This is a genomic window from Pseudomonas putida W15Oct28 (genome assembly GCF_000708715.2).
In the GTDB taxonomy this organism is placed as follows: Bacteria; Pseudomonadota; Gammaproteobacteria; order Pseudomonadales; family Pseudomonadaceae; genus Aquipseudomonas; species Aquipseudomonas putida_R.
In genome coordinates this window covers 1-113436 of sequence record NZ_JENB01000001.1, presented here as the reverse complement: position 1 = coordinate 113436, position 113436 = coordinate 1, and the positions used below count along the sequence as shown (strand labels likewise).

Annotated in this window: 104 protein-coding genes and 1 pseudogene (1 of these 105 only partly in view); 55 read left to right on the top strand and 50 right to left on the bottom strand. The window is 62.8% G+C overall.

Annotation, left to right across the window (positions count from 1 at the left end):
* Nucleotides 1-10: the end of an NUDIX domain-containing protein gene (locus AK81_RS00515; RefSeq protein WP_050491815.1), read on the top strand. Its footprint begins 380 nt before the window's first position; only the last 10 of its 390 coding nucleotides appear in the window; its start codon lies beyond the left edge, outside the window; the stop codon is at nucleotides 8-10.
* A 21-nt stretch (nucleotides 11-31) separates the two neighbouring features.
* Here the strand turns inward: AK81_RS00515 and ppk2 are convergent, their stop codons facing one another.
* Nucleotides 32-949: a polyphosphate kinase 2 gene (ppk2, locus tag AK81_RS00510; protein ID WP_043195941.1), complete on the bottom strand. Its 918-nt coding sequence runs from the start codon at nucleotides 947-949 to the stop codon at nucleotides 32-34.
* Between the two features lie 182 nt (nucleotides 950-1131).
* Between ppk2 and pstS the strand changes: the two genes are divergently transcribed.
* The 9 genes from pstS to AK81_RS00465 all read left to right on the top strand — a co-directional run bounded on the left by pstS (nucleotide 1132) and on the right by AK81_RS00465 (nucleotide 11138).
* Complete coding sequence (pstS, locus tag AK81_RS00505; RefSeq protein ID WP_043195939.1) at nucleotides 1132-2163, top strand: phosphate ABC transporter substrate-binding protein PstS; 1032 nt, start codon at nucleotides 1132-1134, stop codon at nucleotides 2161-2163.
* 70 nt (nucleotides 2164-2233) lie between these two features.
* Complete coding sequence (gene pstC, locus AK81_RS00500) at nucleotides 2234-3202, top strand: phosphate ABC transporter permease subunit PstC (protein ID WP_043195937.1); 969 nt, start codon at nucleotides 2234-2236, stop codon at nucleotides 3200-3202.
* The gene (pstA, locus tag AK81_RS00495) at nucleotides 3199-4092 is read left to right on the top strand and encodes a phosphate ABC transporter permease PstA (protein ID WP_043195934.1); all 894 of its coding nucleotides are present in this window, start codon (nucleotides 3199-3201) and stop codon (nucleotides 4090-4092) included. Before pstC ends, pstA begins: the two co-directional genes overlap by 4 nt.
* A gap of 50 nt (nucleotides 4093-4142) precedes the next feature.
* Nucleotides 4143-4931, top strand: coding sequence for a phosphate ABC transporter ATP-binding protein PstB (gene pstB, locus AK81_RS00490; protein ID WP_016500238.1), 789 nt, complete (start codon nucleotides 4143-4145; stop codon nucleotides 4929-4931).
* Nucleotides 4932-5025: 94 nt separating this feature from the next.
* The gene (locus tag AK81_RS00485) at nucleotides 5026-5724 is read left to right on the top strand and encodes a hypothetical protein (protein WP_043195932.1); all 699 of its coding nucleotides are present in this window, start codon (nucleotides 5026-5028) and stop codon (nucleotides 5722-5724) included.
* Nucleotides 5724-6323, top strand: a complete 600-nt coding sequence (locus AK81_RS00480) for a hypothetical protein (protein ID WP_043195931.1) — start codon at nucleotides 5724-5726, stop codon at nucleotides 6321-6323. The genes AK81_RS00485 and AK81_RS00480 overlap by 1 nt, the downstream gene beginning before the upstream one ends.
* Before the next feature lie 355 nt (nucleotides 6324-6678).
* The gene (locus AK81_RS00475) at nucleotides 6679-7866 is read left to right on the top strand and encodes a porin (protein WP_043195930.1); all 1188 of its coding nucleotides are present in this window, start codon (nucleotides 6679-6681) and stop codon (nucleotides 7864-7866) included.
* A gap of 241 nt (nucleotides 7867-8107) precedes the next feature.
* Complete coding sequence (nosP, locus tag AK81_RS00470; RefSeq protein ID WP_043195928.1) at nucleotides 8108-9271, top strand: nitric oxide-sensing protein NosP; 1164 nt, start codon at nucleotides 8108-8110, stop codon at nucleotides 9269-9271.
* Entirely contained in the window at nucleotides 9240-11138 is a 1899-nt protein-coding gene (locus AK81_RS00465) for a hybrid sensor histidine kinase/response regulator (RefSeq protein ID WP_043195926.1), read from the top strand. The genes nosP and AK81_RS00465 overlap by 32 nt, the downstream gene beginning before the upstream one ends.
* 107 nt (nucleotides 11139-11245) lie before the next feature.
* On the opposite strand, the gene AK81_RS00460 is transcribed toward AK81_RS00465, so the two are convergent.
* The 6 genes from AK81_RS00460 to AK81_RS00435 form a co-directional block, all read right to left on the bottom strand.
* Nucleotides 11246-11911 carry a response regulator transcription factor gene (locus tag AK81_RS00460; RefSeq protein WP_043195925.1) on the bottom strand — a complete coding sequence of 222 codons (666 nt, stop codon included), beginning with the start codon at nucleotides 11909-11911 and terminating at the stop codon, nucleotides 11246-11248.
* Between the two features lie 58 nt (nucleotides 11912-11969).
* Nucleotides 11970-12518, bottom strand: a complete 549-nt coding sequence (locus tag AK81_RS00455) for a PQQ-dependent catabolism-associated CXXCW motif protein (protein WP_043195924.1) — start codon at nucleotides 12516-12518, stop codon at nucleotides 11970-11972.
* A 275-nt stretch (nucleotides 12519-12793) separates the two neighbouring features.
* Nucleotides 12794-13585, bottom strand: coding sequence for an ABC transporter permease (locus AK81_RS00450; RefSeq protein ID WP_043195922.1), 792 nt, complete (start codon nucleotides 13583-13585; stop codon nucleotides 12794-12796).
* Nucleotides 13582-14322 carry an ABC transporter ATP-binding protein gene (locus AK81_RS00445; protein ID WP_043195921.1) on the bottom strand — a complete coding sequence of 247 codons (741 nt, stop codon included), beginning with the start codon at nucleotides 14320-14322 and terminating at the stop codon, nucleotides 13582-13584. Before AK81_RS00445 ends, AK81_RS00450 begins: the two co-directional genes overlap by 4 nt.
* Nucleotides 14319-15308: a YVTN family beta-propeller repeat protein gene (locus tag AK81_RS00440; protein ID WP_043195920.1), complete on the bottom strand. Its 990-nt coding sequence runs from the start codon at nucleotides 15306-15308 to the stop codon at nucleotides 14319-14321. The genes AK81_RS00445 and AK81_RS00440 overlap by 4 nt, the downstream gene beginning before the upstream one ends.
* A gap of 30 nt (nucleotides 15309-15338) precedes the next feature.
* The gene (locus tag AK81_RS00435; RefSeq protein ID WP_043195918.1) at nucleotides 15339-16532 is read right to left on the bottom strand and encodes an ABC transporter substrate-binding protein; all 1194 of its coding nucleotides are present in this window, start codon (nucleotides 16530-16532) and stop codon (nucleotides 15339-15341) included.
* A gap of 162 nt (nucleotides 16533-16694) precedes the next feature.
* On the opposite strand from AK81_RS00435, the gene AK81_RS00430 reads away from it, so the two are divergent.
* Complete coding sequence (locus AK81_RS00430; RefSeq protein WP_043195917.1) at nucleotides 16695-17969, top strand: sensor histidine kinase; 1275 nt, start codon at nucleotides 16695-16697, stop codon at nucleotides 17967-17969.
* Nucleotides 17969-18607, top strand: a complete 639-nt coding sequence (locus AK81_RS00425; protein WP_043195916.1) for a response regulator transcription factor — start codon at nucleotides 17969-17971, stop codon at nucleotides 18605-18607. The genes AK81_RS00430 and AK81_RS00425 overlap by 1 nt, the downstream gene beginning before the upstream one ends.
* A 167-nt stretch (nucleotides 18608-18774) precedes the next feature.
* On the opposite strand, the gene AK81_RS00420 is transcribed toward AK81_RS00425, so the two are convergent.
* Together AK81_RS00420 and exaA are read right to left on the bottom strand one after the other, a co-directional pair.
* Complete coding sequence (locus tag AK81_RS00420) at nucleotides 18775-19434, bottom strand: pentapeptide repeat-containing protein (RefSeq protein WP_043195915.1); 660 nt, start codon at nucleotides 19432-19434, stop codon at nucleotides 18775-18777.
* A 66-nt stretch (nucleotides 19435-19500) separates the two neighbouring features.
* The gene (exaA, locus tag AK81_RS00415) at nucleotides 19501-21396 is read right to left on the bottom strand and encodes a quinoprotein ethanol dehydrogenase (RefSeq protein WP_043195914.1); all 1896 of its coding nucleotides are present in this window, start codon (nucleotides 21394-21396) and stop codon (nucleotides 19501-19503) included.
* A 254-nt stretch (nucleotides 21397-21650) separates the two neighbouring features.
* Here exaA and pedF point away from each other — a divergent pair, with 254 nt between their 5' ends.
* The 13 genes from pedF to AK81_RS00355 all read left to right on the top strand — a co-directional run bounded on the left by pedF (nucleotide 21651) and on the right by AK81_RS00355 (nucleotide 35473).
* Entirely contained in the window at nucleotides 21651-22112 is a 462-nt protein-coding gene (pedF, locus tag AK81_RS00410) for a cytochrome c-550 PedF (RefSeq protein ID WP_043195913.1), read from the top strand.
* Between the two features lie 5 nt (nucleotides 22113-22117).
* Nucleotides 22118-22993: a substrate-binding periplasmic protein gene (locus AK81_RS00405; protein ID WP_043195912.1), complete on the top strand. Its 876-nt coding sequence runs from the start codon at nucleotides 22118-22120 to the stop codon at nucleotides 22991-22993.
* A gap of 152 nt (nucleotides 22994-23145) precedes the next feature.
* Complete coding sequence (locus tag AK81_RS00400; RefSeq protein WP_043195911.1) at nucleotides 23146-23907, top strand: quinoprotein dehydrogenase-associated SoxYZ-like carrier; 762 nt, start codon at nucleotides 23146-23148, stop codon at nucleotides 23905-23907.
* A gap of 40 nt (nucleotides 23908-23947) precedes the next feature.
* The gene (locus tag AK81_RS00395) at nucleotides 23948-24880 is read left to right on the top strand and encodes a quinoprotein relay system zinc metallohydrolase 1 (protein ID WP_043195910.1); all 933 of its coding nucleotides are present in this window, start codon (nucleotides 23948-23950) and stop codon (nucleotides 24878-24880) included.
* 160 nt (nucleotides 24881-25040) lie between these two features.
* Nucleotides 25041-26828, top strand: coding sequence for a PQQ-dependent alcohol dehydrogenase PedH (pedH, locus tag AK81_RS00390; protein ID WP_043195908.1), 1788 nt, complete (start codon nucleotides 25041-25043; stop codon nucleotides 26826-26828).
* Nucleotides 26829-26967: 139 nt separating this feature from the next.
* Nucleotides 26968-28488: an acetaldehyde dehydrogenase ExaC gene (exaC, locus tag AK81_RS00385; protein ID WP_043195907.1), complete on the top strand. Its 1521-nt coding sequence runs from the start codon at nucleotides 26968-26970 to the stop codon at nucleotides 28486-28488.
* A 228-nt stretch (nucleotides 28489-28716) separates the two neighbouring features.
* Nucleotides 28717-28788, top strand: a complete 72-nt coding sequence (pqqA, locus tag AK81_RS27710) for a pyrroloquinoline quinone precursor peptide PqqA (protein ID WP_010455123.1) — start codon at nucleotides 28717-28719, stop codon at nucleotides 28786-28788.
* A gap of 125 nt (nucleotides 28789-28913) precedes the next feature.
* Nucleotides 28914-30077, top strand: coding sequence for an alcohol dehydrogenase-like regulatory protein ErcA (ercA, locus tag AK81_RS00380; RefSeq protein WP_043195906.1), 1164 nt, complete (start codon nucleotides 28914-28916; stop codon nucleotides 30075-30077).
* Nucleotides 30061-31737: a PAS domain-containing hybrid sensor histidine kinase/response regulator gene (locus tag AK81_RS00375; protein WP_043195905.1), complete on the top strand. Its 1677-nt coding sequence runs from the start codon at nucleotides 30061-30063 to the stop codon at nucleotides 31735-31737. Before ercA ends, AK81_RS00375 begins: the two co-directional genes overlap by 17 nt.
* 291 nt (nucleotides 31738-32028) lie before the next feature.
* Nucleotides 32029-32436, top strand: a complete 408-nt coding sequence (locus AK81_RS00370) for an OsmC family protein (protein WP_043195903.1) — start codon at nucleotides 32029-32031, stop codon at nucleotides 32434-32436.
* 605 nt (nucleotides 32437-33041) lie between these two features.
* Nucleotides 33042-33656, top strand: coding sequence for a hypothetical protein (locus AK81_RS00365; RefSeq protein WP_043196143.1), 615 nt, complete (start codon nucleotides 33042-33044; stop codon nucleotides 33654-33656).
* Between the two features lie 244 nt (nucleotides 33657-33900).
* Nucleotides 33901-34218 carry a helix-turn-helix domain-containing protein gene (locus AK81_RS00360; RefSeq protein WP_043195901.1) on the top strand — a complete coding sequence of 106 codons (318 nt, stop codon included), beginning with the start codon at nucleotides 33901-33903 and terminating at the stop codon, nucleotides 34216-34218.
* Nucleotides 34211-35473 carry a type II toxin-antitoxin system HipA family toxin gene (locus AK81_RS00355; RefSeq protein WP_043195899.1) on the top strand — a complete coding sequence of 421 codons (1263 nt, stop codon included), beginning with the start codon at nucleotides 34211-34213 and terminating at the stop codon, nucleotides 35471-35473. The genes AK81_RS00360 and AK81_RS00355 overlap by 8 nt, the downstream gene beginning before the upstream one ends.
* Before the next feature lie 13 nt (nucleotides 35474-35486).
* Here AK81_RS00355 and AK81_RS00350 read toward each other — a convergent pair whose 3' ends face one another.
* The 5 genes and pseudogenes from AK81_RS00350 to AK81_RS00330 all read right to left on the bottom strand — a co-directional run.
* Nucleotides 35487-36710 (bottom strand): OprD family porin, encoded by a 1224-nt coding sequence (locus AK81_RS00350; protein WP_043195896.1) that lies wholly within the window; start codon nucleotides 36708-36710, stop codon nucleotides 35487-35489.
* A gap of 104 nt (nucleotides 36711-36814) precedes the next feature.
* Nucleotides 36815-38197 carry a tripartite tricarboxylate transporter permease gene (locus AK81_RS00345; RefSeq protein WP_193393735.1) on the bottom strand — a complete coding sequence of 461 codons (1383 nt, stop codon included), beginning with the start codon at nucleotides 38195-38197 and terminating at the stop codon, nucleotides 36815-36817.
* Nucleotides 38197-38649 carry a hypothetical protein gene (locus tag AK81_RS00340; RefSeq protein WP_043195892.1) on the bottom strand — a complete coding sequence of 151 codons (453 nt, stop codon included), beginning with the start codon at nucleotides 38647-38649 and terminating at the stop codon, nucleotides 38197-38199. The genes AK81_RS00345 and AK81_RS00340 overlap by 1 nt, the downstream gene beginning before the upstream one ends.
* 102 nt (nucleotides 38650-38751) lie before the next feature.
* The gene (locus tag AK81_RS00335) at nucleotides 38752-39672 is read right to left on the bottom strand and encodes a hydroxymethylglutaryl-CoA lyase (protein WP_043195890.1); all 921 of its coding nucleotides are present in this window, start codon (nucleotides 39670-39672) and stop codon (nucleotides 38752-38754) included.
* A pseudogene (locus tag AK81_RS00330) lies at nucleotides 39669-40961 on the bottom strand (hydroxymethylglutaryl-CoA reductase, degradative); the annotation flags it as partial. The gene AK81_RS00335 and the pseudogene AK81_RS00330, both read right to left, overlap by 4 nt.
* A 144-nt stretch (nucleotides 40962-41105) precedes the next feature.
* Between AK81_RS00330 and AK81_RS00325 the strand changes: the two are divergent.
* Nucleotides 41106-42473, top strand: a complete 1368-nt coding sequence (locus tag AK81_RS00325) for a PLP-dependent aminotransferase family protein (RefSeq protein WP_043195888.1) — start codon at nucleotides 41106-41108, stop codon at nucleotides 42471-42473.
* A gap of 134 nt (nucleotides 42474-42607) precedes the next feature.
* Here the strand turns inward: AK81_RS00325 and dsdC are convergent, their stop codons facing one another.
* The 13 genes from dsdC to AK81_RS00260 all read right to left on the bottom strand — a co-directional run bounded on the left by dsdC (nucleotide 42608) and on the right by AK81_RS00260 (nucleotide 58064).
* Nucleotides 42608-43546 (bottom strand): DNA-binding transcriptional regulator DsdC, encoded by a 939-nt coding sequence (gene dsdC / locus AK81_RS00320; protein ID WP_043195887.1) that lies wholly within the window; start codon nucleotides 43544-43546, stop codon nucleotides 42608-42610.
* Nucleotides 43547-43581: 35 nt separating this feature from the next.
* On the bottom strand, nucleotides 43582-44931 hold the full coding sequence (locus AK81_RS00315) for a D-serine ammonia-lyase (RefSeq protein WP_043195885.1): 1350 nt from the start codon (nucleotides 44929-44931) through the stop codon (nucleotides 43582-43584).
* Nucleotides 44932-44965: 34 nt separating this feature from the next.
* Nucleotides 44966-46309 carry a gluconate:H+ symporter gene (locus AK81_RS00310; RefSeq protein ID WP_043195883.1) on the bottom strand — a complete coding sequence of 448 codons (1344 nt, stop codon included), beginning with the start codon at nucleotides 46307-46309 and terminating at the stop codon, nucleotides 44966-44968.
* A gap of 515 nt (nucleotides 46310-46824) precedes the next feature.
* Nucleotides 46825-47547 carry a peptidase gene (locus tag AK81_RS00305; protein ID WP_043195882.1) on the bottom strand — a complete coding sequence of 241 codons (723 nt, stop codon included), beginning with the start codon at nucleotides 47545-47547 and terminating at the stop codon, nucleotides 46825-46827.
* A 73-nt stretch (nucleotides 47548-47620) separates the two neighbouring features.
* Nucleotides 47621-48400, bottom strand: coding sequence for a transglutaminase family protein (locus tag AK81_RS00300; protein WP_043195881.1), 780 nt, complete (start codon nucleotides 48398-48400; stop codon nucleotides 47621-47623).
* Complete coding sequence (locus AK81_RS00295; protein WP_043195880.1) at nucleotides 48397-49347, bottom strand: alpha-E domain-containing protein; 951 nt, start codon at nucleotides 49345-49347, stop codon at nucleotides 48397-48399. The genes AK81_RS00300 and AK81_RS00295 overlap by 4 nt, the downstream gene beginning before the upstream one ends.
* Before the next feature lie 3 nt (nucleotides 49348-49350).
* Nucleotides 49351-50760: a circularly permuted type 2 ATP-grasp protein gene (locus tag AK81_RS00290; RefSeq protein ID WP_016486198.1), complete on the bottom strand. Its 1410-nt coding sequence runs from the start codon at nucleotides 50758-50760 to the stop codon at nucleotides 49351-49353.
* A gap of 436 nt (nucleotides 50761-51196) precedes the next feature.
* Nucleotides 51197-51568, bottom strand: a complete 372-nt coding sequence (locus AK81_RS00285) for a RidA family protein (protein ID WP_043195878.1) — start codon at nucleotides 51566-51568, stop codon at nucleotides 51197-51199.
* Nucleotides 51569-51596: 28 nt separating this feature from the next.
* Nucleotides 51597-52292 (bottom strand): DUF3726 domain-containing protein, encoded by a 696-nt coding sequence (locus AK81_RS00280; RefSeq protein ID WP_043195876.1) that lies wholly within the window; start codon nucleotides 52290-52292, stop codon nucleotides 51597-51599.
* A gap of 2 nt (nucleotides 52293-52294) precedes the next feature.
* Nucleotides 52295-53989, bottom strand: a complete 1695-nt coding sequence (locus tag AK81_RS00275; RefSeq protein WP_043195875.1) for a hypothetical protein — start codon at nucleotides 53987-53989, stop codon at nucleotides 52295-52297.
* A gap of 26 nt (nucleotides 53990-54015) precedes the next feature.
* Complete coding sequence (locus AK81_RS00270) at nucleotides 54016-55566, bottom strand: BCCT family transporter (RefSeq protein WP_016500203.1); 1551 nt, start codon at nucleotides 55564-55566, stop codon at nucleotides 54016-54018.
* A gap of 55 nt (nucleotides 55567-55621) precedes the next feature.
* On the bottom strand, nucleotides 55622-56608 hold the full coding sequence (locus AK81_RS00265; protein WP_043195874.1) for a dipeptidase: 987 nt from the start codon (nucleotides 56606-56608) through the stop codon (nucleotides 55622-55624).
* 13 nt (nucleotides 56609-56621) lie between these two features.
* Nucleotides 56622-58064 carry an aldehyde dehydrogenase family protein gene (locus AK81_RS00260; RefSeq protein WP_043195872.1) on the bottom strand — a complete coding sequence of 481 codons (1443 nt, stop codon included), beginning with the start codon at nucleotides 58062-58064 and terminating at the stop codon, nucleotides 56622-56624.
* Nucleotides 58065-58159: 95 nt separating this feature from the next.
* Between AK81_RS00260 and AK81_RS00255 the strand changes: the two genes are divergently transcribed.
* A complete protein-coding gene (locus AK81_RS00255) occupies nucleotides 58160-59047 on the top strand; it encodes a LysR family transcriptional regulator (protein WP_043195870.1) in 888 nt (295 codons plus the stop codon).
* Between the two features lie 9 nt (nucleotides 59048-59056).
* Here the strand turns inward: AK81_RS00255 and AK81_RS00250 are convergent, their stop codons facing one another.
* A complete protein-coding gene (locus AK81_RS00250; RefSeq protein WP_043195869.1) occupies nucleotides 59057-59971 on the bottom strand; it encodes a LysR family transcriptional regulator in 915 nt (304 codons plus the stop codon).
* Nucleotides 59972-60238: 267 nt separating this feature from the next.
* Here AK81_RS00250 and speB point away from each other — a divergent pair, with 267 nt between their 5' ends.
* The 14 genes from speB to AK81_RS00185 all read left to right on the top strand — a co-directional run bounded on the left by speB (nucleotide 60239) and on the right by AK81_RS00185 (nucleotide 77688).
* A complete protein-coding gene (speB, locus tag AK81_RS00245; RefSeq protein ID WP_016486208.1) occupies nucleotides 60239-61210 on the top strand; it encodes an agmatinase in 972 nt (323 codons plus the stop codon).
* 15 nt (nucleotides 61211-61225) lie between these two features.
* The gene (locus tag AK81_RS00240; protein ID WP_043195867.1) at nucleotides 61226-62734 is read left to right on the top strand and encodes an aldehyde dehydrogenase family protein; all 1509 of its coding nucleotides are present in this window, start codon (nucleotides 61226-61228) and stop codon (nucleotides 62732-62734) included.
* A 96-nt stretch (nucleotides 62735-62830) separates the two neighbouring features.
* Nucleotides 62831-63010, top strand: a complete 180-nt coding sequence (locus AK81_RS00235) for a hypothetical protein (RefSeq protein WP_043195866.1) — start codon at nucleotides 62831-62833, stop codon at nucleotides 63008-63010.
* Nucleotides 63007-64476, top strand: a complete 1470-nt coding sequence (locus AK81_RS00230; RefSeq protein WP_043195865.1) for a purine-cytosine permease family protein — start codon at nucleotides 63007-63009, stop codon at nucleotides 64474-64476. Before AK81_RS00235 ends, AK81_RS00230 begins: the two co-directional genes overlap by 4 nt.
* Nucleotides 64477-64480: 4 nt before the next feature.
* Entirely contained in the window at nucleotides 64481-66169 is a 1689-nt protein-coding gene (gene betA / locus AK81_RS00225; protein WP_043195864.1) for a choline dehydrogenase, read from the top strand.
* Nucleotides 66170-66613: 444 nt separating this feature from the next.
* Entirely contained in the window at nucleotides 66614-68026 is a 1413-nt protein-coding gene (cycA, locus tag AK81_RS00220; RefSeq protein WP_043195862.1) for a D-serine/D-alanine/glycine transporter, read from the top strand.
* Nucleotides 68027-68119: 93 nt separating this feature from the next.
* Entirely contained in the window at nucleotides 68120-69655 is a 1536-nt protein-coding gene (locus AK81_RS00215; RefSeq protein ID WP_043195860.1) for a sigma-54-dependent transcriptional regulator, read from the top strand.
* Between the two features lie 258 nt (nucleotides 69656-69913).
* Nucleotides 69914-70291, top strand: coding sequence for a glycine cleavage system protein GcvH (gene gcvH, locus AK81_RS00210; protein WP_043195858.1), 378 nt, complete (start codon nucleotides 69914-69916; stop codon nucleotides 70289-70291).
* Between the two features lie 15 nt (nucleotides 70292-70306).
* Nucleotides 70307-73177: an aminomethyl-transferring glycine dehydrogenase gene (gene gcvP / locus AK81_RS00205; protein WP_043196142.1), complete on the top strand. Its 2871-nt coding sequence runs from the start codon at nucleotides 70307-70309 to the stop codon at nucleotides 73175-73177.
* 63 nt (nucleotides 73178-73240) lie between these two features.
* Nucleotides 73241-74494, top strand: coding sequence for a serine hydroxymethyltransferase (gene glyA, locus AK81_RS00200; protein WP_043195856.1), 1254 nt, complete (start codon nucleotides 73241-73243; stop codon nucleotides 74492-74494).
* Between the two features lie 212 nt (nucleotides 74495-74706).
* Nucleotides 74707-75699, top strand: coding sequence for a lipoyl synthase (gene lipA / locus AK81_RS00195; protein WP_043195855.1), 993 nt, complete (start codon nucleotides 74707-74709; stop codon nucleotides 75697-75699).
* Nucleotides 75700-75926: 227 nt separating this feature from the next.
* Nucleotides 75927-76067: a hypothetical protein gene (locus tag AK81_RS30175; protein WP_193393734.1), complete on the top strand. Its 141-nt coding sequence runs from the start codon at nucleotides 75927-75929 to the stop codon at nucleotides 76065-76067.
* A gap of 88 nt (nucleotides 76068-76155) precedes the next feature.
* On the top strand, nucleotides 76156-76656 hold the full coding sequence (locus AK81_RS00190; RefSeq protein WP_043195854.1) for a peroxiredoxin: 501 nt from the start codon (nucleotides 76156-76158) through the stop codon (nucleotides 76654-76656).
* Between the two features lie 93 nt (nucleotides 76657-76749).
* Nucleotides 76750-77688, top strand: coding sequence for a LysR family transcriptional regulator (locus AK81_RS00185; protein WP_043195853.1), 939 nt, complete (start codon nucleotides 76750-76752; stop codon nucleotides 77686-77688).
* On the opposite strand, the gene AK81_RS00180 is transcribed toward AK81_RS00185, so the two are convergent.
* Nucleotides 77665-78795: a porin gene (locus AK81_RS00180; protein ID WP_043195851.1), complete on the bottom strand. Its 1131-nt coding sequence runs from the start codon at nucleotides 78793-78795 to the stop codon at nucleotides 77665-77667. The two genes, AK81_RS00185 and AK81_RS00180, sit on opposite strands and share 24 nt — an antisense overlap.
* 373 nt (nucleotides 78796-79168) lie before the next feature.
* Here AK81_RS00180 and AK81_RS00175 point away from each other — a divergent pair, with 373 nt between their 5' ends.
* The 4 genes from AK81_RS00175 (at nucleotide 79169) to AK81_RS00160 (ending at nucleotide 82804) form a co-directional block, all read left to right on the top strand.
* Entirely contained in the window at nucleotides 79169-80470 is a 1302-nt protein-coding gene (locus AK81_RS00175) for an MFS transporter (RefSeq protein ID WP_043195849.1), read from the top strand.
* Nucleotides 80471-80486: 16 nt separating this feature from the next.
* Nucleotides 80487-81671 (top strand): M20 aminoacylase family protein, encoded by a 1185-nt coding sequence (locus tag AK81_RS00170; RefSeq protein WP_043196141.1) that lies wholly within the window; start codon nucleotides 80487-80489, stop codon nucleotides 81669-81671.
* 110 nt (nucleotides 81672-81781) lie between these two features.
* The gene (locus AK81_RS00165; RefSeq protein WP_043195848.1) at nucleotides 81782-82357 is read left to right on the top strand and encodes an NAD(P)H-dependent oxidoreductase; all 576 of its coding nucleotides are present in this window, start codon (nucleotides 81782-81784) and stop codon (nucleotides 82355-82357) included.
* A gap of 72 nt (nucleotides 82358-82429) precedes the next feature.
* Nucleotides 82430-82804, top strand: a complete 375-nt coding sequence (locus tag AK81_RS00160; RefSeq protein WP_043195847.1) for a MerR family transcriptional regulator — start codon at nucleotides 82430-82432, stop codon at nucleotides 82802-82804.
* 96 nt (nucleotides 82805-82900) lie between these two features.
* Here AK81_RS00160 and AK81_RS00155 read toward each other — a convergent pair whose 3' ends face one another.
* The 3 genes from AK81_RS00155 to AK81_RS00145 all read right to left on the bottom strand — a co-directional run bounded on the left by AK81_RS00155 (nucleotide 82901) and on the right by AK81_RS00145 (nucleotide 85084).
* A complete protein-coding gene (locus AK81_RS00155; protein WP_043195845.1) occupies nucleotides 82901-83287 on the bottom strand; it encodes a cupin domain-containing protein in 387 nt (128 codons plus the stop codon).
* A gap of 72 nt (nucleotides 83288-83359) precedes the next feature.
* A complete protein-coding gene (locus AK81_RS00150; protein ID WP_043195844.1) occupies nucleotides 83360-84184 on the bottom strand; it encodes an AraC family transcriptional regulator in 825 nt (274 codons plus the stop codon).
* Between the two features lie 375 nt (nucleotides 84185-84559).
* Nucleotides 84560-85084, bottom strand: coding sequence for a GNAT family N-acetyltransferase (locus AK81_RS00145; protein ID WP_043196140.1), 525 nt, complete (start codon nucleotides 85082-85084; stop codon nucleotides 84560-84562).
* A gap of 55 nt (nucleotides 85085-85139) precedes the next feature.
* On the opposite strand from AK81_RS00145, the gene AK81_RS00140 reads away from it, so the two are divergent.
* Nucleotides 85140-86744, top strand: coding sequence for a S41 family peptidase (locus tag AK81_RS00140; protein ID WP_241496038.1), 1605 nt, complete (start codon nucleotides 85140-85142; stop codon nucleotides 86742-86744).
* A 33-nt stretch (nucleotides 86745-86777) separates the two neighbouring features.
* On the opposite strand, the gene AK81_RS00135 is transcribed toward AK81_RS00140, so the two are convergent.
* The 5 genes from AK81_RS00135 to AK81_RS00115 all read right to left on the bottom strand — a co-directional run bounded on the left by AK81_RS00135 (nucleotide 86778) and on the right by AK81_RS00115 (nucleotide 93415).
* Nucleotides 86778-88097 (bottom strand): APC family permease, encoded by a 1320-nt coding sequence (locus tag AK81_RS00135; protein WP_043195843.1) that lies wholly within the window; start codon nucleotides 88095-88097, stop codon nucleotides 86778-86780.
* A gap of 146 nt (nucleotides 88098-88243) precedes the next feature.
* Nucleotides 88244-89569: an alginate export family protein gene (locus AK81_RS00130; protein WP_043195842.1), complete on the bottom strand. Its 1326-nt coding sequence runs from the start codon at nucleotides 89567-89569 to the stop codon at nucleotides 88244-88246.
* Between the two features lie 130 nt (nucleotides 89570-89699).
* Nucleotides 89700-91334: an amidohydrolase gene (locus AK81_RS00125; protein ID WP_050491814.1), complete on the bottom strand. Its 1635-nt coding sequence runs from the start codon at nucleotides 91332-91334 to the stop codon at nucleotides 89700-89702.
* Between the two features lie 54 nt (nucleotides 91335-91388).
* The gene (locus AK81_RS00120) at nucleotides 91389-92489 is read right to left on the bottom strand and encodes a polyamine ABC transporter substrate-binding protein (RefSeq protein ID WP_043195840.1); all 1101 of its coding nucleotides are present in this window, start codon (nucleotides 92487-92489) and stop codon (nucleotides 91389-91391) included.
* A gap of 110 nt (nucleotides 92490-92599) precedes the next feature.
* Nucleotides 92600-93415 (bottom strand): carbon-nitrogen hydrolase family protein, encoded by an 816-nt coding sequence (locus tag AK81_RS00115; RefSeq protein WP_043195838.1) that lies wholly within the window; start codon nucleotides 93413-93415, stop codon nucleotides 92600-92602.
* A 129-nt stretch (nucleotides 93416-93544) separates the two neighbouring features.
* Between AK81_RS00115 and AK81_RS00110 the strand changes: the two genes are divergently transcribed.
* Nucleotides 93545-94339 carry a helix-turn-helix transcriptional regulator gene (locus AK81_RS00110; protein WP_043195836.1) on the top strand — a complete coding sequence of 265 codons (795 nt, stop codon included), beginning with the start codon at nucleotides 93545-93547 and terminating at the stop codon, nucleotides 94337-94339.
* A 30-nt stretch (nucleotides 94340-94369) separates the two neighbouring features.
* Here the strand turns inward: AK81_RS00110 and AK81_RS00105 are convergent, their stop codons facing one another.
* Complete coding sequence (locus AK81_RS00105; protein WP_043195835.1) at nucleotides 94370-95410, bottom strand: LLM class oxidoreductase; 1041 nt, start codon at nucleotides 95408-95410, stop codon at nucleotides 94370-94372.
* A 124-nt stretch (nucleotides 95411-95534) separates the two neighbouring features.
* On the opposite strand from AK81_RS00105, the gene AK81_RS00100 reads away from it, so the two are divergent.
* Nucleotides 95535-96479, top strand: a complete 945-nt coding sequence (locus AK81_RS00100; protein ID WP_043195834.1) for a LysR substrate-binding domain-containing protein — start codon at nucleotides 95535-95537, stop codon at nucleotides 96477-96479.
* 76 nt (nucleotides 96480-96555) lie between these two features.
* On the opposite strand, the gene AK81_RS00095 is transcribed toward AK81_RS00100, so the two are convergent.
* A complete protein-coding gene (locus AK81_RS00095; protein ID WP_043195832.1) occupies nucleotides 96556-97065 on the bottom strand; it encodes a ProQ/FinO family protein in 510 nt (169 codons plus the stop codon).
* Nucleotides 97066-97349: 284 nt separating this feature from the next.
* Between AK81_RS00095 and AK81_RS00090 the strand changes: the two genes are divergently transcribed.
* Nucleotides 97350-97667, top strand: a complete 318-nt coding sequence (locus tag AK81_RS00090; protein WP_043195829.1) for a hypothetical protein — start codon at nucleotides 97350-97352, stop codon at nucleotides 97665-97667.
* Nucleotides 97668-97729: 62 nt separating this feature from the next.
* Here AK81_RS00090 and arsH read toward each other — a convergent pair whose 3' ends face one another.
* The 4 genes from arsH to AK81_RS00070 all read right to left on the bottom strand — a co-directional run bounded on the left by arsH (nucleotide 97730) and on the right by AK81_RS00070 (nucleotide 100174).
* The gene (gene arsH / locus AK81_RS00085; protein WP_043195828.1) at nucleotides 97730-98431 is read right to left on the bottom strand and encodes an arsenical resistance protein ArsH; all 702 of its coding nucleotides are present in this window, start codon (nucleotides 98429-98431) and stop codon (nucleotides 97730-97732) included.
* Nucleotides 98432-98444: 13 nt separating this feature from the next.
* A complete protein-coding gene (locus AK81_RS00080; RefSeq protein WP_043195827.1) occupies nucleotides 98445-98915 on the bottom strand; it encodes an arsenate reductase ArsC in 471 nt (156 codons plus the stop codon).
* 67 nt (nucleotides 98916-98982) lie between these two features.
* Entirely contained in the window at nucleotides 98983-99327 is a 345-nt protein-coding gene (locus AK81_RS00075) for a metalloregulator ArsR/SmtB family transcription factor (RefSeq protein ID WP_043195825.1), read from the bottom strand.
* 181 nt (nucleotides 99328-99508) lie between these two features.
* Complete coding sequence (locus AK81_RS00070; protein ID WP_043195824.1) at nucleotides 99509-100174, bottom strand: tellurite resistance TerB family protein; 666 nt, start codon at nucleotides 100172-100174, stop codon at nucleotides 99509-99511.
* Nucleotides 100175-100327: 153 nt separating this feature from the next.
* Here AK81_RS00070 and AK81_RS00065 point away from each other — a divergent pair, with 153 nt between their 5' ends.
* The 4 genes from AK81_RS00065 (at nucleotide 100328) to AK81_RS00050 (ending at nucleotide 105181) form a co-directional block, all read left to right on the top strand.
* On the top strand, nucleotides 100328-101956 hold the full coding sequence (locus tag AK81_RS00065; RefSeq protein ID WP_043195823.1) for a mechanosensitive ion channel family protein: 1629 nt from the start codon (nucleotides 100328-100330) through the stop codon (nucleotides 101954-101956).
* A gap of 195 nt (nucleotides 101957-102151) precedes the next feature.
* On the top strand, nucleotides 102152-103138 hold the full coding sequence (locus tag AK81_RS00060; protein ID WP_043195822.1) for a DUF1852 domain-containing protein: 987 nt from the start codon (nucleotides 102152-102154) through the stop codon (nucleotides 103136-103138).
* Nucleotides 103139-103167: 29 nt separating this feature from the next.
* Nucleotides 103168-104220, top strand: coding sequence for a methionine synthase (locus AK81_RS00055; RefSeq protein WP_043195820.1), 1053 nt, complete (start codon nucleotides 103168-103170; stop codon nucleotides 104218-104220).
* Nucleotides 104221-104236: 16 nt separating this feature from the next.
* Nucleotides 104237-105181 carry a LysR family transcriptional regulator gene (locus tag AK81_RS00050; protein WP_043195818.1) on the top strand — a complete coding sequence of 315 codons (945 nt, stop codon included), beginning with the start codon at nucleotides 104237-104239 and terminating at the stop codon, nucleotides 105179-105181.
* Nucleotides 105182-105188: 7 nt separating this feature from the next.
* On the opposite strand, the gene AK81_RS00045 is transcribed toward AK81_RS00050, so the two are convergent.
* Both AK81_RS00045 and AK81_RS00040 read right to left on the bottom strand, forming a co-directional pair.
* Entirely contained in the window at nucleotides 105189-106196 is a 1008-nt protein-coding gene (locus tag AK81_RS00045; RefSeq protein ID WP_043195816.1) for a zinc-binding alcohol dehydrogenase family protein, read from the bottom strand.
* 174 nt (nucleotides 106197-106370) lie between these two features.
* Complete coding sequence (locus AK81_RS00040) at nucleotides 106371-107168, bottom strand: SDR family NAD(P)-dependent oxidoreductase (protein ID WP_043195814.1); 798 nt, start codon at nucleotides 107166-107168, stop codon at nucleotides 106371-106373.
* A gap of 104 nt (nucleotides 107169-107272) precedes the next feature.
* On the opposite strand from AK81_RS00040, the gene AK81_RS00035 reads away from it, so the two are divergent.
* Both AK81_RS00035 and AK81_RS00030 read left to right on the top strand, forming a co-directional pair.
* On the top strand, nucleotides 107273-108223 hold the full coding sequence (locus AK81_RS00035) for a GlxA family transcriptional regulator (RefSeq protein WP_043195813.1): 951 nt from the start codon (nucleotides 107273-107275) through the stop codon (nucleotides 108221-108223).
* A gap of 142 nt (nucleotides 108224-108365) precedes the next feature.
* Nucleotides 108366-109205: a Ku protein gene (locus AK81_RS00030; RefSeq protein WP_043195812.1), complete on the top strand. Its 840-nt coding sequence runs from the start codon at nucleotides 108366-108368 to the stop codon at nucleotides 109203-109205.
* 21 nt (nucleotides 109206-109226) lie between these two features.
* Here the strand turns inward: AK81_RS00030 and AK81_RS00025 are convergent, their stop codons facing one another.
* The 5 genes from AK81_RS00025 to ligD form a co-directional block, all read right to left on the bottom strand.
* A complete protein-coding gene (locus AK81_RS00025) occupies nucleotides 109227-109886 on the bottom strand; it encodes a glycosyltransferase (RefSeq protein WP_043195810.1) in 660 nt (219 codons plus the stop codon).
* The gene (locus AK81_RS00020) at nucleotides 109883-110482 is read right to left on the bottom strand and encodes a class I SAM-dependent methyltransferase (protein WP_043195807.1); all 600 of its coding nucleotides are present in this window, start codon (nucleotides 110480-110482) and stop codon (nucleotides 109883-109885) included. The genes AK81_RS00025 and AK81_RS00020 overlap by 4 nt, the downstream gene beginning before the upstream one ends.
* A gap of 10 nt (nucleotides 110483-110492) precedes the next feature.
* On the bottom strand, nucleotides 110493-111248 hold the full coding sequence (locus AK81_RS00015) for a PIG-L deacetylase family protein (protein ID WP_043195805.1): 756 nt from the start codon (nucleotides 111246-111248) through the stop codon (nucleotides 110493-110495).
* A complete protein-coding gene (locus tag AK81_RS00010) occupies nucleotides 111245-112267 on the bottom strand; it encodes an acyl-CoA dehydrogenase (protein ID WP_043195803.1) in 1023 nt (340 codons plus the stop codon). The genes AK81_RS00015 and AK81_RS00010 overlap by 4 nt, the downstream gene beginning before the upstream one ends.
* Nucleotides 112267-113436, bottom strand: a 1170-nt coding sequence (gene ligD, locus AK81_RS00005; RefSeq protein WP_043195801.1) for a DNA ligase D, incomplete at its 5' end; no start/stop codon positions are given. The genes AK81_RS00010 and ligD, both read right to left, overlap by 1 nt.

Here is a 113436-nt window from a genome sequence, read left to right as displayed (position 1 = left end):
CTGCGCGTAAACACAGCGCCCCAAGCAGATATCAGTAAACCTGTGGCACGATGATTTGCATCGGCGTCGGGTTGCGGGTGTAGTCCTCTTTCCTGACCCGTTGCGGCAGCTCGATCATCGGCACTTCCACCTCTTCATAAGGCATTTGCCCAAGCAGATGGTGGATACAGTTGAGCCTGGCCTTCTTCTTGTCGTCGGCCTGCACCACCCACCAGGGCGCCTCGGCAATGTGGGTGCGCTCCAGCATGATTTCCTTGGCCTTGGTGTAGGCCTCCCAACGCCGGCGAGACTCCAGGTCCATGGGGCTGAGTTTCCACTGCTTGAGCGGGTCGTGTACGCGGCTGAGAAAACGCAGGTGCTGCTCCTGGTCGGAAATCGAAAACCAGTACTTGATCAGCTGAATGCCCGAGCGCGCCAGCATGCGTTCGAACTCTGGCACGGTACGGAAAAACTCTTCGTACTGGTCGTCGTTGCAAAAACCCATGACCTTTTCCACGCCGGCGCGGTTGTACCAGCTGCGGTCGAACAGCACGATCTCGCCGGCTGCCGGCAAATGTGAAACGTAACGCTGGAAGTACCACTGGGTGCGTTCGCGGTCGTTCGGCGCGGGCAGGGCGGCAACCCGGCACACCCTGGGGTTGAGGCGCTGGGTGATGCGCTTGATCACGCCGCCTTTGCCGGCAGCATCACGGCCCTCGAACAGGATCACCACTTTATGGCCGGTCTTGACCACCCAGCTTTGCAGCTTTACCAGTTCGCCCTGCAGGCGGAACAGTTCACGGAAGTAAGTCCTGCGCGCGGCCTTTTCGCTGCCGTCCTCGACATGTTCGTCGAACAGCGCATTCAGGTCGTGGCCGTCCTCGGCCAGTTCCAGCTCCAGCTCTTCGTCGCTGTGGTCGAGCAGTTCACGGTGAATGCGCCTCATCAAGGCGTGTTCTGTTTCGGTCATGGCAAAGGCTCACGTCGGCGGGGGTGGCCAAGTGATAGCCGCCTTCGGTTACCGGCGAATGACATCAACCTGCCGTGATGGCACCCGCAATAAGCTCTACCACGGGGGGTGCCATTCAATAGTCACAAAGCTGTAACACAGCTGATGCAAAGTGTGCCGGCCATCACAAGGAGCACTTTTTGATGAAACGCCTGATGAAGTCTGCTGCACTCGCCGTTGCGGTCTCCCTTTGCGCCACTTCGGCAGCCTTTGCTGCAGAAAACGTTCGCCTGACAGGTTCCGGCGCCAGCTTCCCTGCACCGATCTACCTGACCTGGTTCAAGGACTTCAGCAAGAACACTGCTGGCGTCACCGTTGACTACCAGTCCAAGGGCAGCGGGGCGGGCGTTCAGGACTTCCTGAACAAGACCGTCGACTTCGCCGCCAGCGACTCGGCCATGAGCGAAGCAGACATTGCCAAGGTTGGCGAAGGCGTGCAGTTGCTGCCAATGACCGCCGGTGAAATCGTCCTGGCCTACAACCTGCCGGGCAACCCTAAAGGGCTGAAGCTGCCGCGCGAGGTGTACTCCAACATCTTCCTGGGCAAGATCACCCAGTGGAACGACCCGCAAATCGCCGCGGCCAACCCTGAGCTGAAACTGCCAGCTACCCCGATCACCGTGGTTGTGCGTGCCGACTCCAGCGGTACCACCGCTGTGTTCACCAAGCACCTGTCGGCCATCAACGCTGACTTCAAGCAAGGCCTGGGCGAGGGCAACACCGTCAACTGGCCGGCCACCGACAAGTTCATCAAGTCGCCGAAGAACGATGGCATCACCGCCACCGTCCGCCAGACCCCGGGCGCCATCGGCTACATCGAATACGGCTTCGCCAAGCTGGCCAAGGTCGACTTCGCCGTGCTGCAGAACAAGGCTGGCCAATACGTCGTGCCAAACGCAGAAAGCGGTGCCGAAGCACTGGCTGCGGTGAACATGCCGGAAAACCTGGTGGCCTGGCTGCCTGATCCGGACGGTGCCAAATCCTACCCGATCACTTCCTACACCTGGATGATCTTCCGCAAGGACAACGGCAACCCGGCAAAAGCCAAGGCCATGCGTGAAATGGTCGAGTACAGCCTGACCAAAGGCCAGACCATCGCCGACTCGATGGGTTACATCCCGCTGCCTGCGTCGGTTGTCGACCAGGTGCGTAAAGCGTCCGCCAACATCCAGTAATACCCAGGCGCTCCCGGTATCGGCATGAAGCCATACCGGGGGTGTTTGTCCCTTGTCCCGGAACTCGCCAATGAACACACCTTTTGCCATACCGGATAACCCCGACTCCGCGTGCCAGCCACCGTCTGCGAAGGACTTCCTGGTCGATCGCACCTTCCGTGCGCTTGCACGCATTGGTGTGGTGCTGGTGCTGGCGCTGGTCTTCGCGCTGGTCTACGAAGTGGGCCGCAAGGCACTGCCCGGCATCGAAAAGCACGGCTTTGACGTGCTGTTCGGCAGCGTCTGGGACGTCAACCAAGGCAAGTACGGTATTCTGCCAGCGATCTGGGGCACGCTTTACAGTGCCTTTATCGCCCTGTTGATCGCCGGTTTCTTCGGCGTCAGCATGGCCATTTTCCTCACCCAGGATTTCCTTCCGGCCAAGCTCGCCGCGGTGTTTCGCACCATCGTCGAACTGCTCGCCGCCATCCCCAGCGTGGTCTACGGCCTGTGGGGCATCTATGTGGTCATCCCGGCGATTCGCCCGCTGACCGCCTGGTTGAACAGCGAGCTGGGCTGGATCCCGTTTTTCGGCACCTCCCTGAGCGGGCCTGGCCTGCTGCCTGCTGCGCTGGTTCTGGCGATCATGATCCTGCCGACCATCGCTGCCGTTTCCCAGGATGCGCTGACCAGCGTACCGATGAAAACCAAGCAGGCGGCCTACGGCATGGGTACTACCCACTGGGAAGCCATCCTCAAGGTGATGGTGCCATCTGCGGCTACCGGCATCTTTGGTTCGCTGGTGCTGGGCCTGGGCCGCGCGCTCGGTGAAACCATGGCGCTGGCCATGCTGGTCGGCAACGCCAACACCATGTCCCTTTCCTTGTTCGCCCCGGCCAACACCCTGGCGGCGCTGCTGGCGCTGAACTTCCCGGAAGCCGGCCCGAACGAGGTCGAAGTGCTGATGTACGCGGCACTGGTACTGATGTTCATCACCCTGCTGGTGAACGTGCTCGGCTCGATGATCATGCTCTACGCCCAGCGTGGTAACAAACAATGACTGACTTGACGACCCCTGTAGCCGCATTGCCCAGCCTGCAACGCAAGCTGGAAGGCCGTGCCCTGCGCAGCGTGCTTTTGACCACCCTGGCATGGCTGGCGGCATTGGTGGCCAGCGTGCCGCTGATTTCCGTGCTGTACATGCTGATCACCCGCGGCGGTGCACGCCTTAGCCTGGAAGTGTTCACCGAGCTGCCGCCGACCGGTTTCGAGATGGGTGGCGGTTTTGGTAACGCCATGGCCGGTACCTTCGTCATGGTCGGCATTGCCGCCGCCATCGCGGTACCGGTCGGTATCCTGGCAGCGGTGTTCCTGGCCGAACTCGGCCCCGAAAGCAAGCTGGCCAACGCCGCGCGCTTTGCCGCCAAGATGCTCACCGGCCTACCGTCGATCCTGGCCGGGGTGTTTGCCTACGCCCTGGTGGTGATGACCACCGGTACCTACTCGGCGCCGGCTGGCGGTGTGGCCCTGGCAGTACTGATGCTGCCGATCGTGGTGCTGACTGCTGAAGAGTCGATGAAGATGGTGCCCAAGATCATGAAGGACGCCGCCTACGGCATGGGCTGCACCCGTGCCCAGGTGATCTGGAAGATCGTCTTGCCCACCGGCCTGCCGGCCATCCTCACCGGCGTCATGTTGGCCGTGGCCCGCGCCGCTGGCGAAACCGCGCCACTGCTGTTCACCGCGTTGTTCAGCAACTACTGGATCTACCATGACGGCAGCCTGGCGGTCATGAACCCTACGGCCTCGCTCGCCGTACTGATTTACAACTTCTCCGGCATGCCATTCGACAACCAGCTCGAGCTCGCCTGGGCGGCCTCGCTGGTGCTGGTAATGATCGTGCTGGTAATCAACATTCTGAGCCGAGTCTTCGGCAAGCCCAAGTATTGAGAAAGGGAGCATCCAACTTGAACGTATCCACTGCGCAAAGAGCCGCTCCCATGGTCAGTGAAGCAACCCCGATCGTCATGGACTGCAAGCTGGACAAGATTTTCTACGGTAACTTCATGGCCGTGCGTGACAGCCATGTGCCGATCAGAAAGAACGAGATCACCGGCTTCATCGGGCCGTCGGGCTGCGGCAAGAGTACCGTGCTGCGTAGCCTCAACCGCATGAACGACCTGGTGAAGGGCTTCCGGTTTGAAGGCCATGTGCACTTCCTGGGCCAGGATGTCTACGGCAAGGGCGTTGACCCGGTGGTCGTGCGCCGTTACATCGGCATGGTATTCCAGCAGCCCAACCCGTTCTCGATGAGCATCTTCGACAACGTCGCCTTCGGCCTGCGCCTGAACCGCTACAAGGGCGACCTGGGTGACCGCGTGAAGCACGCCTTGCAAGGCGCCGCGCTGTGGGACGAAGTGAAGGACAAGCTCAAGGTCAGCGGCCTGTCGCTGTCCGGTGGCCAGCAGCAGCGCCTGTGCATTGCCCGTGCCATCGCCACCGAGCCCGAAGTGCTGCTGCTGGACGAACCGTGCTCCGCACTCGACCCGATTGCCACCCGTCGCGTGGAAGAGCTGATGGTCGAGCTGAAGAAGGACTACACCATCGCCCTGGTGACCCACAACATGCAGCAGGCGATTCGTGTGGCCGACACCACGGCCTTCTTCTCGGTCGATATTTCCCAGGGCAGCCGCACCGGCTACCTGGTCGAGATGGGCCCTACGGCGCAGATTTTCCAGAACCCACGCGAGCAACTGACCAGCGACTACATCAGCGGCAAGTTCAGCTGAGTCAGGCATGCCCAAGGTGGCCGGGTGTTGCAGCCAGGACGGTTGCAGCACCCGGCCGCGTTACCTTCCGTTAAAGTGTTACCCGGGATTTCCAATGCGAGCAACGCGTCGTCTTGATCTTTCAGCGGTAGAGCGCGCACTGCGCGAGGTGCAGGGCCGCTTTGCCGAACTCAGCCGGCATTTCACCGAACCGCGGGACCCGTTTACCGACGAGGTGCTGCTGAACGTGCTTGAAGGCTACGCCCTGATTGACGACTATGTCGCTCGCGGTATCGACCTCTTCGACCTGCAACAGCTGAACCTGATGCTGGAAATCAATGCCACCGTGCTGTGCGGCAGCGACCCGGCCCGCCGCCTGGAATATGCCCCGCACCTCGCGGCAACCGAGGCACACTTTTTCAACAACGTCGAAGGTGGCATCAAGGACTTGTACAACTGGTACTGCTCGTACCGCAGCGATTCGGTCTGGAAGCGGGCAGCCGGTGTGTATGTACGTATCCTCAGCAAGCCGCAGTTGTTCATCGAAGGCAACAACCGTACAGGTTCGCTCATCGTCAGCTACTTGCTGATGCGTGCCGGGTTGCCGCCATTCGTGCTGTCGCTGGACAACGCCGAGGGGTACTTCAACCCGTCCTCGGTCATACGCAACTCCGCTAAACACGGTGTCAAGGCCTTGTACGAACTACCCAAGATCAAGAAAAAGTACGCCGCTTTCCTCGAAGAGAAGGCGCCTGAGCCCGGCAAGTTCTTCCTGAACGGCACGCCCGTGCCTGTCTGTGGGGGGCACCGCTGATGCAACGTTCATCCATGTTCGTTCGCGGGCGCCAAGCCATCGAGCGCAAGATCAAGCGTGGCCAGGTACGCATTTCGTTCGATATCGACGACACGCTCGCCTGCCTGCCCGAGCACGCTGCCGCCGAAGACAGCAAGCTGCCGAACTTCGTCCATCGCTGGTTGGGCGAGCCCCTGCGCAGTGGCACGCGCTCGCTGATCCGCGACCTGCGCCGGCAGGGCTGCAGCATCTGGATCTACACCTCGTCGGGGCGCACACCGTCCTACATCCGCCGCTGGCTGATGCTCTACGGCATCCATGTCGATGGCGTGGTCAACAGTGACCGGCACCAGCATATCCTGGCCCAGAACGGCCTGGAGAACTCCCCCTCGAAGTTGCCCTCGGCGTTCGACATCGACCTGCATGTTGATGATTCCGAGGGTGTGCGGCTGGAAGGCGTCGACCACGGTTTTAGCGTGGTGGTGGTGTGCCCGAAAGACGAGAACTGGGCACAGAAGGTGAAGGCCGCGGCAATCGATGTGCAGGCCCGCCTGGCCTGGCAGCAACCGCACCGCTATGAAATGCCCGCGTGCCAGCGTTCGCAGGCGCTTGCTTCCTGAAGGACGCAATTACACTCAGTTAATAGAAATGGGGCTGCTTTGCAGCCCTTCGCGGGCTTGCCCGCTCCCACAGGTCTGGCGCTGAGTTCAGGAAATGCGCGAATCCTGTGGGAGCGGGCAAGCCCGCGAAGGGCCGCAAGGCGGCCCCAGTTCGTTCAGGTGTATTGATACCCACCAACCATTCATGCGTACGCCTTAGGTCTCGTGTACTGACCCAAGCGGGTACCGCGACCAAATCCTCACGCCGCATCCGCCAGCCCAAAGCACCTGCCCGCCCGCCCGAAAGCAGCGTACCCGGCAATTTGCCCACTTCTGATAATCGCCTCCGACATCCAGTCCCCGTTTGGAGCGCGCCATGCACAACAACAATAAGCACCTGCCGCCTCGTCTTCTGGCAGCCGCCATCGCCAGCTTTTCTGCCCTGGGCCTGAGCGGCGTCGCCGAGGCCGAGATCATGCTGTACGACAAGGACCAGACAACCTTTTCCACCGATGGCTACATCAACGCCTTCTACGTCAACAGCAAGGTCGACCGTGAGGGTGAGCAGTTCGATCGCCGCCAGTCGCGGGTGAAGATGGGCTTCTTGCCCAACTACCTGGGTTTCAACATGGGCAAGCAGGTGGATGACCTGAAGCTCGGCGCGCGTGCCTCGTTCTGGGTCACGATCAACGACAGTGAAACCAATGGCACCGACACCGCCATCGACGTGCGCCAGTTCTACGGCACCGTGGCCAACCCCGAGTGGGGCGAGGTGCTGATCGGCAAAGACTTCGGGCTGTTCGCCCGCTCCAACATCCTCCTCGACGAGCTGCTGGCCGGTTATGGCCAGGTCAGTGACACCCTGGGGCTGGTGGACGGCGGCGGGGTGTCGTTCGGCAACATCGGCAGTGGTTACCCGTACCCGTTCCCCACCTCGCAGATCACTTACCGCACGCCGGTGATGGACGGCCTGCGGGTGGCGGTGGGCATCATGGACCCGGTAGACACCAACGACAGCAGCCCGACCGGCAAGGCCTACCAGGAAAACCCCCGCACCGAAAGCGAGATCACCTACCAGTTCGACCTGGGCGGGGCGCAGATGTACAGCTGGGTCAATGGCAGCTATCAGACCTCCGACAACACTGACTCGACGGTAGAAACGGTCACGTCCAAGGGGGTGGGTTACGGGGTGCAGGCAAAGATGGGCGGGCTGTCGCTGACCGGCTCGGGGTTCCAGGCCAAGGGCATCAACCCGTTCTTCACCAACAACGCGGGCGAACCGGTGTTGCGCAATGTCGACAGTGACGGCTACCTGCTGCAGGGCTCGTACAAGGTCGGCAAGAACCGCGTGGCGCTGTCCTATGGCAAGACCAAGGACGACGGCAACGGCGCGGTGGGCAGCGGGGCGGACTACGAGACCCGCGGGGTGGCGCTGTTCCATGATGTCAACGACAACCTCAAGCTGGTGGCCGAGTACAACCAGTTTTCCATCGACGGGCATGACACCAGTGCGCAGAACGAAGACACCGATACCTTTGCGGTGGGCGCGGTGCTGACCTGGTAGATCACAGGTTATCAGCCTTGGTGTGTACCTGTGGGAGCGGGCATGCCCGCGAATCAGGCGACGCGATTCATGGCACCGGCTTCGCCGGTGTTCGCGGGCACGCCCGCTCCCACAATGATTTGCTAAACACGGGCTGCTTTTACACCCATGGAACCGTCCACCCGCTACCCAAGTAGCATTCGTCCCCCGTACCCACCTTCGTACACTGACCCCCTCAGCCACCCCCGCGCCGGAGACCACGATGCAGCAGGCTCAAAACGACGGTGTGGTCAGCGCCATGTCCCAGGCCACCGACGCCCGGCAGGCCGCCCAGGACCTGGCGCGGCAGCTGCTGCACCCGCACCTGGGTTTCGTGCTGTTCTTCTGTTCCGCCGAATACGACTTGCAAGCCTTGGGCGAAGCGTTGGAGCAGGGCTTTGGCGGTATCCGCCTGGTCGGCTGCACCAGCGCTGGGGAAATCACCCCGCTGGGCTACGGCCGCAATTGCGTCACGGCGGTGGGCTTCGATCACCGGCATTTTTCGATTGCCACCGAGCTGATCGATGAAATGGAGCGCTTTAGCCTCATCGACGCGCAGCAGATGGTCGAGCGCCTGGTGGGCACCTGCCGCAGCAACACCCTGGCACCGATCAAGGGCCACAGCTTTGCCCTGACCCTGCTCGACGGCCTGTCCAGCCGTGAGGAAATGGTGCTCGCCGCCCTCAGCGCGGCACTGGGGGACATCCCGCATTTTGGCGGTTCGGCCGGCGACGACAACTACCTGAACCGTACCCATGTGTACTTCGGTGGCGCGTTCCACAACGGTGCCGCTGTGGTGGTGTTGGTCAACACCTGGCTCGATTTCGAAGTGTTCACCACCCACCACGTCCTGCCACGCCAGGAAAAACTGGTGGTAACCGGCGCCGACAGCGCCCAGCGTCGGGTCTTCGAGCTGAATGCCGAGCCTGCGGCCGAGGAGTACGCCCGGCACATCGGCGTGCCGGTGGCTGCGCTCGATTACCGGGTATTCGCCGCTCATCCGCTGGCGGTGCGCATTCATGACCAGTATTACGTGCGGGCGATCCAGCAAGTGCACCCGGACATGAGCCTGAGTTTCTACTGTGCGGTAGAAAACGGCATCGTGCTCACCGCCATGACCCCGGGCCCGCTGTTGCCGAACCTGCACCAGCTGTTCGACGGTTTGCACCAGCGCCTTGGTCCGCCGCTGCTGACCATCGGTTGTGATTGCTTTCTGCGGCGCCTGGAGCTGGAAGCCCATCACGGCCTGGAGCCAGTGGGAGCGTTCTTGCGCGAGCAGCGGGTGATCGGCTTCAACACCTACGGAGAACAGTTCAATGGCATGCATATCAACCAGACCTTCACCGGGGTCGCCATTGCCCGCAACCGGCCTCCTGTCGGGCGCTGAGCTGCAAGCAGAGCTCTGCCGGCTGCAGCACGAAAACCAAAAGCTGCAGCGCATCAACGGCGCGTTGATCGAACGCATCGAGTCGGGGGTAACGCGGGGCAACGACCCCTACGCGGCGTTCCAGCATTCGGTGGTACTGGCCGAGCAGGTGCGTGAGCGCACCGATGCCCTGAACCAGGCCATGGCGGAGCTCAAGGCGGTCAACCGCCTGCTCAGCGAGGCTCGACAGCGGGCCGAGACTGCCCACCAGCACCAGATTCGCCTGATTACCGACAATGTCCCGGCGCTGATCGCTTACCTGAATGCCGATCTGGTCTACGAATTCACCAACAAGGTCTATGAAGAATGGTACTGCTGGCCGCACGGCGTAATGCTGGGCCAGAGCCTGAGAGAGGCCCACAGCGAGCAGCATTACCAGCGGCTGGAAGGCTATGTGGCGAGGGCCCTGGCGGGGGAGAGCGTCACGTTCGAATTTGCCGAAACCAACATCAATGGCCAGGAGCGCTACATGCTGCGCTCCTACGTACCCAACCGCCTGGCCAGTGGCGACGTGGTGGGTATCTTCGTGTTGATCCGCGACATTACCGAGCGCCGCAATACCGCCCAGGCGCTGCACCAGGCTTATCAGCACCTGGAGCAGCGGGTGCGCGAACGCACCGCTGAACTGACCAGCCTCAACGACCAGTTGCTGCGTGAAATCGAGGAACGCAGCCGGGCCGAGTCGCGCCTGCGAGAAGCCAAGCGCGAGGCCGACCAGGCCAACCTGTCGAAAACCAAATTCCTCGCTGCGGTCAGCCACGACTTGCTGCAGCCGCTGAACGCGGCGCGGCTGTTCACCAGCGCGCTGCTCGAACGCCGCGATCCGCAAGACAGTGCCCACCTGGTTCGAAATGTCAGCAACTCGCTGGAGGATGTAGAGAACCTGCTAGGCACCTTGGTGGACATTTCCAAGCTCGATGCCGGGGTGATCAAGGCCGATGTCGCCCCGTTCGCCCTCAGCGAACTGATGGACAACCTGGCTGCCGAATACGCCGAAGTGGCGCGCAGCGAAGGGCTTGAGCTGCATTTTGTGGGCTGTTCTGCGGTGGTGCGCAGTGACATCCAGCTGCTGGCGCGGATCCTGCGCAACCTGCTCAGCAATGCCATCCGCTACACCCACCGCGGGCGCGTGGTGCTGGGCTGTCGGCGCCAGCGTGGCGGCCTGCGGATCGAAGTGTGGGACAGCGGTATCGGCATTGCCGAAGAGCACCTGGAAGAAATGTTCCAGGAGTTCAAGCGCGGTGATGTCCAGCGCCCGGACCAGGACCGCGGGTTGGGCCTGGGCCTGGCGATCGTGGAAAAGATCGCCGGCATCCTCGGCCACCGGATCCGCGTGCGTTCATGGCTCGGCAAAGGCTCGGTGTTCGCCGTCGAAGTGCCGCTGAGCGCCACCGCGCCCAAGGCCCAGCCGAGCCAGGTGATCTGCGAGCCGATGCTCGAACGCCTGCGGGGGGCGCGGGTGTGGGTGCTGGATAACGATGCGGCGATCTGCGCCGGCATGCGCACCTTGCTGGAGGGTTGGGGCTGCCAGGTGGTGACTGCGTTGTCGGAGGAAGACCTGGCGCGCCAGGTGGACAATTACCACGCCGAGGCCGACCTGCTGATTGCCGACTGCCACCTGGACAACGACTGCAACGGGGTCGACGCCGTGGCGCGGATCAATGCCCGCCGCGCTCAGCCGCTACCGGCGCTGATGATCACCGCCAACTACAGCAACGACCTCAAGCAGCAGATCCGCGAGCTGGGCCATACCCTGATGCACAAACCGGTGCGGCCGATGAAGCTCAAGACTGCGATGAGCCATTTGTTGGCCAGCAGCGCGACATAGCTGCCGGCCTCTTCGCGGGCCTGCCCGCTCCCACAGGTATTGCGCAAGCCTTGGAACCTGTACAAATCCTGTGGGAGCGGGCAAGCCCGCGAAGAGGCCGTTGCAGGTCAACGCCGCAAGTAGTCAGCAAAATCGATGTCGCCGGCACTGAGGATGGCCTGCACCCGGTTATGCACATTGAGTTTGCGCAAGATCGCCGATACATGCGCCTTCACCGTGGTTTCGGCGATTTCCAGCGTATAGGCAATCTGCTTGTTCGATTCGCCCTTGGTCATGCGCTCAAGCACCAGCAGTTGCTTGCGGGTCAGGGCCTGGAGCATTTCCGGCGGGAAGCTCGGAGTATCGTTGTGGCGCCGGCTGTTGCTGCTTTTCTGGGCACGGATGATGTCGGGCGGCAGGTAGACATTGCCGTTGAGGATCTGCTCGATCGCTTCGATCATCTGTGAACGTGGCGAGGACTTGGTGATGAAGCCCACGGCGCCGTAGGTAATGGCCTGCAGCACGATCTGCTTTTCCTGCTCGGCCGAAACGATTACCACCGGCGTGGTCGGGGCCTCGTTGCGCAGGGTGATCAAGCCGTTGAGGCCGTGCATGCCAGGCATGTTCAGGTCGAGCAGGATCAGGTCGAGGTCGTCGTGTGCCTGGGTCAATGCCAGGGCGCTGTCCAGGTCGGCCGTCTCCATGACCTCGCTGCCTTGAAAGCCATCGCTGATGACGTTGTGGATGGCTTCGCGAAACAGGGGGTGATCGTCGGCAATCAGAATTTTGTACATGGCCTTTTCACCTTGTTTTTATTGGAGGGGGCGGGGCACGCATTCGCAGGCAAGCAATTCAGGGGAAGGGCACGGGTTGCGCCGGCTGCAGCGGCAGGTTGGCCTGCTGCCAGGCGTCCACACCGTCGCGGTACCAGTACAGGTTGTTATAGCCCAGGGCCTTCGCGCGTTTTACCGCGTTCCAGCTTAACCAGCAATCGGAGCGGCAGTAAAAGACCAGCGGTTGCTGCAGGTGCCCGGCGGTGGCTTTTTGCAGGTTACGCACGAAATAGTCCTGCCAGGCCGGGCTCAGTTCGCCATCGCCGGTGTTGGCCAGCCACAGGCTGCCGGGCAGGTTGGCGTGGGGTTCGTCCTCGATGAAGCGGCCTTGCAGCCATTGGCGGCGGTAGACGTCGATCAGTACCGGCTTGGGGTTCTGGCCCAGCAGCAGCTGTAACGCGGCAGTGTTTATGACTTGGCCGCCCTCGACCTGCTGCGGGGTAGGGCTGCGGTAGAGGGTGGCGCGGTAGCCTTCGGCGGAGAACAGTGGAGTGGTGTCGGCCTGGGCAGTACCCAGTGACAGACACAGCGAAACGGCAGCCAGCAAGGGGCGCAGGGCACGTGGCATGGGATTTTTCCTTTTTGTTATAGGCCCATTACATGCCAGTGGCGATGCTTTGTGAATGCGACGATAGACAGCAAATGCAGTACTAAAGTAGTAGATGGCGGTTGAAAAGTGAGCCGCCACTTCAGCCCTGACGCGGACCCTTGTAGGAGCGGCCTTGTGTCGCGATGGGCTGCGCAGCAGCCCCGGCAATTCAAGCAGTGCAGCTGAAATCCCGGGGCTGCTGCGCAGCCCATCGCGACACAAGGCCGCTCCTACACAGGGCAAGCGACAGAAGCTCAGCGGGGCTTGCGCAGCGCTGCATGCTGGGGGTTGAAGGTGAGTATCGCCAGCAGGGTGAACAGCGCGGTCAACCCAAGGCACACCGCCAGCGCCAGCAGGTTCAACCGCTCATAAAGGGCAAAGCGCACCAGCTCCACGGCATGGGTAAACGGGTTCACGGCACACAGCCAGTACAACCACTGGCTGGCCTCGCGCATCTTCCACAGCGGGTACAACGCCGAAGACAGGAAAAACAGCGGGAAGATCACGAAATTCATCACCCCGGCAAAATTCTCCAGCTGGCGGATCGCGTTCGACAGCAACAGCCCCAGGGCGCTGAGCATGAAGGCCACCAGCAGCATTGCCGGCATCGCCAGCAGCAAGCCCGCAGCCGGTGGCTGCACGCCGTACAGCCAGGCGATGGCGAGGAAGGCATACACCTGCAGCAGGGAAATCAACGAGGTCGCCAACAGTTTGCTGATCAGCAAAAACGGCCGTGGCAACGGGCTGGTCAGCAATACCCGCATGCTGCCCATTTCCCGGTCATAGACCATCGACAGCGAGCCCTGCATGCCGTTGAACAGCAGAATCATGCAGGCCAGGCCCGGAATGATGTACACCTCATAGGGGATATAGGTGTCGTAGGGCTCGATAATGGCAATGCCCAGCGCCGCGCGAAACCCGGCGGCGAACACCAGCAACCACAGCAGCGGCCGCACCAGGGCGCTGAGCAGGCGCGTGCGCTGCAACACGAAACGCAGCCATTCGCGCAGCATGATGCCGTTGAAACATTGCCAGTAAGCGTTCATAGGGCATTGGCTCCCGAGGGCGTGCTGGTCAGCCGGGCAAAGGCGTTGTCGAGGTCGCCCCCGTGTTCCTGGCTCAGGGTATCGGCGGTGCCGCTGGCCACCAGCCGCCCTTGGTGCAGAATCAGCAGGTCGTCGCTGGGCTGCACTTCGTCCAGCAGGTGGGTGGTCCACAGCACACTCAGCTGCTGCTCGCGGCACAGCCGGCGCAGGTGCTGGTTGAGCGCCAGTCGGCTGGCCGGGTCAAGGCCGACGCTGGCTTCGTCGAGCAGCAGCAGGCGCGGTTCATGCAGCAGCGCGCGGGCAATTTCCACCCGGCGCCGATGGCCAATGTTCAGCTCGCGTACACGATCGCGGCGGCGTTCGCCAAGGCCGTGGCGGGCCAGTTCGGCTTCGACCCGCAGGTTGCTCTGGCGCCGCGACAGGCCATGCAACGCGGCGTGGTAGCGCAGGTTCTGTTCTACGCTCAGGTCCAGGTCCAAAGTGCTTTGCTGAAACACCACACCCAGCTGGCGCAGGGCAGGGCGTGCAGCGTTGCGCAGCGAGCAGCCGCACACGCGGATGTCGCCATGCTGTAGCTCGTACAGGCGGGTAAGCAGGGCAATCAAGGTCGACTTGCCGGCGCCATTGGGGCCCAGCAGCGCAGCGAAACGCCCGGGCGCCAGGCTGAAACCCACCTGTTTGAGGGCTTCGCGCTGGCCGTAGGCGAAGCTCACATCGCTGACGTCCAGGGCGTTCATGGTGTGACCACCACGCCCCAGGGGTAGCGGCCGACCTTCACCGACTTGAGCACCTTCAGGGTCTTCGCGTCGATCACCGAAACGTCGCCACTGACCCCGTTGGTGGCCAGCAACTGGCTTTGGTCTGGGGTAAACGCCATCTGCCACACCCGCCGCCCGACCAGCAGGTAGTCGAGTACATCAAAGGTCTTGGCATCGATCACCGCCACATGGTTGGCCGGCCCCAGGGCGACGAAGGCGTACTTGCCATCGGCGCTGAGCTTGATGCCCACCGGCTGGACCTTGTCCGGGTGAACGCCCTTGATCTGGAAGTTCAGGGTTTTCAGCACCTGGCGGGTGGCCACGTCGAGGATGGTCACCGTGCCACCGATTTCCGCCGAGGCCCACAGTTGCGAACCGTCCTTGTTGAACTCGACGAAACGCGGCCGCTGGTCGACCAGGGTGCTGTCGGCCAGGGTCTGGGTGCTGGTGTCGATCCAGTGCAGCATGTTGGTGGTTTCACTGGTGTTTACTGCCCACTTGCCGTCGGGGCTCACCGCCATGCCTTCGGGTTCGATACCGACGTCGATCTGCCCAAGCACCTTGTCGGTGACGGTGTCGATCACCGTCACCAGCGCGTCGTCCTCGTTGGACACGTACAGCCAGCGGTCGTTGGGGTGCAGGGCGAACTGCTCGGGGTCCTTGCCGGAGGGCAGTTCCTTGATGATCTTGCGGGTGGCCACGTCCATCACCTGCACCCGGTCCGAATCGCTGGCGCAGATGTACAGCAGCGTGTTGTCGTGGGACAGCAGCAAGCCGCGCGGGCGCTGGCCCACCGGCAAGGTTTCGGTGACTTCAAGGGTTTGCATGTCGATCAGGCTGAGGCTGTTGTCCTTTTCGTTGGAGACCCAGGCAGTGGCGGCCATGGCGTGCCCGCAGGCCAGCGCCAGGGCGCCCGACAGCAGGCTGGGGTAAAGCAGGGCCCGGTGGAAGAGGGGGCGGCGCATGGCGAATTCCTTATTGTTGTGGTTATCGGGTCAGGGGTAGCTGCAGGTCACTTCGGGTTTGTCGTAGCCCAGGCTTTCCATTTCGTTGAAGGGGTGCAGGAAGCCTTCCTGAGGCGAAGTGCTGACCAGGGCGCGCGGCTGCACCAGCGGGATTGGCTGGCGCAGTTCGCCATTCCACGGGCGGTAGCTGAGCTTGCGGCCCTTGAAACCGTCAAGTGGCAACTGTTCGCTGAGCAGCAGTTGTTGCAGTGCGCGGGGTTCGGCCTGGCGCAGTTTGCTGGCCGCGCTGGCAACGCTGCGCACGGCCATCCAGGCGGCAAAGTCGCGGTCATTCATCCAGCGCCCGGCCTGGGCTTCGAAGCGTTTTTGCAGCTGCGCTGCGCCAAAGGTTTCCACGGTCTTGTGCCAGCCGGTGGGGGTAAGGCCCTGGGTGCCGGCCACGGGGCGGGGGTACCAGGTCTGGTAGGGCAAGTACTCGCCGAAGTCGCCGCGCTCGTCCGCCACCAGCACCACGTCGTATTCGGCGGTTTGGGTGAACAGCGGCATGTCGGCCTGGGCGCTGCGGCGCTGGTCGTTGTCGAAGGTCCAGGTTTTTTCTGCAACCAGTTGCACGCCAAAGCGCTTCACCGAACGGCGCAGGGCGGCGGCGTAGGCCTGGTCGTCTTCGGTCTGGCCCACCACCAGCAGCGCCCGCTGCCACTTGCGCAGCACCAGGAATTGCACCAGCGCATCAGCCAGCATGGCCCGCCCCGGCAGGCTGTGCAGCACATTGCCCAGGCACTGGCTGCTGCGCAGGCTGTCGTCGGGGCTGCCGGCGTTGAACAGCAGGCTGTCGGGGAGGGCGGCAGACAACGCCCGCAGGCTGGCGGCCGGGGCATTCACCACGAACAGCCGCAGGCCTTGGTCGTGCTGCGCCTTGGCCGCCTGCAGCAGCGCCTCGGGGCTGTCGACCGTGGCGTTGGTCAGCTGGAACTGCTGCTTCAGGAAGCGCCCGGTGCTGTTGCTGTCGACAATCGCCAGCTCGGCGCCTTGCCGCCCGGCGTCGGCAGGCTCGGGCATGATGTTGGACAACAGCGGGCCGGGATCAGGGCGGTAGCCCAGGTAGCCAATGCGTACTTGCAGCGGTTCTGCGGGCTGGCCTTGAGCGGCGGGCACTATGGGCGCACACAGCGTCGCGGTCAGGGCCAGCAGGCAGGTCAGGGCAAGGTGGGCAGGCTGGCGCATAACACACTCCACGGCAGATGGCGCCAGCATAGGAAGCCCGCCGGGAGGAGGAAATATGCAGAAAGTAGCGCTAGCCCGGTACCAAGGTAGTAATTCGGCGCGGGTGCTGCGGCTTTAGGATGGGGTGCACGATGGGCCACAGCGCCCCGAGGAGAATCGCCTGTGCGCCTTGTCAACCTGTCGGCCCTTTGGCGGATCAACCTTTGCGTCACGTTCTGTTTCGCCCTGGTGACGCTGGCCTGTGCCGGGGTGTTGTTGCACCAGGCGGTGGCTGACGTCGAGCGTGAGTTGCAGTCTGCCGAAGCGGTGGTGGCGTACCTTGGCGACACTGCCGAACGCGACCCGGCAAGCCTGCAACCCCGGCTGACCCAGAGCCTGCGCCATGTGCGGGTGCACTGGCTGACGGCGGGTGAAGCGCCGCGGCTACCGCCGCAGACCGGGCTGGATGCCTGGTTGGGCCACCAGCTGTTTGGCGAGCGCCACAGCAGCAGCCGGCTGCTGGACCTGAATGACGGGCGCCGGGTCTTGATTGCTGTCGACCCGCGAGATGAGATCGACGAAGTCTGGGACTCTCTGCAGCAATTGCTGACGGTGTGTGGCCTGGCCTTGCTGTTGAGCTTGTTGACCATCCGCTGGGCAGTGCGACGGGCCATGGGCCTGCTGGATGAACTGCTGTGCGCCTTGCGCCAGGTTTCGGGCGGGCAACTGACTGCGCGCTTGCGCGAGGCGGGCCTGCCGGAGGCACGCCAGCTGGCGGCGTACTTCAACCGTATGACCGCGACGCTGGAGCAGGCCCGGGGCGACAATGCACAACTGACCCAGGCGCTACTGGCGGCGCAGGAGCAAGAGCGTACCCAGCTGGCGCAGGCGCTGCACGACGACCTGGGGCAATACCTGGCAGGTATCCGTGCCCAGCTGTGCCTGTTGCGTATGGTGGCCGAGCAGCCTGCGGTGGTGACACAGACGGCGCACGACCTCGAACTCAATTGCGAGGGGCTGCAGCAAGGTTTTCGCGCCCTGGTGCACAACCTGTATCCGGTAGCGCTGCACTACATGCCGCTGGCCGAGGCGTTCGGCCTGCTGGTGAGCCAGTGGCAGGCCAGCCAGGGCATCGAATGCCGGCTGCGGGTTGGCGAGCACTTGCCGGCGCTGCCCGGGGCGAGCAGAACGCACTTGTACCGCTTGCTGCAAGAGGCACTGACCAACGTCGCCCGGCATGCCGGCGCAAGCCAGGTGCGGGTGCGCCTGCAGCGCAGCGCCAAGGGGTTGCGCCTGTTCATTCGAGACAATGGCCGCGGTGCGCACCCGCCCCAGCGCCCAGGGGTAGGCCTGCACTCGATGGCCGAGCGCGCCCGTAGCCTTGGGGGCGAACTGCGCATTCTCAGCCGCCCGGGTGGTGGTTGGGCGCTGGCTCTTAACATTCCCAAGGAGGTGTGATGAATATCGTGTTGGTCGATGACCATGCCGTGGTCCGCCAGGGCTATGCCAGCCTGCTGCGGACGGTGTTGCCGACGATGCAGGTGCGTGAAGCCGCCAGTGGTGAAGAGGCCTTGGCCCGGGTGCAGGAGCAAGTGCCGAACCTGGTGATCATGGACTTTGGCCTGCCGGGTATCAGTGGCCTGGAAACCACCCGGCGATTGCGCCAGCGCCTGCCGCAGCTGCGGGTGCTGTTTTTCAGCATGCACGACGAACTGCCGCTGGTGCGCCAGGCACTGGAGGCGGGGGCCTCGGGCTACCTGACCAAAAACTCGGCGCCCGAAGTGTTGATCGAGGCGGTGCAGCGGGTGTTGGCCGGACACGCCTACATTGAACAACCCTTGGCTACCCAGCTGGCATGCATGTCACAGCAAAGCACCAGTGACCCGCGTTTGCAGCGCATGACCCAGCGTGAACTGGAGATTTTCACCATGCTGGCCAAGGGCACGCCGGCGCGAGTGATTGCCGAGCAGCTGTGTATCAGTGCCAAGACCGTGTCCAATCATTTGACCTTGCTCAAGAGCAAGTTGCAGGTCAGTTCGCATGCCGAGCTGGTGCACTTGGGAATTGACTTGGGGGTGGTGCGGGTGGCGGGGTGAGGTGTACCCCGATCCTGACCTTGCGCAGTCCGTTGTAGGAGCGGCCTTGTGTCGCGAAAGGGCTGCGCAGCAGCCCCAGCACTTTCTGCATCACCGCTGAAATCCTGGGGCTGCTGCGCAGCCCTTTCGCGACACAAGGCCGCTCCTACAAGGGCTCGCGCAAGCCATCAATTGTCCCAGGTATCAGGGCACCCCGTGCACCCCTCCATGTTGGCCTCCTGGAAATTCCCGTAATGCTGCCGCGCCCCGCGCAAATCGGCGCGCGCCAGGTTGCTCTGGCCAAACTTGGCCTCCTGCAGGTTGGCATCGCTCAGGTTGGCCCCTTGCAGGTCCGCCTTGCTCAGCCAGGCCATTTCCAGGTCCGCCGCCTGCAGGTTGGCCTGCTGCAGCTTCGCCCCGGACAGCCTGGCGAACTGCAAGTAGGCGGCACTGAGGTCGGCCTTTTCAAACTGTGCACCTTGGGCGAACAAGCCCCAGCCCTGAATAGCCACCAGCTTGCTGTTGCTCAGGTCAGCCACACGCAGGTTGCTTTGCTGCAGGCTGGCGCGGGTCAGGTTGGCGCCCTGCAGACGGGCTTTTTCCAGGTTGGCCAGGTCCAGCCGGGCATGGCGCAGGTCGGCATCACGCAGGTCGGCGCCGGCCAGGTTCATCTTGCGCAGGTCCTGGTTGGCCAGGTTGGCGCCGCGCAGGTTGGCCCCCGGGCACTGGCTGGCTTCGGCAATGACGCAGCCGTTGATGGTCAAGGGGGCATCGTTGCCATCGTCATCGGCACTCACGGCCATGGCCGGGGACAGTACCAACAGCAAGGCAAATGGCAGGTAGTTCATGGCAAAAGTTTCCTGGCGGAAGGTGAGCAGAAGCGGGGAGCAGGCTGGCTCGCTCCCCGCTGGCGGTCAGCGCTGCGCAGTCTTGGTGTCCCAGCTCGGGATCTTGAACACCCAGAACGAGCCGCCCTGAGCCACCGGCTTGGTCAGCTCGGCCATGTCCCCGCCCCACAGCGGCACAGCGCCGCCGTAGCCCACGGTCACGCCGATGTACTGCTCGCCGTCCTGCTCCCAGGTGATGGGCGGCGAGACGATGCCGCTGCCGGTCTGGAACTTCCACAGCTCCTTGCCCGTCTTGGCGTCGAAGGCCTTGAAGAAGCCATCGCCGGTGCCGGTGAACACCAGGTTGCCCTTGGTTGCCAGCACGCCCGCCCACAGCGGCAGGTGCTCCTTGTGCTCCCACACCAGCTTGCCGGTGGTCGGGTCCATGGCGCGCAGGGTGCCGACATGGTCGTCGTACATGCGCTTGATACGGAAGCCCATGCCCAGGTACGCCGAACCCTTCTTGTAGTTCACTTCCTCGGTCCAGTATTCCTCTTTCCACTGGTTGCCGGGGATGTAGAACAGGCCGGTGTCCTGGCTGTAGGCCATGGGGTTCCAGTTCTTGCCACCCAGAAACGGCGGCGAGACTTCAACCGGTTTGCCCTTGGTTTCACCCGGCAGCGGCTTGGCCGGGCGTTGGCCTGGGTTTTCCACCGGGCGCCCGGTCTTCAGGTCGATATGGCTGGCCCAGGTGATGTTGTCGACGAAGGGGAAGGCGTTCTGCAGCTTGCCGTTGTTGCGGTCCACCACGTAGAAGAAGCCGTTGCGGTCGGCGTGCCCGGTGGCCTTGACCACCTTGCCGTCCTTGTCCTTGTAGTCGAACAGCACCAGCTCGTTGTTGCCGGAGAAGTCCCAGGCATCGTTTGGCGTGTGCTGGTAGAACCATTTCACCTCGCCGGTGCTGGGGTCGACACCGACCTGGCCTGAGGTGTAGAGGCTGTCGTAGTCGTGGGGGTTGCCATCTTTGGAGGTGCGCGCCCAGGTGTTCCAGGGGCCGGGGTTGCCAGCACCGACGATGATGGTGTTGGTCTCGGCATCGAAGCTGGCGCTCTGCCAAGGGGCGCCGCCCCCGTGGCTCCAGGCTTCTACCTTGCCGGTTTCGGTGGTCGGGTCGTCTGGCCAGGACGGCGCCTTGACGTCGCCGGTCGGGGTGCTGTCCTTGCCGTTCAGGCGGCCCATGTGGCCTTCGACAAAGGGCCGCATCCACACCTCTTCGCCAGTGTCCGGGTCGCGGGCGTACAGCTGGCCGACCACGCCGAATTCATCGCCGGAGCTACCGTGGATCAACAGCACCTTGCCGCTGGTCTTGTCTTTGATCAGCACCGGGGCGCCGGTCATGGTGTAGCCGGCGCTGTGGTCGCCGAACTTCTTGTTCCACACCACCTTGCCGGTGTTTTTGTCGAGGGCGATGAGCCTCGCGTCCAGGGTGCCGAAGTAGATCTTGTCGCCGAAGATGGCCGCCCCGCGGTTGACCACGTCACAGCACGGGCGAATGTTGTCGGGCAGGCGGTGGTTGTAGGTCCACAGGCGCTTGCCGGTCTTCGCATCCAGGGCAAATACCCGCGAGTACGAGCCGGTGACGTAGACCACACCGTCGCTGACGATGGCCTGGGATTCCTGGCCGCGCTGCTTCTCGTCGCCAAAGGAGTAGGACCACGCCGGGGTCAGCTTGAACACGTTCTGGTCATTGACCTGGGCCAGCGGGCTCCAGCGTTGGGCGTTGGTGCCCATGCCGTACTGCAGCACGTCTTTGGTGGTGAGGTGGTCGTTGGCGATGTCTTCCCAGGTGACGCTCTTGCCGGCAGGTGCAGCAGGTGCAGTGGCCGCTGTTGCCACATTGCCCAGGGCCAGGCCACCGGCCAGTAGCAGGACGCGCACGCTCAGGGCCAGAGGGGAAAGGGCGGGTAGCGATCTTATTGTCATGGTTGCAGTTCCCAGTGGAGGTTTTGGCCTGCACAGGGTGGGGCGGGGGAGCTGTTGCGGGATACGGAAAAAGTCCCGCCCATGCCGGGAATAGTTCCCGAACGACACCTCAATTGGCCCTTCGCCACAAGCCCTACTACCAAGGGAGTAAGGCCCGGCCACCAAAGCAGCATTCGGCCGCCTGCAGGCTGTTTCTAAGATGGCGGCACGGCCTCTGTGGTTGAGGCTTTGCGTGCAATGGTGAGGGCATAACAATGACAACAAAACGCAATGTGTTGCTTGCTGCAGGGCTGCTGGCCGCGGCGGTGCTGACCGGTACGGCCTGGGCCCATGGCAACGTCGTGCCCCAGGCGGTGGAGACCAAGGGCCTGACCCCGATCAAGGATGCAGGCGTAAGCCTGGACGGCGACGGCTGGGCGGCAGTAAACCCTTACCGCACCTCACCCGAGCACGACAAGGCCGTGGAAATCGGCGCCTCCGCTTACAACCAGAACTGCGCTGCCTGCCATGGCCTGGAGGCCAAGTCCGGCGGTATCGCCCCGGACCTGCGCATGCTCGATGTCGGTGACGCCGGGGATGAATGGTTTGTCGAACGGGTACGCCATGGCGCGGTGCGCGATGGCCGTGTGTACATGCCGAAGATGGCCGATTACCTCAGCCAGGAAGCCCTGTGGGCAGTGCGCACCTACCTGGACAGCGTGCACGTCGAGGAGTGACGGCCATGCGTCTGTTTGCCGTGTGGTTTTGTAGCCTGCTGCTGGTGTGCGCGACGGCCCAGGCGCAGGTGCGCAACTACGACGCGATCATCGCCGCCGGCGAGCTGAAGGTGGCGGTGTACAAGGATTTCGCGCCCTACAGTTTCGAGGACCACGGCAAACCCCGCGGTGTCGATGTGGAGTTGGCGCAGGCGTTGGCCACCGCCTTGGGGGTGCGCTTGCAGCTGATCTGGGCGCCGGCCGGGGAAAAGCTCGACGATGACCTGCGCGATTACATCTGGCGCAGCAGCCCGCTGCGCCACCAGCAACTGGCCGACCTGATGATGCGGGTGCCCTACGACCACGCCTACGCGCAAAAACGCAACGAAGTGGGCGAGCTGGAAAACGCCCAGGTGGTGATGTTCGGCCCTTATCAGCAAGAGCGCTGGCAGGTGGCCTACGACCAGCGCCGCCTGGCGTCGGTGGCCAGTGTGGCGGTGTTCCAGCAGCACCCGATCGGGGTCGAAGTGGACAGCGTGCCTTCGTTCTACCTGACTTCGGTGTTCAACGGCATGCTCAGTGCCAAAACCCATCATTACCCCAGCGTGCAACAGGCGTTCAGCGCCATGCAGGCTGGCCAGGTGGACGCAGTGATGGCGATGCGTGGCGAAGTCGACTGGCAGTTGCACCAGGCTGCCGACCCGCAACTGGCCCTCGCGGAAAACGCCTACCCCAACCTGGGCAAGCAGGCCTGGGAAATCGGCATGGCCGTGCATGAAAGCAACCGTCAGCTGGCCTATGCCGTGGAAGAAGCCCTTGAGGCGATGATCCGCGATGGCCGGCTCAAGGCCATGTATGCAGCTTACGGTCTGCGCTACGAGGTTCCGGAGATGTATCAGTAGCGGATCACACACCTGCCCTGTGGGAGCGGGCATGCCCGCGAAGAATGCCACGCGGTGTCTGGCACCGGCTTCGCCGGTGTTCGCGGGCCTGCCCGCTCCCACAGTGCCTTGTTAAACCAGCGGTTTAAGTGTTGTTCAATCAGGAGCAGGCCATGAACTGGCGAGTGACTTTCCTGCTGGCTTGCTGGATGCCTTGTGTAGCCCAGGCTGCCACACCAGCCCCCCAGACAGACCCGGTGCCTTCGGTGATGTGGGACTTCTACCACAAGCAGTTGCTGGGCCAGGCCGCGTTCGTCTTCGATGACCGGGTCAAGCTGCTGGCGCCGCCTTTTGCCGAGGACGCACGGCAGGTGCCGCTGGAGATCGACGCCCGGGCCTTCGCTGGCGAGGTGGTGCGCATCATCGCCTGGGCCGAACTCAACCCGCTGCCACGCATTGTCGACTTTCAGCCTGGCGAACGCGTGTTGCCCTGGTTGTCGATCCGCATCCGTATCGAACAGGCCACCCCGCTGCGCGCCGCCGTGCTGACACGCGACGGCCTGTGGCACGTCGGCTCGACCCTGATCGATGCCGCCGGCGGCGGCTGTACGGCGCCTAGCGTGGTGCGCACCCAACCCGGCTGGGAAGAACACCTTGGTGAAGTACTGGGCGGGCGCTACCCGCGTGGCGACAGCAGCCGCTTGCGCCTGCAGGTGGCCCACCCGATGGACAACGGCCTGGTCAGCGGTATTCCCGAGTTCTTCCTCAACCATGCCGAGTTGCAAGACGCGAACGGCCAGCGCCTGGCCAGCCTTGAGCTGTACCCGGCGGTCAGCGAAAACCCCAACCTGGGCTTCGATATCCAGGGCGCGGGGCCGACCCGGCTGCTGTTGCAGGACAACAGCGGCAACCAGTTCGAAGCGGCGGTGCCCTGAGCACATTGCCCGATTTCACCCCTGACCCGAGGCGCCCTTCATGCGTTGGATCCTGCTGTTGCTGCTGTGCCTGGGGCTGCCGGCCCGGGCAGACCTGGAATACCGCCTCACGCCTCGGCAGATCGCCGAGGGTACCTGGCTACTGGAGGGCAGCACCGACAACTTCGCCAAGGCCAATGGCGGCAATATCGTCAATACCGCGTTCATCGTCACCGACAGCGGCGTGGTGGTAATCGACAGCGGGCCGTCGAAGCGTTACGGCGAAGCGTTGCGCCAGGCAATTGCCGCCACCACCGACAAGCCGGTGCTGGAAGTGCTGCTGACCCACCATCACCCTGACCATGTACTGGGCAACCAGGCCTTTGCCGATGTGCCTATCGGCGCGTTGGCCGGAACAAGCGAATTGCTGCGCCAGCAGGGCGAGGCCATGGCCGAGAACATGTATCGCCTGGTCGGCGACTGGATGCGCGGCACCGAAGTGGTGCTGCCGACCCGGGTGCTGCAGCCGGGTATCCACGAGGTGGGTGGGCACCGCTTGCGGTTGCTGGAGCTGGGCGGGCATACCGGCGCCGACCTGGCGATTCTGGATGAGAAGACCGGCGTGCTGTTCGCTGGCGACCTGGTGTTCTACGAGCGTGCCCTGACCACCCCCAACAGCCCGGGGCTGGAGGTGTGGCAAAAGGACCTGGGCACCCTGCAAGCCTTGCCCTGGAAGCAGCTTGTACCCGGGCACGGGCCGGTGGCCAGCGATGCCCGGCCGTTTGCACAGATGCGTGATTACCTGGGCTGGCTGGACGGGCTGATGCGCGACGGCGCGGCGCGTGGCGACGACATGGCCGAGATGATCCGCAGCCCCATCCCCGAACGCTTTGCCGGGATCAGCCTGACCCGTTATGAGCTGATTCGCAGTGTCAGCCACCTGTACCCCCGCTACGAACGCCAACAACTCCAGCGCGTCGACGCCAACCCCTGAACCTGCTGCCCTGAGGCGATCCCCTGTAGGAGCGGCCTTGTACCAAGGAACTAGAAAACTCCGCACTGCGGGCAATTGTTGGCGAACGGGCGGCAACCAAGAATTCCCGGCACACCGGGAAATTTTCCCGGGCACAACAAAAAAACCAAAGGTAGCCGTCATGACCCGATCCCCGCGTCGCCCCTTGTTCGCCGTGAGCCTGGTGCTCAGCGCCATGCTGCTTGCCGGCGCAGCCCACGCCGCTGTCAGCAATGAAGAAATCCTCCAGGACCCGAAGAACCCGCAGCAGATCGTGACCAATGGCCTGGGCGTGCAAGGCCAGCGCTACAGCCCGCTGGACCTGCTCAACGCCAACAACGTCAAGGAGCTGCGGCCGGTCTGGGCGTTCTCTTTCGGCGGCGAGAAGCAACGCGGCCAGCAGGCCCAGCCGCTGATCAAGGACGGGGTGATGTACCTGACCGGCTCCTACTCACGGGTGTTCGCCGTGGATGCCCGCACCGGCAAGAAACTGTGGCAATACGATGCACGCCTGCCGGATGACATCCGCCCGTGCTGCGACGTGATCAACCGCGGTGTGGCGCTGTACGGCGACCTGGTGTTCTTCGGCACCCTGGACGCCAAGCTGGTGGCGCTGAACAAGGACACCGGCAAGGTGGTCTGGAGCAAGAAGGTGGCCGACCACAAGGAAGGCTATTCCATCAGTGCTGCGCCGATGATCGTCAACGGCAAGCTGATCACCGGCGTCGCCGGTGGCGAGTTCGGCGTGGTGGGCAAGATCCAGGCCTACAACCCGGAAAACGGCGAGCTGCTGTGGATGCGCCCCACGGTGGAGGGGCACATGGGCTACGTGTACAAGGACGGCAAGGCAATCGAAAACGGTATTTCCGGTGGCGAGGCGGGCAAGACCTGGCCCGGCGACCTGTGGAAGACTGGCGGCGCTGCGCCCTGGCTGGGCGGTTACTACGACCCGGAAACCAACCTGATCCTGTTCGGCACCGGCAACCCGGCACCGTGGAACTCGCACCTGCGCCCCGGTGACAACCTGTATTCCTCGTCGCGCCTGGCGCTGAACCCGGACGACGGCACCATCAAGTGGCACTTCCAGAGCACCCCGCATGACGGCTGGGACTTCGACGGCGTCAACGAGTTGATCTCGTTCAACTACAAGGACGGCGGCAAGGAGGTCAAGGCCGCCGCCACGGCCGACCGCAATGGCTTCTTCTACGTGCTGGACCGCACCAACGGCAAGTTCATTCGCGGCTTCCCCTTCGTCGACAAGATCACCTGGGCCACCGGCCTGGACAAGGACGGCAGGCCGATCTACAACGACGCCAGCCGCCCGGGCGCACCCGGCAGCGAGGCCAAGGGCAGTTCGGTGTTCGTCGCCCCGGCCTTCCTCGGCGCCAAGAACTGGATGCCGATGGCCTACAACAAGGACACCGGGCTGTTCTACGTGCCGTCCAACGAGTGGGGCATGGACATCTGGAACGAAGGCATCGCCTACAAGAAAGGCGCGGCGTTCCTCGGCGCCGGCTTCACCATCAAGCCGCTCAACGAAGACTACATCGGCGTGCTGCGTGCCATCGACCCGATCAGTGGCAAGGAAGTGTGGCGGCACAAGAACTACGCGCCGCTGTGGGGCGGGGTGCTGACCACCAAGGGCAACCTGGTGTTCACCGGCACGCCGGAAGGCTTTCTGCAGGCCTTCAACGCCAAGACCGGCGACAAGGTCTGGGAATTCCAGACCGGCTCCGGTGTGCTCGGTTCGCCCGTGACCTGGGAAATGGACGGCGAGCAATACGTGTCGGTGGTCTCCGGCTGGGGCGGCGCGGTGCCGCTGTGGGGTGGCGAAGTGGCCAAGCGGGTCAAGGACTTCAACCAGGGCGGCATGCTCTGGACCTTCAAGTTGCCCAAGCAACTGCAGCAAACGGCAAGCGCCAAGCCGTAAGCGGTGGCCTGAGGCAAGCGGCCCTACTACCAAATGACGAGAGCCCCGCTGCCAACGATGCATTCGCCTGGCAGGCGGGGCTTTTTACCATCGGTCCATCGCCTGTCGCTGGACAGGCATCGACCCGCAGAGGCTCAGCATGATCTACGCACAACCCGGAACTCCAGGCGCCGTCGTGTCCTTCAAGCCACGTTATGGCAACTTCATCAATGGCGAGTTCGTGCAACCGTTGGCTGGCCAGTACTTCACCAACAGCTCGCCGGTCAATGGCCAGCCGATTGCCGAATTCCCGCGTTCCACTGCCCAGGACGTCGACCGCGCCCTGGACGCCGCGCACGCAGCCGCCGAAGCCTGGGGCAAAACCTCGGTGCAGGAGCGCGCACGGGTGCTGCTGAAGATCGCCGACCGCATCGAACAGAACCTGGAAGTGCTGGCCGTCACCGAAAGCTGGGACAACGGTAAGGCCGTACGCGAAACCTTGAATGCCGACGTGCCGCTGGCAGCGGACCACTTCCGCTATTTTGCCGGTTGCATCCGTGCCCAGGAGGGCGGCGCGGCCGAAATCAACGAAGGCACCGTGGCTTATCACATCCATGAGCCGCTGGGCGTGGTCGGGCAGATCATCCCGTGGAACTTCCCGCTGCTGATGGCCGCCTGGAAGCTCGCCCCGGCCCTGGCCGCCGGCAACTGTGTGGTGCTCAAACCAGCCGAGCAGACGCCACTGTCGATCACCATTTTTGCCGAGCTGGTCGCCGACCTGCTGCCGCCAGGTGTGCTGAACATCGTCCAGGGCTTCGGCCGTGAGGCTGGCGAGGCCTTGGCCACCAGCAAGCGCATCGCCAAGATCGCCTTCACCGGCTCCACCCCGGTGGGTTCGCACATCATGAAGTGCGCGGCTGAGAACATCATCCCGTCCACCGTCGAACTGGGCGGCAAGTCGCCGAACATCTTCTTCGAAGACATCATGCAGGCTGAGCCCGCGTTCATCGAGAAGGCCGCCGAAGGCCTGGTGCTGGCGTTCTTCAACCAGGGCGAGGTGTGCACCTGCCCCTCGCGGGCATTGATCCAGGAATCGATCTACGAGCCATTCATGGCCGAGGTGATGAAGAAGATCGCCAAGATAACGCGGGGCAACCCGCTGGACACCGAGACCATGGTCGGCGCACAGGCCTCGGAGCAGCAGTTCGACAAGATTCTGTCCTATCTGCAGATTGCCAAGGAGGAGGGCGCGCAGTTGCTTACCGGCGGCGGCGCCGAGCGGCTGCAGGGCGACCTGGGCAGCGGTTACTACATCCAGCCGACCCTGCTCAAAGGCAACAACTCGATGCGTGTGTTCCAGGAAGAAATCTTCGGCCCGGTGGTGGGCGTGACCACCTTCAAGGACGAAGCCGAAGCGCTGGCGATTGCCAACGACACCGAGTTTGGCCTGGGCGCCGGCCTGTGGACCCGCGACATCAACCGCGCCTACCGCATGGGCCGCGGCATCAAGGCCGGCCGCGTATGGACCAACTGCTACCACCTGTACCCCGCGCACGCGGCGTTTGGCGGCTACAAGAAGTCTGGCGTGGGCCGTGAGACCCACAAGATGATGCTCGACCATTACCAGCAGACCAAGAACCTGCTGGTGAGCTACGACATCAATCCGTTGGGCTTCTTCTAAACCGCGTCGCGGCCTTCGCGGGCTCGCCCGCTCCCACAGGTTCTGCACATGAGTGGAATGTTGTGCAATCCCTGTGGGAGCGGGCAAGCCCGCGAAGAGGCCGGCACAGGGGGGCAAATCCCCTACCAACGCACCCCGCAAGCTCCTTCCAAAGTAGCATTCGGCCCCGGCGCCGCCCGTGCATTAATGCACCTACCGGACTCCCCCGGCACAAGAAGAGGACTGCCCATGTGGAATAAACCCGCCTTTACCGACCTGCGCATCGGCTTTGAAGTGACGATGTACTTCGCCAATCGCTGATGTGCCACCCGGCCATCGTTACGGTGGCCGGTTCCTCTGAGTGCTACTCATTGGTCTGGTTGCTTTCGCTGCGGGATGCTTTACGCTGGCGGTTACCTTCCAGAACAATAAGAACAGGCTTGCCAATGAGCCAGAGTTTCAGCCCGCTTCGCAAGTTTGTATCGCCTGAAATCATCTTTGGTGCCGGCTGCCGGCATAACGTCGCCAATTACGCGAAAACCTTCGGTGCCCGCAAGGTGCTGGTGGTCAGTGACCCGGGCGTGATCGCCGCCGGCTGGGTGGCGGACGTGGAGGCCAGCTTGCAGGCCCAGGGCATCGATTACTGCCTGTATACCGCCGTGTCGCCCAACCCGCGGGTCGAAGAGGTGATGCTCGGCGCCGAAATCTACCGGCAGAACCACTGTGATGTGATCGTCGCCGTCGGCGGCGGCAGCCCGATGGATTGCGGCAAGGCCATCGGTATCGTGGTCGCCCACGGGCGCAGCATCCTCGAATTCGAAGGCGTGGACATGATCCGCGTGCCCAGCCCGCCGCTGATCCTGATCCCGACCACGGCCGGCACCTCGGCGGACGTGTCGCAGTTCGTGATCATCTCCAACCAGCAGGAACGCATGAAGTTCTCCATCGTCAGCAAGGCGGTGGTGCCGGACGTGTCGCTGATCGACCCGCAAACCACCCTGAGCATGGACCCGTTCCTGTCGGCCTGCACCGGTATCGATGCGCTGGTGCATGCCATCGAAGCCTTTGTTTCCACCGGCCACGGCCCGCTGACCGACCCCCACGCGCTGGAAGCCATGCGCCTGATCAACGGCAACCTGGTGGCGATGATCGCCAACCCCACCGATATCGCCCTGCGCGAGAAGATCATGCTGGGCAGCATGCAGGCGGGGCTGGCGTTCTCCAACGCGATTCTGGGCGCGGTTCACGCCATGTCCCACAGCCTGGGCGGCTTCCTCGACTTGCCCCATGGCTTGTGCAACGCCGTGCTGGTGGAGCACGTGGTGGCGTTCAACTACAGCTCGGCGCCGGAGCGTTTCAAGGTGATTGCCGAGGTGTTTGGCATTGATTGCCGTGGCCTCAACCACCGGCAGATCTGCGGGCGTCTGGTGGAGCACCTGATTGCCCTGAAGCATGCCATCGGCTTCCATGAAACCCTGGGCCTGCACGGGGTGCGCACCGCGGACATTCCGTTCCTGTCGCAACATGCCATGGACGACCCGTGCATCCTCACCAACCCCCGTGCGTCGAGCCAGCGTGATGTCGAGGTCGTTTATGGCGAGGCCCTCTGACGAGCAGCAGCGGGCGCTGGCCGGGCTGTTGGGGCTGGGCGACCACTCGGCGCGCAAAAGCCACTACCCGGAGCTTTCCGCCCGCCTGGACGAGCTGGAGGCCGAGCGCAACCGCTACAAGTGGCTGTTCGAAAATGCCGTGCACGGGATTTTCCAGGCCAGCCTGCAGGACGGCATGCGTGCCGCCAACCCGGCGCTGGCGCGCATGCTCGGCTACGACGACCCGCAAGCGGTGCTGTTTTCCCTGACGGACCTGGCCGCCAACCTGTTCGACGGCGGTGTCGAGGAATTGCAGGCGATTACCGCGATCCTCGCCCGTGAGCGCAGCCTGCACGGCTATGAAACCCGCTTGCGGCGCAAGGATGGCAGCCACCTCGATGTGCTGATGAACCTGCTGCTCAAGCCCGGGCAGGAAGGGCTGGTGGAGGGTTTCGTCGCTGACATCACCGAACGCAAACTGGCCCAGCAACGCCTGCAACAGCTCAATGACGAGCTGGAGCAACGGGTCGCTGCGCGTACCGATGAATTGCTGGAGGCCCGCGATGCCGCTGAAGCTGCCAACCGCAGCAAGGACAAATACCTCGCTGCCGCCAGCCATGACCTGCTGCAACCGCTGAACGCCGCCCGCCTGCTGATCTCCACCTTGCGCGAGCGGCCATTGCCAGAGGCCGAGCATGTGCTGGTGGAGCGTACCCACCAGGCTCTGGAGGGCGCCGAAGACCTGCTGACAGACCTGCTGGACATTTCCCGGCTCGACCAGGCAGCGGTGAAGCCGGACGTGGCCGTGTACCGCCTCGACGAGCTGTTCGCGCCACTGGTCTCGGAGTTCCGCTCAGTAGCCGACGCGGAAGGCCTCAAGCTGCATGCGCGCATCCCGGACTGTGCCATCAGCACTGACCTGCGGCTGATGACACGCATCCTGCGCAACTTCCTCAGCAACGCCTGCCGCTACACCGACGAAGGCCGGATTTTGCTGGGGGCAAGGCGCCGGGGTGGCCATTTGCGGCTGGAAGTGTGGGATACCGGGCGGGGTATTGCCGAGGACCGGTTGCAGGCGATTTTCCTTGAGTTCAACCAACTGGACGTCGGCCGCGCAGCGGATCGCAAGGGCGTGGGGCTGGGGCTGGCCATCGTCGAGCGGATTGCCAAGATTCTCGGCTACCGGATCGCGGTGCGTTCGTGGCCGGGGCGTGGCTCGGTGTTCAGCATCGAGGTACCGCTGGGTAAAGAGGTGCCACTGGCCGTTCACCAGGCTGTGACACTGCCAAGCGTCGGCAACCCGCTACCGGGCCGCCGCCTGCTGGTGCTGGACAACGAAGTGAGCATCCTTGAGAGCATGGGCGCACTGCTTGGGCAGTGGGGCTGCGAAGTGGTCACCGCGACTGACCAGGCAGGCGCCTTGCTGGCCTTGCAGGGGCGGGCCCCGGAATTGATCCTGGCCGACTACCACCTGGACCATGGCGTGGTGGGTTGCGAGGTGGTGAGGTATTTGCGGGAGCATTTTGCGGTTGCCATACCGGCGGTGATCATTACCGCAGACCGCAGCGATCAATGCCGGCGAGGCTTGCAGAAACTGGGGGCGCCGCTGCTGAACAAACCGGTCAAGCCAGGCAAGCTGCGGGCGGTGTTGAGCCAGTTGCTCCAACCTGACCTGCGTTGATTTCGAGGCAAACACAAGCCCTGTAGGAGCAGCCTTGTGCTGCGAAGAGGCCATTGCAGCCGAAGATAATATTTAGCCTTACCGGCCTCTTCGCAGCACAAGGCTGCTCCTACAGGAACTGCACCGAACCTGAAGGGGTACCGCAGGTATCACCGGGTGCCCGCGTTCACCACGCAGAACGCTGTGGTGCAAATCCGTCGCCTACTGCCAGCTGCCTAGTGCTTCTATCATTCAACCCTCGCAGCCCAAACAGCAGGGCTGTTTCAGGACAACCGAAAATCAGGAGCTTCCATGGCAGAGCGAGCAATCCGCGCGTCATTCGCAGGCGTGGCCTACCAGGTAAATATCACCAATGGCTTGCATCAGTGGGCCAGTGACGTCGCCGTACAGGCAGGTGGCAAGGATGTCGGGCCGTCGCCCCATGAATTGTTGCTCTCATCCCTTGGGGCCTGTACGTCCATCACCGTTGCCATGTACGCACAACGCAAGGAAATGCCGCTGGAAGCCATCGATGTGGACATCACCATCCAGCATGAGCAGTTGGGGCGTGAACCCAGGATTCAGATTGCGCGTGAGATTCGCCTGCGCGGGGCGCTGAGCGACGAGCACCGTGCGCGTTTGCTGGAGGTCGCCAACGCCTGCCCCATTCACAAGGTGTTGAGCGGCGAAATCACCATCGCCAGCAAGCTGGTGGAATGAGGCTCCGCCGTGCGTCGATGATGCCGACTGATTGATCGGCGTGTTTTCACCGCCACCCTGTGCTGCCGAATGGCCTCGGGGTGGCAGTCCACAAACTGCGAACAACGAAGTAGAGCCATTAAGGCCCGTTGCGAAGTTTGGATCCACTGATCCGAAAAACTTTTCCATTCGGTCAGCTTGCAAGAAGTTAGCAAACTAACTAATGCGGCTTTAAATACCGCTGGTCGGTGCTTGTGTTCAAGAAATGAACGTTTTTCCTGCTGATGGCTCCTATTTGCGAGCAGGTGTATTTCTCAGGAACTGCACCTCGCACCCTTTCAGGAAGTTATACACCGTCAACCTCATGTGCGCCGCAGGGATGCACATGGGGATTTTTATTGCCTCTGATAATGGAGTAATGCCTATGCCCAACCGAGGGTCAATGGTTGAGCCGCTGTGTATCAAAGTTTCAATCCGCTGTTTCAATTAACGATATGAATGGGTCTTGCCGTTGCGATCACGCCGTTCGCACGCCTGTAGCAAGGCCCGCTAGCGCTAATGCATTACGTGGAGAATTCGACGTGGACTTTAATACAATTATTAGCCTGTTCGGGCAGAAAGAATCCATGGAGCTGGTGCGGTTGTCGGTTATTTATGTTCATTTGCTGGCCTGCTGCGTCGCCATCGGGCTGGTGTTTGCCAGCGATGCCGAGATGGTCAGGGACTTGTTGAAGGGTCGTCAACAGGCCGGGCATGACGGTAGGCATATGGCGCGTTTGCAGAAGTCTGTAACGAACGCCTTGATGTTCTTGTGGCTCACCGGGGCTGCCGTCATTGGTATCGACTACCTTGAAAAAGGCATGAGTTATTTTGCCAATCCAAAACTTCACGCCAAAGTTATTATTGTTCTGTTGCTGACATTCAATGGCATGTTGTTGCACCGTTATGTATTGCCGGCGTTGCTCAAGGCGGGCTCTTTGCTTGACCTCAGTATCGGCGTGCGCATGTTCGCGCTGTTCTCCGGCGCGTTGTCCGGTGTGTCCTGGTTATACGCGGCAATGTTGGGTGTCGGTCGGCCGCTGGCCTGGAAGTACTCGCTGACCGAGTTGCTGCTGGCCTATCCGGTCATGATCCTGCTTGGCTTTGCCCTGATGGCCGCACTGACCCAGTGGGCGCGAAAACGCACGACGGCCAAAGCGACGCAAGCACCTGTCTGGCCGCTGGCGGGCATTCCTTGCTGAGAGCCTGAGCCACGGCTTTGAACGCAGTACCCTGCGAACCTGTAACGCGGGTTCGCAGCATCGTTGATTTCATGCGCAGTGAAATGGATGATGTGCTGGGGTCGGATAAAGCCCAAAATATTGTGGGTTAACGCATAAAAGCGCCGTTAATTCACAAGATATTGGATTTATCTATCTTGTTGGCGTACACCACAAATCCTATAATTTGGGTGTTAATGGCTAATTTTGATGGTTAGTACACATTATGCTGGATTTAGGCTTCAGCAAGCCCGGTGAAATCGTCAGGCGCCTTTGCGAGCGTTTACGCACCGAGCGCCTGGCTTTGGACATGACACAGGCTGAGTTGGCCGGGCGCGCCGGCATCGGCGTCAACACCGTGTCCAACCTTGAAGCCGGTCGAAATGTCGGGTTTGAGAATCTTGTCCGGGTGGCGATGGCGCTTGGGCGCGTAAAGGAACTGGAAGGCCTGTTCCTTCCCCGGATCGACAGCATCGAAGACATTCGACGCTACGAAAACAGCGCCAAGCGTCTTCGGTCAAAAAGGAAGCCTGGCAATGCTTGAACAGGTGAACGTGTTCTACGAGGGGTGGGGGGAGCGCTGGCAATGGGGCTCACTGGCCGCTACGACTGCCCTGACAGGTCGCCCGCTGATTGTGTTCGAGTACAGCGACGAAGCCAGGCGAAGAGGCCTGGAGCTGTCCGCCTATACGCTGCCGTTGCAGGGGCCGACGTTACGCAGGGACTTCCCTGGCCATCAGCTTCACTTGCCAGGGCCGGTGTACGACGCGTTGCCCGACGGGTGGGGCAGGCTGCTGATGGACCGCATGTTCAGGCGGCGCGGGCTTACCACGGCGCGTATCGGCGCACTGGAACGGCTGGCCTACATTGGTGGCAATGCAATGGGTGCCATGACGTTCGAGCCCGTTGCAGCTGAAGGGCTGCTGGCGCAAGTCCATGTTCCACTGGGAAAGCTCGCCGCCGAAGTGGCGCAGGTGCTTCAGGGTGAGGGTGGCGAGTTCCTGCAGACACTGCTGCTGGTCGGCGGCTCGCCTCAAGGTACCAGGCCCAAGGCCCTGGTTTATCGCAACCCTGAGACTGGCGCTTTTACCACTGCTGCCACCCCGGGCCTGGAGGCCTGGTTGGTCAAGTTCCCGGCCAAGGACGAGCATCCCGAGGTGTGTGCCATCGAGATGGTCTACGCCGAATGCTTGCGCCGCTGCGGTATCGAAACCCCTGACACGCAGTACTTCAGCCTGCCCAATGGGCTTGCGGCATTTGCCAGCAAACGCTTTGACCGGCAGCAGGGGCTGCGTGTACCGATGCAAAGCCTCGCGGCGTTTACGGGGGCCGATTTTCAGTCCCCCGGGGTTCTGGACTACGTCAATTTCGTGCGGGCAACGCAGATGTGTACCCGTGACGTGCGTGAAATGGCGATAGCGTTCGAGCGTGCCGTCTTCAATATTGCGTTCAACAACAGGGACGATCATCCCAAGAACTTTGCGTATCTCATGTCGCAGCAAGGCCACTGGCGACTGGCGCCGGCCTACGATGTGACGTTCTGCGAGGGACCAGGCGGTTATCACCAGATGGATGTGATGGGGGAAGCGCTGGCCATTTCCCGCACGCAAGTGCTCCGGCTTGCGGAAGAGGCCGAGGTGCCCCGGGACGTTGCCTGCAAAATGATCGACCGCATTTGTGATGTGGCCAATCAGTTTGCAAGCGTTGCCGGCCAGCTGTACCCAGGCGCCATTACGAGCGATACCTTGCGCGCGGTTCAGGGGCGCATTGATCAGAACGTCGCTTTGCTGCGTCGGTAAGTACTCGGTGCATTTACAAGATTGAAAGCGGATAACTCACGATCACCCGGTGCTCATCGAACTCATTACTGCTGAAGTCCCGACGCAAGGTTGAACTGCGCCACCTGACGGTCAGGTCACGCAATGTGCCGCTCTGGATTGTGTAGGCCAGTTCGGTTTCGCGGCCCCATTCCTTGCCATCGCGCACGCTGCCGATGTGCACGTTGTCGCCGCTGATGTAACGGGTCATGAATTGCAGGCCGGGCAGGCCGTCGACCGCGAAGTTGTGGTCGTAGCGCAGCTGCCAGGAGCGCTCGTGGGCGTTGTCGTAGCTGGAGTTATAGCTGTCGTTGGCCAGGCTGGTACCGGCAGTGCCATTGACCCGCATCCAGCCGGTGTCGCCGCTGACCCGTTGCAGCCCGAGGTAAAACGTATGGCCGCCGGTACGTGCCGAGAGCAGCAGCGAAGTGGTGCGGTTGTCCATGGCACCCGCCAGCGAGCGGCCGCTGTCGTTGCCGACGAAGTAGCCGAGGTTGGCCCCCAGGGTCCAGTTGCCCACGGCCTGGCTGTGGATCAGGTTGTAGTACTGCTGGCGGTAGATGTCTTGCAGGTCTGAATGCCAGACGGCGAGTTGAGTGGCCTTGTCGTTGAACAGGTATTCGGCGCCGAGGATGTCCAGGCGGTCCGAGGTGGCGGTGGGCCTGCCGGCCATGAACAGGTCTTCCATGCTGGCGTCGTTGCGCGGGCTGTTGCCGCGAAACCGCGCGCCGTAAAGGGTGAGGTTGTCGATTTCGCGGGAGGTGAGCTGGGCGCCCTGGAAGGTCTGGGGCAGCGAGCGACCGTCGTCCGAACGCAGCACCGGCAGCATTGGCGACCACTCGCCAACCTTCAGCTCGGTGGCTGAAACGCGTGCCTTGAGTGCCACACCCAGGCGGCCGAAGTCATCCGCCGGGCGGCCGTCGTCGTGCACCGGCAGCAACTGGGTACCGGCAGTGCCGCGGCCGCCGTCGAGCTTGACCGAGTACAGCCCCAGCACATCCACACCAAAGCCGACCACGCCCTGGGTAAAGCCGGAGCGGGCGTCGAGGATGAAGCTTTGCGTCCATTCTTCGGCCTTGCCCTGGGGGTAGGCCGGGTCGACGAAATTGCGGTTGATGTAGAAGTTGCGCAAGGTCAGGCCGACCTTGGCGTCTTCGCTGAAGCCTTCGGCCTGGGCGCTGCCGGCGCCAAGCAACAGGCAAGCGCAAGCCGCCGTCATGCGGCAAGGGGGGCAAAGGATATTCATTGTTGTTGTTCCTTTCTTGCAGGCGAGTGAAACCACGCAGCCGCCGTGGCTGCGTGGCAGAGCAGGGGAGGGTCAGTTCAGCCGAACAGGGCGACGATGGCCGGCACGCTGAGCACGGCGGTGTAGTAGCCCATGAATTGCACGCCGATGTTGAAGCCGATGAAGCGGTACAGGAAGCCACCCAGCAGGCCGACCGTGAGGATTACCAGCAGGCCCAGCAGGCCGCCTTCCCACAGGCCGATCACCAGGATCAGGCCGACGAAGGTGGCGATCACCGCCTCGTGGCTGATGCGCCTGGAAACGAACGATGCGGCGCGGTGGGCGAAGTTCATCGAGAAGGGGTAGGCGATCAGGATGGCGATCACCACCGCCAGCATGCCGTAGGCGAGGAACTCGCTTGCGCTGAGCAGGTTGTGCAGGTTGTTCACCTGCCCGCTGACGCTGTCCACGGTGAAGCGTGGCGGGGCGTTGAACAGCGGTGCGGCCGGCCCGGCGGCTACCGGGCTGAGCGGCAGGCCAAAGGCGATCAGCGGGATCAGCGCCTCGGCAATGTAGGTGGACTCGGTAACACCATTGCGCACGCTGATGACCGTGGTCAGGCGGTGATAGGCGTGCTTGATGCGCGAGCCCACCACTTCACCGAGGATCACCGTCATTGCCACCGGGCTGAACACGAAGGTGGCACTGGACACCGTGGCGGTGGCCAAGGTCCAGCCGGCCTGGCGGCGGTCCAGCACCTTCAGCGGGTTGGGGAACCAGCCACCCCAGCCCTTGACGTCTGGCGACAGGGCAAAGGTGCGTCGCTCGCTGCGCTTCATCCGCGCCCGCTCTGCCGGGGCGAGCATGGCGAACAGGGCGGCGATCAGCGGGCCGATGGCGATGCCCAGAAAGTAGCTGACGCTGAGTTTGACGCCGTGCTGGCCGGTGAGGGTCTGCAAGGCGATGATCACCAGCACGAAGGGCAGCAGTGCCAGCACCGAGGCCCAGCGGCCGGCCGAGAAGTAGGCAATGGTGGTGGCGGCGGCGAGGAACACCCAGGGCGCCGCCTGTTTGATCGCATCGCCGAACGGCGCCAGCAGCACGGCGAACAGCACCGCCAGTGGGACGGCCACCAGGGCGGCGATTACCGCGCCGGAGATCATCTTGCGCAGGGCAATGTGCGGCACGCCCAGGTTGCGCAGGAAGTTCGCTTCGCGCATCAGTGGGGTAGCCATGGTGTCGCCGGGGATGCCGAGCAACGCCGTGGGCACCGCGTGGGTCATGTGCTTGGCCACCGCACCGGCGAGGAAGAAGGTGAACACCCCGGCAGCGGGCACGCCCAGCAGCACCACCAGCAAGGTCAGCGGCGCCAGGGTGGTGGTTTCGTCGCTGCCGGAGATCAGGCCGATGGCAGCAAACACCACGGCGCCGATCACGCCCATCAGCACGGCTATCAGAACCTGGTCGAACAGGGCGTCCATCAGGCGGTACCTCGCTTCAGGGTTGCGGTGCTGGGGCTGGCTGCGGCTTCGCTGGCGGGTTCGGCTTCATCGAACAGGCGCTCCAGGCCCAGTTCACGCAACTCGTTGCGTACCTCTTGCGGCAGCTCGCTGAGCTGGCCGATGCCGCCGTACTCGCTGCGCAGCTCTTCGATCACCTGCTGGCGCCAGGCCGGGTCGGCGACATGCTCGACCACATGGCGCTTGGGTTTGAACAGGCAGGCGCTGACCCCGCCGCCCAGCAGTGAGCCGAGAATGCCCAGCAACATGGCGTAGGCGCGGGCCATCTGGCTGGACTCGACCCAGCCGGTCAGTAAGTGTTCGGCCAGAAAGAACGTGCCCAGGCTGCAGGCGGCGCCGATGGCGATGGCGGCGAGCAGGTGGCGGCTGTCCACGGTGTCGCCCCAGACTTCATACAGGTTGTCGTCAGCCATGGTCCACCTCCGGGGGGAGGGGGTGCAGGCGGCATTCAAGGGTCATTGGTTTTCTCCTGCCCTTGCGGGCTTGTTGTTTTTGTTCGGGAGCTACAGGTGCGATCAGTGCTGGCTGGCGCTCCTTGCCGCCAGGGCGAGGCCGGCGCGGGAGCGGTTGGCGGTGCCCAGTTGGGCGCTGATGTGCACGCCAACCCGTGCCACGGCCTGCAGGTCGACACCGGTGCTGTAGCCCAGGCCGTGCAACAGGTACAACAAATCTTCCGTGGCCACGTTGCCGCTGGCGCCAGGCGAGTAGGGGCAGCCGCCAAGGCCTGCAACCGAACTGTCGAAGGTGCGTACACCTTGCGCCAGCGCGGCATGCACATTGGCGATGGCCATGCCCCAGGTATCGTGAAAATGGCCAGCCAGCGCTGCCACCGGCACGTGCTGCGCGCAGTGCTCGAACAGCTGCGCGGTTGCGTCCGGCCGGCCGGCACCGATGGTGTCGCCCAGGCTGATCTCGTAGCAGCCCAGTTCGTGCAGGCGCCGTGCGACCTTGGCCACGGCCTCTGGCGCCACCCCACCACTGAACGGGCAGCCGAGCACGCAGGATACATAACCGCGTACTCGGATTGACGCTTGCCTGGCTGCTTGCAGCACCGGGGCGAAGCGTTCGAAGCTTTCATCGATGGAGCAATTGATGTTGTTGCGCGAGAACGCCTCGGAAGCAGCGGCGAACACCGCCACCTCGCGGCAACCGGCCCGTTGCGCGGCCTGGAAGCCTTGCAGGTTGGGCACCAGGGCTGCGTAACGAACCCCGTCGTTATCAGGTAACTGGCGTAACACCTCTTCGCTGCCGGCCATTTGCGGCACCCAGCGCGGCGACACGAAGGCGCCGGCTTCGATATGCCGCAGGCCGGTGGCCGCCAGCTCGCCGATCAAACTTACGCGGGCGGCCACCGACAACGGTTGGCGCTCGTTCTGCAGGCCGTCCCGCGGGCCGACTTCAAACACCTTTACCGCTTGCGCCGGGGCCATGGTCATTCGCCGCGCTTCTGTTTCAGCAGCGCTACGGCGCGGTCGGCGCGCACATCGTGGTTTTCTACCAGCTGCCGGGCAACCCAGTCCACCTCGTCGCCCCGGGCGCCCGCGACCACAGCGATATTGCGCGCATGCAGGGCCATGTGGCCGCGCTGGATGCCTTCGGTGGCAAGGGCGCGCATGGCCCCGAGGTTTTGCGCCAGGCCCACGGCCACGGCGATCTCCGCCAGGTCCTGTGCGGTTTTCACCTGCAGGATGCGCAACGACAATTGCGCCAGCGGGTGCGTCTTGGTGGCGCCGCCGACCAGGCCCACGGGCATCGGCATTTCCAGGGTGCCGACCAGGTGGCCGTTACCGTCCTTTTCCCAGGTGGTCAGCGAACCATAGTGGCCACTGCGGCAGGCAAACGCATGGGCGCCGGCTTCAACGGCACGCCAGTCGTTACCGGTGGCGACGATCAGCGGGTCGATGCCGTTCATGATGCCCTTGTTGTGGGTGGCCGCGCGGTAGGGGTCGACCGCCGCGAAGGCGTAGGCGTCGAGGATGCCTTCGATCACCGCCTCGCCGCTGAACTCAGCCGTTCTCAATTGCTCCGGGGTGATGCGCACCTGGGCCCGGGCCAGGCGCAGGTCGGCCAGGTTGGACAGAATGCGCAGGCGTACCTGGCCCCCGGTGATCGCTTCCATCAGCGGCGCCACGGCCTCGGCCATGGTGTTGACGGTGTTGGCACCCATGGCATCGCGCACATCGACGATCAGGTGCGCCACCAGCATCGGGCCGCGCGGGGTATCGGCGAAGGTGTGCACTTCGATGTCCCGACAGCCGCCACCGAGGCTGTTGAGCAACTGGTCCTTGCGGTTGGCCAGCTCAATGATTTCGTCCTTGCGCCGCAGCAGGCTCAGGCGCGCATTGAGCGGGTCCTGCACGCCGACGATCTGTACCTGGGCACGCATCAGCGGGGCGCTGCTGGAGGTGATGAAGCCGCCATTGGCGCGGGCCAGTTTGGCCATGTACGACGCCGCAGCGACGATCGAGGGTTCTTCCACCACCAGCGGCACCAGCACATCGCGGCCGTTGACCTGGAAGTTGCTGGCCACGGCGAAGGGCAGTTCGAAGGTGCCGATGACGTTTTCGATCATGCCGTTGGCAATGTCCATCGGCAGGGCGCCGGCGTTGGCCAGCAGGCTGACATCGTCGTGGCTCAGACCAATCAGTTGGCCGATATGATCCAGGCGCGCGGCAGGGGACAGGTTGCGGAAAGCGGGCAGGCGGGAGTCGAGGCTCATGAAAGCTCCGTTGGAGTCATTGTTGTTGGGCGGCGGCTTGAGCGCGTCGCCGGCTTGGTGCTAAATGTGCAGCCACTGTGCCCTTGATTAAAGGTACAGTTTTGCCCAACAGTACCCAGACTGTACCCCTGACAGCCCAGGAGCCCGCCGATGCCCCGTGTCACCCTTGCCCAGCAGGTCGCCGATGCGGTTGAGCAGCAGATCCGTACTGGCGTGCTGAAGGTCGGCGATCGCCTGCCGTCGCTACGCGAATACATGCGCTTGCATGGGCATTCGAAGAACACGGTGATCACCGCCTATGAGATCCTCGCCTCCAAGGGGCTGGTGGAGGCGCGCCACGGCCAGGGCTTTTTCGTCGGCGCGCAGGTGCAGGCCGCCGAAGTGGATGAGACACCGCCTTATACCCGGGCGATGGACACCATCTGGATGATGCGTCAGCAGTTCGTTCGCGAACCCGGGCTGGCGCCGCTGGGTGAAGGTTTTGCGCCGGTGGCCTGGCTGCAGGACATGCGCCTCGACAAGTTCACCCGGCAGGCCATGCGCAGTGGTGCCGGCAACCTGTTCCGCTATGGCAACCGCCTGGGCAACCCGGGCCTGCGCCAGAGCCTGGTGCGCAAGCTGGCCAGCTACGCCATCAGTGCCACGCCCCGGCAGATCGTGACCACCCACGGCGCCAACCATGCGCTGGACCTGATCATCCGCCGCTTCGTGGTGCCGGGCGACGCGGTGCTGGTGGAAAACCCGGGGTACTACCCGCTGTTCGGCAAGCTGCAACTGCACGGCGCGCGGCTGCTGAGCGTTCCGCGCCTGGCGGATGGCCCGGACATGGACGCGCTGGAGGCCATGCTGCGTGTCGAGCGGCCCCGGTTGTTCTTCATCCAGTCGGTGTGCCACAACCCGACCGGCTCGGATATCTCCCCGGCCAAGGCCCACCGCCTGCTGCAACTGGCCGAGCGGCACGACTTGCTGCTGGTCGAAGACGATGCCCTGGCCGACTTCAAGCCCAGCTCTGCGCTCAAGGTGGCGGCGCTCGACCAGCTGCGCCGGTCGCTGTACATCGGCAGTTTTTCCAAGTCGGTGTCGGCGGCCTTGCGGGTGGGTTACATCGCGGGCAGCAAGGAGGCCATCGACGAGTTGGCCGACCTGCAGATGATGCTGCACACCAGTTGTTCGGAACTGTGCGAGCGCACGGCGGATGTGATCCTCAGCGAAGGGCACTTCCTGCGGCACCTGATGCGCCTGCAGGACCGGGTGCGGGAGGCCACTGCCGGTGGGCTGCGGGTGCTGGACGAACTGGGGGCCGAAGTGTTCTGCCGACCGGAGCAAAGCTTGTACCTGTGGGCGCGTTTCCCCGGGATCGAAGATACTGCGCTGCTGACCCGCGAAGTGCAGGGCAGGGGGGTAATGCTGGCGCCGGGGGCGATCTTCCAGACCAACCAGAAGGCCGTGACACCCTGGACCCGGCTGAACGTGGCCTATCTGCAGGAACCGGTGTTCGCGCAGTGCATCCGCGCCTGAACCAGGCCTGCACTGGCCCCTGTGTAGGAGCGGCCTTGCGTCGCGATCGGGCTGCAAAGCAGCCCCAGCAATTTATGCGGTGTAGCTGAAACCTGGGGGCCGCTATGCGGCCCTTTCGCGACACAAGGCCGCTCCTACAGGTCAGTGCAGGCTTCTTTGATGAGCCAGTCGATCAACACCTGCAGGCGTTTGGGCATCGGGTCATGATGCGGGTAGACCAGGTAATAGCCATAGTTGGGGGTGTCGACGAAACCACCGAACGGCAAAACCAGCTCACCTTGTGCAATGCGATCCTTGACCAGCTGTTCGCGGCCAATGGCGATGCCTACGTGATTCAACGCAGCGAGCGTGCACAGGTCGGAACGATCGAATGTGAGGAATCGGCGTGGGAGGCTGATCCCCGCACCTGTGGTGTTGGCCCAGAGCTGCCATTCTGCATCGAATGCAGCGTTGTCCCAGGCCGCTACGTCATGCAAGGCGGTGCAGTGTTCCAGCGGGTGCAGGTCACCGGTCAGTGCATGGGTTTCTGCGTAACGGGGAGAGCACACAGGGGCGATCCGCTCGTCCATCAAGTGGATGCTCTGCAACCCCGGATGATGGCCATCCGAATAACACAGGACCAGGTCGATCTTGCGTGTGCGGTAATCGATGCTCTCGTTGCCCACCCTGATATCCAGCTGGATATCAGGGTAGCGGGCGGTGAACTGCGCCAGCCGCGGCACCAGCCAGCACTGTGCGACTGACGGGCGCACATACAACGTCAGCTGGCCGGCGATTTCGGCGTGCGCACGTTCCTGCACGGCCTCGCTCAGCTCATCCATGGTCCGTTGCATGACCGCGAACAGGCGCTCGCCGTCTTCGGTGAGGCTGACCTTGCGCGGCATGCGGTGGAACAGCTTGAGCGCCAGCTCATCTTCCAGGCGATTGATGCGATGGCTCACGGCACTGGCCGTCAGGCACAGCTCATCGGCGGCGCGCGAGAAGCTCAAGTGCCGTGCCGCCACCAGAAAGACATGCAGGCTGCCCAGGTGCGAGCCATTGAGTTTCACGGCGCCGCCGCCGGGCTTTTTCATTGATCAATCCTTCCTGCGCCGTTCACTGGTTGCGGTTACCCGTTTGCCTGCGGGCTGCGCCCTTTCGCCAGATAGGCGTTGAATTCATCAATCGGCACCATGCTGCCACCCGTTCCCCAGACGAGGTGGGTAGCCTGCTGCAGCTGGGCTGGGGTGAAGCCCTGGCGAGCCAGGTACTCGTCTGCTTGCAGCACCCGCAGCATACCGGGCACGCCGGCCAGGGCAGAGGGTTCCAGTTTGACCTTGTCCTGCTCATGGGCGATGACCATCAAGCGGTACAGTTCTTCGTCGGTCACGGTGTAGTAACCATCGATCAGCCGCTGCATGGCTTTGCCGACAAACCCGGAAGGGCGCCCGACCGCCAGGCCGTCGGCGGCGGTGATGTTGTCGATGCCAAAGTCCTGCACGCTGGTTTCATCGTGCAGGCCGGTATAGACACCCAGCAGCATGCAGGGGGAGTGGGTGGGTTCGGCAAAGATGCAGTGCACGGCATCGCCAAACACCAGCTTCAGCCCGAATGCGACACCGCCCGGGCCGCCCCCTACGCCGCACGGCAGGTACACGAACAATGGATGATCTGCGTTTACCTGGATGCCCGCCTGGTCGAATTGCCGCGCCAACCGTTCGGCGGCCACGGCATAGCCGAGAAACAGTTGTGGGGAGTTTTCGTCGTCGACAAAGTAGCAGCTGGGGTCTGAGGCCGCCTGCTGGCGGCCTTGCTCCACCGCCACGCTGTAGTCGGAGGCGTGTTCGACCACTGTGACGCCGTTGGCGCGCAGCTTGTCCTTTTTCCATTGCCTGGCGTCAGACGACATGTGCACGCTCACCTGGAAGCCCAGCTTGGCGCTCATGATGCCAATCGACAGCCCCAGGTTGCCGGTCGAGCCCACGGCAATCTTGTACTGGCTGAAGAATGCACGGGCCTGGTCGCTCGCCAGTTTGGTGTAGTCATCCGTTGGCGTGATCAAGCCGGCCGCCAGGGCAAGGTCCTCGGCGTGCTTGAGCACTTCATGGATGCCGCCCCGGGCTTTGATCGAGCCGGAGATAGGCAAGTCGCTGTCCGCCTTGAGCCACAGGCTGCCCACGTTCTGCAGCGATCCTTCGTCGATAAGCAGCTGGCGCAGCTGTGGCAGCGGAGTGATGTGCGACTCGATGACCCCGCCGGCCGCTGCCGTCTCGGGGAACACGGTGGCCAGGTAAGGCGCGAACCGCTGCAGCCGCGCACTGGTGGCTTGCACGTCGGCCGCCGTCAGGCCTACGTCGTGCAAAGCCTCTGCAGCCTTGGCGATGCCAGGGTTGAACCAGCTGGTTTGTTTCAGGGCAACCAGCTCGGTGATGATCGGGTGGCTTTGTTGCCAGGCTTCCAGGGTTTTTCCGTGAATCATGATTTCACCTGTAGTGCGGTATGTGCAGAGTAGATCAGACAATCTTCGAAAGGAGCAGGGTCAGGCACAAGGCGACTACCGAGGCCAGCACTGTAGCGGCAGTGAACTTCTTCAATGCATCACTCAGGGAAAGGCCCAGGTATTCCTTCACCACCCAGAACGCCGAGTCGGTGATGTGGGTCCAGCCGATGGCGCCGGCGCCGATGGCGATCACCAGGATTTCCCGGTTGTATTCGGGGTGCTGGCCAAGGATCGGCATTACCATGCCGGCCGCGCTGATCATCGCGACGGTGGCCGAGCCAACGGCAAAGTGCATGATCCCGGCGATCAACCAGGCGAGGATGATCGGGTTGAGCTGCGTCTGGTTCAGCACATCGGCCAGTGCCTTGCCGATGCCGCTGCCCACGAGCATGTCATTGAAGGCACCGCCGGCACCGATGATCAGCAGAATGCCGGCCAGGGGAGGGAAACAGCGCTGGGTCAGGCTCAGCAGGTGTGCCATGTCCAGGCCGCGACGCAAGCCCAGCGCCCAGTAGGCGAACACCACCGACAGCGTCAGGGCAATCAGTGGGCTGCCCAGGAAGGCCACCCACTCGTACAGCGCAGAGCCCTTTTCCAGAACCGTAGCGGCCAACGTTTTGCCGACCATCAACACCAGTGGCAGCAGTACGGTGGTGAGTGTGATGCCGAACGCGGGCATTGCCTGCTCTTCTGCTTGCGCCACCGTGCGTGCAGACAGGAAGGCCTGCTGGGCTTCGCCGGCTTCACGGCTACAGGTGAAGCGAACCCACACCGGGCCCGCGATGATAGCGGTCGGAAGGCCAACGATGAGGCCGTACAGGATGACAGTACCGATATCCGCATTGAGCATGCCGGTGATGGCCGTGGCGGCCGGGTGTGGCGGGAGAATGCAGTGCACCACCATCAGCGAGGTGGCCAGCGGCACGCCGAGGTACAGCATGCTGATGCGGGTTTGCCGTGCCACCACGTAGATCAACGGAATCAGCAGGACGAAGCCGACCTCGAAGAACACCGGGATGCCGGCGATGAAGCCAACGAGCATCATTGCCCACGAAGCATTGCGTTCACCCAGCCTGTTCAGCAGCGTGGTGGCGATGCGCCTGGCGCCGCCGGATTCTTCCAGCAGTTTGCCGAGGATACTGCCCAGGCCGATGATGCCGGCAAGAAAGCCCAGCGTGCTGCCCATGCCTTTCTCGAACGCCGCCACGATTGCCGTAGGCGCCATGCCGGTGCCGACACCGACCACCAGGCTTGCGGCCATCAAGGCCAGAAACGGGTGTACTTTAAGTTTGCTGATCATGACGACGATCAGGAGTATCGCAGTGCCCAGGACGAGTAATGAGAACGTTGGAGTCATCGTGTGGTTTTCTCTATCGCTGATCGCTTCCGTGCGAGCTTCTTGTTGGTTTGCACCCATTAGATTTCAGCGATTTGATCGACTCAAACGATGACTCCTCACCCCATAGGTGAGCCCATGTCATGCATGCTAAGTACCCGAGAAAATGATGAAGTGAATTATTGGCTCTGTGCCAGGGCTCATTGATGTGGTGCCTGTGCTGGCCTCTTCGCGGGCTCGCCCGCTCCCACGCGGGGTGGTGCCCCTTATAGATTTTCAGCCAGGCAGCTGGTCCAACTGACTGTCTCGATTCCAAGGCAAGTACAGGACCTGTAGGAGCAGCCTTGTGCTGCGAAGAGGCCATTGCAGCCAAAGATGACCTTCAGCCCTACCGGCCTCTTCGCAGCGCAAGGCTGCTCCTACCTGGTGATGCGGTAGCCTGAGTGAGGGTGCAAGACAGTTGCTTCCACTGTGGGAGCGGGCGAGCCCGCGAAGAGGCCGGTACAGGCAGCAGAGATTTTGAGCGGTTCGCTCATTCAGCCATAAGGCGGCGCTGGCAGTTCGGCCAGCAGGGTTTTCAAGCCGTCACTCCACTGCCTGCGAATCTGCTGGTAATAGGCATCGTCGCTGGTGATGCGCTGGCGCGTCATGCTTTCCAGGCTGTTGTTGCGGTACACCAGCAAGTCCAGCGGCATGCCCACCGACAGGTTGCTGCGGATGGTGGAGTCGAACGAAATCAGGCCGCAGCGCAGCGCTTCATCGAGCGGGGTGCGGTAGTCCAGGTTGCGGTCGAGGATTGGCCGGCCGTACTTGCTTTCACCCAGTTGCAGGAACGGAGTGTCCGGCGTGGCCTGGAAGAAATTGCCTTGTGCGTAGACGTTGTAGATGGCCATGGGGCCACCGGCTATCTGGCCGCCAACAATGAATGAACTGCTCAGGTCGACGTCGGCCGTAAGCTTGCTGCGGTCTCGGCTGACCACTTCGCGCAGGGTGTCGGCAACCAGCACTGTAGCGTCGTAGAGCGTGGCAACGTTCAGCAGATGAGGGCCGCTGCCCTGGGTACGCTGGCGCAGCAGGTTCACCACCGACTGCGAGGTTGCCAGGTTGCCGGCGGTCTGCAACACGACCAGCCGCTCGCCCGGGATGCTGAAGACGAACAACTTGGCAAAGGTGGAGATCTGGTCGATGCCGGCGTTGGTGCGTGAGTCGCTGATGAAGACAAGCCCGTCCTCCAGGTGCATGGCGACACAGTAAGTCATGCGGTTTCCCTTGTGATGCGTGTGGAGTGGTCTTGCCGCACCCGCGCGGCAAGACCGGCCTGCAGCAAGCCCGTCACTGGCGATGCACGTGGACGCTGGCCTGCATCGCTTCGGTGCCACCGCCGCGGCGTACGCCCCTGACCGGGCAGGCATCGAGATAGTCCAGGCCGACTGCCAGCTTCAGGTGACGTTCGGGCCGCGTCAGGCGGTTGGTGATGTCGAAGCTGTACCAGGCGTCGTCGACCCAGGCCTCGGCCCAGGCATGGCTGGCCAGGTGCTGTTCGTCCTCGGTGCACAGGTAACCGGACACATAGCGTGCCGGCACCCCCAGGCTGCGGGCGCAGGCCAGAAAGGCGTGGGTGTGGTCCTGGCACACGCCAGCGCCACCGCTGAACGCTTCGATGGCCGTGGTGCCCACCGAGGTGGCCCCGGGGCTGTAGGGCATGTGCTCGGCCAGGCCTTGCATCAGCCCGATCAGCGCAGCCCGGTCGCGGTGGCTGCCACATTGCCGGGCGGCGAAAGCAACCAGGGCGCCATCGGCCAGGGTCAGGTGGCTGCCGCGCAGGAACGGCAAGGGTGACTGGCCCTCGGCTTCGTGTTCGCAGTCCGGGTCGATCTCGACCTGGCCGCGGGCGGTCAGTGCCAGGTGGCCATGGGGTTTGTCCAGGGTCAGTACATGCAGGATGTTGCCATAGGGGTCGATCTGGCCCTTGACCTTGCAGGGCAGGTCCAGTTGCCATTCATTGATGCGCTGGCGTTCGCTGCTGCGCGGCGTCAGGCGCAGGAACTGAATGCTGTTGCTTACGTCGCTGGCGTAGCTGTAGGTGGTGTCGTGGCGAATGGAGAGTTTCATACAACCTCCAGGTAGGAGTGATGGACGGCCTGGCCCAGTTGGTTGACGCGGCCGATGAAGTCGCTCAGCCAAGGGTGCAGCCCGGCGTCGAGTATTTCGTCGATGGCGGTGTAGCGCAGGCGCGCGTTCAGTTCGGCGGCCATGCGCTGGGCGGCGCGGCCGCTGCTGCCCGGCAGGCCGGCCAGGATCATGTCCAGTTCCTCGATGCAGGCATGCAGCGAGCGCGGCACGTCCACCCGCAACAGCAACAGCTCGGACACTGGCCGGGCACTGGGCGCGGCGCGGTACAGCTCGTTGAACGCTTCGTACGAGGTCAGCGCGCGCAGCAAGGCGCTCCACTGGTAATAACCGCGGGCGGAGCTGTCGCTGACCTCTTCGGAGGCCTCGCCGAACATTTCGTAGCGCGCATCGAGCAGGCGCAGGGTGTTGTCCGCCCGCTCCAGGAAGGTGCCCAGGCGGATGAAACTGTAGGCATCGTTGCGCATGATGGTGCCGGAGGTAGCGCCGCGGAACAGGTGCGAGCGTTCCTTGACCCAGTCGCAGAACTGGCTGATGCCATAGCGGCCAAGGCCATTGCTGGCGATGTTGCGCATTTCGATCCAGGTGGCGTTGATGTTCTCCCACATGTCGGCGGTGATCCGGCCGCGCACCGCATGGGCATTGGTCCTGGCGGCCTGCAGGCAGCAATAGATGCTGCTGGGGTTGGTCGCGTCCAGGGCAAAGAAGTGCAGCATGCGCTCGGTGTCGAGCTCGGTGTGCCGGCGGATGTAGTCGTCCAGCGTGCCAGAGGCCAGCAGCGACATCGCCAGCTCGGCATGGCCGTCGCTGCGCCCGGCCTGGGGCATCAGCGACAGCGAATAGCTGACCTCGAGCATGCGTGCGAGGTTTTCTGCACGTTCCAGGTAGCGGGACATCCAGTACAAGTCGGAAGCGGTTCGCGAAAGCATGGTTCAGTCCTCTACCACCCAGGTGTCCTTGGTACCGCCGCCCTGCGACGAGTTGACCACCAGCGAGCCTTCCTGCAAGGCCACGCGGGTCAGCCCGCCAGGCACCAGGCGCGTTTCGCTGCCCGAGAGCACGAACGGGCGCAGGTCGATGTGGCGCGGTGCGATGCCGCTGTCGACGAAGGTGGGGCAGGTCGACAGGCACAAGGTGGGTTGCGCGATATAGGCGTGCGGGCGGGCTTTGATACGCGCGCGGAAGTCTTCGATCTGGGCGCTGGTCGATGCCGGCCCCACCAACATGCCATAGCCGCCGGAGCCCTGGGTTTCCTTGACCACCAGTTCGGGCAGGTGGGCCAGGACATGGGACAGGTCTGCGGGCTTGCGGCACTGCCAGGTCGGCACGTTGTTGAGGATCGGCTCTTCGCTCAGGTAGAAACGGATCATGTCGTCCACATACGGGTAGATCGACTTGTCGTCGGCCACGCCTGTGCCGACGGCGTTGGCCAGCACCACGTTGCCGGCGCGGTACACCGAGATCAGCCCCGGTACGCCCAGCGTCGAGTCAGGGTTGAAGGACAGCGGGTCGAGGTAGTCGTCGTCCAGCCGGCGGTAGATCACGTCCACCTGCTGGGGGCCGGCCGTGGTGCGCATGTAGACATGCTCGTCACGCACGAACAGGTCTGCGCCTTCGACCAGCTCGATGCCCATTTCGCGGGCCAGGAAGGCATGCTCGAAGTAGGCACTGTTGAAACGCCCAGGGGTGAGCAGCACGGCGGTGGGGTTGTCCAGCGGGCTGGCGCTCTTCAGCGTGTCCAGCAGCAGGTTGGGGTAGTGGTCGATGGGCGCGATGCGCTGGGCGGCAAACAGTTCGGGGAACAGGCGCATCATCATCTTGCGGTCTTCGAGCATGTAGCTGACGCCGCTGGGGGTACGCAGGTTGTCTTCCAGCACGAAGTAGCTGCCATCGCCGTCACGCACCAGGTCGACACCGGCGATATGGGCATACAGCCCACGGTGCAGGTCCAGGCCCTGCATGGCGATCTGGTAGCCCTCGTTGGCCAGCACTTGTTCTGGCGGGATGATGCCGGCCTTGAGAATGCGCTGGTCGTGGTAGATGTCCTGCAGGAACAGGTTAAGGGCCTGTACCCGCTGGATACAGCCACGCTCGACCGTGCGCCACTCACTGGCGCGGATGCTGCGCGGGATGATATCGAAGGGGATCAGGCGCTCGGTGTCCTGGCTATCGCCGTACAAGGTGAAGGTGATGCCTGCACGGTGAAACAGCAGGTCGGCCTCGCGCCGGCGCTGTTCCAGCAGCTCCAGCGGGGTGTTGGCCAGCCAGCGGGCGAACTCCTGGTAATGCGGGCGGCAACTGCCGTTCGCTTCGTACATTTCATTGAAAAAAGCCCGGGACATACCCACTCCTTGCCGCCGTCGCCGGCAGCTTCATTGCCGTTCATCTACGTTTTTCAGGGTGCTGCCTTGCTGGGGTAAGTGGGTGCTGTGTCTGGCGTGAGCCTCGGTTGCGATGGATTGCCGGTGCGTTGAGCACACACAGCCTTTGCAATGAAGGTGCCGAAAACGCTTGGGTGTGCCGGGAATGCGGGAAATGGGGAGGGCACGACGGATCGCCGCTGTCTGGCTGCTTTGGCCGATGCATCAAAAAAGGGCGGTTTTGATCGGGGTGAGGGTTTTGAACCGAGATGGGGCACAGGCTGGCGCCTGGCGGGGGGAGGCGTGAGGTCTTCCGGGTGCATGTCTTGCGGTCGATGTGGTGCGTATATCGAGCGCCGCGCGGGCGGCGCTCGATCGCACAGACGCTGAAAATCTCCAGACGAGCGCCTCAGGGCCCTCAGAGGCAGGCGTACACCACCAGTTCCACCAGCATTTCTTCGCGTGCCAACCCTGCCACCACGATCGCCGCGCGGTTGGGGTAAGGGGCCTGGAAGTAGTCGGTATACAGGCTGTTGACGGTTGCCAGGTATTTACGGTCTGTCACGTAGATCAGCACCTGGGTCACGGCATCCAGCGAGCTGCCGGCGGCTTCCAACGTATGGCGCAGGTTGTCCAGTGTCTGGCGGGCCTGGGCCTCGATGCCGCCGGCAACCACCTGGCCCTGTGCATCGATGGGGATCTGGGCGGTGTAGAGCGTACCGTTGCCGACCACCGCCCACTCAAGGGGGGCCCTGGAGGCGAACAGCTCGGTCTTGATTGCATATTTCATGGGTTGGGTTCCTGAGTGTTGAGCCGTTTCAGTCGGCATCGCTGCCGCCGCCCGCGCCATGGCGGCGCGAGGCATCGGTGCTTTCGACGAGGATGTGTTCGGCCAGCTGCTTGAGCCGTTGCCAGGTGTGTTCGTTGACCGTAAAGCCTTGCTGCAAGGTGCTCTGCGGGTTGGCTGGCGGCGGTGCGGTCTGGCCAGGCCGGCTGAACAGCACCGTGACGCTCTGCTCGGCCGCCCCAATGGCGCCTGGCCGGGCTTCACTGCGCAGTGCCGGGCGCTGGATGCCGGCGGTAAAGTCGGCCAGATGGCACTGACGGGCGTCCTCCCAGCGGGCTTGCACGTGCAGCCCCTGCACAGCTGCCCGGCTCAGGTAACCCAGCAGCAGCAAGCGGTTGTGGCAGTGGTGGATGCGCAGCTCGGCCTGACCACAGCGCATGGCCTTGGCGGCCGCCAGTTCCACCACTGTCGCGGCGCAGCGCAACACGCTCTGGCCGTTGGCGTCGATCACCAGCAGGGCGTTATCCTCGTGGCTCAGGGTGTACGGCTGGGCAGCTTCGGCTTGCAGGTAGAGCAGGGCCTTTTCCAGCGCACCGAGGCCATCCAGCCCTTGCAGTTGCAGCCAGCCCACCAGCTCGGCGGCATCCTCGCAGTCGCCGGGGGCGAAGCCCATGCCTTCGAATGCCTTGCGGCACATCACCTGTATTTCGTTAAGCGATACGCGCATGGTCAACGCTCCCCTTGCGGCATGACCGCAAAATTCCAGTCGTCTGCGAACGGCTGGCCGATGTCGCTGACCAGTGGAGCGCCCTGGAACAGCGTGATACGCACCCAGCGGCTCGACTTGGGGTCGAACTTGCCCGCGCCGAAAAACGCCAGTTTGCAGCGCAGCAGGTGAATCGGCAGCATGTCCCGTGCCAACAGGTTGGCGCGAATTTCGCCGTAGGTCGTCTGGGCCATGCCTTGCAGGCGGCGCACCGTGCCCTTGAGCGCCGGTTGGGCGATCAGGAAGTGCGCGGTCAACGCCTGGGGCTCCAGCTGCAGGTGCTTCAGCAGTGCGGCGTGGCAGTGCTGGATATTGCGCGCAATGCCCAGCTGCATTTCTTTTTCGGCCCCCGGTTCCTCGGCGCGCATGCCCAGGCGTGGCTCCTCCTTTTCGGCCGAGCGGTACCAGAAGAAGTGCTCGGCATCCACGGCACTGAAGTCGTAGCCCAGCGCCCAGCCGTACTGCTGCTCGATGAGCTGGCGCAATTGCCCGAGGGGCATCTGCGCGTCCAGCTGCCAGCTTTCGTTGACGCCCATATGCTCGGCCAGTGGCGTGACCTGCTCGGGGTACAGCTCCAGCAGCAGGCTTGCCAGCAGTTCCTGGCAGCCCACCCCCGCCTGTGCCTCAGCCCAGGCCAGCAGGCGCGACCAAAGGCCCGCGCCGGTGGCTTGTGCGCCAAGCCAGGTGGTCAGTAAAGCAAGCTCGGCCAAGGTTTGCAGGTTCTGCTCATGCTGGCGCTGGTCTTCGGTGCGGGACTGTTCCAAATGCAGGCGGGCGCGTGCCAGCAGTGCCTGCAGGCGCACCAACCGGTCAGGGGCAGCCGGCTGCGCCAACACCAGGGCCAGGGCGGTTTCCCGGGTGCTGATCCAGCGTTCCACCAGTTGCGGGTGGTTGATCAGGAACGGGGCCATGCCCAACCCGGTCGCGTTGCCAACCCCCAGGTAGCGTTGCAGGGCCGGCGCCAACTGCACTGCCCGCTGCGGGTCGAGTGCCTGGGCCATGTGGTTGATCTGCTCGATGCTGAAGTGGCGCAGCAGGTAGACCGTGAACATCTGCGCGCTGAACGGCTGGTTGAAGTCCGGGTTGTCTTGCAGGCAGCCAAAGTCGGCGATGCCGAACTTGCCGTTGCCGTACACCGCCGTGGTGCGATACAGGTAGCCGACCTCGGCCAACTGGTTTGGGTCGGGCTGTTGCCCCTCCGCCAGCGCCGCCAGGAACCTGTCGAAGTTGCGCAAGCTACGGTTGGCCCGTGACAGCACCAGCACGCGGGCATCGAAGCGGCCAGCCTCCTGCAGCGGCACGTTACGCTGCAAGTCGGCCAGTTGCTCGGCATCGACATCGCCATTCACCAGCACGAAGGTGACGTCCCACTGGTCGGCGATAACCCGGTCGCTGCGTTTTTCCGGCGGCAGGTAGGCCGAGAAGATCACGCAGTGGTAATGGCCATTCGGCGTGTCGATGCGGTAGATCGCGGTGCCGAAGCCTTGGCCGTCAAGGTCGAAGCAGCTGCGCTGGATGTGCCAGTGCTGCTGCATCATCCGCCGCATGCTGCTGCGCACGAAGCTCAGCGGGCTCTGGAAGTGGCTGCCCAGCCGGGCCAGGTCCATGACCTGGCTGGCAGGGCGCAACGCGGGTATTGCAGGCACGTTGTTGGGCATTGTTGTTGTACCTGGATGGATCATGTTCAGACGCCTTGTTCGCGGGCCATGTGCCGGGCGATGCGCACTGCATCCCATAATGCTGGCAGGATCACCAGCGACACCGGTACCGCGGTAATGACAATGAAGGACTGCAGGGCCGTCACGCCGCCTGCGCCGATGGTGATCAGCACCACCGCTGCCAGGCCCATGCCGATGGCCCAGAAACCGCACAGCCATTTTTTCGGTTTATCGTTGCTGGACATCGCCAGCGCCACGGTGAAGGCCATGGCATCGCCATTGGTGGCCACCGAGATGAAGCTCAGGAACAGGAACAGCGCGCTGATCAGGCCACCCAGTGGCAGGTTCTGCGTCACCCCCAGCAGCAGGTCCTCGGGCTGGGTACCGTGGGCTGTGACGATGCCGGGCGTTTGCAGCTCCAGGCCGATACCGGTGCCGCCCACCACGGTGAACCAGAACATGGTCACCAGCGGCGCGATGATCGACAGTGTCATGATGATCTCGCGAATGGTGCGGCCCCGCGAGATCCGCGCGACGTACAGTGCCACCATGGGCGCGTAGCCGATGAACCAGCCCCAGTAGAACACCGTCCACCAGTCCAGCCACTTGGGGTCGGCGCGGAACATCGCCATCGGGATGAAGTGCTCCACATGCAGGGCAAAGGCTGCCGGGAAGCCGCCGAGGATGAACAGCGTCGGCCCGAACACCACCATGAACAGCGCCAGGCCGATCATCAGCCAGACGTTGATCTCGCTGACAAAACGGATGCCTTTGAGGCCCACCAGGCACGAGACGGTGTACATCGCCGTGACCAGGACAATGGTCAGCGACTGGGTGACGATATCGTTGGGCAAGCCCCACACCGCATGCATGGCGCTGCTGATCTGCAGGCCGAGGAAGCCGATCGGGCCGATGGTGCCGGCGACCACGGCGATGATCGAGGTGGCGTCGGCCAGGGTGCCGATCGGGCCTTTGAGCGCCCGCTCGCCGAACAGCGGGTAAAGCAGGGTGCGCGGCGCCAGCGGCAGGCCTTTGTCGTAGTGCAGGTGCATCAGCACGATTGCCAGCAGGCTGCCCAGCACGGCCCAGGCCAGAAAGCCCCAGTGCACGAACGATTGCGCCAGTGCCGCGGTGGCCGCTGCTTCGCTGTGCGGTTGCAGGCCGGCGAACAAGGGGGGCGGGCTGGCAAAGTGCATCATGGGTTCGGCAGCGGCCCAGAAGGCGCCGCCACCTGCCAGCAGGGCGCACATGATCACCGCGATCCAGTTGAAGGTGCTGATGTCCGGGCGCTGGGTGACGCCGCCCAGGCGCACGCGCCCGCACCTGGAAAAGCCGATGAACAGGCTGACGGCAAAGGTCGCCAGCATCAGCACTTGCCAGTAGAGGCCAAAGAACCTGGTCGACCAGGCGAACAGGGTATTGACCAGCGCCGACACACTGTCGATGTCGATCAGTGCCGCCAGCAGGAAGGCGCCGAGGAACCCGCCGCTGATCACGAACAGCGGCCAATCGATGTCGCGTGCCATTGGCAGGCCCATGGCCTGGCCTTCAGCCTGCAGGGTGGTTGGGTTTTTCATGAAGCCTCCGGAACCTGCGATTGTTGTTATTGTTGATGCTGTCCGTGCAAGGGGCTCAGGCCTGTGCCGTGGTGGCAGTCTCCAGCAGGCGCAACCAGTTCAGGCCCATGATGTTGGCCACGTCCTGTTCGGCAAAGCCGCGGGCGCGCAGGCCCTGGGCGATGTTGCCGAAGTCGCGGCTGTCGCGGAACCACTGCAAGGGCGCCGGCCAGTTGGCGTTGTCCTTGGAGCCTTCGCCGTAGTCCTTCTCCTTGCTCCAGCGGCCGTTGCGCATCCATTCCAGCACGGCCAGTGGTTGCGCCTGGCACAGGTCGGTGCCGATGCCGATATGCTCCACGCCCATCAGGTCGGCGGTGCGCGCGACCATGTCGCAGAAGCTTTCCAGGCTGCAGCCCGAGGCACCCTTGAGGTGGAACGGATAGGTACTGAAGCCCAGCAGCCCGCCGGACGCTGCGATCCCGCGCAGCACCGCATCGGACTTGTTGCGCTTGGCGGCGTGGAAGCTGGCCGGGTTGGCGTGGGAGATGATTACCGGTCGGCTCGACAGCTCGATGGCCTCCAGCGTGCTACGTTCGGCACTGTGTGACATGTCGATGAGCATGCCGACGCGGTTCATTTCGGCGATCACCTGGCGCCCGAAGCGGCTGATGCCGTTGTCTTCGCGCTCATAGCAACCGCTGGCCAGCAGGCTTTGGTTGTTGTAGGTCAGCTGCATGACGAATACCCCGAGCTGGCGGAAGACTTCCACCAGGGCGATGTCGTCTTCGATCGGCGAGCAGTTCTGGAAGCCGAAGAAAATCCCCACCCGGCCTTCTTCGTGCGCCAGGCGGATGTCGCTGGCCGTGCGCACCGGGCGGATCAGCTCGGGCCAGGTCTCGAAGCGGCGGTTCCATTCGCCCAGCCGCGACAGGGTTTCGCGGGCGTTCTCGTGGTAGGCGATGGTGGCGTGCACCGCGCTCAGGCCGCCGGCCTGCATCTGCTGGAATATTTCCGGGCTCCAGTTGGAGTACTGCAGGCCGTCGATCATCAAGAGGTCGTGCATGGCGTGTACTCCTTCAGGGCCGCAGGTAGGTGGTCTTGACCACGGTGTAGAAGTCACGGGCGTACTGGCCCTGTTCCCGTGGGCCGAAACTCGAGGCTTTGCGGCCGCCGAACGGCACGTGGTAGTCGGTGCCGGCGGTGGGCAGGTTGACCATCACGCAGCCGGTCTGGGCGCGGCGCTTGAATTGGCTGGCGTGGCGCAGCGACTGGGTGATGATGCCGGCAGTAAGGCCGTATTCGTTGTCGTTGAGCGTGGCCAGCGCCTCTTCGAAGTCGCGCACGCGGATCACGCAGGCGATGGGGCCGAACACTTCCTCGCGGTTGATGCGCATGTCGTTGCGGCTGTCGATGAACAGCGCCGGGCGCATGTAGTAGCCGTCGCTTCCCAGTTGCAGGCGTTCGCCACCTTCGATCAGGGTGGCGCCTTCGGCCTGGGCCAACTGCAGGTAGGCCAGGTTCTGTTCCAGCTGGCGCGCGTCGGCCACCGGGCCGATCTGCACGCCGGCCTCCAGGGCATGGCCGACCTTGAGCTGGCGCATGCGCACACGCAGGGCCTCGACGAAACGGTCGTGGATGGCGTCGCACACAATCAGCCGTGACGACGCGGTGCACTTCTGCCCGGTGCCGAAGAAGGCGCCGTTGAGCGCGCATTCCACGGCCAGTTCAAGGTCGGCGTCGTCCATGACCACCAGGGCATTCTTGCTGCCCATTTCCAGCTGGCAGCGCACCAGGTTACCTGCGGTGGCGACCGCCGCACGCCGGCCAGTCTGCAGCGAACCGGTGAACGTCAGGGCATCGATGTCGGCGGACTGCACCAGGGCCTCGCCGACATCGGCGCCGCTGCCCATCACCAGGTTGAAGGTACCGTTGGGCAAGCCCTGGCGGCTGATGATCTCGGTGAGTGCCCAGGCACTGGCCGGCACCAGGTTGGCCGGCTTGAACACCACGGCGTTGCCGAAGGCCAGGGCCGGGGCGATTTTCCAGGCGGCGGTGGCCATGGGGAAGTTCCATGGGGTGATGATGCCCACCACACCCACCGGTTCGCGATGCACTTCGATATCTACCCCGGCGCGCACCGAGGCGGCGGTCTCGCCCATCTGGCGCAGTACTTCGGCGGCGTAGTAATGGAAGAACTGGCCGCTGCGGTTGACCTCGCCGATGCCTTCGGCCAGGGGCTTGCCTTCTTCGCGCGACAGCAGTTCGCCGAGCTCTTCCTTGCGGGCAATCAGTTCGTCGCCAATGGCCATCAGGATTTGCTGGCGGGCTTCCAGGCCGCTGGCGGCCCACAGCGGTTGTGCGGTGCGGGCGGCCTGGATGGCCTGGCGAGCATGTTCGGCGCTGGCCTGATGGTACTGGCCGATCAGGTCGCCGGTGTCCGAGGGGCTGTAGTTGCCCAGGGTGGTGGTGCCTTCGCACCACTGGCCATCAATGTAGTTGTTGTAGGTCTTGTGTGACATGGATGAACGCCTCTGTTTGCATGGCATTCATCATGCGAGCAATATGCAGCAAATAAAAATTAATAAAAAAAATGCTTTGATAAGGAATGCTAACCATGTTGCCCGAGCTGAAGATCGCCCAGTTGCGCTACTTCGTACTGGTTGCCGAACTCAAGAGCTTCCATGCGGCCGCCCGCCAGGCCTTTCGCACCCAGCCGGCGATATCCCTGGCCGTGCGTGAACTGGAGCAGAAGCTGGGCCAGGCATTGGTCGAGAAGGGCGGGGGCCGGGCAGAGCTGACGCCCTTCGGCGAGCATTGCCTGCCGTTGTTTCGCGGCTTGATCGAGCACCATGACCGTATCGCCCGTGAAGCCACGCTGCTTGCCCGGCATGAAATCGGCCAGGTCAGCATCGCCACCGTGCCTTCGGTGGCCAGCCGCATGCTGCCAGGGCCGCTGGCCCGCTTTGTGGCCGCGCACCCGAACGTGCAGGTGAGTATCCAGGATGGCACCGCCGAACGTGTGCAGCAGCTGCTGGCGCAAGGGCAGGTGGACTTCGGCATCAGCAGCCTGTGGATGGACGATGAACAGCTCGAATTTGCCCCGATCGTGAACGATCAGGTGGGCGTGGTGTGCCGTCGTGACCACCCATTGGCGCAGTCGGGTGATCCGCTGCACTGGGCGCAGTTGCAGGGCGTGCCGATGATCCGCAATGGCACCTCGCAACTGCTGGCAGGCACCGAGGCGGAGGGTTTGCTGACGCACAGCCGGCTGTTCATCTCCAACATGATTTCGTTGATCGCCATGCTGGAGGAGGGGGTGGGGATCAGCACCTTGCCGTACCTGGCCTTTCCGCAGGAGAACGACAAGCTGGCGTTCGTACCGCTTGTCGAGCCCAAGGTAGAACGACACATCGGCATGCTCACCCGCAAGGGGCGCAGCTTGTCACCTGCGGCGGGGGCATTGATGGCGTTTTTGCAGGTGCAGCTGGCGCAAGCCGGCTGAGCCTGCGGCTCATGGCACCGCGGGCTGGCTGGTGCAGGCCGCCATGTCTTCGAGGAAGGCCTGCAGGATGGGCGGGCGCGACACACCGCGCCGGGTCACCACCTCGAAGGGTGAGCTGAGGTCCAGGGTGCTGGCCCCCAGGCGGCGCATTTCGCCCGTCTTGACCCACTGCTCGGCAAAGTGCACGGGCAAAAAACCGATGTAGGCGCCGGAAATGATCAGGATCGCCGCTGCCTCGATGTTCTCCACCGTTGCGTCGGCCTTGGTGATGCCCAGTTGCTCCAGGTCGTACTGCTGCATATAGCCACGCACCACGATACGGCTCTGGCGCACGTCTTCCATCAGCCGGCCGTTGGCCGCATTGCTGGCGAACAGCGGGTGGCGCCGGCCACAGTAAAGCCCCAGGGCCTCGTCATACAGCGGCAGGTAGGACAAGCCCGCTACCCGCAACGGGAAGTGGCCGATGGCCAGGTGCAGCCTGCCATCCAGCACGCGCTCTTCGAGTTCTGCCGGGGCACCGATGTAAATGTGCAGGTGCGCATCGTGCCCGCGTGAAACAAAGCGCTGGGTGGTGCGCGGCAGTGGCGAGACGGGGTCGGTCAGGGTCGAGTCGATGATGCCCAGGTTGAGCTTGCCGCTGATGTGCTGCTTGAGCACGTCGGCGTCCAGGCAAAAGCTCTCCACGGCACTGAGCAGGCGCAGGGTTGCCTCATGGATCGCCACCCCTTGCTCGGTCAGGCGAAAGCCGCTGCGCCCGCGTTGGCACAGCTTGACCCCCAGGCGGGTTTCCAGGTGCGTCATCTGTTCGCTGATGGTCGACTGACCGGCATTGAGTGCCGCCTGCGCGGCAGAAAAGCCGCCGCACCTGACGATAGTGGTGAATACCCTGAGCAGCTTCAGGTCGACATCGTGGAGCTGGATCACCGTAGTCTCCCGGCCGGGCCTCACATCGCCCGTGCTGATATGAGCGCCCGTGCATTGTTCTTGTTGCGCAAGCTAACCATGAGTGCCTGGCCGCTGCAATGCCTGGCGTTGTCCGCCCACGTTGGCTTCGGATACATCGGAAGGGGCGATGTATGTATCTGCACTTGCGCATTTTTCCCTGCCCCCGTGGTTGCCATAGTGGCTGCAACGGGGGTCGAGCAGTCGCCCCGTCTCCTGACATAAAACAAGAAGTGGAGAAACCAGAACATGGCAAAACACGGTTACGAGTCCGGCCGCCTGAACCTGCCCTTCGTGGGCCATTGCACGTTCGCCAAGGCGCCGGTGTGCACCGACTGGGAGGCTATCGACGCCGACGTGGCGATTTTGGGCGCACCCAACGACATGGGCACCCAGTGGCGTTCAGGGGCGCGTTTCGGGCCGCGTGGCATTCGCGAGGCATCCACCCTGTTTTCCTTCGGCCATGCCGGTGCCTACGACTTCGAGGATGACGCCACCTACCTGACCGAAGACCAGGTGCGCATGGTCGATGTGGGCGATGCCGACATCGTGCACACCGACATGGTCAGCAGCAACGCCAACATCGAGGCGGCCGTGCGGCAGATCCTCGCAGCCGGCGCCATGCCGGTGGTACTGGGCGGTGACCATTCGGTGCATGCCCCGGTGATCAAGGCGTTCGAAGGCCATGGGCCGATCCACATCGTGCATTTCGATGCCCACCTGGATTTTGTCGACGAGCGCCATGGCGTGCGCTACGGCCACGGCAGCCCACTGCGCCGCGCCTCGGAGCTGGACCACATCGTCGGCATGACCCAGATGGGCATCCGCAACGTGTCGTCATCCAACCGCGACGACTACGACGCCGCTCGCGAGGCCGGCTCGCAGATTCTTTCGGTGCGTGACGTTCGCCGCCTGGGCTGTGAAGGCGTGCTGGCGAAAATCCCGGAAGGGCGCAACTACTACATCACCATCGACATCGACGGCTTCGACCCGTCCATCGCCCCGGGCACCGGCACGCCGAGCCATGGCGGCTTCCTTTACTACGAAGTGCTGGAAATCATCCAGGCGCTGGCCAAGCGCAGCCACGGCCGCATTGTCGGCATGGACCTGGTCGAAGTGGCCCCGGCCTACGACCCCACCGGCATGACCTCGATCCTTGCCGCACAACTGCTGATGAACAGCATCGGCTTCATCTTCCACGCGCGCGCCAAAGCCCGCTGACCCGGAGACTGTACTGTGGACAACAAGGTAAAAGCCTATTTGCAGGCCTTCGGTGTCAGCGAGGCGACCCAGCGCTTTCTCAGCAAGCCGCAGCGCATGTTCATCGGGGGTGCCTGGCTGGAGGCCAGCGACGGCGGCAGCGCCGAGGTGGTCGAGCCCTCTACCGAAGGGGTACTGACGCGCATCCCCATGGGCACCGCAGATGACCTCGACCGTGCCGTGCGCGCCGCCCGTGCGCAGTTCGATGGTGGCCCCTGGCGCCAGCTGAAACCGCTGGAGCGCGAACGCCTGATCCATCGCCTGGCCGACCTGATCGAAACCCACGGCGACGAACTGGCGCAGATCGAAGCCATCGACATGGGCAAGTCGGTGGTGCAGGCGCGTGCTGTGGACATTCAGGGCACGGTCGACACCCTGCGCTATTTCGCCGGTTGGGCCAGCAAGATTCATGGCCGCACCGTCGAGCCTTCGCTGCCAGGCAACTACCTGGCATACACCCGCAAGGAAGCGGTAGGGGTGGTCGGCGCCATCGTGCCGTGGAACTTCCCGCTGCAAACCATGGCCTGGAAACTGGGCGCAGCGCTGGCCACCGGCTGCACCGTGGTGGTCAAGCCGGCGGAGCTGACCTCGCTGTCGGCACTGCGCTTCGCCGAACTGGTACAGGCGGCAGGCATTCCCGACGGGGTGGTGAACATCGTGACCGGACGCGGCAGCGTGGTCGGCCAGGCGATGTCCTGCCACCCTGGCATCGACAAGCTGAGCTTTACTGGCTCTACCCCGGTGGGTTGTACGGTGGGCAAGACGGCGATGGACCAGATGAAGCGCCTCACCCTCGAACTGGGCGGCAAGTCGCCGGTGATCGTGTTTGCCGACGCGGACATCGAAGCGGCGGCGCAAGCCGTGGCCAACGGCGTATTCTTCAATTCAGGGCAAGTGTGCGACGCCGGTACCCGTGCTTACATCGAGCGCAGTGTCTACCCGGCATTCCTTGACGCGCTGGCGCGCTATACGGCGACCTTGAAGATTGCTCCGGGGCTCGACCCCGACTGTTTCATCAGCCCCATGGTGTCGCAGCAACAGCAGCAGCGGGTGCTGGACTACATCGCCCTGGGCAAGGCCGAAGGCGCGCAGGTGCACTATGGCGGCGAGCCGCTGGACGGCCCGGGCTTCTACGTGCAGCCGACGATCTTCGCCCACTGCCGCAACGACATGCGCATCGTCAGCGAGGAAATCTTCGGCCCGGTGCTGGTCACCCAGCCGTTCGATACCCAGGAGCAGGCACTGGCCCTGGCCAACGACTCGCTGTTCGGCCTGGCCGCGGCGATCTACTCCAACGACCTGGGCAGGGTGCACGGGCTGATCCCGCAGTTGCGCGCCGGCACCGTGTACGTCAACGCCCACAGCACCCTCGACCCGGCCATGCCGTTCGGTGGCTACAAGCAGTCGGGCTATGGCAAGGACCTGGGCGCGGAACAACTGGAGTTTCTGCTGGAGACCAAGGCGGTCTGGATCACCTTGCCCTGAGGTTCAGGGCCTGTCTGCGTCGCTGAGGTTTGGCGAGCGACGCAGGTTCAATCAAGCATCGAATTTCAAGAACAAGAACCTGTCGAGGTGATGCCGATGAACAGCCAAGTGGATGTGGAGCGTGCGCAGGACCTGGAGAGGCGCCTGTGCGCCTACGAGGAGTTGGAGAAGAGGGCGCAGTGGCCGGGCGCATTGACGGCGGCTGACCTGGCCGCACTGGCCTTGCTGGTGCTGGTGATGATCGCTGGCGCGTACTACCTGGGAGGCCAGCCATGAGCGCCTCCCGCGAGCAGGAGTTTCGCCTGGGTGCGGAACGTGGCGACACCCCCTTGCTACCCGGTGAGCGGGTATGGGGCTTCTGGGGCTTTGCCTACGCCAACTCGGCGCTGGCGGTGGCCACCTGGGTGTTCCTGATCGGCGGCGCCACGGCGCTGTTCGTCGGGCCCTTGCAAGGGATTGCGGCGATCATCATCGGCAACATCATCGGCGTGGTGCTGGCTGCCTCGTCCACTTGCCTGCCCTGTGGCAAGTACGGCGTCGAGCAGTTCACCTTCCTGCGCAGCATGTTCGGCCTCAATGGCAGCCGCCTGGTCTACTTCCTTTCGGTGGTGGTGCTGACCATGGGGTGGCTGGCGGTGCTGGGGTTGATGTGCGGGCGGGCGCTGGACAACCTCGAGACCCTGGTACAACAGCGCCAGCCCGGCGCAGACGGTTGGCTGGTAACCGCCGGGGCCTTGCTGGCCATAGTGCTGGCGGCGCTGGTTGCCATGCGCGGGCCGGACATGATCCGCCGCCTGAGTGCGGTGATCGCACCCAGCCTGATCCTGATCATGCTGGCGCTGATGTACTTCATTTCCCGCCGCTACAGCTTCGACGAACTGCTGGCCATGCCGCCCTTGCAGCCGCCGTTCGAAAACCCGCACGTCAACTTCATGGTGGCGGTGGAAATCAACATTGCTGCGGGCTTTTCCTGGTGGCCCTACATCGGCAACCTGTCGCGCCTGTGCAGCAACCAGCGTACGGCCTTCTGGCCCAACCTGGTGGGCATCTTCGGCGCCGCCTCGCTGGGTGAGTCGGTCAGCCTGTTCGCGGCCACTACTTTGGGCAGCAGCGACCCCACGGCGTGGATGCGCCTGGCCGGTGGCATGGGGTTCGGAATCATCGCCTTGAGTTTCCTGGCGCTGGCCAACCTGACGGGCATGGTCAACATCCTCTACACCGCAGTGATCGGCTTGCGCCAGCTGGCAGGCGAACGCCTGCGCAGTGTGGGTTGGGGGGTGTTGATCGCGCTGTTCTGCATCATCCCGGTGGTCATCGTGGTGTTGCTGCCGGGTATCTACGATGGCTTCTTCATCTTTTTGGTGTGGACCTCCGCGCTCAACAGCGCCCTGGCCGGTATCGGTATTGCCGATTACTTCTTCCTGCGCAAGCAGCGCCTGAACCTGCGCCATATCTACGCCGAACAACACGGGTCGCCCCTGCGCTACTGCAAAGGTTTCAACCCCATCGCACTGGTGGCGCTGGTGGCGGGCTTTGCGGTCTACGTGGTGGTGTTCAACCCGCAAACCCTGGCCCATACCGACTTCTTCACCTTCGCCACGGCCTCGCTACCGTCCTGCCTGCTGGCTGGGCTGGTGCACTACGGCCTGACCCGGCTGCTGGCAGCACGCCTGGGTTGGGGCGGCTACCCAAAGCGTAACGAACGCAACATCGAGGCCGTTGGCCTTCGCGCACAGGACTAGAACAATGACCAAGCGATACGACTACATCATCATCGGTGCGGGCTCGGCTGGCTGCGTGTTGGCCAACCGCCTCAGCGAAGACGCCGGCACCTCGGTACTGGTACTGGAGTTCGGCGGCAGTGACCGCAGCGTGCTGATCCAGATGCCCAGTGCGTTCTCCTTGCCGATGAACACCAAAAAATACAACTGGCACTACGAGACCGTGGCCGAGCCGCACCTGGACAACCGGCGCCTGCACTGCCCACGGGGCAAGGTGCTGGGCGGTTCGTCGTCGATCAATGGCCTGGTGTACATCCGTGGCCATGCCTGTGACTTCGATGAGTGGGAAAGCCTGGGCGCGAAGAACTGGAGCTACCGCAATTGCCTGCCGTACTTCAAACGTGCCGAGCAGTACAAGTTCGGTGGCGATGATTACCGGGGCGGGGCGGGGCCGCTGTCCACCAACAACGGCAACAACATGCAGAACCCGCTGTACGGCGCCTGGGTTGAAGCCGGTGCCGAGGCCGGCTACATCAAGACCGACGACTGCAACGGCTACATGCAGGAGGGCTTTGGTGCCATGCACATGACGGTGAAGGACGGCGTGCGCTGGTCCACCGCCAATGCCTACCTGCGCCCGGCCATGAGCCGACCGAACCTGACCGTGGTCACCCATGCCATGACCCGGCGCATCTTGCTGGAGGGCAAGCGGGCGGTGGGTGTGGAATATGACCAGGGCGGGCAGACGCACAAGGTCATGTGCAACCGCGAGGTGCTGGTGGCGTCTGGCCCGATCGGTTCGCCGCACTTGCTGCAGCGCTCCGGCATCGGCCCGGCTGCGGTGCTGAAAAGCGCCGGTATCGAGGTGCGCCACGACCTGCCAGGGGTGGGCGAGAACCTGCAGGACCACTCGGAAATCTACATCCAGTATGCGTGCAAGGAGCCGGTAACCCTCAACGGCAAGATGAACCTGCTGGGCAAGGCCCTGATCGGCTTGCGCTGGCTGCTGTTCAAGGACGGCCTGGGGGCCAGCAACCACTTCGAGGCGGGCGGCTTCATCCGCTCGTCCAAGGGCCTGCGCTGGCCGGACATTCAGTTTCACTTCCTGCCGGCGGCGATGCGCTACGACGGCGACAAACCGTTCAAGGGGCATGGCTTCATGGTGCTGACCGGGCCCAACAAGCCCAAGAGCCGGGGCCATGTGCGGGCGTTGTCGGCCGACCCGTACCAGCACCCGCAAATCCGCTTCAACTACCTGGCGAGCGAAGAGGACCGGGAGGGCTTTCGCCGCTGTGTACGGCTGACCCGCGAGATCATCGCCCAGCCGGCCATGGACCGTTACCGCGGCGAAGAGCTGGCGCCGGGGCCGCAGGTGCAGACCGACGAAGAAATCGACGCCTTCGTGCGCGCCAACATGGAAAGCACCATGCATCCGTGCGGCTCGTGCCGCATGGGTGAGGATGACATGGCGGTGGTCGATTCGACGCTGCGTGTACGCGGTTTGCAGGGGCTGCGGGTCATCGACTCATCGGTGTTCCCGAGCGAGCCCAATGGCAACCTCAACGCGCCGACCATCATGCTGGCCGAGCGCGCTGCCGACCTGGTGCGCGGGCGGCAGCCGCTGGCACCGGCTGATGTGCCGGTTGGCCTGGTGGAGGGCTGGGAGGAGCAACAACGTAGCCGCAAGCCAGTGCGCGAGATGCCTGTCCGTTAACTAGCCGGCTGACGCGGTCCCCTGTAGGAGCGGCCTTGTGTCGCGATCGGGCTGCACAGCAGCCCCGGGATTTCAGCGCAGAAGCACAAATCGCCGGGGCTGCTTTGCAGCCCGATCGCGACACGAGGCCGCTCCTACACGGACCGCGTCAGCTTGGCGGACTGAATGCGCTCCATTGGAATGATTTCGATACATGCCGGGCAAGTACAGCGCTGGCGATGCCTCGGGCAGCGCAAAGGCCTGATTGACACAAACACATGGAGTGACTTCTTTACAGCCGGTACAGCCCTTTTTCGCAAGAACCCCTCTAACTCGCGGTATTTGCGCTTGGCACAGACCTTGCTCCCCACCTTGCACTCGCTCGGCACTGAACGTTGTTCATCCGGTCCCGAGGGTTGAACTTGTGACGTTATAAAAACAATTAAACTAGCAAGGTACATAACAATGAATAACTTGCCGCACGGTCACTGCCCGCCTGAAGGTGACGCACACGAACTCAAACGCAACCTGTCCAACCGCCATATCCAGCTGATCGCCATCGGCACCGGCCTGTTCATGGGCTCTGGCAAGACCATCAGCCTGGCTGGGCCTTCCATCATCTTTGTCTACATGATCATCGGCTTCATGCTGTTCTTCGTCATGCGCGCAATGGGCGAGCTGTTGCTGTCCAACTTGCAATACAAATCGTTCATCGACTTTGCTACCGACCTGCTGGGGCCGTGGGCGGGGTTCTTTACCGGCTGGACCTACTGGTTCTGCTGGATTGTCACCGGCATTGCCGATGTGATTGCCATTTCTGCCTATACACAATTCTGGTTCCCGGACATGCCGTTGTGGATACCGGCGCTGACCTGCGTCGGGCTGTTGCTTTCGCTGAACCTGATGACGGTCAAGATGTTTGGTGAAATGGAGTTCTGGTTCGCCATGATCAAGATCGTGGCCATTTGCGCGCTGGTCTGCACCGGCTTCTACATGGTGGCGGCGGCTTACCAGTCCCCGGCCGGGCATGCTGCAGCGCTGGCCAACCTGTGGAACGACGGCGGGATGTTCCCCCACGGCGCCATGGGCTTCTTCGCGGGCTTTCAGATTGCGGTGTTCGCCTTCGTCGGCATCGAGCTGGTGGGCACCACGGCGGCCGAAACCAAGAACCCGGAGCGCAACCTGCCACGGGCGATCAACTCGATTCCGGTGCGCATCATCGTTTTTTATGTGCTGGCGCTGATCGCCATCATGGCCGTTACCCCGTGGCGTGAAGTGGTGGCCAACAAGAGCCCCTTCGTCGAGTTGTTCGTGCTGGCCGGCCTGCCGGCAGCCGCAGGCATCATCAACTTCGTGGTACTGACCTCGGCCATGTCGTCGGCCAACAGTGGCGTGTTCTCGACCAGCCGCATGCTTTACGGCCTGGCGATGGATGGCGATGCGCCTGGCAAGTTCGGTGCACTGTCCAGCCGTGCCGTGCCCTCCAATGGCCTGATCTTCTCGTGTGTGTGCCTGACCGGCGGGGCGCTGGTGATCTACCTGGTGCCGAACATGCTCGATGCCTTCACCCTGATTACCACGGTATCGGCACTGCTGTTCATGTTTGTCTGGTCGATCATCCTGCTGTCGTACCTGGCGTACCGCAAGCAGCGCGACCCGCTGCACCAGGCGTCGAAGTACAAGATGCCGGGCGGCACCGTGATGTGCCGGGTATGCCTGGCGTTCTTCGCCTTCATCCTGGCATTGCTGGCCCTGGAGGCCGACACCCGCATGGCGTTGTACCTGGTGCCGGTGTGGTTTGCCGTGCTGGGCCTGGCGTACCGTTCAATTCGCCAGAAAAAACAGGCGACAGCGCAGTTGTCGTTTGACGCTGACTGACCGGCACATTCATGTGTTGCCCAAGGGGACGGCGCGCTGCGCTGTCCCCTTGTTGTCTTTTTGCCAAGCAGGGATTTGGGCTGAGGAGCTTAGATGAGAATCCACGTCAACTTTGTCGACCGCGTCGGCATCACTCAGGAAATCCTGTCGCTGCTCGGGGCGCGCAACCTCAACCTGGACGCGGTGGAAATGATCCCGCCCAACGTCTACATCGATGCCCCGACGCTGTCCCCGGTCGTGCTGGATGAACTGTATGCCGCCCTGTTGGGGCTGGACGGCGTGCAGGAGGTATCGCTGGTCGACTTCCTGCCCGGCCACCGCCGGCGCTTGCAGCTGGAGGCGCTGCTGGCCGCCATGAGCGACCCGGTGCTGGCGGTGGACCCCACTGGCCATGTGCTGCTGGCCAACCCGACGCTGGTCAGCCTGGTGGGCCACGAGCCGGCGGGCGAGCCGTTGAGCAAACTGTTTGCCGAGCCGAACCTGGCGCAGAACCTGATCGACAAGGGCTTTCGCCTGCCCATGTGCGAGGTGAGCTTTCAGGACCAGTCCCTGCTGCTGGAGGCCACGCCCATCAGCGGCGGCGCCGAAGGCCTGGTAGGGGGCTTGCTGACCCTGTACCCGCCCAGCCGCATCGGCGAGCGCCTGGCCTCGCTGCTGCATGACAACGGTGAAGGGTTGGGGGCGTTGCTGGGCGAGTCGGCCGCGCTGCAGGCGCTAAAGGCGCGCTTGCACAAAGTGGCCAGCCTGGAGGCGCCGTTGCTGATCCAGGGCGAGACCGGCACGGGCAAGGAGCTGGTGGCCCGTGCCTGCCATGCGCTCAGTGCCCGGCGCGATACGTCATTCCTGGCGCTGAACTGCGCGGCGCTGCCCGAAAGCCTGGCCGAAAGCGAGCTGTTCGGCTACGCAGCCGGTGCCTTTACCGGCGCCCAGCGCGGTGGCAAGCCGGGCCTGTTGGAACTGGCCGATGGCGGTACGGTGTTTCTCGATGAAGTGGGCGAGATGTCGCCCTACCTGCAGGCCAAGTTGCTGCGCTTTCTCAACGACGGCAGTTTTCGCCGGGTGGGGGGTGGCAACGAGGTGCGGGTGAATGTGCGGGTGGTCTGTGCCACCCACCGCAACCTGGAAAACATGGTGCTGGAGGGCAGTTTTCGCGAAGACCTGTACTACCGGCTGAACGTGCTCAACCTGAAGGTGCCGCCCCTCCGCGAGCGCGGCAAGGACATTTTGCTGCTGGCCGAACACTTCCTGCGCCAGGCCTGTGCGCAAATACAGCGCTCACCCTGCCGCCTGGCGCTGGCCACCCATCCGCTGCTGCTGGGCAATCGCTGGTCAGGCAATGTGCGCCAGTTGCAGAACGTGATTTTCCGCGCAGCAGCCATCAGCGAAGGCGAGGTGATCGACTGCGACGACCTGGAACTGGCCGGCACCGCATTGAGCAGCCAGCAGGCCGACGGGGCAGAAATCGTCAGCCTGGAGGCGGCCGTGCAGGCCTTTGAAAAGGCCTTGCTGGAGAACTTGTACGAGAGCTACCCCTCGACCCGGCAACTGGCCGTGCGGCTGCAGACTTCCCACACGGCCATCGGCCAGCGCCTGCGCAAGTACGGCATCGCCAGCCGGGTCTCGCAGTAGTTCCGGTTCGAATGCGCTCCACTGGAGTGATTGCGCTCCGTTTTGCTGTGGAGCCCGCATCCAGTGGCCAGCCCTGCGAGCTTTGATCGCCGGGCGCTGGCGGTGGAGCGAATACGCTCCGGTTCAGGTACTTCGAGATGTTTGGTGATTGCTCATAACATACTGATAAATATAGAAAATACTGAGTTGGCATTGCCCTTGCTCTTGTCTCTTGCAGTCCCGCACAGGGACCCACCCGATAACAAGAGAGGAACGTCCATGAGCACTCTGCGTTTTACGCCCGAACACGAATGGCTGCGTCTGGAAGCGACCGGCGAGCTGACCGTCGGCATCACCAGCTATGCCCAGCAGGCGCTGGGTGACGTGGTGTTCGTGCAACTGCCGGAGCCTGGCGAGTACGGGGAGGGCAATGAAGTGGCGGTGCTCGAGTCGGTAAAGGCCGCCAGCAACATCACCATGCCCGTGAAAGGCACGGTGGTGGCAGTCAACCAGGCACTGGCCGACGACCCTGAGCTGATCAACGCCTCGCCGATGCAGGACGGCTGGTTCTTCCGTATCCAGGCCAGCAACCTTGCCGAGCTCGACACCCTGATGGACCAGGACGGCTACGACCGCTTCCTGGCCGACAACGCCTGAACCGGGGTGGCCGCCATGAACAACCCGTGTATCCCGCTGGGCACCGTTGATGAGTTCGTCGCCCGTCACATTGGCCCCCGCGAAGGCGATATCGAGGCCATGCTGGCGCTGACCGGCCATGATTCGCTCGACGCGCTGATCGACAGCGTCATCCCCGCCAGTATCAAGGGCAGCAGTGTGCTCGCGCTGACCCCGGGGCAGGGCGAAGCAGAGGCGCTGGCCGCACTCAAGGCGATTGCCGCGCGCAATCAGCTGTATCGCAACCACATCGGCCAGGGCTATTACCCTTGCCATACCCCGGCCCCGATCCTGCGCAACCTGCTGGAGAACCCGGCCTGGTACACCGCTTACACGCCGTACCAGCCGGAGATTTCCCAAGGCCGCCTGGAAGCACTGCTGAACTTCCAGACCCTGGTCAGCGACTTGACCGGTATGCAAATCGCCAACGCCTCGTTGCTTGATGAAGCCACCGCTGCCGCCGAGGCCATGACCTTCTGCAAGCGCCTGGCAAAGAACAAGGCCCCGGCGTTCTTTGCTTCCCGCCATTGCCACCCGCAAACCCTCGATGTCTTGCTTACCCGTGCGCAGCCACTGGGTATCGAGGTGGTCATCGGTGATGAGGCGGCGCTGGAGGGCCAACCCCTGGACGGCTATTTCGGCCTGCTGTTGCAGTACCCGGCCAGTACCGGTGCAATTGTCGATCACCGCGCCCTGGTGCAGCGCGCCCATGCAGCGGGCGCGCTGGTTTCGGTATCCGCAGACCTGCTGGCCCTGACCTTGCTGGCGCCCCCGGGGGAGTGGGGCGCCGACGTGGTCATCGGCAGTGCCCAGCGCTTTGGTGTGCCACTGGGTTTCGGTGGCCCGCATGCGGCGTACTTTGCCACCCGCGACGCGTTCAAGCGCGACATGCCCGGCCGCCTGGTCGGCGTGTCCATCGACCGCTTCGGCAAACCGGCACTGCGCCTGGCCATGCAGACGCGCGAGCAACATATCCGCCGCGAGAAAGCCACCAGCAACATCTGCACCGCACAAGTACTGCTGGCCAACATCGCCAGCATGTATGCGGTTTACCACGGCCCCCAAGGCCTGGCACAGATCGCCCGGCGGGTGCACCGCCTGACGGCGATCCTGGTGCAGGGGTTGCGCCAGCTTGGGCATCAGGTCCAACAGGCGCACTTCTTCGACACCGTCAGCGTGGTCACCGCTAGGCCGTTGGCCGATGTGCTGGCGGCGGCCAACGCTGCCCGGTTGAACCTGCGCCTGATCGATGATGTGCGGGTAGGCGTGGCGCTGGATGAAACCTGCGAGCAGGCGAGCGTCGAGGCCCTGTGGCAGGTGTTCGCGGGCGCCGGGCAGGCGCTTCCGGACTTCGCGGCTTTGGCTGCCGACGGTGCCGATTGCCTGCCGTCGATGCTGCTGCGTGACACGCCTTTCCTGCAGCACCCGGTGTTCAACCGTTACCACTCCGAAACCGAGCTGATGCGCTACCTGCGTCGCCTGGGCGACAAGGACCTGGCCCTGGACCGCAGCATGATCGCCTTGGGCTCGTGCACCATGAAGCTCAACGCCGCCAGCGAGATGATCCCGATCACCTGGCCCGAGTTCGGCGCCCTGCACCCGTTCGCCCCGACCAGCCAATCGCTGGGCTACCGGCAACTGACCGATGAGCTGGAGGCCATGCTGTGTGCGGCCACCGGGTATGACGCGATGTCGTTGCAGCCCAACGCCGGGTCCCAGGGCGAGTACGCCGGCCTGTTGGCCATACGCGCCTACCACGCCAGCCGTGGCGAGGCCGGGCGTGATGTGTGCCTGATTCCGTCGTCGGCCCATGGCACCAACCCGGCCACGGCGCAGATGGCCGGCATGCAGGTGGTGGTGGTCAACTGCGATGAGCGCGGCAATGTCGATGTCGCCGACCTGCAGCGCAAGGCCGAGCAACACAAGGCCACGCTGGCGGCCTTGATGATTACCTACCCGTCGACCCACGGTGTATTCGAAGACGGTATCACCCGCATCTGCGACATCATTCATGCATGCGGCGGCCAGGTGTACCTGGACGGCGCCAACATGAACGCCATGGTCGGGCTGTGTGCGCCCGGCAAGTTCGGTGGCGATGTCTCGCACCTGAACCTGCACAAGACCTTCTGCATTCCCCACGGCGGTGGTGGCCCCGGTGTCGGCCCGATCGGCGTCAAGGCGCACCTGGCGCCGTTCCTGCCGGGGCATGGCCACCTGCAAAACGCGCAGGGCGCCGTCAGTGCGGCGCCGTATGGCAGTGCCAGTATCTTGCCGATCACCTGGATGTACATCCGCATGATGGGCGGGGCAGGGCTCAAGCGTGCCTCGCAGCTGGCGATCCTCAGCGCCAACTACATTGCCCGGCGCCTGGAGGAGCACTACCCGGTGCTGTACACCGGCGAGAACGGCCTGGTGGCCCACGAGTGCATTCTTGACCTGCGCCCGCTCAAAGACAGCAGCGGCATTGGCGTCGAGGATGTGGCCAAACGGCTGATCGACTTTGGCTTCCATGCCCCGACCATGTCCTTCCCGGTGGCCGGCACGCTGATGGTCGAGCCGACCGAGAGCGAGTCCAAGGAGGAACTGGACCGCTTCTGCGCCGCGATGATCTGCATCCGCGAAGAAATCCGCGCGGTGGAAAACGGCACCCTGGACAAACTCGACAACCCGTTGAAGAACGCCCCGCACACCGCCAGCGAACTGGTTGGTGAATGGGCCCACAGCTATAGCCGGGAACTGGCGGTGTACCCGCTTGCCGACCTGCGCGAGAGCAAGTACTGGCCGCCGGTGGGGCGCGTGGACAACGTCTACGGCGACCGCAACCTGGCCTGCGCCTGCCCGCCGCTGTCCAGCTATCAAGACGCCTGACCCTGCTGGCCCGGAGCCGCTCCGGGCCGTATCTGCCGACCGAACAATCAAGGAATCACACCCATGTTCCATAAAAGCCTGACTCTGTCCGATTTCGACCCTGCGCTGTTCGACGCCATTCGCCGCGAAGTACAACGCCAAGAGGACCACATCGAGCTGATCGCCTCGGAAAACTACACCAGCCCGCAGGTGATGCAGGCCCAAGGTACCGAGCTGACCAACAAGTACGCAGAAGGCTACCCGGGCAAGCGTTATTACGGTGGCTGCGAGCATGTCGATGTGGTCGAGCAGTTGGCCATCGACCGTGCAAAACAACTGTTCGGCGCGGGTTACGCCAACGTCCAGCCGCATTCTGGCTCCCAGGCCAACGCTGCGGTCTACCTGGCCTTGCTGCAAGCCGGGGACACATTGCTGGGCATGAGCCTGGCCCACGGCGGCCACCTGACCCACGGCGCCAAGGTGTCGTCTTCGGGCAAGCTGTACAACGCCGTGCAATATGGCATCGACGCCAACGGCCTGATCGACTATGACGAAGTCGAGCGCCTGGCCGTCGAGCACCAGCCGAAGATGATCGTGGCGGGCTTCTCGGCCTACTCGAAAACCCTCGACTTCCCGCGTTTTCGGCAGATCGCCGACAAGGTTGGGGCCTACCTGTTCGTCGACATGGCCCACGTCGCCGGGCTGGTAGCGGCGGGGTTGTACCCCAACCCGCTGCCGTATGCCGATGTGGTCACCACCACTACTCACAAGACCCTGCGCGGGCCACGTGGTGGCCTGATCCTGGCCAAGGCGGACCCGGAGCTTGAGAAAAAGCTCAATTCGGCGGTGTTCCCGGGCGGGCAGGGCGGGCCGCTGATGCACGTGATCGCGGCCAAGGCGGTGTGCTTCAAGGAAGCTCTGGAGCCTGGCTTCAAGGACTACCAGCGCGAGGTCATCAGCAACGCCCAGGCCATGGCACAGGTGTTCATGCAGCGGGGCTTCGACGTGGTTTCAGGCGGCACCGACAACCACCTGTTCCTGGTCAGCCTGATCCGCCAGGGCATTACCGGCAAGGACGCTGATGCTGCGCTGGGGCGTGCGCACATCACGGTGAACAAGAATGCCGTGCCGAATGACCCGCAGTCGCCGTTCGTGACCTCGGGCCTGCGCATCGGCACCCCGGCGGTGACAACCCGTGGCTTCAAGGTAGCGGAATGCCGCGCCCTGGCGAGCTGGATCTGCGACATCCTCGACCACCTGGGTGATGCTGACATAGAGGCCCATGTGGCGGGGCAGGTCTCTGAGTTGTGCAAGCTGTTCCCGGTCTATCCGGCCTGACACCCGTAAGCCTCAGCCAGGCAAATGGGCCGATCTCACAGAACTGCACATGACTCACTGAAGTAGCAGGGAACCTGTGGGAGCGGCTTCAGCCGCGAACACCGGCGTAGCCGGTGCCATCCACCGCGTTGGATTCTTCGCGGCTAAAGCCGCTCCCACAGGGTATGCGGACCGCTTGCGAACTCAGCCTCATCGCCGGCCAGGAGCCAGCCATGTCAACCGAACAACTGCAACCCACACCACCGCGACTGCAGCCGTTGCAGGCCGGGGTAAAACTGCGCGGCGCCGAGAAGGTGGCGCGTATCCCGGTGAAAATCCTGCCCACCGAGGATGTACCACGCAAGCCCGACTGGATCCGCGTGGCGATCCCAACCACCCCCGAGGTGGCGCGGATCAAGGCCCTGCTGCGCAAGCACAAGCTGCACAGCGTGTGCGAGGAAGCCGCCTGCCCGAACCTGGGCGAGTGCTTCTCTGGCGGCACGGCGACGTTCATGATCATGGGCGACATCTGCACCCGGCGCTGCCCGTTCTGCGATGTTGGCCATGGTCGGCCCCGGCCGCTGGACGTCGACGAACCGAAAAACCTGGCCATCGCCATTGCCGACCTGGGCCTGAAGTACGTGGTGATCACCTCGGTGGACCGTGACGACCTGCGCGATGGCGGCGCCGGGCATTTTGCCGATTGCCTGCGCGAGATCCGCAGGCTGTCGCCGGGCATTCAGCTGGAAACCCTGGTGCCCGATTACCGTGGGCGCATGGAGGTGGCCCTGGCCATCACCGGGCAGGAACCGCCAGACGTGTTCAACCACAACCTCGAAACCGTGCCGCGCCTGTACAAGGCGGCCAGGCCGGGCTCGGACTTCGAGTGGTCGCTGGACCTGCTGGAGCGCTTCAAGCAACAGGTACCGAGGGTGCCGACCAAGTCCGGGCTGATGCTCGGCCTGGGTGAAACCGATGAAGAAGTGATCGAAGTGATGCAGCGCATGCGTGAGCATCAGGTCGACATGCTGACGCTGGGGCAGTACTTGCAGCCTTCGCGCAGCCACCTGCCGGTACAGCGTTTCGTGCACCCGGACACCTTCGCCTGGTTTGCCGAACAGGGCTTGGCAATGGGCTTCAGGAACGTGGCATCCGGGCCATTGGTGCGTTCGTCCTACCATGCTGACCAGCAGGTGCAGTTTGCGGAGCGCATCGTTGCTGGCTAAGCGTTGTGCCCTGATTTCGCTTTAAAAAGGGAGGGAATTCAAAGTTGGCATGGAAATCTCATGTAACACGCCTGGCGTACGATTTTCGTAACCTTGCGTTCACCCTCCATGGACAAAAACAAAAGGGGGCTTACATGAGTTGTCTGATTTGCGCCGGGCAGGCGCAATCCGTCGAATGCACCCAGGGATGGGAAGAGCGGCATTGCTCCCAGTGTGGATGTTACCGAATGTCACAAGCGCTCATCCTGGTGATGATGGAAGAGGGGCAGATTTTCGATACGACGCGCATGCGCGAATGGCTGGCGGCTCGGCGTGTTGTGGTGCCTGTGCCTTCCATCGACCATACCCAGGCGATATTGGCGCGTTGAACAGGCGTTGCGGCGGGCATGGTGTACCTGGCTTGGTGGACTGCGGCATCATAGCGTGCCCGGCCATCAACGCACCCAGGAGACCACGATGATCAACACTGGCGATCTACTGCCCGACGTTACGCTGTACGAGTACAACAAAGACGAAGGCGCCTGCGCGATCGGCCCGCATGCTTTTTCCGTTCACGAGCGCTGCAAGCAGAAAAAAGTGGTTGTTTTCGGTTTGCCAGGCGCGTTCACGCCCACCTGTTCCGAACGCCACGTCCCGGGTTATGTCGCTGAGGCACAAGCGTTGTTCGCCGCGGGCGTTGACGAAATTCTCTGCGTGTCCGTGAACGATGCCTTTGTCATGAATGCCTGGGGCAACAGCCTGCAGGTGGGTGAAGCGGTGAGGATGATCGGCGATGGCAACGGCGAATTCAGCGACGCACTGGGCCTGATCCAGGACCTGTCGGCGCGTGGGTTGGGGCGCCGTTCGCTGCGCTACGCCATGGTGGTCGACAACCTGGTCGTCACACACATTGCTGTCGAAGCGCCTGGCAAGTTCGAGGTCAGTGATGCAGCGAGCCTACTGGCTGCGATGCGCTGAGTTTGCCAGCCAGTCAAGCATGTTGGGGCCGCGAAGGGCTGAAAAGCAGCCCCAACATCTCCGACCGACCCGATAACAACAAGGTAAAGACGGTTGAAACTGCATCAACTCAAGGCGCTGGTCGCCATCCACAACGCAGGCAGCATCCTTGAAGCCTCCAAGCTCATGCACATTACCCAGCCTGCGCTGAGCCGTTCGATCAAGGACCTGGAACGGGAAGTCGGCTTCAGCCTGTTGCAGCGCTCGCACAAAGGCATGGCCCTTACCGAGGAAGGCAAGCGCGTCATCCGCCACGCCAACCTTGTGGTGGAGAGCATCCGTCGCCTGCAGATCGAAGCCGCGAGCATTCAGGATGCGGCGCTGGGCGCAGTGTCGATCGGGGTCACGTCGCTGACGGCGATGCTCGATGGTGTCGATGAAAGCATCCTGGCCTTCCGGCGCAAATACCCGCGGGTGAAGATCACCATCACCGACTTGCGCCCCAGCCAGATCCTGCAACGCCTGCGCGATGGCAGCCTGGATTTTGCCATTACCTCGCAGCAACCGCTGAGCCGGCTGAACCTGGACTGGGAGGCGCTGGGCAGTATCAAGGGCCGGGTGATCTGCCACGCGTCCAACGCGCAAAAGTTTTCCAAGTCGCTGCGCACCTTGCAGTACGGCCACTGGATCAGCCTGGACGAGCTGTCCGACCAGGCTTCGCAGTTTCACCAGCTGTTCGAGGTCAACGGCCTTCAGGTACCGCAGAACACCGTTGAATGCACCTCGGTGATGATGGCGCTCAAGCTGCTGAAGAACACCGAATCGTTGATGACCATCAGCGAGCTGGCGGTGGACCGGGGGTTCACCTTTGGCGTGGATTGCGAGTACGTGGCCATGGCGGTGCAGGAGCTGATTCCGGACTACCCCATCAACCTGGTCTGTATCGACCGCCATAGCCTTACGGCGCCTGCCCAGGAGCTGTTCCACAGCTTGCGCGGGCAGGTACTCAGGCAAACCCGCCCAGTGGCGTCAGAAGTGGTAGTACATGCCTAGCGAGACATTGCTGGGGTTGTCGCCAACCTGATCCACCGGGGTGCCGGCGTAGGTGACCGACGACGCACGCTGGTTGGCAATCAGGCCGAGCCGCCCATAGATGGCCCAGCGTGGGTTGATGAAATGGTCATAGCCGACCATCGCACCCCACGCGTCCTTGTCGCGGGCGGTGACCTGGCGTTGCATCACGGCCAGGCGCAGCACATCCAGCTCGCCGACTGGCGCCATCACCCCGAAGGTGTACAGCGTGGTACTGGGCGTGCCTGCCTGGTCCACGTCCTGGCGTTGCCAGGTCAGGCTGGTGGCCAGCGGGCCGAAATCGTAGAACGCCGACAGGCTCTTGTAGTAGTTGGCAGTCTGGCGTGAGCTGCCCGCGTCGTCCCATGGGTCGCTGTAGTACAGGTTGTAGGAGGCCAGGAGCATGACCTTGCTGTTGCGGTATTGCAGCCTGGTACCACCACCGCGCACGGTACGCCCGGCGCTTGCGGCATCGTCGAAGCCGAAGCTTAGCGCGGTGCCGATACTGAAGCCGTGCAGGGTCGGGCTGGTGTAGGCCAGGGTGTGCTTGGGGCGCAGGTCAAGGTAAAAAGCGCCCTTGCCGGCGGCAGGCAGGGCCAGGTAGGTGTACGGCGAGCCGTAGGTGGCCAGGAACGGGTCGGCGTAGGTGGGCGTGCCCATGCTGTAGGTCTTGCCGAACTCAAGCTTGCCCAGGGTTCGCGAGCGCAGGGCGACCGTTGCCAGGCGCAGGGTGCCAATGGTGTCCCAGGTGCCCTCCAGGGCTTTGCCATTGACGTTGAAGCCTTCCTCGACGTCGAGTTCCAGCACGGTGTCGGGGTTCAGCCCCTGGCGGGCATACAGCCCGACCTTGTTGGTCCAGGCGCCGCCGCCGGCCAGGCGAAAGCCCGAGTGGTGCTGCGAGTCGTGATAGCTGGCGAATGCATCCACGGTGCCGTAGACCTTGAGCTTGTCATCGAACCCGTAATCCACCCCGTAATAACCAAAACCCGGCGCAATCCGGCCAAGTGTCGGAAAGCCCTCGGCCTGTGCCTGCGCGGCAAGGCATGCCCCTTGGATCATCAACAGCAACGACGTAGTGCGAGTGTTCATTCACGACTCCAGGCCAGCACAGTGATGTGGTGGCTGTAGCGTCGGTGAACAACAGGTTGCAGCGTGATTGCTTATTCGGCCATGTCATGCCGTTTGGTTAATCAAGGGCCTGCGGGGCGTTACGGTAGGCAAGAAGGTCTGCGCTAGACAGGCTTCAAGCATGCCGTGAGGCCGCGCTTGCTGCCCGGTTGAGTGGGCACTTACGGGGCAGCGCGCAGAGGCAAGGCAATCTGTGCGCCACCTTAGGGCAAATTGGTCAGCGACCGGTCCGGTCAAATAACCAATGGTTAGCCACATGCCTAAACTGCAAGTGTGTTGGGTGCCCGATTGGCCGATATTCGCTGCACGCCGCGAATTGCCATCGGAGATAACAATGACTACACCGCTACCCGCACGGCCCCTCATGCAGACGGGCGCGCATTCAGCCGCGCAGGCCTCTTCCTCACGTAAAACCTTGGTTGCCTGCTCGCTGGGCAATGCGCTGGAAATGTACGACTTCACGATCTACAGCTTCTTCGCTGTGCTGATCGGCAAGCATTTCTTCCCCTCCGAGTCGGCGATGGCTTCGTTGCTGATGTCGTTGGCCACCTTCGGTGTCGGTTTCCTGATGCGCCCGGTGGGGGCGATGGTCATCGGTCGCTATGCCGACCGACGCGGGCGCAAGGCGGCATTGAGCCTGACCATCGGGCTGATGACCTTGGGCACTGCGCTGATCGCTTTTTCGCCCACGTATTCGCAGATCGGCATTTTCGCAACGGTGCTGCTGGTGGTTGGCCGGCTCATCCAGGGCATGTCGGCAGGCGGTGAGGTGGGTACCGCCTCGGTGTTCCTGATGGAATCCAGTGCGGTTGGCAACCGTTGCCAGAACGTCAGCTGGCAGGCCGCCAGCCAGGGGTACGCCGCCTTGCTGGGTGCCGGTTTTGGCTTTGCCCTCAGCCAGTTGCTCGACCCCGCGGCCCTGGAAAGCTGGGGATGGCGGATACCGTTCATTTTCGGCCTGCTGATCGGCCCGGTCGGTTGGTACATTCGCACGCGTTTGCCCGAAACCCATGAGGCCGCCCCGGCGCACAAGGCCGAGCAGGCGCTGGACGCCGAACTGCTCAAACGTATCGCCCAGGGCATCGGCCTGATGGCCAGCTCGACTATCGGCATGTACCTGTTCGTGTTCTACATGCCCACCTACCTGACCACGGCCTTGCATTACCCGGCCGGCAGCGCAATGGCGATTGCCTGTATCAGCAGCGGCTGCATGGCGGTCATCTGCCCGTTGGCGGGCAAGTTTGCCGACAAGTACCAGCTGCGCAAGCGCCTGCTGGGGTGGACGGTTGCCATGCCGGTGGTGCTGACCCTGCCGGTGTTCTACCTGCTTGGGCAGGTGCAGCACATGGGCCTGGCCATGATGTGCGTGGCGGTCCTGATCCTGCCGACCTGCATCGGTGCCGGTGCGTTCTTTGCGCTGATGATGGAGGGCTTCCCGAAAGCGCGGCGCTCGTTCGGCACGTCGGTCAGCTACAGCCTGGGGGTGACGATTTTCGGCGGGTTTTCGCCGCTGGTGGCGACCTGGCTGATTGCGGCGCTCGGCACCCCGATGGCGCCGGCGTACTTCCTGCTGGCCGGCGGCGTTGTCAGCCTGGCTTGCCTCAAATACTTCCCCGAAAACAAAGGATGCGAGTGACATGGGCACTTTGAACATGACTACTTTCCCGAGCAACCAACCTCAGCCTACGGCAGCAGGGCTGGATGAGTTCGTAGTGATTCGCCGGCAGATTCACGCCGCGCCGGAGCTTGGCGGCGACACCCCCGACACGGCGGCGTTGGTGGCCGACAAGCTGCAGGCCTGGGGCTACGAAGTGCATCGCAACGTAGGCGGGCATGGGGTGGTCGGCGTACTGAAAGCAGGGAACAGCCCGCGCAGCATCGGCCTGCGGGCAGACATGGACGCATTACCCATGAGCGAGAAAAACCCCTTCGCGCATGCCAGCAAGATCCCTGGTCGCATGCATGCCTGCGGCCATGACGGGCATACCGCGATCCTGCTGGCAGCCGCTGCGCAACTGGCCGCCACGCGCAGCTTCAACGGCACGTTGAACGTGATCTTCCAGCCGGATGAAGAGGGCCTGGCCGGTGCCAAGGCAATGATCGACGACGACCTGTTCGAGCGCTTCCCCTGCGACTCGGTGTACGCGCTGCACAACATGCCCGGCATGCCGGTGGGCACCTGCGTAGTACAGGCCGGGCCGACCATGGCGTCCTCCGAGCGCGTCAGCATTCGTATCACCGGCAAAGGCGGGCACGGGGCGATGCCGGAACTGTCGATAGACCCGGTGATGGCGTTGAACAGCCTCATCAGTGGCATCCAGACCATCAAGTCACGCAACCTGAGCGTCGAGGACTATGCCGTCATCAGCATCGGCATGATCCAGGCCGGTACCGTCTACAACATCATTCCTGACGAGGCGAGCATGCTGCTGAGCGTGCGCACCGACACGGCCGAGACCCAGCAGAAGATCAACAGCCGCATTGACGCCCTGGCCAGGGGGCACGCCGAAAGCTTTGGCGTGGAGATCGAGGTGCAGTTCACCCAACTGGCGCCAGCGTTGTGCAACAGCGATCACGAAAGCGCGTTGCTGCGGGAAAGCCTGAGGCCGTTGTTCGCCGACGGGGCGCTGCTGGACAAAATGCCCAAGAAGGTCATGGGCACCGAAGACTTCGCCTACATGCTGCAGGCACGGCCTGGCTGTTACTTCATGCTGGGTAACGGTACGGGCGAGTTCCATGGTTGCTCGGTGCACAACCCTCACTACGACTTCAACGATGCGTTGGTGAAGATTGGCGCCGATTGTTGGGTGAAGTGGGTGCAGGACTACCTGCGCTGAAGCCTGTGCCTGGCCGGCCGGCAGCTTTCGCCTCATACCCCTGGGGCCATTGACTCTCCCTCTAGGGGCAGGCTTTACCCTGAAGGCTTCATGTTCAGGATGAAGTGACGATGAGCAAGCGTGTGCTGGTGGTGCTGGGGCACCCGTCGGGGGAGAGTTTCTGTGGTGCGTTGACCGAGTGTTATGTCGATGCAGCCAGAAGTGCCGGCCATGATGTACGGGTGTTACGGCTTGATGCCTTGAACTTCGACCCGGTGCTGCGCGCAGGCTACAGGCAGACGCAGCCACTGGAACCCGACCTGCTCAAGGCCCAGGCCGATATCACCTGGGCCGAGCACCTGGCCTTTATCTACCCCATTTGGTGGGGTGGTATTCCGGCCTTGATGAAAGGCTTTTTCGACCGGGTATTCCTGCCGGGTTTCGCGTTCCGCTATCGGGCCGGCAAAGCCTTCCCCGACCCGTTGCTCAAAGGCCGAACGGCGCACCTGCTGGTAACGATGGATACACCTCCGTGGTACTTCCGCTGGGTCTATCGCATGCCGGGTCTGCACCAGGTACGCAAGACCACGTTGCTGTTCTGCGGTATCAAACCGCTGAACACCCTGATGTTCGGGCCGATACTGGGCTCCAGCCCGCAGCGGCGCGAAGCCTGGCTGAAGCAGGCCCAGGGCATCGCCAGCCGCTGATCGTTCCCGCTGTGTTCCCGAGCCGGTTGCACTGTGCAAAGATGCGCCGCACCCGCACGAAAAAGGACGTTCATGTACATCGGCAAAGCCGCCCGGCTGTCGGGCACCACGGTCAAGACCATCCGCCACTATGAAGCCATTGGCCTGCTGCCACCGGCCGAGCGCCAAGGGCAGTATCGCGTTTACAACCAGCAAAGCGTTGAGCTGCTGACGTTCATCAAATGCGCGCAGCAGCTGGGTTTCAAACTCAAGGAACTGCAGGCGATCCTTCAGGGGCATCGTGAGGGTGACATGCCCTGGGAGTTGGCGGGCAAAGCCATTGCCGACAAGAAGCTGGAGGTGATGGGGCAGATTGATGGTTTGCAGCAGATATACGCCGGGCTTGAGGCGTTTGAAGCGAGCCTTGACGGGGCCAGGTATCAGTGTGGGATTGATCGTTTAGCCTAGATCCGGAACTGACAAACCATGGGGCATGAAACGGCCCCCTCTCGATAGGTTCCGCTTCACGCCCTCATGTGGCTGGCCGCTACTGTCGATGTCGACTCAGATCCAGACGTCATTCAGCGCTGTTCGCTCCCCACCTTCATGACCGGTATTCAACACGCCTCGCGGCTCAATCATCATCAGTGTTGTTTCCGTCTCTGCCGCTGTTCTGTGCTCTACACCACGGGGTACGACATACAGTTCGCCCGGCTTCACATGAACGCAGCCCTCGGGGAGATCGATGCGCAACAGGCCTTCGAGCACCAGAAACGCTTCATCAGTTTCCGGGTGTGAATGCCAGATGAATTCACCTTCGATGCGTACCACCTTGAACTGGTAGTCGTTCATTTCCGCGACGACCCTTGGGCTCCATTGCTGCTCGATCAGCGAGGCTTTTTGAGTCAGGTTCACAGGTTGTGATGCCAATTGCTGATGCATGCTGGACATAGCTGATCCTCTCTTGGTTGGAGTGACCAGCCTATCGAACCCAAGCGCGCTGCTCTTGTACGATCCTGCAACTTAGCGAACAGTGCGTAAGCGTTCCAGCCATCGCAGAGGCGGCACGCCGTAGGTGCGGGTGAAGTGCCGGGTCATGTGGCTCTGATCATGAAAGCCTGAAGCAAGGGCGGCATCGACCAGTGAGAAGCCATCCAGAATCAGTCTGCGCAAAGCGTCCAGGCGCCTTAGCGTGACAAAGCGGTATGGGCTGGTGCCGTAGAGGGCCCGAAAGTCTCGCGACAAGCTCCATTGCTCACGCCCACTCGCCTGTTCGAGCATCTCCAGGGTGATGCCTACGTGAAGGTGCTCCATGATGAACGCCCTGGCGCGCTCGGCAGAACGGTAATCCAGACGTTTGCGGCCACGCGGTTTGCCGCCGACTGCACGAAGCGCCATTGCCAAGTCATAAACGGCGTCCTGTTCTTCCAGTGTTTCCAGAGGATGATCCAGTGCCTGCACGAAAACCTCGCTGGCGTGGTACAAGCGCGGGTCGCAGGATAGTCCGCCAGCAATGAAAGGCAACGGTTCTCCGCCGAGAACGTTCTGTATCAGCGATGGGTCGATGTAGGCCATCCGGTAGCGAAAACCCACCTCCGTGCCAGCCATGCCGTCATGCACCTCGTCGGGGTGCAGCACAAGCGTGTTGCCTGGCACGCCGTGGCACAGCGCGCCCTTGTAGTGAAAGCTCTGAACGCCGGCAAGGGTACGGCCTATCGAATAGGTATCGTGACGATGCGGGTCGTAGCCATGGCCGCCAAACCACGCTTCGATGCGCTCCACACTGCCGGGTGTGGTGCTGCGTATGACCCAATCAGAGGTGGCTGAGGGAAATGCTTTTCGCTCCATGGATATGCTCACCGCGAGTGCGCCATCTTGAATGTGAATAGTCCATGCTATTTCAGGATTACGCGAGCACCCAATCCATTTCCGCTCAATGTCCGCTTTGGGTCGACAACTGCCGCTCGCAAGTGACCGCTATCGACCCATGGCTGCCATTGCGAAAGGACTGCGATTGCTCATTTTCCGAGGCCGGGGCGAACCCTGTGGAAGCAACTGTCCTATTCAAACTCTAAAAGTTTGCGCGATCACTGTGGGAGCGGGCTTGCCCGCGAACACGGGCGAAGCCCGTGCCATCCACCGCGTCGCCTGCTTCGCGGGCACGCCCGCTCCCACAGTGATCACCTAAGGTCCGAGGGGCAGCAATCGGCCAGAAGTGGCCACTCAAATCATCCGATCTGTCGGTATGGAGTAGATCACCGAGTCATATTTCTCCGCGGTCCGTGTCCCTGTGACGATCCCGCCCAAGGCCTCGGCGATCAATCGGCTGGGCAAGTTGTCCGTCGCAACCGGATAGACAAAGCCGGAAGGGGATAGGTGTTCACTCGCCCACGCCACTATCGCGCCGACAGCTTCCTTGCCAAAGCCTCGCCGATGTTTGTCCTCGCGTATCCAGATTCCCAACTCCGGCACTGTGTCATTGACATTGTGCAGCCCGACCAGCCCTAGAAAGCAGGCGTCATCCCGCTGCCTGATCGCAAACACGATATCGCTGCCATCGGCTATCGCAGGTAGCCATCGCTCCCACACTTGCGCGTACTCTTCGCGTGACGCTGGCGGTTCCCAGGACATGTAGCGGGTCAATGAAGTGGTGAGGTGCAGGAAGGACTCGGTGGCGTCCTCCCGCGAGAAAGGCCTTATCGAGAGGCGTGGTGTTCGAACCTCGAGTGTGCGGGTATCGATGGACATCAAGACTTGCTCCCTGTAAGTAGTGCTCCGATTGACGCTGAGCATAACCCGTTACATGCTGCTGATGCGCCCAGCCCAACTACTAACAGACGCCATCTCTGTGGGAGCGGGTTCACCCGCGAACACCGGCGAAGCCGGTGCCATATCATCAACAAAACCATCTGGATTTTGGCAGTTTGGCATGATGGGTAACTTTTACATGCGTGTTGTTAAAAAGGTGTTAGCTATTGTCCTCGTCAGTGCAGGCGCCGTCGGCACTGTGATTGCTGACGAGTCTGCGAGGAGTCGATTAGTTGACATGGCGGTGAGGGACCTTTCTGCTGTTCATCAATTAATCGTGTCCTCTCACCCGGGCGCCATAGACCAAGAAAACCCAAATTTTACTGACTGGGTAGAAAAGGGTTATCGGGAGGCCAGCCAGTTGGCATTGCGTGTCAGCTCGGAGAGGGATGCTCAAGCCGTGCTGGGTTTCTATATTTCAGGGTTCAAGGACGGTCATGTAGGCGTATATCCGCCCAGAGCAGGCAAGTCATCCTGGGCGGGTTTCATGGTGGACATGAGAGGGGAGGGTTTTGTTGTCAGTCGTGTTGCAAAGGAGTGGCCTGTGCCTTTGCCTTCAGTCGGCTCAAGCATCATCTCGTGTGATGGCAAAGCAGTCCGGGAAATAGTGGCTGATGACCTGTCGCCCTACGTAGATCGTCGGCTGAACCTGAAATCTACCTGGCGCCACCTGGCCGGGCATTTGACCGTTGACGATGCGGATGCTCCAGTGCTTGCCAGAAAACGGGCAAGCAATTGCCTGGTTGTTCTACCGAGCGGCGTGCAGCAAAAGTTTGCCTTGTCATGGCAGGAAGAGGGTGGGCAACTAAAGGATTTTCTGACCCAACCTCAACCCCTTCAGGCACTGAACAACCTCGGCGGTGGGCGCTATTGGGTGCACGCCTCCAATTTCGCCCCTTCGGCAGCCGATAATGCGGCCCTCGAACAAATGCTCGACACGCTCAAGCACATCGAGGACGCCAAACTGATTGTACTCGACACACGTGGCAATCGCGGTGGTAACAGCCTGGTCGGGGCGAGCATTCTGTCTGCTCTATTGGGTGAGGCGTTTGTTGAAAGCCTGGGCCAATCCTCGCATGCGTATGCAATGTGGCGTGTCTCTCCTCTAGCGCTTGCAACACTCGACAGCGCGTTGGCCGGCATGCAAGGCAATCACGAAAAAAACAGCGATGCCTACACGTTTGTTTCAGGTTTGCGTGAGTCGATGAGCGCTGCGCTTGTGCAGAAGGAAGACTGGCTGAGACAGCCCGATACGTCATCGCTCGACCAGAGCCGTGTAAAGGATTCCAATCCAGAAAGATTCAAAGGGCAGCTTGTGCTGGTGACGGACTCATTCTGTGCAAGTGCCTGTCTGGATTTTGCAGACGCGGTGCTGGCCGTTCCTGGCGCGACCCATTTTGGGTTATCAACGAGTGGCGACACGTTGTATATCGATATCGGTTCTCAGGCCTTGCCAAGTGGCGCGCAGTTCTGGTTACCGTTGAAGGTCTGGAGAGGGCGAGTGCGGGGGAATAATCAAAGTTATGACCCCCGCTATAGTTTCGATGGCGACATCAATGACACGTCAGCCGTTCAGAAGTGGGTGCTCGGTTACTTTTGAGCAGGCTTGCGCATAGCGCCGCCGGGACGGGCGTTACCACGGCCGAAGGTCGGGCGCAGGCCGGCGGAAACCTCGTGTCAGCCAGGTGAGGTAGATCACGCCGAAGGTAAGCCAGCAGAGTCCGATCATGATCGCGGTCGCACTTAGCTGGCTCACCAGGTACAGGTTTACGCACATGCCCAGCAGTGGAAACACCAGATAACTCACAAGCCCGAGGCGCTGGCTTCGACGAGCGCGATAGAAGTAGCAGATGACGCACAGGTTCACCGCGGTGAAGCCAAGGAAGGCACCGAAGTTGATGAAGGAGGTCGCCATTTCCAGCGTGAGGTTCAAACCCAGCAAGCCGATCACCGCAGTGAACAGCAGGTTGAACACCGGCGCCTTGGTCTTGGGGTTGAGTGTGCCGAAGAAATGCATGGGCAGTATGTCGGCCCGGCCCATGAAATAGAGCAGGCGGCTGGTACTGAGTTGCACGATGAGGCCCGAAGCGAACCCGGAGATGATCAAACCGAGGTTCAGCCAATCCGCAAAGACCTGGCCGCCTACTTCGACGGACATGAGATAGGCAGCAATCTGGGCGTCTTCGAATACGCCGCCGGGGTGGACCAGCTGCATGATGTACGCCACAAGCGCAAACAGCAGGCCTGCCGTTGCCATTACCAACACCACGGCGCGCGGAATGTTGCGCTTCGCGTCGCGTGTTTCTTCGGCCATGGTGGTGACCGCATCGAAACCCAGATAGGAGTAGGCCGCCACGGCTGCTGCTGCCGACACACCCACGAAGGTGCTACTGGCGTTCCAGAGTGGCGCTGTCAGGGACACCGGAGACTGATGCATCAGGTGGATCACACACAAGACCACAAACAGCAACACCAGGGCGATGCCCAGCCCTGTCAGCAATTTGTTTGTGCGGTCGGCGAGGCTGAGCCCCAGGGCGTTTACCAGCGTGGTCAGCCCGATGTTGACCAGCATCCACCCCCAGAAAGGTATGGCAGGGAACTGCACATTGAGAAAAACCGACTGTACCAGCCAGGCGACCATGGGCATGAACAGGTAGTCCAGCAACACCAGCCAGCCAACCAGAAACCCTAACTGACCGCCAAGCATCTGCCGGGCGTAGAAATAGGCGGACCCGGAAACGGGAAACAGCCTGGCCATCTTGGCGTAGCTCAATGCCGACAACAGCATGGCGCCAGTGGCCATCAGGAAGGCGCTGGGCGCCGTGCCGGCGCTGCCTTGGGCAATGACACCGAAAATGACCAGCACCAGGCTCGGCGCCATATAGGCCAGACCGAACAGTACCACCGAGGTCAGGCTGAGGCTGGCGGTCAATTTGACGCGGTTATCGGCCATGTCAAAGCTCCCTTTCGAGCTGGAAGGGAGGGACGGCGAAGAGGGGCGCCTGGCGGCCCCCGGAAGCTGCATTGATCACGGTGGTGTTCCTGTTGTTGATGAGAGAGGTGCGGCCGGTCTGGGCCGTCCCCACCTTCAGGTTTCGCTCAATAGCGGTAGGAGACGAACATCTCGAATGCACTGAAATCGTCGTTGCCGTAGGTTTCGCGGGCGGCGGCAAGGGGCTTGACCCAGCTGTAGGCGACGCTGGTGTAGACGCTGGCTGTTGGGGTCCACTCGACGAACACCACGTTTTCGTCGGCAAAGCGCCGATCGCTGACGGCCACGCCGTTGAGCACTTTTTCATCCAGGCTGAACTGGTAATGCATCCCCCCCAGCTTCACCGTAGGTGTCAGATGGGTTCGCAGCGTCCACTGGTTGACGCGTTCGTTGCTGTTGAACAACAGATAGTTACCGACCACGTCGCCAATCAACCAGGTACCCCAGTCGACATAGCCTTTGCTGAGCGGGTCCCAGGCTTTCTGTCGGTTGTCGCTCGGGTCGTCGTCGCCGGAGAAGGCGGCATAGCGGTAACTCAGCAATGGCTGTAGGGGTAGGGAGGAAAAGGCATAGTCTGCCTGGGCGTACCAGGCGCTGGCGTGGTAATCGACACCGTCGCCCGCACCCCGCTGGACGGCGTACTCACCCTGTAGTGTAAGGTCGTCAACAAACGGCACCTTGGCTTGCAGCGCCCGCAGGTTGTACACCTGCATCCCCTCACGCGGGGTCAACCTGTCGGCCTCGCTCACCAGGCTGTTCACCTTCATCGCCATGGCGCCCAGGTTTACCGTGCCGACCAGGTCATAGTCGATATTCAGGCCGTTCATGCGAAAGTCACCAAGGTCGTCGTCCGTTCGCAAGCTGAATGCCTGGGCGCTGAGCGGGCCGTGGCTGTAGCCCAGCAGGGCGGAGTCGCGAAACGCAGTGCGTGGGCCTATCCAGTAGGCAGCATCGTCGAACAGGTCAAGGTTGCCGTCCATGACGATGAAGCCGGTGCCGACCTTGTAGTCCTGGCGCCCGGCGCTGAACGACCAGTCGCCTCTGCGCACCCCGCCATAGAAGGCTTCGATGGCCAGGCCATGATCGGAACTGCGGGTGTAGCCGCCAGCGTCGCCGTCGCCAAAGGTAGCGGCCCCCACCGCAGACGCGCCGCCGAACACTTCAAGATCGGGGCTGATCTCGTAGCGCAGGGTTGCACCAGGTTTCAGGTACATCTCCTGCCAGACAGCCCGCTCACCGGTATTGCGGCCACTGCGCAGGTCCACGCGCCCGGCACCGAAATTGACGTTGCGGGCGCTGATGCCAGCGACGCCCGCGGCCAGTGTTGCTTCCCCTTTGACGACGCCAGCCTCGAAGGCATACCCGGCAAAGGCGCACGGGCTGAGTAAGGCGCCAAGCGCCGAAAGCGCCCGGACCTTGGTGATGAAGGACATGCTGAGTTCTCCTGATTCTTCTTGTTTTAATGACAAACCCGGTGCGTCGCGCGCACGCACCCCCGCCTGGGCCTGAAAGCCCGGAACGAAAGGGGGGACGTGGTGTGATTTACCCTATACGGGCGGCCCGTCAGCCGAAGCCTGGGTCTCGATGGACTTCCTGGCCTTCGAGCAGGGTGAGCAACACCTGGGTCTGGGCGATCTCGCCGGGTGCAATTTCAAACAGATTGCGGTCAAGTACGATCAGGTCCGCGTACTTGCCTACGCTGAGGCTGCCGGTGCAGTCATCACGCCAGGCGGCGTGGGCAGCATTGAGCGTGTAGCCACGCAGCGCATCTTCAATGCTGATGCGGTGATGCGGGTTGTGCACCGGGTCTTCGGGGCCGGCATCGATCGCCTGTCGGGTGACGGCTGACTGCAGGATCTGGAAAGGGTCATAGGTACTCACGCCCCAGTCGCTGCTCATCATGCAAGTCACGCCTTTGCGTACAAACTCACCGATGGGGAAGACCCATTGGCTGCGTTGCTCGCCTAGCATGGCATGGGCGATGGCGTCGGCTTCAGGTTGCGGCTGTGCCCACAAAGGCTGGAAGTTGGCCAGGATGTTCAGGGCCGTGAAGCGGGGGATGTCGGCCGGGGCCACCACTTGCAGGTGGGCGAGCTGGTGGCGCGAATCCCATTTGCCATTCTGTTGGCGGGCGTAGTCAATCCCGTCCACGGCCGCACGCACGGCACCGTCACCGATGGTGTGTACGTGCAACTGGAACTTCTCCCGGTCAAAGGCTGCGAAGTACTCGTTGATCTGTGCCTGAGTGAACATCAACTCGGCGTTGCCACCCGTGTCGCTTCGCGGCGCCAGGAACACCGCGGTACCGCTCTCCAGGACACCGTCGAGGAAGAACTTGGCCGAGTGCATGCTTACCCGATCACCCTGGTAGGTATTGCGCAGGTCCTGAAGCTCGAGAAGCTGCTCGTCCAGCGGCTTGTGCGCGAAAACCTTGGAGGTGGCACGAACGCGCAGGGTCAGGTCACCACGCTCATGGGCAGCCTGGTAGTTCTTCATGTAGTTGCGGTTGACCATGGCGTCCAGTACGCCAGTGATGCCCCTGCGGTTGAATGCCTTGCTGTAGTGCTGCATGGCTTCCAGGTATTCTTCGTCCGTGTACCCGGGGGCGATACGATTCATTGCCCAGATTGCATCCTCCAAAAGCCATCCCTTGGGCGCACCGTCTGCGTTGCGCACATAACTGCCGTTCTGCGGCTCATGGCTGCCCGGCTGCACACCGGCAACCTCGAAGGCTGCGCTATTGGCCCAGCCATTGTGGTAGTCGTTGGCCAGCATGAGTGCCGGGCGGCCGCCCGTCACGCTGTCGAGCAGCTCCTTGGTGAGCACGTCCGGGCTGAACAGGCTGGAGGAGAAGCCGACGCCACGGATCCAGGTCTTGTCGGGGTGGCGCTCGACGAACTCGCTGATACAGCCCAGCAGTTCATCAAGGGTGGTAGCGGCGTATAGCGAGGCATTGTGATACAGGTCGGCGCTGCTGAGCTGGAAGTGCACGTGGGTGTCTTGCAGGCCGGGCAACATCAGCCGCCCCTGTGCGTTGATGTGGCGGGTTGCGACGCCCGACAGGCGTTCGATATCGGCGTTGGCGCCCACAGCGACGATGCGCCCCTGATGCACGGCGATGGCCTGGGCCCTGGGCAGGTCCGGGTCCATGGTGTGGATGTCAGCGTGGGTGATGATCAAGTCTGCTGAGATAGTCATGCGTACTCCGGTCAAGCGGATTTATTGTTATGCGAACGGTCAGCGGCGCGACAATCAGGTGCCGCTCTTCACCTTGCTCCAGAGCCGGGTGCGCATGCGCTCCAGTTTGAGTGGCAGCGTTTCGAGCGGGTACAGCGTTGCCATTACCTCCTTTGAGGGGTAAACCGCCGGGTTGTCGCGCAGTTGCGGGTTGATGAAGGCCGTGGCGTCCTTGTTGCCATTGGGATAGCCGAGATAGTCGGAGCTCTTGGCAATCACTTGCGGGCGCAGCATGTAGTTGATGAAGTCATAGCCCTGCTGCGGGTGAGGCGCATCCTTGAGCAAGACCATGTTTTCGAACCAGACCGGTGCGCCTTCTTTCGGAATGCTGTAGGCCAGTTTGACGCCATTGTTTGCATGGTCTGCCGTGACCTTGGCGTTGTAGACCGAGCCGCCCCAACCGACCACCGCACAGATGTCGCCATTGGCCAGGTCGGTGGTGAACTTTGAGGAATCAAAATAGCGGATGTACGGGCGGATCTTGAGCAGCAGGGCTTCAGCTTTGCGGTAGTCGTTGGGGTCCTTGCTGTTCGGTGGTAGCCCCAGGTAGTTCAGCGCAATCGGCACGATCTCCACGGGAGCATCCAGCATCGCCACTCCGCACGTGCTGAGTTTCGCGATGTTTTCCTCTTTGAAGATCATGTCCCAGGAATCCACCGGCGCGTTCGTGCCCAGTAATTGCGTGACCTTGGCCTGGTCATAGCCAATGCCCGTCGTGCCCCACATGTAGGGGATGGCGTAGCGATTGCCGGGGTCGTTGCCTTGCTGTTTTTCCAGGATTTCCGGGGCAAGGTGCGCCCAGTTGCCCAGCCGTTCACGGTCCAGCTCCTGGATCACCCCGGCCTTGACCAGGCTGGGCAACAGGTCGTCGGGCACCATTACCACGTCATAGCCGGTGCGCCCGGTCATCAACTTGCTTTGCATCACTTCGGCATTATCGAAGGCGTCCCAGATCAGCGAGATGCCCGTATCTGCCTGGAATTCCTTAGGGGTTTCCGGCGCCAGGAAGTCAGACCAGTTATACAGGTGTACTCGGGCAGGCTCCGACCAGGCGGGGGTCCAACCGCTGCCAAGCAGTGCGATGAGGCCGAACTTCAGTAAGCGGTGAAGGGTCATGGAAGGCTCCTGGCGCAGTGCCGGTTAGCGACCGTGCAGTGCGCTGACTGTCGCTGGATTATTGTTGTCGTTGGCGCGAACCCGCAGGGCATGGGCAAGCGAAGCGCTGCTCAGGGAATCAGCAGCTCGCGTCGGCCATCGGCGTGTTCGATACGCTCACCGGGTAGCTGGAAGCGCTGGTCAGCCTGATAGTGGTAAAGCGCACGGGCATCGGCCAGCTGGGTCATGTCCAACTCAATGACATGGCGGCACTCTTGGCGCCCACTCTCCAGCAACACCTGCCCAGAAGGGTCGATGACCGCACTACCACCGGCGAAAACGGTGTTGTCTTCACCTTCCCCGACCCGGTTGACGACCACGGCGAACACCTGGTTTTCCTGCGCACGAGCGGTGACCGAGGTTCGGTGCACGTGCCCATAGGGCTCCATGTTGCCATCGGTGACCAGGATCAGCTCGGCCCCCAGTGCCGCCACAGCGCGTGCGGTTTCCGGGAACTCGGTGTCGTAGCAGATCAGCAGGCCGATGCGCACGCCGCGCCACGCCACGGTGCCATAGCGGTCGCCGGGCAACACCAGGCCGGGCTCGGAGACCCAGAGGTGGGTCTTGCGATAGCTGAGCTGGATCCCTTCAGGGGTGATGAACAGCGTTGTGTTGTAGTAGTGCCCGCCATCGTTCTCGATCAGCCCCACGACCACCGCCACCTGGCGCTCACATACCGCCTGTTGGATCGCCAGTATGCTGGGGCTATCCAGCGCCAAGGCCTGCTCGGCAATGTTCTGGTGGTTGAGGAACCCGGTGATCTGCGCCTCGGGAAAAACGATGATGTCGGTGCCTGGCGCGCAGTGGGTGATGGCGTCCAGAGTACGTCGTAAATTGTAGGCGGTATCGCCATCGCGCCCCGCCAGTTGTACCAGTTCGAGCTTCATATTCGGACCTTGTTATCGGGTTGAGCCCCGGTCAGGAAATAAGTGACTTTTGCAAAAGGTCGATGCAATTATGCGTTTTTCCAGCCCGTTTCCTATCACGTCGAGTGGTTAACCCCAGGGGGTAGATGCATGACACCAACGCTCCAGGACATGGCCTGGCACCGAGCTGCCGGCCACGTGATCGAACACTTGGACAAGGCTGATTTCTGGCGAACCTTGAGCCGGTTGATCGGCGAATACGTACCGATCGATAACTGGGCGGTGTTGTTGTTTAGCGACGGTTGCCCGTTCGCATTCGCTGAAAGCCCGTATGAGGGAGAGGGCCCCGACCCGCTGTTCCACGATTACATCAAGGGCATGTATCTACTTGACCCGTTCTACATCGCCAACCGCGAACAGCCGGTAACCGGGCTGTTCCGCCTGGCGGACGTGGCGCCGGAGCGCTTCAGGGACACCGAGTACCACCAACGCTACTTCAACCATTACGTGAAGCAGGATGAATTGCACTACAACGTGCGGCTGGATGAGGTGCGCAGCCTGTGCCTGTCTCTGGGAAGCCGGCACCTGTTCACGCCCGAGCAGGTTTCGCTGCTGGAGATGATTCGCCCGTGGGTAACGGGGCTGATGCGCCAGCGCATGTTTTTCGAGGCGGCGATGCCAGAAAGCTCGCCGCGCCAGGCGCCGCGCTGGCAAGTCAGCCTTGAGGAGGCCATGGTGCGCTTAGGCACACCTCTGACCGCCAGGGAGCTGGATGTGATCCGCTTGATTCTCAGCGGCTGCTCGAACAAGGAAGTGGCCGGCAAGCTGGACATCTCGGTAGAGACAGTCAAGGTCCACCGCCGGCATGTCTACGCAAAGCTGAATGTAAAATCGCCGCAAGAACTGTTTGCGCTGTTCCACAAGGCACAGGTTGAAAGCGCATGAGTGTCAGCTAGCACTCAGCCACCGCAATGGCTACCAGTTCTGCGCATGGGGCACAGGCCCCATCAGCGATGGAAACAGTGGCAGCACTTCTTCTGCCAGCTCCTGGATGATCTCCTGCGCCGGGCGCTGGGCCATCTGCATGCCCAGTGCCGCATGATTGACCCCGGCCTCGCGCCACTCTTGCAGCAGCTCGATCAAGCCGTTGCGGCCTGTGCGCAACACGTAGCCCCCCTGTTGCGGCGTGCGCGGAAAGTTGGGGTCTTCATGAAGATCGATCCATTCATTGGTGACATGCGGACGGAAGCCGCCGCCAGGAATGGCCGCTCGCCAAGCGCGGACTTTCTCGGCCAGGCGGCGCGGGCCAAGGATGTTGTGGGTGGCTTCGGGGTAGGTAATCCAGCCGTCCGCCTGTTCGCCAAGCCACTGCAAGGATTGGCGTGACGAGCCGGTCACCAGTAACGGGATGCGCCCGGTCACGGGGGAGGGGAGCAGACGGGCTCCATCGAGCTGGCCCAATGGCGAATGGATCGGCGCAGAAGGGCCAGCCAGCAGCTGGCGGAAGTAGTCCACGCTTTGCGCGAAGCGCTCTCCGCGCTTTTCATGGGGCAGGCCATAGGCGGGGAACTCCACGGGGCGGTCGCCCGAGGCAATACCCAGCACCAGGCGCCCACCCGACAGGCAGTCCAGGCTGGCCGCAGCTTTGGCCAGGTCGATGGGGTGGCGCAGGGAGAAGATCGCGCTACCGGTTGCCAAGGCGATAGTGCGGGTATGGGCCGTGAGATAGGCCAGGTAGGTGAACGGGTCGAATACCTGGCCGGCGTCACCAAAAGCCGGGTCGTACAAGGGCACATCGCGTACCCACACGGCTGCGAAGCCCAGGCGGTCAATTTCGTTGACCAGCTGCGCCTGCCCACGAAGCACAGCCATGTCGCCGTCATGGAAGCGAAGCGGCAGGAAGATGCCCAGTGTCAGCTGGCCATGGGCGAACATGCGACGGTAACCGGGATGTTGGGCGAAGGCATCGGCGCTCGCGCCTTTGCTGTTGATGGGGTTCAAGGGCAATCCTTGCATGCTGTTCACCTTAAAAAAACTGATTCGGGTTTGTGTGGGTCAACGCTATGCTAGGCATCAAGCCCGGGGCTTACTAACGATCCTTTCACGCCCTGACATCAGTTTTTCTAAGGTTGGTAATTGCATGGGTACGGTCTTGCCGTTGCTTGCGTTGCGCGCTTTCACCGAAGCCACTCGGCTGGGCAGCCTGAAGGCAGCCGCCGAGCGTATGGGCGTTACCCCAGGCGCAATCAGTCAACAGATTCGTCTGCTGGAAGACCGTCTCGGCGTTATCCTGCTGACCCGGAGCCGTTATGGGGTGCAGCTCACCGAGGCAGGAGCCAGCCTTTATCCGGGGCTTTCACGCGGTTTTGGCCAGATCGAAAGCGCCTTGCTGGACCTTGAAGTGCTGACGCGCGCTCAAACCCTGACGATCAGCACCCAACCCTCGTTCGCGTCCGGTTGGCTTGTGCCACGCTTGGCGGATTTCAATGCGCAGCACCCGGAGATCGACGTGCGTGTGCAGTCCACGGCCGAGCTGGTCGACCTGCATCGTGATCCTGTCGATATTGCCTTGCGCCATGGCCTGGGCGATTACCCTGGGCTGGAGTCGATACCGCTACTGGCGCCTGTGCTGCTGCCAGTAGCAAGCCCTGGCCTGCTTGCCGGCGGGCCGGCGCTGGATGAGCCGCAGGACTGCCTGCGTTACCCACTGCTGCAGGATGCCGACCGTGCCGACTGGACGTTGTGGTTGCAGGCGCATGGTGTCGAGCCCGATCAACGTAGCCGCCGCGGGCCGAGTTTTGACGAAGACCTGCTGTTGTTACGCGCGGCCGCCAGTGGCCAGGGCATCGCGCTTGTACAGGCGCAGCACGCGGAAGAAGACCTGCGAGGCGGCAGATTGGTGGTAGCGGTAGACCGGCCATGGCCTTCGCGCTTTGCCTACTACGTGGTTACTCGCCAGGAGAACCTGAGCCGAGCGCACGTGCGGGCATTTATCGACTGGATTCAAGCGCAGCTTGTATCCGAGAGCGACCTTCAGCCACACGATCAATCCAGTTCCATCCTGGGCAAGTCCAGTTGTGGCTGACTGACCTTCAGCGCAAGGATGTGCTGGTTGGCGATGCGCACAAGCAGCGCCAACCCTTCGACCAAGTCGTCTGAATTCAGTCTGGAGTCTGCTCGGCTGCGGTCTCGGCAACGGGGGCCGCAGCACGTGCTTTCGACTTCGCACGGTTGCGTCGGTCCTGGCCGCGATGGCGAGCAGCTTGTTGCTTCGCATGGATCGCCTGAGTGGCGGTCACAACGCCGGCGACCTGGCCATTCAAGTCCAGGCGCGGGGCATTCTCGACCATGCTTGCCCAGTAGCGGGAGCCCCGGCACCAGGTGGAAATACCCAGCTTGAGCTGTTCACTGGTGATGCCAAGCAGCTCCAGGTGTTGCTCGGCATCCTTGAAAATGCCCTCTTTGAGCGGAACCTTGGGGGCCGGATTGACAGGGAAGGCCAGTGGAAAATGCTTCTGCAACGGCCAGATCGCTGCCACCGCCGGGTCCTGCTCACGAGCCTTCGCCTGTGGCGGAGACTTGCGCTTGGGGGGCTTCGGGCTTTCGGCCTTTTCCTGCACTTTCTCCGCCCGCAGGCGGTCACGTAGCTCAGCTAGTTGTTCAAAACCCATTGTTCAATTCACTGCTTCGAAGTTGATTGCGAGGCATAAGGATAAGCCATGCAGCGCTACAGATCAGCTTAAACAGATGAATTGCCCCAATTTTCCTGGGCATGGCGTGTCTGTTTACCTGGATCTGCGCCCTACAGCACGTCGGTATTTAGCGCGGCGCAGTATCAAGTAGCTGCATTTGGTATCGCTTGTCTGAAAGGCTGCGAATAAATACATCCACCCCAGGAAAGCCGCAGTCGTACAAACACACAGGCCTTTCTGTGTCTGACTTGAGGTAAGCGATCATGGCTAATAATCAAGACAAGGGCGGCAATCAAGGCAATACCGACACCGGTGCGGGCAATAACACCGCAGGTACCGGCCAGCAAGGCGGTCAAGGCTCGGGCGGTGGCATGCCGAACCAGCAACAACCGGGTCATAACCAGCCAGGGCAGAAGCCCGAGGACAAGATGAACAAGGACTGGGACCGTTCCAGTGATACCGGTAGCAAAGGCGGCCGGCCTGAAGACAATGCAACCGACAAGCAGAACCAGGCTGATAAAGACCGCATGGGCGGCCAGCAATCGCAACGCGATAACCCGCAGCGTGACCAAGACCGCTGATCGTCGCTAAAGCGCACCAGGGTGGGCTAGCCATCCTGGTGCAAGCGGGCCGTGCAGCCGCTTCAGATCGATCGCTGATTGACGCGGGCAGATAGCTGCTCGGCGTTTTCCTTACGCTCCGAATAGCGGTCCACCAGGTAATCCTGACGGTCACGTAGCAGCACGGTGAACTTCACCAGCTCCTCCATCACATCCACCACGCGGTCGTAGTACGGCGAAGGTTTCATGCGGCCGGCGTCATCGAATTCCAGGTAGGCCTTGGGTACTGAGGACTGGTTCGGCACAGTGAACATCCGCATCCAGCGGCCAAGCACCCGCAACTGGTTGACCACGTTGAACGACTGAGAGCCGCCACACACCTGCATCACTGCCAGGGTCTTGCCCTGGGTAGGTCGAACGGCGCCCAGCGCCAGGGGCACCCAGTCGATCTGCGCCTTGAACACCGCAGACATCGCCCCATGGCGCTCTGGCGAGCACCAGACCTGGCCCTCCGACCATTGCATCAGCTCGCGCAACTCCTGCACCTTGGGGTGCTCCACCGGCGCATCATCAGGCAGCGGCAGGCCTGAAGGGTCGAAGGTTCGGGTCTCGGCGCCGAAGTGTTCCAGCAGGCGCGCCGCTTCCTCTACCAGCAAGCGGCTGAAAGAGCGTTCGCGGGTAGACCCATACAGCAGCAGGATGCGTGGTTTGTGCTCGCTTGCAACGCTTGCCGTTGGCGGCAGATCGAACAACGCGAGGTCGAGGTTGGGGAGGTGCTCGGACATTTTTTACTCCTGCTTATTGCGTGCCGATGCGATCCAGCGCGTGCTTGAGCTGATCACGGTCGAGGCTTTCGAATGGTAGGGCGAAGAAGGCTTGGCAGCGCGACTCGATATGGGCCAGCGTGGCACGGAATGCCGCGTCGACTTGCGCTTTGTCACCCACCACATCGGACGGGTCCTCCAGCCCCCAATGCGACTTCAGCGCAGGGCCGAAATACACCGGGCAGGCTTCGCCGGCGGCCTTGTCGCAGACGGTGATGACGATGTCCGGTGGGTTGCCCTCGAATGCGTCGTTGCCCTTGCTGCTCAGGCCAGCAGTCGAAATACCGGCCTGCTCCAGCGTGCTCAGGCTCCGGGGCAATACTTGCCCCTTGGGGAAGCTGCCCGAACTGATCGCTTCAAAACCGGCCGGTGCCAGGTGGTTGAACAGCGCTTCAGAAAGGATGCTGCGGCAGCTGTTGGCCGTGCACATGAACAGGACTCGCATGAAGGGGCTCCTCCGCTTGGTGGCGGACGTCAGAGGCGCCGGCGCAGTGCCAGCGCCGAAAGGGTGATCAGCAGCAGGCGTCGCGAACGGGGCGGTCGTCCATGCACTTGAGCCGAAGTGTGTTGTCGGCCAGCCATTGCGAATTGGCCTGCAAGGTGACCTGCAGCATCTCGTGAACCCAGGCGGGCAGCGCCGGATTAAGGCGGTAATACACCCACTGACCCTGGCGACGGTCCAGCAGCATGCCATTGCTGCGCAGCTGCGCCAGATGGCGGCTGATCTTCGGCTGGCTATCGCCCAACGCGCACATCAGTTCGCACACACAGAGCTCTCCCAGGCTGGCGATGAGCAGGGTGGCGCGAGCACGGGTTTCGTCGGACAGGCACTTGAAGACATCGGGCGGGGTGATCATGGCTTCACCAATACATATGGAAAACCGAATATACGTATTTCCATATGTTTATGGCAAGCCCAGTACGCATTGAGCGTGCGCTTTGGGTCGACAGCTGTCGTTCACCAATGTCTGTCTTTGGCTAGTTAGCGAAGCGTGTTGTTACATTGAAGTGCTTGTCCCCGATAGCTCTTCAGGCCATTCAGGCACCTGCCTTGGCCTGCTGTTCCAGATGCACCTGCAATGCCGGGTCGATTTGCAGTGCGCTGGCCAGTTCGTCAAGGTAGGCCCGCTCGGCGTCCTGCTGGTCATCCACCAGCATCACGCTGGCCAGGTACATTTCTGCGGCCATGGCCGGGTCCCGGGCCGACTGGGCCACTTCGGCAACATCGAGTGGCTTGCTGACTTCTTCATCCAGCCATTGCTGTAGCTGTGGGTCGCTGGTCTGACGTTTGATTTCAGCGTGGATCAACTGTTCTTCCTGCTGGTCGATGCGGCCGTCTGCCTTGGCTGCCGCAATCAGCGCGCGCAGGATTGCATGGCTGTGGCCCTCGGCCTCGGGGCCGGACAATTGATCGACAGTACGCACCGCCTGTTGCGGGGCTGTCGCCTGGCTGCGCTGCCAGCTTTGATAGGCCTGGAACGCCATCATGCCCAACGACGCCAGGGCCGCGAAATTGGTGCCACCCGCGGAGCGCCCCTGGGGCAAACCGCCCGTGCCGCTGCCAGCACGGCCACCCAACAGGCCACCCAGCAAGCCGCCCAAACCGCCCAGGCCGTCTTGCCATGACGTGCCTGCGCTGCCTTGACGCGCTTGTGAGCCTTGCCCGGCCCGCAGTAACTGTTCGAGTAGATCACTGGTGTTCATGGCGCCGCCCTCGCTCGCTAGTCGTTGCCCAGACAAGCAACGATAGCCCTCGCAAGGCGATTCGCCATGACCGTCTGGCCCTTGGGCCCGACCAGTGGAGGCTGTGCTATCACTACAGCAATGCTGTTCGAACCATGGGCCAGGGAGTGCGCAATGAATCGCCTTTTGACTGTGTTGCTGGTGCTGTGCACCTTGCTGCCGATGGTGGGGCAGGGCAAGGACGCCATCGGCAGCGCCACCGATGGCGTACCGGGTGAGCCGGCAGAACTGCAAATCGCCAACCGCAGCATTATCACCTTTCACGCCACACTGCTGGGCGAAACGCCTGCTGCCCGCGTGCAACGGGCCACGTCCGTGATCGAGGAGGCACTGCGCGGCACCGACGAGCTCAAGGTCCGCATTGACCCGATCGTCAACAGCCACCTGGTGCTGCTGGGCGGGCGCCGGGCGTTCATCGTCGCGCCGCAGGACCTGGGCGTGGAGGGCGGCGACACCCGCGCCGCCGCCGAGCAGGCAGCGGCCACCTTGCGCCAGGTGGTGGACGAAACCGGCGAGGCGCGCAGCCTGCATTTCCTGCTCAAGGCGCTGGGCTTTTCCGCCATCGCCACGCTGGTGTTCGTGGTGCTGATCAAGGGCGCCAACCTGGGCCGGCGCAAGCTGCGCGGGCGCCTGACTCAGCTGATGCGTGAGCGCGCGCGGCAGATCAAGATTGGCCAGCTGCCATTGTTCGACATGCAGTACGTGTACTACCTGATCGACCGCCTGCTGCGTCTGATGTACTGGGTGATCGTGTTGTTGCTCAGCTACCAGTGGCTGAGCTTCGTGCTGTCGCAGTTCCCTTACACCCGGCCGTGGGGCGAAAGCCTCAATGTGCACCTGCTCGACCTGCTGCGCTATCTGCTCGACGGCATCCTGCACGCCATCCCCGGCATTGCCGTGGCCATCATGATCTTCTTCATCGCCCGTGGCATCAGTGGTTTCAGCCGGCGCATTCTGGAGCGTTTGGCCCGCCCAGGCACATTGAAGTGGCTGACCGAAGAAACCCTGCAGCCTACGACACGGCTCACTTCGCTGGCGATCTGGCTGTTTGCCCTGGTCATGGCTTACCCGTACCTGCCCGGCTCGGGTACCGATGCCTTCAAAGGGCTTTCGGTGCTGCTGGGCCTGATGATTTCGCTGGGTGCCACAAGTGTGGTGGGGCAGGCGGCGGCGGGGCTGATCCTGACCTATTCGCGCACGCTGAAGGCTGGCGAATACGTGCGGGTAGGCGACAACGAAGGCACGGTAACCGAGGTCGGCATTTTCAATACCACCATCCGCACAGGGCTTGGCGAGGTGCTGACCTTGCCCAATTCAATGATCACCGGCTCTGTCACGCGCAACTATTCGCGGGTGGTGCAAGGGCAGGGCTACATTGTCGATACCGTGGTCACCATCGGCTATGACACGCCCTGGCGCCAGGTTGAGGCGATGCTGGTGGAAGCGGCCCAGCGCACCGATGGCATTCTGGAAAACCCCAGGCCGCAGGTGTTCCAGACCGGGCTTTCGGACTTCTACCCTGAATACCGCCTGGTTGCCCAGGCAGTGCCTAGCGCGCCAAGGCCGCGTGCGGAGTTGCTGAGCCTGTTGCACGCCAACATCCAGGACGTGTTCAACGAATACGGGGTGCAGATCATGTCGCCGCATTACCTGGGGGACCCGGTGCAGGAGAAGTGGGTGCCGCGGGACAAGTGGTTTGCCGCGCCGGCGCGGGAGCCTGGCGGCGATGGCAACGATGCCTGAGCGCCGTTTGAAGCGCGGCGATCATCGAGTTGTGGGAAGGCACACATTAGCCCGGCGAATCTTCCGCATTATTCCCGTGCCCGTCATGAGCATGGCTAAAGGTTCTGTGAAATCAATTCAGTTCCCTCGGTCATCCCCCCAACCTAAAATACAGGCCAATTATAGAGAATATGGATATTTGAGTAGGCTCCCGTCATGACGAATAAAGACTTCAAGTTTTCCATCAAGAGTATTCGCTTCGACGAGCACTATCACCCGTCCGAAAACACGCGCATTACTACCAACTTCGCCAATCTGGCGAGGGGCGCGAGCCGGCAAGAGAACTTGCGCAGCACCCTGGGGATGATAAATAACCGCTTCAACGCCCTGGCGCATTGGGATAACCCAAAAGGCGACCGCTACGCCGTCGAACTTGACATCATTTCGGTCGAGATGAGTATCGATGCTAAAGGCGGTGATCAAGCGCTGCCGCTGATTGAAATATTGAAAACGAATATTATCGACCGGCAGACCGGCGAGCGCATCGCGGGCATGGTGGGGAATAATTTTTCTTCCTACGTGCGCGATTACGATTTCAGCGTACTGCTGCTGGGGCACAATGCCAACCAGCCTGTGTTCAGCACGCCAGAGCATTTCGGAGAGCTGCACGGCAAGCTGTTCAAGCGCTTCGTCAACTCAAGCACGTACAAGCAGCACTTCAACAAGCCACCAGTTATTTGCCTGAGCGTTTCCAGCAGCAAGACCTACCATCGAACCGATAATCAGCACCCTGTGTTGGGTTTTGAGTATCAACAGGATGAGTATTCCCTGACGGATACTTATTTCGAGAAGATGGGCTTGAAGGTGCGTTACTTCATGCCGCCCAACAGTGTTGCGCCGTTGGCCTTCTATTTTTCGGGCGATTTGCTCAGCGATTACACCAACCTTGAGCTGATCAGCACCATCAGCACCATGGACACGTTCCAGAAAATCTATCGCCCCGAAATCTACAATGCGAACTCTGCCGCAGGGAAGTGCTATCAGCCCAGCTTGCAGCATCAGGATTACTCACTGACGCGTATTGTTTATGACCGGGAGGAGCGTAACCGGCTGGCCATCGAGCAGGGGCAGTTTGTCGAGGAGCACTTTATCAAGCCGCACCACGCGATGCTTGAGCAGTGGTCCGCCAACTACGCCTGCTGATTAACTGAATATATATAAGGTCTTCTCTCGTGAAAAAGCTGTTACCCACTTCGACTGCCGGCAGTCTGCCGAAACCTTCCTGGCTCGCAGAACCCGAAACGCTCTGGTCACCCTGGAAACTGCAGGATGAGGCGTTGATCGAAGGCAAACAGGATGCCCTGCGCTTGTCACTGCAGGAGCAGCAAAAGGCAGGCATCGATATCGTCAGTGATGGCGAGCAAACGCGCCAACATTTCGTGACGACCTTCATTGAGCACCTGAGCGGCGTTGATTTCGAGAACCGCGAAACCGTCAGGATCCGTGATCGCTATGATGCCAGCGTACCGACGGTGGTGGGCGCTGTTGCCCGGAAAAACCCGGTGTTTGTCGAAGATGCCAAGTTTTTGCGTCAGCAGACCAGCCAACCCATCAAGTGGGCGCTGCCAGGCCCCATGACCATGATCGATACGCTGTATGACAGCCACTACAAAAGCCGTGAAAAACTGGCTTGGGAATTTGCCAAAATCCTCAACCAGGAAGCCCGGGAGCTGGAGGCTGCCGGTGTTGACATCATTCAGTTCGATGAGCCCGCCTTCAATGTCTTCTTTGACGAGGTGAACGACTGGGGTGTCGCCACCTTGGAACGGGCCATCGAAGGCCTCAAGTGTGAAACCGCTGTGCATATCTGCTATGGCTACGGCATCAAAGCCAACACCGACTGGAAAAAGACCCTGGGCTCCGAGTGGCGGCAATATGAAGAAGCCTTCCCCAAGCTGCAGAAGTCCAGCATCGACATCATTTCGCTGGAATGCCACAACTCCCATGTCCCCATGGACCTGCTTGAGCTGATCCGAGGCAAGAAGGTGATGGTCGGCGCGATTGACGTGGCCACCCACACCATTGAAACACCCGAGGAAGTGGCCAATACCCTGCGCAAGGCACTGCAATTTGTAGAGGCAGACAAGCTCTATCCTTGCACCAACTGCGGCATGGCGCCCTTGCCGCGTCGGGTGGCCAGCGGCAAGCTCAGCGCGTTGAGTGCGGGTGCAGACATCGTCCGCAGAGAACTCGCCAGCCACCTTGCCGCGCCTGGCACGCTGTGAGCGTTGCCTTCTGCTCATGATTGACTTGAGACACCTACGCACGCTGCATGCCTTGCGCGAAACGGACAGCCTGCCCGAGGCCGCCGAGCGCCTGCACCTGACCCAGTCGGCGCTCTCGCACCAGTTCCGGGAGCTGGAAACCCGCGTTGGCATGCCCGTGTTTGTGCGCAAGTCCAAACCGGTACGCTTCACCACCGCGGGGCTCAAGCTGTTGCAGCTGGCCGACCAGGTGCTGCCGCTGATCCGCACAACGGAGCGCAACCTGAGCAAGCTGGCGGGTGGCACGGCGGACCGGCTGCACATCGCCATCGAGTGCCACAGTTGCTATCAATGGCTGATGCCCTCGCTGGACGAGTTTCGCTGCGCCTGGCCGGAAGTCGAACTGGACCTGGCATCGGGGTTGTCGTTCGCGCCGCTGCCGGCCCTGGAGCGTGGTGACCTCGACCTTGTGGTGACCTCCGACCCGGTGACCCTGCCGGGTATCACCTACGTGCCGTTGTTCGGGTACGAGGCCATGCTGGCCATCGACAAGCATCATCCCCTGCGCGAAAAGCCGTATCTGCAACCTGACGACATTGCCAGCCAGACCCTGATCACGTACCCGATCGAGCGAAACCGCCTGGACATCTTCACCCGTTTCTTCGACCCGGCCGACCTCGAACCTGCCCAGGTACGTACTGCAGAAATGACTGTCATGATGATGCAGTTGGTGGCCAGCGGCCGTGGCGTTTGCTGCCTGCCGAACTGGGCGGTGCACGAGTACACCTCCCGTGGCTACGTGCTGGCCAAGCGCCTGGGCGAAGCAGGGTTGCAGGCCACCCTGTTCGCGGCGGTACGCAGCGACATGCTCGAAGTGCCTTACATGAGTGATTTCCTGCTCACGGCGAAAGACATTTCGTTTGCGACGCTGGAGGGCGTCAATGCGGTGTCTGCGCCCGCTGCACGGCCGTCGGGCGCTTGATCGGGCGTCAGAAACCTTCGAGCACGATCTTGCCGCGTGCCTTGCCACTCTCGATCATGGCGTGGGCGCGTTTCAGGTGCTCGGCGTTGATCGTGCCGTAGTGCTCGCCCAGGGTCGTTTTGAGCGTGCCATCATCCACCAGTTGCGAAACGCGCTCGAGCAGTTGGTGCTGCTTGATCATGTCTTCGGTCTTGTACAGCGAGCGCGTGAACATCAGCTCCCAGTGCAGTGAAAGCGACTTGCGCTTGAGCGGCATGACATCCAGCTGCGCCGGGTCGTCGATCAGCGCGAGCTTGCCTTGTGGGCGAAGCACCTCCACCAGTTGCGCAAGGTAGGTGTCTGTGTGGGTCAGGCTGATGACGTAATCGACCGGCCCCAGCTTGAGCGCTTCCAACTGCAGTGGAATCGACTCGGCGTGATTGATCACATGGTGGGCTCCCGCTTGCTGCACCCAGGCTTGGGTTTCGGGCCGTGAGGCGGTGCCAATGACCGTGAGCTGTGTGAGCTTGCGGGCCAGTTGAACCAGAATCGAGCCAACCCCGCCGGCAGCACCTACCACCAGCAGGCTTTGGTGCTTGCCACCGTTTTCTTCAACGCCCAGGCGGTCGAACAGCAGCTCCCAGGCCGTAATGGAGGTGAGCGGCAAGGCGGCGGCGCTGGCGTTGTCCAGGCTGCGGGGCTTATGCCCGACAATGCGTTCATCCACCACATGAAGCTCGCTGTAGCTGCCCGGGCGGTCGATGGCACCGGCGTAGAACACCTCGTCGCCCGGTTGGAACAACGTGACCTGTGGCCCCACCTCGCGGACGACGCCGACAGCGTCCCAGCCGAGTACTTGCGGTTGCTCACCACCACGGCTTGCACGGATCTTGGTATCGACCGGGTTGACGGCAATTGCCCGGACTTCGACAAGCAGGTCACGGGCCCCCGGTTTTGGCGTGGGCAGCTGCGCGTCATACAGCGATTGTGGGTCGTGGATCGGTAGACCGGGCTGGGTGTAAACGACTGCCTTCATTGGCGTTGCCTCTTGGGGATGCGAAAAGTGGGTTCAGACTATTCGTTTCGATTCACTCAAAAAACAGCCTGAGTGGAGTAAGACTTTCTCGCTTGCAGTGAAAATGGTGTGAAGCGCCCGTGACCTGGCCTGGTCGCTCCACACAATGCTCGACTACGTTCCTTTCGCTACTGATCACCTGGTGCTGTAGCGCTGCGCGAGCTGGTTGCTGGACAACTGGCCGAACAAGGCTTGCCGGCTGGCCTCGAAGTGGTCGAAGGCTTGCAGGTCGTGCAGCGACGGCAGGGAGATCAGCACGCCGTTGTCGAAGTCCTGCAGCGCACCGTTTACCAGGTCCTGGGCAGACATCACGATGCCTGGGTCCAGGTTCTCGACGGGCAAGCCACCGGTCTGCCAGAAGTCGGTCGCGGTGGCCCCGGGCAGTACTGCCTGCACCTTGATGTTTGTACCTGCCAGCTCTTTGTTCAGCGACTGGGTGAACGCGGTGACGTAGGCCTTGCTACCACCGTACACGCCGTTGAGCAGTTCGGGTGCCAGGCTGACGATGGACGAGATATTGATGACCGCGCCTTGCTTGCGAGCGACAAAGCCGGGGACAGCTGCATAGGTGAGGCGGGTGAGGGCGGTGACGTTGAGGGTGATCATGTGCGCCATGCGCTCGACGTCGCTTTCCAGCAGCCCGGTATGGGTGCCGATACCGGCGTTGTTCACCAGCAGGCTGATGCTGGCGTCTTCGCGCAGTTTGCGTTCTACCTTGGCCAGGTCATCGGCGTTGGCCAGGTCTGCCGGGAACACTTCCACGTTCTGCCGGGTTTCGGTGGTAAGCCGGCCAGCCAATGCGTTGAGGCGTTCCCGGTCGCGTGCCACCAGCACCAGGTCATAGCCGCGACGGGCCAGGTGCTCTGCGTAGATCGAACCGATACCGGATGAGGCGCCCGTAATGAGCGCGGTGCCTTTGAATTGCTGCGTCATGCTGATGCTCCGCTGGTTGGGTGTGCAGCTATCATGCAGCAGGTGGCCTTTGTCTCAAACGACGCATATAGTTATGTTTTAGGACATTGCAGAGGGCATCAGCGATGCACCGGGTCGGCTACCTCATCACCGAAGGCTTCCAGATCATGTCCCTGGCGACGCAAACCGTGTTCGAGCTTACGAACATCATGGCCGGCGAAGCGGTTTACAGGGTCCAGAACTTCTCCATCGGGGGCGGTACGGTGTGCTCGTCCCTGGGGATGCATATCGACACGCTGCCCTTGGGGGCGCCGGGCCTGGCCGACACCTGGATGGTCACCGGCACACTGACGCCGCTGACGCCCCCCAGTGAGGAGGTGCTCGCCAGCGTGCGGGGCTTTGTCGACGGTGCGCGCCGTACAGCTGGCCTTTGCACCGGCTGTTTCGTGCTGGCGCAAGCCGGCGTACTGGATGGCCGGCGCGCGACCACCCACTGGGCTTATGCGAACAAGTTGCGAGAGTTGCACCCGAAGATCGACGTCGAGGACGACCGGATTTTCATCGTCGATGGGCCGATATGGACGTCTGCCGGCATGACCGCCGCCCTGGACATGGCGCTGGGTATGGTGGAAAAGGACTTGGGCAGTGAAATGGCCAGGTCGGTGGCGCACAAGATGGTCATGCACCAACGCCGGTCTGGCGGGCAGTCGCAACACTCCGAACTGTTGACGCTCTCGCCCAAGTCGGACCGGATCCAGAGCGCGCTGGATTACGCCCGCAAGCACCTCAGCCGCCCGTTAAGCGTGGAAGAGCTTGCTGAAGTGGTGCACCTGAGCCCACGGCAATTCACCCGCGTGTTCACCGCCGAGACCGGACAATCACCGGCCAAGGCCGTTGAGAGCCTGCGGCTGGAGGCTGCCCGGCTGATGATCGAGCAGAGCCTGCACAGCCTGGATGTGGTGGCCAGGGAGACCGGTTTCAGGGACCGCCGGCATATGCGCGAGGTGTTCATCCGTGGGTTTGGTGTGCCCCCTCAAGCCGTGCGACGGGATGCTAGGCGGGTGGTCTCCAGCTGATGGTTCGTCTGCTTACAGTCGGGTCAATTTATCCGGCCCCCCAGGCCCCCGTTGCCGTCGAGCAACCAAACTAAACCTTCGCACCCGTCGTCAGTCAGTTTTGGTAAGGGCTCCGTTCGCTGGTAACCCATAGGAGGTAGACATGGCGCGGGCTATCTGGAAAGGCGCGATCAGTTTCGGGCTGGTGCACATCCCGGTTTCGCTCAACGTTGCGGTGAGCTCCGAGCGGGTCGATTTTGACTGGCTCGACAAGCGCAGCATGGAGCCGGTGGGCTACAAGCGGGTGAACAAGGTCACCGGCAAGGAAATCGACAAGGACAACATCGTCAAGGGCGTGGAGTACGAGAAGGGCCGCTACGTGGTGATCAGTGAGCAGGAGATCCGCGATGCGCGCCCCGAGGCGACCCAGACAATTGACATATTCTCGTTCGTCGAGGCTGGCGAGATTCCGTTGCAGCACTTCGACACGCCCTACTACCTGAGCCCCGACCGCCGTGGCGGCAAAGTCTATGCACTGCTGCGCGATACGCTGGAAAGCACCGGCAAGGTAGCCCTGGCCACCGTGGTGCTGCATACCCGTCAGCACCTGGCGCTGCTGCGGCCACTGGAAGACGCCTTGGTGCTGATAACCCTGCGTTGGCCCGAGGAGGTGCGCAGCGTTGAAACCCTGGAACTGGACAAGAGCGTGACCGATGCCAAGGTCGACAAGCGTGAACTGGGCATGGCCAAACGCCTGGTCGAAGACATGAGTGGGTCCTGGGCACCGGACGAGTACCACGATGCGTTTCGCCAGACCATTCTCGACCTGGTGGAAGAAAAGGCCAGCAAGGGCAAGATCGAGACGGTGGACAAAGGGGAGGGCGCCAGCGTTGAGAAAGGCGCGGATATCCTCGACCTTACCGAACTGCTCAAACGCAGCCTCGGCGGCAAAGCCAAGGGCGCAACAAAACCGGCTACCAAACGACCACGCAAGGCCTCCTGAGGGTGGAGACTCGCCAGGTGGTCACACCTGGCCTTCCAGCCCACTGAGGTAGTCGCCGAACCCCTGCTTTGCCCGGCTATCACGCCGGCTGCTGGTGGCCACGCTGTGCTCGGCGGTCCAGACGATCTGCGCCCCGCTGGCTTGCAGGGCCAACACCAGCTGAACATCCTCGTGGGCCGGCAGGGGCTGGAACCCGCCAACGCGTTCGTAGGCCTCGGCGCACACACCGAGGTTGGCGCCATGAATATGCCGATGCCCCTCACGGGCCTGGTAAAGGCTGCGGTACAACCGGCGCAGGGCGATGCTCTGCCAGGGTTGCCAGCGCTCGATGTGCACCGTGCCGCATACCACCTCGGCGCGCCACTGCAACTGCGAGGTCAGCCAGTGCTGCGGGACGCGGCTGTCGGCGTCGGTGCACGCCAGCCATTGGGCGCCGCGTGCGATCATCCATGCCGCGCCTGCCCGCCGGGCGACGCCGACATTGCCTGCGTCCACTTCCAGGGTATGCACACCGTGGCGTCGGGCCACGAGCGCACTGGTGTCGCTGCAACGGTCCAGTACCACCAGCACCTCTACCGCAAAGCCTGCCGCCTCCGCTCGCGCGCTTGCAGCCTTGACCGCCTTGAGGCAGTGCCCCAGGCGCCGGGCCTCGTTGTGGGCGGGAATGATGACGGCGATCATGGGCAGGGCTCATTCAGGTCGACCACGCTGGGCTGGCACGTCCAGTACTCGAGCAGAAAGTCCGCCTCCTCATGACGCAACAGCGGATACAGCGGCAAGTGCCTTGCCAGCAGCGCGTGAACCTCGCGGCCATCCTGCGGGCAACCGGCAATCGGGTGGCGCCAGTGGCAGGCGAGCAGGGCGCCATCGCCCGTGAGGCTGGCCACCGATTGCTCGATCACCTGCAGCCAAGCGGTGGGGTCGAGGTAGTAGCCGATTTCGCTGAGCACGATCAGGTCGAACTGCCCGCCTGGCCAATCGCCCGGCAAGTGCCCTTGCTCGACATGGGCGTGGTGCGCGGTGCCCAAGCGCTGGCGTGCCAGCCCCACGGCGGTAGGGTCGATGTCCTGGCACAGCAAGCTGGCGCAGCGTTCGGCCAGCAGCACGCTCAGCTCGCCGTTGGCACAGGCCGGCTCGAACACGCGCTCATAGCGCTGACGGGGCAGGCTGGCCAGCAGCAGGTCGCGCTTGCGCCGTTCATACCAGCGGGTGCGAAATGCCCAGGGGTCATCGCTGTCGGCATACAGGTCGGCGAAATATTGCGCGTCTAGGCTCATGGCGACTCCATCACAGGAAGACCAGCTCAAAGGGTTGCAGCAGGCACGCCTGCAAATGCGCCGGCAGCACGGGCGGGCGGTCACCATCAGGCTGCAACTGGCTGGTATGGGCAGCCAAGGCCTCGCGCTTGCGGGCCTGGCGCGTTTCGTCGACCTGCAGGCGATGCGCCCGCGACCACGGCAGGCGTGGGTCGTCAGGTGCGGCCCAGTGCCAGGCCCACACCGGCGCTTCGGCCAGCTGGGCCCCGCGCGCCTGGGCCGCTTGGGCAGCGGCGCGGCCTGCTGCCTCGTGGTCGCAGTGGCCGTCGCCACGCCAGGTGGTCAGCAACAGGTCATCAGGCTCCAGCAACTGCTCCAGGTGACGGACGAGGAAGGCCTCATCGCGTGGCAGTGCGCCGTCCTTGAGGTTGAGCCGCCGCCAGTCCAGGCGGTTGAGGTCCAGGTCCAGTTGCTGCAAGGCATGCCGGCTTTCCAGCGGTCGCTGGTGCCGCAAGCGCTGCTCGGTCCAGTGTGGTGAGTGCGGATGGCTGCCCTCGCCGTTGGTGGCGGAGATCAGCACCAGGTCCTGTTCGCGCCCACGAAAACTGGCAAGCAGCCCGCCGGCCATTAGCACCTCGTCGTCCGGGTGCGGCGCCAGTAACACCAGGCGTCTGCCGGGTGGGCACAGCTGCTCGGGCGCAAGCCAGGTGGCGCGTGCCAGGTGCGCGGAATGTTGCCAGTCGCTCCATGGGGTGCCCGTGGCCGCATCAATCAGGTTCTCGTTCATAGCTGCCATGCTCCTGTCGGTGTGCGGGCCACTTGCTGACCCAGTTCGGCCAAGTCGCGCTCGGCGTGGCTCTGGCGCAGGTACACCGGCAGGTCGGCGCTGAGCCGGGCGAAATGGCCGCTGCGGCAGAAGGGTGTGGCCCCCAGCGCTCGGCCAACATGCTGAATGACCTGTTCGACCGCCTGCTCGATCTGGGCGCGGGTGCGGCGTACCTCGAAACTGGCGTCGTCCTTGGGGTGCTGGTCGATCCACGCGGCGCACTTGCGAAGGGCAGCGCGGGCACCGTACAAGGCTGCATCGACCGCCCCCAGGTGAGCATCGGCATGGGGGTCGGGCCGAGGTTTGCTGCAGTGTTCGCGCAGGTAGCCTGCCAGGGCCTCGGCCGCGCCGTACCAGCAGGCAGCGATACCCGCGCCGCCCTGCCAGAAGCCTGGGCGCGACAGGTATTGGCCGGGCGCACCGATGGCCAGCCCCGGCGAGTCGTCGAATTCGACGGTGACACTGGCGGTGCTGGCCATGCCTACGGCCTGCCATTGCTCGGCCTGGATGCGCTGGCTGGGGTGTGACAGTTCAATGGCCACCAGCTGTGGCTGATCGTTTTCCCAGGCGGTCAGCAGCGCCCGGTCGATCTGCAGCGCGCCCGAGCACCATGCCTTGCGGCCTTGCAGTTGAACCCGTTGGCCATGGCGCGCGACGATGCGGGCCCTGGCATCCGGTGGCTCGGCGGCCCACATGCCCCAGATACCGTCGTGAGCATGCTGGGCGGCGCCGCACTCGGCGAGGATCGCCAGGGCATCGGTGTGGCCCTCATACAACTTGGCCAGGCCTAGATCGCAACCGGCGACCCGCGCCAAGGCCTGCCAGCGCTCGAGGGTGCGCCCGTGGCCCGGCAGGGGCAGCAGGTCGAGCTGTTCGGCTCGCAGTGCCTGCAGCAGTTCCGGCAGCAAGGGGTCGAGGTCGATGGCCCGCGAGCGGGTAGCGAAGCGGTGCAGCAGGTGGTCGAGGTGGGCCAGGTCCATCAGGCAATCCCCAGTTGTTTGCGCATGCGCAGGGTGATCGATTGGCGGGTCGTTCCCAGCTCGGCCCAAGGGTCGTCCACGTGCGCAAGCCGTGCTTGCACGTTGCCGATATTCCATTGGTTGGCACTTTTGATTTTGGGCAGTTCCTCGCGCCAGATCGGCACCGACACCGGCAGGCCTTCGCGGGCGCGCAGCGAGTAGGCGGCCACGGTGGTAGCGCCCTTGCCGTTGCGCAGGTAGTCGATGAAGATGCGCCCGACCCGGTTCTTGGGCCCGGAGACCGCGCTGAGGCGGTCTGGGAACAAGCCAGCCATGTGTTTGACGATGGCATGGCTGAAGTCCTTCACTTCGTCCCAGCCGGCCCGACGGGTGAGCGGCACCACCAGATGCATGCCTTTGCCGCCGCTGGTCTTGAGAAACACCTTGAGGCCCAGCTCATCAAGCAGGGTGAGGGTCAGCTGGGTGGCCTCGAGCATGGCCTTCCACGGCAGTGCCGGGTCGGGGTCCAGGTCGAGGATGAAGCGGTCAGGCTTGTCGAAATTCTTGTCAGTGGCGTTCCAGGTGTGCAGTTCAAGCATGTTCATCTGTACTGCGCCCAACAGGCTGTCGGCGCTGTTGAGCACCATTGCCGCCTGGCCGGCCTGGGCCTTTGTGTAGCTGCTCAGCTTGGGGATGTGCAACTGCTCCGCGTTTTTCTGAAAGAACAGCTCTCCGTCCAGGCCTTCCGGGGCGCGGACCAGCGCTACGGGGCGGTGATTGAGCTGTGGCAGCAGCCAGTCGGCGACTTGGGCGTAGTACTCCGCCACCTGGCGCTTACTGGTGCCACTGGTCTTGTCGATCACGCGGTCGGGGTGGGTCAGGCGCAGGTTGCCCATGCCCTTGGGCTCAGTGTGTGCTGCGTTCTTTGCCGGCATGGCGCGTTCCAGGGCAATGGCAGTGGCGGGTTTGTCGTCGCGCAGCCCGTGGAACACCGCGTGGCGCACGATGCCTGTGCGGGTCATCTGGGCGTAGGCGACTTCGGCCAGCAGTTTGGGCTTCAGCCAGTGCACGCCCCGCGCATCGGCACCGCTGGGGGGCGCAGGCAGGGGGGGCTTGGCGGTGTGTAGGGGTTTGAGGCGGGTAAGGATGCTTGTCAGCGTGGCAGCACTGAAGCCGGTGCCCACCTTGCC

Excerpts from the sequence above, each read along its gene's own strand:
- AK81_RS00125 (WP_050491814.1), bottom strand. The coding sequence starts at position 91,334 with ATGACTATCTCAGCAGACTTGATCATCACCCACGCTGACATCCACACC.
- nosP (WP_043195928.1), top strand. The coding sequence starts at position 8,108 with ATGCAGCAGGCTCAAAACGACGGTGTGGTCAGCGCCATGTCCCAGGCC.
- AK81_RS00170 (WP_043196141.1), top strand. The coding sequence starts at position 80,487 with ATGACTACTTTCCCGAGCAACCAACCTCAGCCTACGGCAGCAGGGCTG.
- AK81_RS00445 (WP_043195921.1), bottom strand. The coding sequence starts at position 14,322 with ATGAACGCCCTGGACGTCAGCGATGTGAGCTTCGCCTACGGCCAGCGC.
- AK81_RS00235 (WP_043195866.1), top strand. The coding sequence starts at position 62,831 with ATGAACAGCCAAGTGGATGTGGAGCGTGCGCAGGACCTGGAGAGGCGC.
- AK81_RS00420 (WP_043195915.1), bottom strand. The coding sequence starts at position 19,434 with ATGAACTACCTGCCATTTGCCTTGCTGTTGGTACTGTCCCCGGCCATG.
- AK81_RS00230 (WP_043195865.1), top strand. The coding sequence starts at position 63,007 with ATGAGCGCCTCCCGCGAGCAGGAGTTTCGCCTGGGTGCGGAACGTGGC.
- AK81_RS00080 (WP_043195827.1), bottom strand. The coding sequence starts at position 98,915 with ATGCGAGTCCTGTTCATGTGCACGGCCAACAGCTGCCGCAGCATCCTT.
- AK81_RS00035 (WP_043195813.1), top strand. The coding sequence starts at position 107,273 with ATGCACCGGGTCGGCTACCTCATCACCGAAGGCTTCCAGATCATGTCC.
- AK81_RS00135 (WP_043195843.1), bottom strand. The coding sequence starts at position 88,097 with ATGGCCGATAACCGCGTCAAATTGACCGCCAGCCTCAGCCTGACCTCG.
- AK81_RS00350 (WP_043195896.1), bottom strand. The coding sequence starts at position 36,710 with ATGACGGCGGCTTGCGCTTGCCTGTTGCTTGGCGCCGGCAGCGCCCAG.
- AK81_RS00280 (WP_043195876.1), bottom strand. The coding sequence starts at position 52,292 with ATGCGCGTATCGCTTAACGAAATACAGGTGATGTGCCGCAAGGCATTC.
- AK81_RS00355 (WP_043195899.1), top strand. The coding sequence starts at position 34,211 with ATGCTTGAACAGGTGAACGTGTTCTACGAGGGGTGGGGGGAGCGCTGG.
- AK81_RS00060 (WP_043195822.1), top strand. The coding sequence starts at position 102,152 with ATGACGAATAAAGACTTCAAGTTTTCCATCAAGAGTATTCGCTTCGAC.
- AK81_RS00045 (WP_043195816.1), bottom strand. The coding sequence starts at position 106,196 with ATGAAGGCAGTCGTTTACACCCAGCCCGGTCTACCGATCCACGACCCA.
- AK81_RS00010 (WP_043195803.1), bottom strand. The coding sequence starts at position 112,267 with ATGGACCTGGCCCACCTCGACCACCTGCTGCACCGCTTCGCTACCCGC.
- AK81_RS00190 (WP_043195854.1), top strand. The coding sequence starts at position 76,156 with ATGATCAACACTGGCGATCTACTGCCCGACGTTACGCTGTACGAGTAC.
- AK81_RS00140 (WP_241496038.1), top strand. The coding sequence starts at position 85,140 with ATGCTGCTGATGCGCCCAGCCCAACTACTAACAGACGCCATCTCTGTG.
- AK81_RS00300 (WP_043195881.1), bottom strand. The coding sequence starts at position 48,400 with ATGAAACTCTCCATTCGCCACGACACCACCTACAGCTACGCCAGCGAC.
- AK81_RS00015 (WP_043195805.1), bottom strand. The coding sequence starts at position 111,248 with ATGAACGAGAACCTGATTGATGCGGCCACGGGCACCCCATGGAGCGAC.
- pstS (WP_043195939.1), top strand. The coding sequence starts at position 1,132 with ATGAAACGCCTGATGAAGTCTGCTGCACTCGCCGTTGCGGTCTCCCTT.
- AK81_RS00105 (WP_043195835.1), bottom strand. The coding sequence starts at position 95,410 with ATGCAAGGATTGCCCTTGAACCCCATCAACAGCAAAGGCGCGAGCGCC.
- AK81_RS00165 (WP_043195848.1), top strand. The coding sequence starts at position 81,782 with ATGAGCAAGCGTGTGCTGGTGGTGCTGGGGCACCCGTCGGGGGAGAGT.
- AK81_RS00345 (WP_193393735.1), bottom strand. The coding sequence starts at position 38,197 with ATGGACGCCCTGTTCGACCAGGTTCTGATAGCCGTGCTGATGGGCGTG.
- AK81_RS00305 (WP_043195882.1), bottom strand. The coding sequence starts at position 47,547 with ATGACTTACTGTGTCGCCATGCACCTGGAGGACGGGCTTGTCTTCATC.
- AK81_RS00370 (WP_043195903.1), top strand. The coding sequence starts at position 32,029 with ATGGCAGAGCGAGCAATCCGCGCGTCATTCGCAGGCGTGGCCTACCAG.
- AK81_RS00180 (WP_043195851.1), bottom strand. The coding sequence starts at position 78,795 with ATGAACACTCGCACTACGTCGTTGCTGTTGATGATCCAAGGGGCATGC.
- AK81_RS00020 (WP_043195807.1), bottom strand. The coding sequence starts at position 110,482 with ATGAGCCTAGACGCGCAATATTTCGCCGACCTGTATGCCGACAGCGAT.
- AK81_RS00285 (WP_043195878.1), bottom strand. The coding sequence starts at position 51,568 with ATGAAATATGCAATCAAGACCGAGCTGTTCGCCTCCAGGGCCCCCCTT.
- dsdC (WP_043195887.1), bottom strand. The coding sequence starts at position 43,546 with ATGAAAAAGCCCGGCGGCGGCGCCGTGAAACTCAATGGCTCGCACCTG.
- betA (WP_043195864.1), top strand. The coding sequence starts at position 64,481 with ATGACCAAGCGATACGACTACATCATCATCGGTGCGGGCTCGGCTGGC.
- AK81_RS00260 (WP_043195872.1), bottom strand. The coding sequence starts at position 58,064 with ATGTCACACAAGACCTACAACAACTACATTGATGGCCAGTGGTGCGAA.
- pstC (WP_043195937.1), top strand. The coding sequence starts at position 2,234 with ATGAACACACCTTTTGCCATACCGGATAACCCCGACTCCGCGTGCCAG.
- AK81_RS00070 (WP_043195824.1), bottom strand. The coding sequence starts at position 100,174 with ATGAACACCAGTGATCTACTCGAACAGTTACTGCGGGCCGGGCAAGGC.
- AK81_RS00460 (WP_043195925.1), bottom strand. The coding sequence starts at position 11,911 with ATGTACAAAATTCTGATTGCCGACGATCACCCCCTGTTTCGCGAAGCC.
- AK81_RS00115 (WP_043195838.1), bottom strand. The coding sequence starts at position 93,415 with ATGAAGCTCGAACTGGTACAACTGGCGGGGCGCGATGGCGATACCGCC.
- pedH (WP_043195908.1), top strand. The coding sequence starts at position 25,041 with ATGACCCGATCCCCGCGTCGCCCCTTGTTCGCCGTGAGCCTGGTGCTC.
- AK81_RS00310 (WP_043195883.1), bottom strand. The coding sequence starts at position 46,309 with ATGACTCCAACGTTCTCATTACTCGTCCTGGGCACTGCGATACTCCTG.
- AK81_RS00295 (WP_043195880.1), bottom strand. The coding sequence starts at position 49,347 with ATGCTTTCGCGAACCGCTTCCGACTTGTACTGGATGTCCCGCTACCTG.
- AK81_RS00215 (WP_043195860.1), top strand. The coding sequence starts at position 68,120 with ATGAGAATCCACGTCAACTTTGTCGACCGCGTCGGCATCACTCAGGAA.
- AK81_RS00090 (WP_043195829.1), top strand. The coding sequence starts at position 97,350 with ATGGCTAATAATCAAGACAAGGGCGGCAATCAAGGCAATACCGACACC.
- AK81_RS00130 (WP_043195842.1), bottom strand. The coding sequence starts at position 89,569 with ATGTCCTTCATCACCAAGGTCCGGGCGCTTTCGGCGCTTGGCGCCTTA.
- AK81_RS30175 (WP_193393734.1), top strand. The coding sequence starts at position 75,927 with ATGTCACAAGCGCTCATCCTGGTGATGATGGAAGAGGGGCAGATTTTC.
- AK81_RS00145 (WP_043196140.1), bottom strand. The coding sequence starts at position 85,084 with ATGTCCATCGATACCCGCACACTCGAGGTTCGAACACCACGCCTCTCG.
- pstB (WP_016500238.1), top strand. The coding sequence starts at position 4,143 with ATGGTCAGTGAAGCAACCCCGATCGTCATGGACTGCAAGCTGGACAAG.
- AK81_RS00160 (WP_043195847.1), top strand. The coding sequence starts at position 82,430 with ATGTACATCGGCAAAGCCGCCCGGCTGTCGGGCACCACGGTCAAGACC.
- AK81_RS00275 (WP_043195875.1), bottom strand. The coding sequence starts at position 53,989 with ATGCCCAACAACGTGCCTGCAATACCCGCGTTGCGCCCTGCCAGCCAG.
- arsH (WP_043195828.1), bottom strand. The coding sequence starts at position 98,431 with ATGTCCGAGCACCTCCCCAACCTCGACCTCGCGTTGTTCGATCTGCCG.
- AK81_RS00340 (WP_043195892.1), bottom strand. The coding sequence starts at position 38,649 with ATGGCTGACGACAACCTGTATGAAGTCTGGGGCGACACCGTGGACAGC.
- AK81_RS00425 (WP_043195916.1), top strand. The coding sequence starts at position 17,969 with ATGAATATCGTGTTGGTCGATGACCATGCCGTGGTCCGCCAGGGCTAT.
- ppk2 (WP_043195941.1), bottom strand. The coding sequence starts at position 949 with ATGACCGAAACAGAACACGCCTTGATGAGGCGCATTCACCGTGAACTG.
- AK81_RS00375 (WP_043195905.1), top strand. The coding sequence starts at position 30,061 with ATGGCGAGGCCCTCTGACGAGCAGCAGCGGGCGCTGGCCGGGCTGTTG.
- AK81_RS00120 (WP_043195840.1), bottom strand. The coding sequence starts at position 92,489 with ATGACCCTTCACCGCTTACTGAAGTTCGGCCTCATCGCACTGCTTGGC.
- AK81_RS00030 (WP_043195812.1), top strand. The coding sequence starts at position 108,366 with ATGGCGCGGGCTATCTGGAAAGGCGCGATCAGTTTCGGGCTGGTGCAC.
- AK81_RS00365 (WP_043196143.1), top strand. The coding sequence starts at position 33,042 with ATGGAGCTGGTGCGGTTGTCGGTTATTTATGTTCATTTGCTGGCCTGC.
- AK81_RS00440 (WP_043195920.1), bottom strand. The coding sequence starts at position 15,308 with ATGCGCCGCCCCCTCTTCCACCGGGCCCTGCTTTACCCCAGCCTGCTG.
- AK81_RS00405 (WP_043195912.1), top strand. The coding sequence starts at position 22,118 with ATGCGTCTGTTTGCCGTGTGGTTTTGTAGCCTGCTGCTGGTGTGCGCG.
- lipA (WP_043195855.1), top strand. The coding sequence starts at position 74,707 with ATGTCAACCGAACAACTGCAACCCACACCACCGCGACTGCAGCCGTTG.
- glyA (WP_043195856.1), top strand. The coding sequence starts at position 73,241 with ATGTTCCATAAAAGCCTGACTCTGTCCGATTTCGACCCTGCGCTGTTC.
- AK81_RS00435 (WP_043195918.1), bottom strand. The coding sequence starts at position 16,532 with ATGCGCCAGCCTGCCCACCTTGCCCTGACCTGCCTGCTGGCCCTGACC.
- AK81_RS00450 (WP_043195922.1), bottom strand. The coding sequence starts at position 13,585 with ATGAACGCTTACTGGCAATGTTTCAACGGCATCATGCTGCGCGAATGG.
- AK81_RS00025 (WP_043195810.1), bottom strand. The coding sequence starts at position 109,886 with ATGATCGCCGTCATCATTCCCGCCCACAACGAGGCCCGGCGCCTGGGG.
- AK81_RS00335 (WP_043195890.1), bottom strand. The coding sequence starts at position 39,672 with ATGACCATGGCCCCGGCGCAAGCGGTAAAGGTGTTTGAAGTCGGCCCG.
- AK81_RS00255 (WP_043195870.1), top strand. The coding sequence starts at position 58,160 with ATGTTGCCCGAGCTGAAGATCGCCCAGTTGCGCTACTTCGTACTGGTT.
- AK81_RS00455 (WP_043195924.1), bottom strand. The coding sequence starts at position 12,518 with ATGCCACGTGCCCTGCGCCCCTTGCTGGCTGCCGTTTCGCTGTGTCTG.
- AK81_RS00265 (WP_043195874.1), bottom strand. The coding sequence starts at position 56,608 with ATGCACGACCTCTTGATGATCGACGGCCTGCAGTACTCCAACTGGAGC.
- ercA (WP_043195906.1), top strand. The coding sequence starts at position 28,914 with ATGAGCCAGAGTTTCAGCCCGCTTCGCAAGTTTGTATCGCCTGAAATC.
- pedF (WP_043195913.1), top strand. The coding sequence starts at position 21,651 with ATGACAACAAAACGCAATGTGTTGCTTGCTGCAGGGCTGCTGGCCGCG.
- pstA (WP_043195934.1), top strand. The coding sequence starts at position 3,199 with ATGACTGACTTGACGACCCCTGTAGCCGCATTGCCCAGCCTGCAACGC.
- AK81_RS00075 (WP_043195825.1), bottom strand. The coding sequence starts at position 99,327 with ATGATCACCCCGCCCGATGTCTTCAAGTGCCTGTCCGACGAAACCCGT.
- AK81_RS00480 (WP_043195931.1), top strand. The coding sequence starts at position 5,724 with ATGCAACGTTCATCCATGTTCGTTCGCGGGCGCCAAGCCATCGAGCGC.
- AK81_RS00270 (WP_016500203.1), bottom strand. The coding sequence starts at position 55,566 with ATGAAAAACCCAACCACCCTGCAGGCTGAAGGCCAGGCCATGGGCCTG.
- AK81_RS00290 (WP_016486198.1), bottom strand. The coding sequence starts at position 50,760 with ATGTCCCGGGCTTTTTTCAATGAAATGTACGAAGCGAACGGCAGTTGC.
- AK81_RS00485 (WP_043195932.1), top strand. The coding sequence starts at position 5,026 with ATGCGAGCAACGCGTCGTCTTGATCTTTCAGCGGTAGAGCGCGCACTG.
- AK81_RS00040 (WP_043195814.1), bottom strand. The coding sequence starts at position 107,168 with ATGACGCAGCAATTCAAAGGCACCGCGCTCATTACGGGCGCCTCATCC.
- AK81_RS00150 (WP_043195844.1), bottom strand. The coding sequence starts at position 84,184 with ATGGAGCGAAAAGCATTTCCCTCAGCCACCTCTGATTGGGTCATACGC.
- AK81_RS00065 (WP_043195823.1), top strand. The coding sequence starts at position 100,328 with ATGAATCGCCTTTTGACTGTGTTGCTGGTGCTGTGCACCTTGCTGCCG.
- AK81_RS00360 (WP_043195901.1), top strand. The coding sequence starts at position 33,901 with ATGCTGGATTTAGGCTTCAGCAAGCCCGGTGAAATCGTCAGGCGCCTT.
- gcvP (WP_043196142.1), top strand. The coding sequence starts at position 70,307 with ATGAACAACCCGTGTATCCCGCTGGGCACCGTTGATGAGTTCGTCGCC.
- AK81_RS00050 (WP_043195818.1), top strand. The coding sequence starts at position 104,237 with ATGATTGACTTGAGACACCTACGCACGCTGCATGCCTTGCGCGAAACG.
- AK81_RS00475 (WP_043195930.1), top strand. The coding sequence starts at position 6,679 with ATGCACAACAACAATAAGCACCTGCCGCCTCGTCTTCTGGCAGCCGCC.
- exaC (WP_043195907.1), top strand. The coding sequence starts at position 26,968 with ATGATCTACGCACAACCCGGAACTCCAGGCGCCGTCGTGTCCTTCAAG.
- AK81_RS00175 (WP_043195849.1), top strand. The coding sequence starts at position 79,169 with ATGACTACACCGCTACCCGCACGGCCCCTCATGCAGACGGGCGCGCAT.
- AK81_RS00095 (WP_043195832.1), bottom strand. The coding sequence starts at position 97,065 with ATGGGTTTTGAACAACTAGCTGAGCTACGTGACCGCCTGCGGGCGGAG.
- AK81_RS00100 (WP_043195834.1), top strand. The coding sequence starts at position 95,535 with ATGGGTACGGTCTTGCCGTTGCTTGCGTTGCGCGCTTTCACCGAAGCC.
- speB (WP_016486208.1), top strand. The coding sequence starts at position 60,239 with ATGGCAAAACACGGTTACGAGTCCGGCCGCCTGAACCTGCCCTTCGTG.
- AK81_RS00315 (WP_043195885.1), bottom strand. The coding sequence starts at position 44,931 with ATGATTCACGGAAAAACCCTGGAAGCCTGGCAACAAAGCCACCCGATC.
- exaA (WP_043195914.1), bottom strand. The coding sequence starts at position 21,396 with ATGACAATAAGATCGCTACCCGCCCTTTCCCCTCTGGCCCTGAGCGTG.
- AK81_RS00155 (WP_043195845.1), bottom strand. The coding sequence starts at position 83,287 with ATGTCCAGCATGCATCAGCAATTGGCATCACAACCTGTGAACCTGACT.
- gcvH (WP_043195858.1), top strand. The coding sequence starts at position 69,914 with ATGAGCACTCTGCGTTTTACGCCCGAACACGAATGGCTGCGTCTGGAA.
- AK81_RS00400 (WP_043195911.1), top strand. The coding sequence starts at position 23,146 with ATGAACTGGCGAGTGACTTTCCTGCTGGCTTGCTGGATGCCTTGTGTA.
- cycA (WP_043195862.1), top strand. The coding sequence starts at position 66,614 with ATGAATAACTTGCCGCACGGTCACTGCCCGCCTGAAGGTGACGCACAC.
- AK81_RS00395 (WP_043195910.1), top strand. The coding sequence starts at position 23,948 with ATGCGTTGGATCCTGCTGTTGCTGCTGTGCCTGGGGCTGCCGGCCCGG.
- AK81_RS00325 (WP_043195888.1), top strand. The coding sequence starts at position 41,106 with ATGCCCCGTGTCACCCTTGCCCAGCAGGTCGCCGATGCGGTTGAGCAG.
- AK81_RS00110 (WP_043195836.1), top strand. The coding sequence starts at position 93,545 with ATGACACCAACGCTCCAGGACATGGCCTGGCACCGAGCTGCCGGCCAC.